This is a genomic window from Paenibacillus solanacearum, assembly GCF_910593845.1.
GTDB classification, from domain to species: Bacteria; Bacillota; Bacilli; order Paenibacillales; family NBRC-103111; genus Paenibacillus_G; species Paenibacillus_G solanacearum.
Genome location: NZ_CAJVAS010000012.1, coordinates 1 through 115343, shown reverse-complemented (window position 1 = coordinate 115343; position 115343 = coordinate 1). Strand labels below are relative to the sequence as shown.

Genomic DNA, 115343 nt, shown 5'->3' with positions numbered 1-115343 from the left:
ACGGCTACGGCGAAAGTGAGCGCCTGCCAGCGATTGCGGGCCAGCGTGCCGATGCACAGCGCGACCGCCAGAAACAGCAGTACGAGCCCCGCGGAGAAGACGATAAACAAACCGAACGTTCCCGGCTCCAGTCCGCTGCCCGCGATCGCGCCGGCCATGCCCGTAACGCCGTACCCGAATGAGATGATCGTCAGCAGCACGGCGCTTAAGCCGACATATTTGCCGGCAATGAACGAGAGCGTGCTGACCGGGTATGTCGACAGCAGCTGCCAGCTTCCTTCCTCCTTCTCCGAGGTGAGCGAGAAGGAGCCGAGCAGCAGCGTCATTAATGGGATGAGGTACAAAATCAGATTCAGCATCGACGAGGTCGTGCTCGAATATCCCGTCGTATAGCTTTGGGTATTCATGACAAGCAAGGACAAGCTGAATACGGTGAACAGCCCCATGAACGAATACGCCCATGGATTGCGAAAGCCGACCCTCAGCTCCCGTAGCGAAATATGCAGTATGTTCATTGTCCATGCGATCCTTGGGCCCCGCCCGTCGCAGGTGCTGCATGGCTGCTCTCGGAATGGGCGTTCATGTCGTGCTTGGCGCCGCCCATATCCATCGCCCCCTTGCTTCGCTCCCATGTATGCTGCTGAAGATCCGCCGCGGTCATCAGCTTGCCTTTGTTCTGCCCGTTAATAAACGTTTGCGCTTCCTGCTTGTCTTTAAACGAATAAATGCCGTAAGCCATCGGCGTCTTGAACGAGGCGTCGAACACGTACGCCGCCGCTTCGTAGGAGATCCATTCCTTCGTGTTGTAATCTCTGACGAATTTCGCGCCGATCTGCTCCGGCCCGTTTTTGGCTACCCATTCGTTCATGCAGCCCAAATCGTCGAATTTGTACGTTTTGCCTTCCTTCGTCGTCAGTTGAACGGCAAAGGCGTCGTCTTTCACCTGCATGTTGCATATCGCGCATTTGTCGGTCGCTTCCTGAATCGGCACCGCCATGTATTTCGTCTTGGCACAGGCCGACAGCAAACCCGCAATCAAGAACAAGAAGCATAGAACCCGCAGTCGTTTGTTCATCTTCGTTTTCCCCCCGTATACGTGATGATCGTGATCGACGCCAGCAGCAGCATGACCGCCGACGCCAGCAGACCGGCCTGCCCCGGACGGTCCTGCACCGGCAATCGCTCTGCTTCCGGCTTCATAAGCGGCGCCGGATCGACGGTCCATTCTTCGATCCCCGCGGTTTGCATGCTCTCCAGAAACTGCATCCCCGGCGATTGGAAAAACAGCTGAAATGCTGGAATGGCCGACGTAAGCTTTTGAAAGAAAGGATTCATCGCGTAAGAAATATCGCTTATGCCGTCGCCGCTTGGATCGATGCCGCGAAAGGCGTCCCAGTAATTTCCCGCAAACCGGTTGCTGCGGCTTTCGTCGGCTTCCGATTCGATCACGTTGTTCCAAAAATAGTTGCCGGTGAACTCGTTTTCATCGGACTCCAGCAGCTGCACCCCGACAAAATTCCGCACGAGGTCGTTGTTCGCAATGCGATTGCGGTGCGACTGCTCGATATAGAAGCCGACCCGGTTGCCTTCCGCCTTGTTGCCCTCGATGCGGGACGTTTGCACGTCGAACAGCAGCAGCCCTTGCGAATTGACGCTCTCGCTTTGCTTCACGAACGTGTTGCCGGTCACTTCCGCATCCTTGACCCCCATAATCATGGCACCGGTGACATTCAAGGACCCTACGTTATCCCGGACGATGGTGCCGTCCGTATACATGCAGTGTATACCGTAACGTGAACCGTCGATCCGGTTGCGCTCCACCCGGTTGCGATGGCTGCTCTCGAGATAAACGCCGTCGTTCATCGTCGAAATCGTATTGTTGTAGATGCGGTTGTCATGCGAGTTGAACAAGTCGATGCCGTTCCGTCTGTCCGCCGGTTCGCCGGAAGCGTCGGGCTCCCGCTGAATGGTAGAGTTGAATATTTCGTTCTGCCCGTTATCCCGCAGCATGATTCCGAACGACCGGGTACGGATGCCGATCGAATCCAGCACCGCCTTGCTGCCTTTTACGAGTAAGGCCGGCGCCTCGGAGGAAAACGGCTGAACGAGCTGCACCTGCTGCAAGCGCACATGATCCGCGTCGATCCGGATAGCCGGCTCAATGCTGTTCGCAGCGATAATCCGAACCGTTCCCTCGGCCCGGACGGTCAACGGCTTGCCGATTGTCACGCCTCCCCGGTACGAGCCGGCCGGCAGCACCAGCGTTCCTCCTTCGGAAGCATTGTCGATCAACTGCTGCAGATGAGGGATCAGGCTCGTTTCTTCGTTGGCGGCGTACAGAACGCGCGGTATGCAGACAAGCGCCAGACAGGCCGCGACGCACAGCAGCGCTTCGCGCCAACGCCAATGCCCCAGGATGGTCATGAGACGATCAGTTCTTTTTTCTTCGTTATATGGAGCTCTCCTTGATACAAGTGAATATAGACCGAATAGGACGCCGGCTTGTCGAACGTTTTCTCCGCATAATACTGCCCGCCGCCCATAGGAAGGGCCTCTTTCATATCAGGAAGAATGCTGTTGTCCGTTCTTCGGATATCCAGCTGAACCTGGGCTCCTTCTTCCTTCTCGAGTCCCGTAATCTTGGCGATGAGCTTCACCTTCGTGCCTGCCGTCACCAGAGCCGGTTCGGAGACCAGCTCCACCTTGATCTTGGCCGGGTCCTGTCCTTTCGCAACGGGCGAACAAGCCGTCGTACCCATCAGCAGCAGGCTGCACAAGAGCGCTGGAATGGCGATCTGTTTCATACGCTTCGTTCCTCCCTTTCCTCATTCACCTCCTATTGTAGCTGCTCGCCTTTTTTTTAATATGACTCGATCGGGCTAATACGGTTAACATTGTGTGAATGGAAAAGGGCGAAATGGTGTCATCAATCGGCGCGGGCGGGCGGGGCACGGCTGTATCGACTTGGGAACGGTGTTTTTTTGCGCCATGGCATGTTCATGTGGTATTAATAGTAATTATTATCATTAATACCTGAAAGGATGGATGAACGTGACAAGCATCCCTGTCTTTATTCTTAGCGGATTTCTGGGCAGCGGCAAAACGACACTGCTGCTTCGGCTTGTGCATGAGGCCGGGAAGCGAGGCTTACAGCCCGCCATATTGATGAACGAGCTGGGCAAGCTGGATATCGACGGCCATATGGTGCAGAGCGAACTGGCCGGTGTGTCCGTCAAGAAGCTGCTGGACGGCTGTATCTGCTGCGATAAAAAAAGCGAGGTCGCTTATGCGGCGGAAACGCTGCTGCGGCAGCGGCCGGATGTGCTGTTTATCGAGCTGACCGGCGTCGCCAATCCCGAGGAGATCGCGGATTGCCTGGCGGAGCCGCAGCTTCTTGGCCGCGTCCGGCTGCAGCACATCGTCACCGTGCTCGATGCAGAGCATGTGCTGGAATACAACAGCCTGTTCTCGGCAGACCGGCAGCTCATTCATACGCTGCGAAGGCAGATCGAGGTGGCGGATTTGCTGCTCCTGAACAAGGTCGATCTGATCCCGCCGACCCGGCTTCGCAAGATCGAAAAGGCGGTACGCAAGCATAACCCGAAAGCGCCGATGCTCACGGCCGTCCATAGCGACATGGACCTGAGCCTCCTGCTTGCCGGCGTGGAGCCCGTGCCGGATAAGCATCCTGCGGGAAGAAACCCGTTCCATGTGTTCAGGCACATGCCTTCTTCGGGGCAAGCTGCGGAGCAGGATGGCGGCGCCGCTGTGCGGCACCGTTCGTTTGCCCGTCTGTCTACCGTTGTGCTCCCTTGCCCGAACCCGGTCAAGCCGGAAACGGTCGAGCGATTTCTTCAAGCGAATGCTTCCCGGCTTCTGCGGGCCAAAGGCTACCTGAACACGGGCGCCGGTCCTTCCGCGTACTTGATGCAATATGCCGGAAAACGGTTCAGCTGGAAGCAGGCTGCTTATGACGGCGAACGGTATATCGTAGCGATTGGCATGGATCTGGATTCGGAGCGGCTCGCCAAAGAATGGCTTCTTGCATCGGCTGACATGTAAGCAGGAGAATACCGGGCGTCGCCTTCAACGGATCCTCCTCCATTTGACAACATCCCAGCGCGTTGACTAATATTAATAGTAACTATTACATATAACTATGAGCCACGGAGCGTAGGAGGCTGCTCGTTTGCGTTCTTTTGCCGTTCAATGGGGAATTCACTGTATATTTATTTCGGCGATCAGCTTCATGATCGTGCTGGTGATGAATCCCGAAGTTTTCGCTGCCGTTCCTGCGTTGAAGGACGAGACGCTTCAGTCGTTCAAGACGATCTTTATCAGCATCATCCTGGAGGCGCTGCCGTTCATTATGCTTGGCGTGCTTATTTCCTCCTTCATGCAAATCTTCCTCTCGGAACAAATGATCCAGCGGTTTACCCCGCGCCATCCGCTTCTCGGCATCTTGTTCGCCTGCCTGCTGGGGTTCCTCTTCCCGGTCTGCGAGTGCGGGCTGATCCCGGTCATTCGGAGGCTGATCGCCAAAGGAATGCCGCTTTATATTGCCGTCGTCTTCATTCTTGCCGGGCCGATTGTCAATCCGATCGTCTACGCTGCCACTTACATGGCTTTCAAGGCCCGGCCGGAAATGCTTTACGCCCGTATGGGGCTCGCCGTTCTCGCTGCGGCCATGGTCGGTCTGTTCGTTTATCGGTTTGTCGCAGCCAATCAGCTTAAGCACAGCGCTTCAACGTTATACGCCGATGCGGCCGGCGAAGCGGCGGGGCATTCCCACGATCGAGGCAGCAAAGTTTCGGCTATGCTGGAGCATGCCGCCGGTGAATTTTTTGAAATGGGCAAATATTTGATCCTCGGCTCCATGGTCACGGCAGGGATACAAGCCCTCATCCCGCGAAGCGATCTCGTCAGCATCGGGCAGGATCCGATCGTCTCCCATCTGTTCATGATGGGCTTCGCTTACGTGCTGTCGCTGTGCTCGACCTCCGATGCCTTTGTCGCCGCTTCGTTTGCGAATACGTTCTCGGCAGGGTCGCTGCTGACGTTTCTCGTCTTCGGACCGATGCTCGATATCAAAAGCTCGCTGATGCTGCTTTCCGTGTTTCGCACCCGCTTTGTTCTGCTGCTGGCACTGCTGATCACCGTTTCGGTCTTGTCCGGATCCTTGTTGATTTCCCGCCTGTATTTCCAGTAGGAAGGAGAACCTGTCATGCCCAACGATCGTTCATGGATACCGCATTACTTGCTGAGAGCGGCAATCATGGCGGCATTTGCCCTGTATATCGGATATTTGGTAAAAACGGAGCAGCTTGTATACTACATCGCTCCGCGCATGGAACCGTATCTCAAATTCGCAGCCGTCGCGCTTTTTGTCGTGGCGGCGCATCAAGCGTATCTGGCGCTGCAAACGTGGTGGGGCCGAGCGTCCGCCTGCGGCTGCGACCCTGTTGCGACCCGCTCTTTGCCGGTGCATGCCATGATTTACGGCTTGTTTCTCGTGCCGCTGGCGCTTGGTTACTTCCTGCCGAATCAGATCATGGGCAGCACCGTCGCGGCCATGAAAGGCATGAATTTGAGCAGCACCGCGGCCTTCAGTTCATCGTCCGGCAATAAGGCGGCGTCCCAGCCGCCGGAACCGGCGGACGCTTCCACCGCTTCCCGATCCCATGAGGAATTGCAGCCGCCGCAGACAAGCTCCCCAGCGGCAGCCGGAAACGGCCTCGGACAAGCGGCAGGCCCATCCGAGGAGGCTGTGGTGGCAGAGCTGTTCCCGGCCGACGCGTTTACGGAGGATTTCGCCAAACTGGGGAAGAAGCTGTACAAGAAGGATCTGATTCAGGTGAAGGAGGAAGGCTTTATGGAGGTGCTGACTTCCGTCGATTTCTTCATTGACCGTTTCGTCGGGAAGAAGATGGAGATCAGCGGCTTCGCCTACCTCGAGGAAGGGATGAAGCCCGGTCAATTTGTCGTCGCCCGGCTAGCGATGCAATGCTGCTCGGCGGATGCTTCTCCCTACGGGGTACTGGTCGAATCGGCGGTGTCGCAAATCCCTGCCAAGGATGCCTGGGTCCAGCTTACCGGAACGATCGGCAAGACCAAGTATAACGGCAACGAGATCATGAAGCTCGACGCCGTCCAAATCCGTACGATTCCGACACCCCGGACACCTTATATTTATCCCGATTACGAATATTTCGACAAGCTCCAGTGAGGGATTTTGCAGTGGAAATTTCGGTGCATTTGGTGGATAATCAAGGCGATGAATATTTCACCCGTCGGAGGAACTCTTGAAAACATTGCTGCAACTAAACACCATCTTCCTCAGCATGATCATGGAAGCGATTCCCTTCGTGCTGATTGGCGTCCTGCTCTCCGGGCTGATACAAATTTATTTGAAAGAACGGTGGATTGTGCGGATCATGCCCCGCAGCCGCATCGTCTCCTCGATGCTCGGATGCGCGCTCGGCATTTTGTTCCCCGCGTGCGAGTGCGGAATCGTCCCGATCACGCGGCGGCTGCTCGGCAAAGGTGTGCCGCTTCATGCCGGGATCGCCTTCATGCTCACTGCGCCGATCATCAATCCGATCGTCTTGTTCTCCACCTATATCGCGTTCGGCAGCAGCTGGACCATGGTGTTCGCGCGGGCCGGATTGGCGCTCGCGGTAGCGCTGGCCGTTTCGGTCACGGTCGGCTATCTCTTCCCGGCGCTGCCCCTTCGCTCTCCTACGGCGGAACCGCAGATTGCCGCTTCATCCGAGCAGATCGCCGGTCCCGCATCTTCGCCGCCGCTGTCGTCCCAGATCATCGGTGTGTGCGAGCATGCGATCGAGGAATTTTTTTCCGTCGGCAAATATTTGATTCTCGGCGCGTTCATCGCCGCATGCATCCAGACGTACGTCCCCACCTCGTCGCTTCTGAGCCTGGGAAGCAGCCCGGTCACCGCTTCGCTGCTGATGATGGGGCTCGGTTTTGTCATGTCGCTGTGCTCTGAGGCGGATGCGTTCATCGCGTCTTCGTTCCGCAGCACGTTCTCGATCGGCTCGCTTTCCTCGTTTCTCGTATTCGGCGCTATGATCGACATCAAAAATACGCTCATGCTGCTTGCCGTTTTCCGAGGCAAATTCGTGCTTGTCCTCATCGCGCTTGTCGCCGCATTTACGCTGCTCGGATCTTTGCTTATAGGGAGGCTGCTCCATTGACGCGCTGTTATATTATGTTCGGCTTCGCCCTGATGCTGCTGCTCATTCATCTGCAGGGCAACCTCAATATGTATATCAATTTGAAGTACTCGTATTTGTCCATCACGGCAATCGTGATTTTGCTGCTGCTCTGCGTTGTCGAGCTGGCGCGCGTCTACCGGCAGGAACAAGCGGCAAACAAACAGGCGTCGCATGATGGAGGGGAAGGGTGCGAACACAAGCATGAGCACGGACATAGACATGGACACTCGGATGAGCATGGACACAAATATGACCACTCGGACGAACATGGACACGAGCATAGACATGTGCATGGACATGTCCACGCTTCAGAGCCGGTCCACCATCACGATCACGGCCATTCCCATGGTCAGGGAAGCAAACTGCAAAGAGCGTTCAGCTTCTTCGTCCTATGCTTCCCGATTATCACCGGCATTCTGCTGCCTGTCGAAACGCTGGACTCCAGCTTCGTCAAAGCCAAAGACTTCTCGTTCCCTCACTTCGATATGCGGGACCCATCCGGCCAGCATCAATTTTTGAAACCGGATACGAGCGTGTTTTACGGACCAAGCGGGTATGACGAGGCAAAAAATAAAGACCTTGCAGCGTTTGCTAGCCGAAAGGAGCTCGTCCTGGGCGACAGCGAGTTTTTGAAAGGCATGGAAGTCATCTATAATTTCCCCGGCGAGTTCATGGACCGGACGGTCGGTTACGACGGCTTCATCTATAAAGGCCAGCAGATCGATGCCAATCACTATTTCGTGTTTCGCTTCGGGTTCATGCACTGCGCTGCCGATTCCGGTGTGTTCGGCATGCTTGTCGAGTTTCCGGGCAATACGCAATTGCATGACGACGATTGGGTGCATATAGAAGGAAAGCTGACGTGGCAATTGTATCAGCCGTTCAAGCAGACGATTCCCGTGCTGAAAGTAAGCGAATGGAAGTCGGTGCGAACCCCCGACAATCCGTACGTTTACCGGACGTTTTGACCACAGCCGGCTATGACCTGCCCTTACGCAGCGGGCGATGTAGGACATTCCTTACATCAGCATATGCGTAACGGCGATCATCGTCAGCAGCCCGATAATAAAAGAAAAGGTGGATGCCCGTTCATTGCCGTCGCCGTGACTTTCCGGTATGAGCTCTTTATAGACGACGAACAGCATGGCGCCCGCCGCAAAGGCAAGCCCGTAAGGAACAACCGCCGAGAACAAGCCTGAAAAGACGTAGCCGATCCAACAAAACACCAGCTCCAGCATGCCCGTCACGAACGCCAACAACAAGGCGAACCATTTGTTCACCCGATGGGTGATGAGAAAGAGCGCGATCAAAAAACCTTCCGGCATGTTCTGCAGTCCGATGCTGAGCGCAACGATGGCGCCTAAGTCATGATCATGGCTTCCGTAGCTGACACCTACGGAGAGACCTTCCGGAAGATTATGAAGCGCCATGGCCGACAAGAACAGGACGGAGCTGGCACCGTGAGCCGTGCTCATGCTCGAGTGTTCCGGGTCTGAATGAGGCACCAACCGCTCCATTATTGTGAGAATGGCAGTGCCTAATAAGATACCGACGGCGAGAACCGCCAGATTGGATAGTTTCAACGCCGAAGGAATAAGTCCGTACGTCGAGGCGGATACCATAATCCCAGCCGTAAACGCGAGCAATATGTCTCTTCCCCGGTGCGTTACGTTTGTGAACAGCATGGCGGGAAGCGCGCCTAACGCCGTACAAAGCGAAGTTGCGATGCTCCCGATCAATATCATATTCATCATATACGTCTCCCCCGCTTGGACAACGTTCTTATCCATCATATGAGGACACGCTCCGTTTCAGACACGGTACCGACAAGCAGTTACTCTCGAATGGCTTGCGCCCGAAAAAATGCAGTTTGGCGAGGTTGGATAGCCATGATTGTTACCCGGGTTGATATATAAATAACTAGGAGGATACCTGCGCATGATCCGCTACCCTTTGTTGCAAAATGGAATGACGATTGGCGTCACCGCGCCTTCATCCGGCGTTAAGGAGCCTTCACACGAACGGATGAAGCAAGCGATCAGTGGCCTGGAGGCGAAAGGCTACTCGGTGGTTTGTGGAGAGACCGTGTGGACGCAGCATAAAGCCAAGTCTGCGCCTGCCGCTCTGCGAGCTGCGGAACTGAACGCGATGCTGCAAAATAAAGACATCGGTCTCATCTTTCCGCCCTGGGGTGGAGAGCTGCTGCTTGAGATTGTAGATCGAATCGATTATGCCGGCATACAGCCCAAGTGGATCCTGGGCTATTCGGATACGAGCGTGCTGCTGCTGGCCGTTACGCTCTCCACTGGAATCGCCACAGCGCACGGTACAGCCTTGATCGACTTAAGAGGAACGTATGCGGATGAGACGACCGCGATGTGGGAGACCGTACTCACGACAAGTGCCAGCGAATCCGTTCAACAGCTGTCGTCCAAGCTGTACCAGAAGGAATGGATTCGCGACCATCCTTCGCCATGCGTCTTTCATCTAACGGAGCCGACTCGATGGAAGACGGTTTCGGGAACCGACGCTCGCCTGCGTGGGCGCTTGCTTGGCGGATGCATCGATGTCATCCGGCATTTGATCGGAACCCGATTCGGCGATGTGCACACATTCCAGCGGCAATTCATTTCTGGCCAGCCGATCCTCTGGTATTTGGAAAATTGCGAATTGAACGTCGCCGATGTGCGCCGTTCGCTGATTCAAATGAAACTGGCCGGCTGGTTTGACCATTGCAGCGGGATCCTGTTCGGCCGAAGCGTTGCGAACCAGCCTGTTGACGGCTACCAAGTGACGGATATGTACCGGGAGCTTGCGGATGAGTGGAGCTTGCCGATCGTGTATGATATCGACTGCGGGCATGTACCTCCGCAGATAACTTTCGTCAATGGCGCTGTGGCGGAGGTCGATGTATCGAACGGCCAAGCCGTCATTGTGCAGTATTTTGAGCCTTAAGCCGCCTCTTGATGTGGTGATATGCTGAAATTTGGTGCGCATGGTTTCCCTTCGGAAGGAGGTGAGACCATGGAGTTGAAAGATGCCATTCCTACAAGAGAAGTAAAAACCCACCCCAAGGTTTACGCGCCGAAGGTGGGTTTTTGTCCTTTTGACTAGAAAGGATAATTCCATTCAAGCCGAGTGTTTACCGCACTCGGTTTTCTTACTATAAAGAACAGCATATCTTCAAGGGGATGAAACCCGAAATAAAAAAATCAAATCTTGAATAAAGACCAGCATTCCCGACGCCGAGCACCTTAAAGAGGAGCATGGAGCCAAACGGCGAATCGGCTCCCGAATGGTCGAGATGCGGTTAGGTGGTGCGGGTGTGTCGCCTGAATCAACTTCCCTGCTAATAAGCTTCTGACGACCAAGGACCCGCCAGGGACCGCAGCGTGAATACGGTGTTAAGCGAAGCTTAATCGGGGTACTCATACTCACAAATAAATCATTAAACATAATTGCAAGGCCAGTAACCCAACGAGCAATTAAATCATCTTTAGGAAGTACATTTCTATATGTTGGATTCATGTTCTTCCCTTCTTCTGATAAGTTTCACCTAACGTTCTTGTCACGAAACCGAGAGCCTTAAGGCGCGTAGCGTCGGATCCGAAAGGACTTAGGCTCACAGGGTTGTGCCTGATACGACTCCTCTAACCAACATATGGAAAATCATAGCATTTCTGGGATTACTGTTTTTTACCTTCTTTGTATTATCGTTAGAGCAATTATGGCTAATCCCCATATTATTAAAATTCCCTTTAATACATTTATGGTCTCTCTTGGAGTATGTACAGAAAGCATTATTACGATAAGAAAAGTTACAAATGCAACTCCCGTTAATGTTCCATAGCTAAATATTCCATAATTCTTATAGCATCTATAAAAATACTTACATACATGCATTGATAAATAAAATACAAATAATCCCGCGAAAAAAACTGTTATTTGTACAGGTGTCCTTTCAGAGATGTTATATATGCTATAGATCTTCCATTTAAATAAAACTGCAAAAGCAATTCCAAATATTATTTCAAATAAATTTTTGAAGTTATTTTCCATCCTAAGCTACTCCTAAATTGAATACATGCATTGTAAAATGTTTGTATAGGATTGTAATAATTTATCTTTAGTCCGATTTCTAAGTAAATTTTTATATCGGGTTTTCATCGCTTTGAAGATATGTTATTCTTTATATAAGAAAACTGAGTGCTGTGAACACTCGGCTATACAATTGGCTTGGATGGGATTTACCCCTTCTAGTCAAAAGACAAAACCCACCTTCGGCGCGTAAACCTTGGGGTGGGTTTTTACTTTCTCTTGTAGTTATTCCCGATGTATGTTAAAAGAGCTATGATAAATGTGGCGAATAGAATCATGATCGTAATGGCATCTTTCAACTCCATGGTCTCACCTCCTTTCGAAGGGAAACCATGCCCACCCAAGATTCAATTGTACTTCTACATCTTACCACATCAAGATACTGTTGGATAGAATGTTTGTTCGTTTTTGTGTGATAGGTTTTTATATGCCTTACCGGAATTTCCTATAACGGATAACCAAATAACTCATAAAGGATGAAATATATGAATAAATTCATAATCCTTATGCTTCTATTACAAAGTCTGGTAATCGGCAACAATCAAGCTCAGCCCCTACCGGAATTGAATCAAGAGCTCGCATTAAAATTACGAGCAGAGGGGCTAAAACGTTTGAGTACATTTATTGAAGGTGGCAGCGCATGCGATCAGGTAGAGAGAGAGACTCCGGCTAAAGAGGGCGGGTATTACTATTTTTGTTCGGATCTAGATACCTATGAGGAGATGTATTCCTATCTTGAAGAAATATTTACTCACGATATAGCCAAGAAGCTCATCGAATCCTCAGTCGTTGTCATTAACGACAGACTGTCATATCAGCGCGTTGGCTGGGGTTCAGTGAATGATTGGTCAAGAGCTGCTGGAATGATCGTGAGCCGGGATGGACAGACAATTACATATAAATTTATAGTGCCGGAATATGGTGATGATAATCCTGCTAACGAGATTCAAGTTGAATACACATATATAACGAACAAGGGCTGGAGAATAAATAGTCCTGCAAGATCACTCAGGTAGTTTGTTTCACATACCAGGATCAGGATCAAGATCAGGCAGACAAACCTGCGAGGCGCAGTAAAAGAATAGGAACACTTGTGCGAGAAAGTAAAAACCCACCCAAAGGTTGAGAGCCGACGGTGGGTTTTATTACCTGTATGACTTAGAAGGGAATAAACCATCCAAGCCAATTGTACTGACCAAGTGTTCGCAGCACTTGGTCTTTCTTTGTTATATGATAACACAGTTAAATTGATGCTTCAATGAAGTTAATTTAAAAACCCCGCATACTCAACCTTAGTGGACGTCCAATGCCGCTGCTTCATCTCCATCCAGTGCGAATACATTTCGTAGTAGACAGAACCATATAATAAATTTTCCGGAAGGGAGTCAACGAACTGGATTTCTGCAATCTCATAATTCGGCAATTCATCAAGTTTGTTCACCTTTGCAAAAAACATCATGCCATAACTACCGTTCATCAAATATACGGCAAACGGAATAAGTTCGAATCGGATGGCTCCCGTTTCTTCATATAGCTCCCTGCTTGCCGCCTGGATCAAATCTTCATTCGGTTCCCTCTTCCCTCCGGGCAATTCCCACAACTGACGCTGTTTATTCCGAATCATAATGATCTGGTCGTTGTATTCCGCAATCATGACAACATATTGAATGAGATCCGAATCAATCTCATGAAGACCGTACCATTCACACTGCATACCGTTCCCCTCTCGTCTCGCCTTTGTCTACATGTTGTTATTCGACGCCCGATTCTCCTACTCCTTGCGGTTCCAGTAGCGGAACGTAGGCTGCAGTCGAAACCAGTGGAACCGGCTCATGCGCTGGCACAGCGACTGACCAGACATTGGAAGCGACACGCCAGCTAACCCTTTTATAGTCAACAAAAACTCAACTATATCGCGCTTATTATTTATTGTACGATAACGTTGTTCCCTGTTTGAACGCTCCCGTAAACGCCAGAACGACGATTGCTGCAAACAAATAATGACAGCGTTTACAAGCATCCTAACATCCAAATGATTCACGTTCAGGGGTCATATACGCCAACCTCGAAGGAGGGGATGCACCCGAAGAAGCGCGGATACGCTCCCGCTTCAATTGTAAGCACATCAGGTGCAAGCACATCAGGTCATAGCTTGGAAGGTACTATTGGAATCGCTCATCGAATGGAGGTTGTATGCTGATGGTCAAAGGAATAAGAACCGTCTTCACCAGCTGCCTGCTGATCGGCTCCGTGCTGACAGGCTGCAGCGGGGGCGGCGAGTCGGTCCAAACGGGCGGAAACGCGCTCAAACCGAAGGAACCGGTCACGTTGACCTTGTTCTTCGCGCAGTCCTCACCTGCCGAAGTATTGGACCAAGCGGTGCTCGATGCCTTGCAAAAGAAATTCCCCCATATTACGCTGAACATTATCGCAAGAGGAAAAGGCAGCGATTACCCCGACCTCATCGCGCAAGGCACATTGCCCGACATTTTATACGAATCCGCGGCTTTTACGACGAGCAGAGTCATGGCGAACGGCTTTGAATACGATATGCAGGAGCTTGTCAAGAAGCATGGCTTCAATCTCGGCTCCATCGAACCGAACGTGTTGGCCCAGACGGTAGCGCAGAACAGCGAGAGCAAGCTGTACGGCCTCCCTTTTACGATGAACAAATACGCTTTGTTCTACAACAAGGACGTCTTCGACCGGTTTGGCGTGCCTTACCCGAGCAACGGCATGACCTGGGATGAAGCGTATGCGTTGTCCGGCAAGCTGACGCGGGTGGACGGCTCCGTGACTTATCTAGGCTTTACGGCGCAGCCGAACAATATTATGCTCAATAATCAGCTGTCGATCAGCCCCCTGCACGCGAAGGAAGACAAAGCGACCATCAACAACGACGGTTATCGATTGCTGTACGATAATTTGAGAAGGTTTTTCGAGCTCCCGAACGCCACGATCGCACCCCTGGGGGATTTCTCCAAAGGAACGATCGCCATGATGGTCAACAGCCATCCGGGGATCATCGGCGCCGCACGCGCGAACCCTTCGCTGAACTGGGACGTCGCAGCCGTGCCGAGCCTCAAGGAGCGTCCGAAGATCGGCTTCAAGCCCGCTACGCTGGCGCTATTCGTAACGCAGACGTCGAAGCATAAGGACGAGGCGTTCGAGGTTGTCTCCTATTTGCTGTCCGAGGAAGTGCAGACCGCGCTGGTTAAAAACGGCGTAGGAACGCCGCTCAAAAGCGACGCGGTGAAAAAAGCATTCGGTCAAAACGTGCCGGAATGGCAGGGCAAAAACGTCGGCGCCTTGTACTTTTATCCCGACGCCCCGCCATCGGAGGCCCGCGCCTCCCACCTGGTGGATGTCGGTGTCGACTTCGGCAATTCTTTTGCTGCAATGGTCAAAGACAAAATCGATTCGAATACCGCCTTGAGAAGCTTCGAGGAACAAATCAATCAAACCATCGAGACGGCCAAAGCGGCGAAGGCGGCAAAATCCAAGTAGCCGAAGGGCACCGAGTGGCCCTGTACGGCAAGCCCAAAAAGCGTTCGGTCACGTGACCGAACGCTTTTTTTGAAGTGGTGCTTGGATGCCGCTTACTTCGCCATACAAGCGTCTTACGGCGTTTCCAGGTTCGACGGATCCGACTGAACCGTGGACATCGTCAGCGTGTAAGACAGCGAGCCGCTCGCCTGCAAGGTCAGCATATGCATGCGGTAGTCGTAAATCCGGTAGCCCTTCGGTTCGAGAAGCGCAGTCGCTCCGTTATCGAAGGCGATGTCCAGCACGGCGTTTCCGCGCACGACCTTCACGGTTCCGTCACTCACCGTCACGCTGTCCTCCGGCCCGATCATTAGCGGCACATATTCCACAAACGCCTCAGCATGGCTCACCTGCACCGAGATGCCGTTCTCGAGGAACGAGACGGTTTTCGACCCCTTATTCCCCAGATTGTACTGCACCCCCACATTCCCCTGAGCGACGTCGCCGTGGCCGATGACCGGCTGTATCGGCTGTCCGTTGATCTGATAGGAAGGCAGCACGTTCCCGTTCTCGTATACCCGCCCGGCCGAAGCATTCCTTGTTCCCCAGGACAGTCTGCGGTTCGATGATGCGGACATCTCTTCCGTCTGGCTGGACAGCATAATCCCACCGGCGGGATGCCACAGCAGCCCGAGCCCGAACGACTGCGCATTCGTCTTGCGCGGCCCCGCGTTGAATGCCGCGTAATAGTCGGGACGCCGCACGTACGTGAACTGAAGACCGCTGCGATCGTCATTGCGCTGGTGGTTGAACCGGTCGCTGGCGAGATACGGCAGTTGGGCGATCGCCGCCGACCGCTCGGCTTCCGTCGGGTAGTAACGGTACAAAATCCGGTTGTATATCCCGTACGGATTGTAGGCATTTCCCCCGTTCTGGGACAGCGCAGGCACGTTCGGCCAAATGCCGTTTTTCACGATGTCGCTTTTCGCCTGCGCAATCTCGGCCGCGACCTCATCCTGCGTCTTGACGAAAGCCCGCGCCAGGGGAAGCTTTTCCGCCAGCGGTATATCCTTGCGCTCGTAATGATCCGATGCCGTGCGCCCAGAAGCGGCCGCATTGGACGTAAAGAACGCGCCGTCCGGCTGCAGCACCAGATTGTAGGAGAGCCAGTCGATGAATTTGCTCTCCTTCGTGATCATCTCCTGCTCCATCGGCGTGTCTTTGAAATAATAGTAGTCCGCCATCATGTTCTGCATATGCACGCCGACATTATACCCCATGTCGAACCCGCTGTTCTCGTAATAAAAGCCTGCAGGACTAATGAAGGCGCCGGACGATTGAGTAAACCGCTCGTGCATCTTGGCTTCGATTGCCGCATCCGGATGATAGGCCAAATAAGCGGCGGTCGCCGACCACATGAGCGTATACTGGTTCGTATACGCGGTGCCGTGCGTCCAGAACGCGCTGTCGTTCAGCACGTGGACAATCGCCTTGCGGCTCGCCTCGATCACTCTGTCGTACAGTTTCTCATCGATGGAGGGAAAGCTCGGGTTGGCGGCTTTGGCTTCCTCCAGCAAGCGGACGGTTTGGCCTAAGAATTGCAGCGCAAACGATGTGCCCGGCAAATTATACGCCCCCCAGGCGTATTCCGAGAACGCGCCCTGCGGGCTCTGCAGCGTAAGCAGATGCTCCAGCACCGCTTCCAGCCGGTATTTCACCTGGGGCATCCCGTAGTACATATTCCACGGCGCCGGATTCGTATAGAAATACGTAAACCACAGGTGATTCTCCTGCACGCGCGCATTGTACGGAAAGTTGTCTGCCGTCGCGCGGTGCACCATAATATCGATAAATCCACGGTAAGGCTCCTCGAGCTGCACGGCATTGGCTACCGTATGGAAATGCTTGTAGTAATACGGAATGCCTCTATGGTCCTTCACCCATACCTCGGGCGAAATATAATCCTCATCGGCAAAATCGTCCGGGCCGATCAAGCTGAAGTCAGGCGCGGGGACAAGCCCGATGTCGCTTGTCGCGAGCATGGCCGGGCCAAGTATCCTCGACCGGTCGTCTCCCGCGCTTGCCACAACGCTGAACGCATAGGTCAGCTGCGGCTTCAGCCCGGTGAACGTATACGTCGTTCCCGTAACGGTAGCCGCCTCCGCGCCGTTCTGGTACACATGGTACACGACGCTCGGGTATGTGCCCGCCTCCGCGATCGCCGGCCATGTAACGGTGATGTGCTGCAGACCGGCCGAAGCGGAAGCAATGGAGGCGCCGGTCGGCCAGTTCAACGCCATCACGACGGCGTTCGCGAAGGTGTCGCGTGCTTGCGCCAACTCCTGATAGGCTGCCTGCAGCGCACTTGCAGCGGAGCCGGGATTGTTCGCGACCGCGCTTGCCTGACCGATCGCCGCAGCAAACGCATCGACCGCCGCCTGCGGGTACTGCCCCGGATTCACCCCGACAACCGCGCCGCCGAGCAGCGCTTGCGCCGAGGTGATCTCCTGCTGCAGCGTCTGCAGGCTGTTGTCCATCGAGAGCAGCGTCGTCTTGCCGATCTGGATCGCCCATGTGCTCGGATGCGCCGACGTATCGCCGAAGACGATCTTGACATACTTCGTGCCGGCGGGCAATGCCGCCGCTTCCCAGCTCACCCGGCCCCACCCGCCTACCAGCGGGTCCGTGCCGACGGTTCGACTCACGCCTGCGAGCGGCGCGTAGACGATGTTGTCGGCGGATGCTTCGAACGACATATCCCCGGCCATGACGCCTGCGGCGTTTCGGTTATACCATGTCTCGACCTGAAATCCGCTCCATACGCGCGTGGCCGGATCGGGGGTCTCATAGATGAGGTAAGCATCCGTTCCGGACGATTTGTAAAACCGGGAAGCATCCCCGCCGTACCGCTCGGGACTGCTCGAGCTGACTGCGACGTTGTTCGTTTTGTAGAACACTTTGGAAAAATCCGCGCTTTCTTCCACGACAGCTACAGGCTCCTCCGCAGCGTTCAGCGCTTCCGTAACGGGAACGCGGACAAGCAGCGTCGCCGCTAACGCAAAGCAGAGCGCAACCAAAGACAACAAAGAAACGGTTCGTTTCACCCTCATCAATATACAAGCCTCCTGTTTTATAAAATGATGCAAAACAAGGCTGCACGTTTCTTGGGTTTCACTGGCGCTGGTTAGTCAGCCAACGACTTCATCTTCATTGTGTAGGTCAAGGTTTCATCCGCACCCAGCGTAAGCATCTGTAATTGGTAACGGTACAGGCCGAATGATTGGGGAACAAGCCTTGCTTCCGCCGCTTCGTCAAACGTGATGCAGAGCATGGCTGTGCCCCGCTGCAGCACGACTTGCCCTTTCCCCACGGCGATCCGGTCCTCGGGGGCGATCATCAGCGGTATGCGTTCCTCGAAGCGCGCCGGGTGCCGAATGTCGACGAAGATGCCGTCCTCCCCGAAGTGGAGCGTCTTGGCCCCGTCCGCTCCCAGAGCGTACTTGATTTCCAGATCGCCCTCGGCCAGATCGCCGAATCCGGCCGCAGGAGACTGCGCCTCCCCACGGACGGCATAAGCCGGAATAACGTCGCCGCTTTCGTACACGCGGGAACCGTCGCCACTTCGCGTTCCCCAGGACAAGCCCCGGCTTGCTTGCAGCGACGGATGCTCCGTCTGGCTGCTCAGCATGATGCCGCCGGCCGGATGCCACAGCAGCCCGAGACCGAACGACTGCGCCTTCGCCCGGTGCGGCCCCGCATTAAATGCCGCATAGTAGTCCGGCCGCCGCACATAAGTAAACTGAAGACCGCTGCGGTCGTCGATCCGCTGGTGGTTGAACCGGTCTCGCGCCCTATACGGCAGCCGGGCCACTGCCTCCGCCCTTTCGGCTTCCGTCGGAGCATAACGGTACATGATCCGGTTGTACAGCCCGTACGGGTTGTACGCATTCCCTCCGGTCAGCGCCAGCTCCGGCACATGGGGCCACATGCCGTCTTTGGCGATGCTGCGCCTAGCCTCCGCAATTTCCGCCGCAACCTCTTCCCGCGTCCTGACGAAAGCCCGGGCTTGCGGAAGCTTCTCGGCCAGCGGAATATCTTTGCGCTCGTAATGGCTTGATGCCGTTCGCCCGGATGCGGCCGCGTTGGACGTGAAGAACGAACCATCCGGCTCCAACACCAAATTGTACGAAAGCCATTCGATAAACCGGCTCTCCTTGGCGATCATCTCCTGTTCCATCGGCGTGTCCTTGAAATAATGGTAATCTGCCATCATATTCTGGATATGGACGCCTACGTTATAGTTCATATCGAACCCATTGTTCTCGTAATAAAACCCGGCCGGGCTGATGAATGCAGCCGAAGCCTGCCTGTATCGTTCTTTCATGCTCGTTTCGATCCCGGCATCCGGGCGGTAGGCCAAGTAGGCGGCGCTCGCCGACCAGATGAGCGTATACTGGTTCGTGTACCCGGTGCCATGCTTCCAGAAGGCGCCGTCCCGGAGCACATGCACAATCCCCTTGCGGCTCGCCTCGATCACGCTGTCATACAGCTTCTCATCGATAAAAGGAAAGCCTGGATCGGCCGCCCGGGCCTCCTCCAGCAATCGGACCGTTTGGCCCAGAAACTGCAGCGTAAACGACGTGCCTGGCAAATTATACTGCTCCCACCCGTATTCGGAGAACGCCCCTTGCGGGCTTTGCAGCGTTAGCAGATGCTCCAGCACCGCCTCCAGACGATGCTTCACTTCCGGCATCCCGTAATACATATTCCATCGCGACCGGTTCGTGTAAAAATACGCAAGCCAGAGATGGTTTTCCTGAACGCGCGCGTTGTACGGTTGATTATGCTCCGGGCTGCGGTGCACGACGATATCGATGAACCCGCGATGCGGCCCCTCCAGCCGCACCTTGTTGGCCACCGTGTGAAAATGCTTGTAGTAATACGGGATGCCCCGGCGGTCATGTACCCAGACCTGCGGCGCAATGTAGTCCTCATCGGCAAAATCCTCCGGCCCCGTCCGCCTGAAATCCGGCGCAGGGACTGGCCCGATGCCGCCGGTCCTCCGGTCTGTCCCCGTACCTCCATTGGCAAGCATAATAATGTTTCCTCCCCATACAAAAAATGTAAGCCTTCTACCTCGATCATAATACGGTCCCAAGACGGTTATCCAGTTGCGTTTTTGTTGTACAATTGGACCCGGTGCCCGGACAAACGGAAAGCGGCCTGTCATGAAGACAAGCCGCTTAGAAGCGCATAGGGTCAATCTATCGTAGTGGTTCATTCCATTGTCGTTCAGATCCATGTTTTCGTTCCGAAACGGTCAGTGCGCGTCTGTCGCCCGCTTCGCTTCGATATACTCCGCATTCAAACGTTCGACCAGATCGACGAGCTCCATCGGCGTGCCGATTGTATAATCCGGGCGCTCGCTCTCATCGTCCGGCGTCTTCGGATACCTCGGCGTCCAGTCGAGGAACACGCTCGTAAAGCCCATTTGGTTGGCGCCCTTAATATCCCGCTTTAAGTTGTTGCCCACCATCACGATCCTCGAACGGTCGCTCTCGTTCAATTCAAGCGCCCCCATCGCCGCCTTGAACATGCGCGGGCTCGGTTTGAACGCCTTGATCGTCTCCGAATAAATCATCGTCTCAAAATAATCGTAAATCCCGTTCTGGACAAACATATTTTTAAAAGACTGCGCCAGCCCGTCGGCCACCAAAGCCAGCGTGTATCCCCGCTCCGCAAGTGTTCTCACCATCGCATCCGCCCCCGGGATGACATCCGCCCGGATGACGACGTCGTGTTCGTCGCGAATTTCCGTGCCTTCGTCAATAATGGTATCGCCGCTGTCCAGAAATACGATGATTTGTTTAGGCTCCATGGTCTTGATCCACCTTTTCGTAAGCGTGAACGCCCTTGAGTTGAAGCTCGCCGGCATAATGGCATGATGCGTAATGACCGGCCGCAAGCTCGCGAACGACCGGCTCCTCCGTCACGCATTTGTCCGTCCGATACGGACACCGCGGATGAAAGTGGCAGCCGCTCGGCGGCTTGGCCGGGTTCGGCACTTCACCCTCCAGTATGATCCGTTCCTTCTTGACGTTCGGATCGGGCATCGGCACGGCGGATAGAAGCGCTTCCGTGTATGGATGCTGCGGGCTTGCAAACAGCGAGTCGGCCGGCGCCAGCTCGACGATGCGCCCCAGATGCATGACAGCGACGCGATCCGAGATGTGCTCCACGACGCTCAGATCATGAGAGATGAAAATATACGTGATTTTGTACTGCTTCTGCAAATCCTTGAGCAGATTGATGATCTGCGCCTGGATGGACACGTCGAGCGCCGACACCGCTTCATCGCACACGATGAGTCTGGGCCGGCTGGCCAGCGCCCGGGCAATCGCGATTCGCTGCCGCTGCCCGCCGGAGAAGGCGTGCGGATACCGCTCCAAGTAGCTCGCATTAAGCCCCGTTTTTTCCGCGATTTCCGTCACTCTTTCCCTGACCTCGGCTTTGCTTAATTTGCGGCTAGCCGTCAGCGGCTCGCTAATAATGTTAAAGACGCTCATCCGGGGACTTAAGGAAGAATACGGATCTTGAAATATCATCTGGATGTCCCGTCTGTACTCATTGTATTCCTTGCCCTTCAGCTTGAGAAAGTCGCGCCGCCCCCCGTTCTCCGGATAATAGATAACCTCGCCCGAGGTAGCGTCGATTCCCCGCACGATACAGCGGCCCAGCGTCGTCTTGCCGCAGCCGGATTCCCCGACGATGCTGAACGTCTCGCCTTCGCGAAGCTCGAAGGAGATATCCGACACGACGCGAACGGGAGCCTGCTTGCGGAAGCCGAACAAGCTTTTTTTGACGTCAAAGTGCTTCGTCAAGCGGTTGACCTGCAGAATCGGCCTTGGCATGCCGCTCCACCTCCTCTCCCTTCTCATCGTAAAGGAAACATCGGACGGTATGGTCGGGAGAGACCCGGGTTACCGGGACGGCCTGCTGATCGCATAGGCCCGGCATCCGCTCCTTGCACCGGTCGTAAAATCCGCACATCGGCGGCATATCGAGCGCTAGCGGCACGGTGCCTTCGATCGATTCCAGCCGTGCGTGCTTGCGTCCGAGCTTCGGCATGGAATGCAGCAAGCCTTTCGTATACGGATGCTTCGGGTTGTTGAATATTTCCTTGACAGTGGACTGCTCGACGATTTTGCCGAGATACATGACCGCCACTTCGTCGCACATTTCGGCGATAATGCCCAGATCGTGCGTGACGAGCAGGATTGCCATGCCGAACTCCTGCTGCAGCTGCTTCATCAATTCAAGCACTTGGGCTTGAATCGTCACGTCGAGCGCCGTCGTCGGTTCGTCGGCGATCAGCAGCTCCGGATTGCAGGACAGCGACATCGCAATCATCGCCCGCTGCCGCATGCCGCCGGAAAACTCATGGGGAAATTGCTCGAACCGCTTCTCCTCGTCGGAGATGCCGACCTTGCGCAGCATATCGAGCGCGATCCGCTTCGCTTCCGCTTTGTTCTTCGTGCGATGCGTTAATATCGCCTCCACAATCTGGTTGCCGATCGAGTACATCGGAGAGAAGGCGGTCATCGGCTCCTGAAAGATCATGGAGATTTTTTTGCCACGTATGGAGCGAATCGGACGCCCTGTCGGGTCCAGTTTCAGCAAATCGACCGGCTGGGCGGAAGACTCCGAAGCGGATTGAAACCGGATGCTTCCCGACGTCTCGCATTCCTTCGGATTGATCGCGATAATCGCCCGGCTGGTCAAGCTCTTCCCGCAGCCCGACTCACCGACAAGGCCGAGCGTCTTTCCCTTCTTGATTTCAAAGTCAACCCCGTCGACTGCGGCCAGCGTGCCCGCATCCATGCGGATTTGTATCTTCAGATCCGACACGGAGAGCAGGGGCGAACCGGCGTTCACGCGATGAGCCGTCATAGGCTTTCCCCTCCCTTTCGTCAAGTTTGCGTTCATTATTTCTTGTACGGGTCGGCCGCATCGCGCAAGCCGTCGCCGACAAAATTATAGGCGAGCACCGTAAGGACGACCGTGACGAGCGGAATGAGCTTCCATGGATATAAGGCGACATTCTCGATTTGCTGGGCTTCCTGCAGCAGGACGCCCCAGCTCGTGGCAGGAGCGCGGATGCCGAGCCCGAGAAAGCTCATCGCTGTCTCGCCGAGGATCATCGACGGGACCGCCAGCGTGGCGGCGACGACCAAATAGCTGATGAAGCCTGGCACCAGATGGACACGGATGATTTTCATATTGCGGACGCCCGAGATTTTGGCCGCCATGACGAAATCTTCATTTTTCAGCGAGATGAATTTGCTGCGGACGACCCGCGCAAGTCCCGTCCAATCGATGAACGCCATAATAATCGTGATGTAAAAATACATTTGCACGACCGGAATGCGTGGCGGGATCGCCGCCGACAGCGCCATCCAGAGCGGAAGCGTCGGGAACGAGCGGATAATTTCGATCAGCCGTTGAATCATGGAATCGATCAATCCGCCGAAGTAGCCAGACACGCCGCCGATGACGATGCCAAGCAGGAAGCTGATCGTCACGCCGACGAGCGGAATGCTAAGAGAGATTTGGCTGCCGAGCACGATACGCGAGAACAAGTCCCGGCCCATGCCGTCCGTGCCGAACAGGAACCATTTGCCGGGCTGATCTACGCCGAACAAATGGAGATTGGTCGGGAACAAGCCCCAGAACTTGTAGCTTTCCCCCTGCACGAACAGCTTCACGGGATACCTGGTTTCCGTGTCGTTCACATACATTTTGCGAAGCGTCACAGGGTCTCTGCCGGATTTGAGTCCATAGACGAACGGCTGCAAATGAAACTTGCCCTCCGCATCGACCCACCGCAACGGCATCGGCGCCGTATTGACGTACTGACTGTCGTAGCTCAGCAGCCCTTGCGGAGCGATAAATTGTCCGAACAGCGCAACTGCATACAGCGCGATCAAAAAAAACAGACTGCATTGGGCCAGCTTATGTTTTTTGAATTTACGGTACATGAGCCGCCATTGGGAGCTGTAATATTCCTCGGTGATCGGCTTCGTCTTCCTCCGGCCGGCGAAGCGGAACGGATGATTCAGTATCGTCTTCATCGCTCACCCACCTTTGTATTCCGTGCGGACCTTCGGATCGAGCCAAGCGAGCAGTATATCCGAGATCAAAGTGCCGAGCACGGTCAAGATCGCCATAAAAAACAGCCACGTTCCGGCCAAATACATATCCTGCGCGAGCAATGCGTTATACATGACGGGCCCCTGCAGCGGCAAATTAAGCACGATGGCGGTAATCGTCGAGCCGGTGAATATATGGGTCAGCGACCAGCCGATCGTGCTAATAATCGGGTTCATGGCGGCGCGCGTCGGATACTTCCAAATAATTTTCATTTCCGATAAGCCTTTGGCGCGGGCCGTTATCACGTTCGGCTTGTTCAGCTCCTCCAGCATTTGCCCCCGCATGACGCGGATCAGCTCGGCCGTGCTGGCCAGCCCGATCACGACGATCGGAATAATCATATGCTTCAGCAGATCGAGCACTTTGGCAAACGACCATGCGCTGTTCGCGTACGCCTCCGAGAACAATCCAAGCAGCGGATCGCCGAAGTACACATAGGAGAGGTACATCAGAATGACCGCGAGTAGAAAGTGCGGCGTCGCCATGCCCAAAAAACCGATCGCCGTAAAAATATAATCGCCGGCCGTATACTGCTTGACGGCGCTGTAAATGCCGACCGGGATCGCCACCAGATACGTAAATGCCATCGTAACAATGGAGACGACCAGCGTCAGCGGCAAAAATTGTCCGATCACCGCCGTCACCGGCTTGTTAAAGTTGTAGGAGTAGCCGAAGTCAAAGTGCAGAACGATATTTTTAGCCCAAAAGAAATATTGTACAAGCCAGTGCTGATCGAGCCCGTATTGCGCCCTCATCTGCTGCATCTCTTGCGTGGTCATGACATCGCCGGCAGTGGCCATCTTGGCGGCATAGCTCGATACGAAATCGCCGGGAGGCAGCTGTATGATGTAGAACACGATGACGGAGATGACAAAAACGACGGGAATCATAAGCAGGCATCTTCGAACAATATATCGCAGCATCCGTTCTCCCTCATTTCTTTAGAAAGAAAGGGGGAAACCGCTTTCCCCCTTACATCGCTTCCTCTCACTTGAAAAAGAATTGCGCCGGGTGGGCGTGCCCGAGATTGCGGAATTCATCGACATCCACCAGCTCCGCCGGCACGTTCCGCATGTTGTTTCGGACCACAGTCAGCGAAGGCGTCGGTCCGGTATAACCGATAACCCATTGATTTTTTTGATGCAGCTTGACGATTTCGTTGCTCCATTTCGTAATTTCTTCCGCATTTTTGGCCGATTTCACTTTATCCCACGCTTCGAGAATTTTGGCGACATCCCCTTCCGGCTTCACGCCTTCCTTGCCGCCGGATTGCGTATACAATCCGTAATGTCCGAGCCACGGCGTCAGCACGCGCAGCGGCACCAGTTCGTCGGGTCGGAAAGCTACGTTGACCAGGTTCACCGTATACGGGAATGCCGGCACCTTGTTGGCATACTTCAAATCCTGCAATGTCCCTTGATCGACGATTTTCAGGTCCGTCTTGAGCCCGACAGCCTCGTAATATTTTTTGATCAGCTCCATGAACGGGGAGTTCGTGGTCGTATCGGTATAGAAGGTGAGCGCCAGGTTCGATCCGTCGGCAAATTGCCTGAAGTTTTGGGCGTCCCGCTTCGTCAGTCCGATCTCATCGAGCAGCTTGTTGGCGCGGGCGACATCGTATTTTGCCCACTGCTGATCCCAGCCCTCCTGATAACCGACCAAGCCTTTGGGCACCGAGGCCTGCTGCGGCTTGCCGAGACCGCTTGTAATGATCTCGGATATTTCAGTGCGGTCGACGGCAACCGAGAGCGCCTCCCGGAAGCGAATATCCTGGAACAGCGTGCGGTATTTCGGATCCTCCGTCGTTTGGTTCAGCTCCACGCCCGTACTCGACCAGGCGGTGTTCGTCCACTGCAATACGCGGTAGTTGCCGCGCTTTTCGTTTTCTTTGAGCACGGTGAAGTCTTTGAACGTAAACTGGTTCAAATCGTAATTGCCGGCCAGGGAATCCAATAGCGATTGATTGCCGTCTTGAATTTTTTTCAAATTGACGCGGTCGATATACGGAAGCTGCTTTCCTTGCTCGTCGACCTTCCAATAGTACGGATTTCGCTCCATCACGAACACGTCGCTGTTCGGATCGTTCTTTGCGTGCCACGCCCGCAAGGTCGGAATTTGCGGATAAATCCAGTAGTAATATCCCGTTTCTACCAGGAACGTCTTGACGTCGCTGAAGCCCCACTGTTTGGCGATGGCGAGCGCCTTCTCTTCGCCTACAAACTCAGGCAGAATCGTCTTCTGGAAATGGGCGGGGGCAAAAAACCACTTGTTGTCGATGGCGACCCGCTCAAGGAACAGCACGCTCGGGTACTTGTGCTTTACCTTGAACGTATAATCGTCGACCTTGGTCACTTCGGCGAGCGCCTTTTCTCCCGTCACCGGATCGACCGAGTAATACGCGTCATATATTTTTTTGCCGAACGTTTCTTTCTTCAGCATGTGCTCCCAGTAGAAGATTACATCGTCGGCTGTGAACGGGACGCCGTCCGACCATTTCATCCCTTTGCGCAGATGAATCGTAAACTCCGTCGAATCGGCATTGACTTCATAGCTTTTGGCTACGTTCGGCTCAACGCCGCTGCCATCCGATTTGAAGCGGAACAACGCTTCCTCCGTCGGCTTGCCGATCGTCCACCGGTCATTCGGCCCTTTCCACGGCATGCGCCATTCGCCGCCGTACTTGCCGATCTCCTCGACGACGCCTTCCACCATGACGTCTTCCTTGGCGGGAATTCGTTTGTCGAGCGAAGGCAGGCTGCCCGATTTGACCGCATCCGCCAGCGCCGGCGGCTCGGATAAAGCGCTTGCAACAAGCACCGGCACTTTCGAAGGCGCCGTCTTGTTCGCCTGCTTCACCGGCTCGCTGCCTTGCGGTTTGGGGGATGAGTCCTGCGCCGTATTGCTGCCCGCATCGCATGCCGCCGCAAACAGCAGGAACGATAACAAAATAAGACCAAATTTGAACCGTTTCACCATGCAACTACCTCCTCAATATGAAAACGTCTGTGAGGCCGATTAAACGTACGTCTTGCATGACTCACGTAAGATGAGCTTGGCGTCGATCACCTTTTGCTGCACAATGCCGATGTTTTTTATTTTTTTCAGCAGAATCTTAGCCGCTTCCGAGCCCAGCAATTCGGCCGACAGCTCGACGGACGTCAGCTTCGGCGACGTTTCTTGTGCCAATATCGGATCGTCGCTCAAGGCGACAATCGATAATTGCTCGGGAATAACGATGCCCAGCTCACGGGTCGCTTGCAACGCACCGAGAGCGACGCGGTCCGTATCCGCGATAACGGCGGTGAATTCATGATTGCCGTACGAATGCTTAAGCGATACGTAGCCGTACTTGGTCGGATTGCCGTGCTGCTTCCTGGAATAATGCAGCACTTTGAGCTGCTCCGTCGACAGCCCGCTGCGCTCGAATGCCTCGTACAAACCGCTCTTCCGGTCGGCCGCTACCGTCATGTCGGAGGACGCGTTCAGAAACAAGACCGACGTATGCCCGTTGTCGATCAAATATTGCCCGACCTGACTGCCGATGCGCACATTGTCGTTGTCGACGTAGCATACCGACGCATCCATCGGATCCGGTCTCCCGATCAGCACGAGCGGCGTCTGCATCAATTTATATCTGTCGATTCTGGGGTCGTTCGTGCGGGGATTGAGCATGATGACGCCGTCTACCGGATCTACGGCAAAGTGGATCGGATCGTCATGCTCGGGCAGCGTATCCAGCAGCACACGGTATCCTCGCTTGGAGCATTCCCGGATGACGCCATTGATCAGCTGGACCTCGAATCCGGACATCGCATGCTCCCGCGATATCGGTATTTTCAGTCCGACGATCATCGTTTTTTTGATCGCCAGGCTGCGCGCAAGCTGATTGGGAAAATAGCTTAACTCCTTGGCAGCCGCCAGCACCCGCTCCGTAACCTCCGTGCTGATCGGCCGCTTTTTGCTGAATACGCTGGAGACGGTGCCTTTCGATACGCCCGCCCTCTTCGCGACATCATTAATCGTAGCCATGCGGCCCTCCTTTCCCGCCGAAGTGTAAACCGGTTTTATTAAACCGGTTTAATGATGAAGGCGGATAAGCATTGCTCAAATCTCCTTCAATCCGCCTCGCCTAGGAAGAATTACAACGCGACAATTGGGCAAATCTGGAATGAAAGCGCTTAACCAGATCGTATCACATCTACCGTTGTCCTTTCAACTAAAATTTTCTAATAATTCTTACAACTCGTTTGTCAAAAGCGACTGTCTTACATGCTCGATTCAACCTGAAAAAGCCCGCCATCATCGGCGGGCCGGAGCTTGTTGAGAAAGTATGCCATTCAAGAAACAGATGGTACGAGGGGGTGGGATATCTGTCCGTCGATGGAAAGTCCGGAAATCTCAATTGCCCTTGTCCATCTCAGCGAATCAATAACTCCATTTTTTGAAACGACTTCTGCAGCGTCTCATGCGATACCTTACAGATGAAAGCTGCCTGTCGGGACTGCCAGTCGAGACTTTTCACCTGATCGGAGAGGATTGCCCCCTCGATCGGTAAATCCTGCGGAATGATAACCTCGAATGGATAACCCTTAATCTTGGCGGTGACCGGACAGAGCAGAGAAAGCCCGACCTTTCCGTTATACGCTGCGGGTGAAATGACCAAAGCAAGGCGTTTCCCAGCTTGCTCATGACCTGATTGTGGGTTGAATTGTAACCACACCAAGTCGCCGCGCTACTGATTTGTCACCATGACTCCCGTCCTCGTGGTTCGCCGGTTGAAATCTCTTTATGGAGATTATCCGGTGTAACGTGGGTAAGGAGCTCATCCAGTATTGCCGACTTCGGTTTTATTACTAGGTGACCATTCCAACGTCGAGACCGACTTCAGAGCCTTATAAACTCATTATTAATGGTAGTCAAATAAACTAGTGCGCGTTGGAAGGATATGACGTAAGAAGTTTCATCGGACACCTTAGAAGCACACCTTGAGGCTCGATTAATCATAGATGGTATAAATTAATGCTTATTCTTCAAATAAATTGATTCTTCTAAGTGCCCAATTCGAATCCAAAACAATTACATTACCGTTGGAGTCAACGGCGAATTGAGAAAATTCGGTTAGCTTGGCTGGTTCTGGCCTCGCGCCCCCTTTTTGTTCTGTATCCATTAAATCCTTTTGGGGGAGCCGATCCCCATACACTTGATCATAAGTTTTTGTAATTGGGTTATAAACGCCTGAATTATAGATAACGATATCCGATAAACCTACATAATTTGTTACCTGTCCATCTACACTTAATTGCAAGATTTTATTATCCGTAGCTAAATAAAAATTTCCATTGAAAGTATTTATAGAAGTAATTCTTTCATTAATATTTACATCAGCAACCTTACTTAATTGTGCAGCAGTTAATTTATATATGGTTTTAAGGTTTTTATCAAAAATAAAAATCTGACCTTCCTTTACAACGGAAGCCATCTCATTGTTCGATCGATCGGTCGTAAAATAAGTTAACCGCTCACTTTCTTTGCCTTCTTGTGCCATATAAATGCTTTCTCGGAACAAGTCGCTGTAATAAAACTCTTTACCGTTGACGGTAGTAAAAAAATTACGTTCCTGATTCATCGTATCAGCTTGTTCTTGATATGTGATCATTTTTAATTCAGGAAATACTTCATACACAACGTATTTGATCTCATTGTCTTTAGAATCCCCGATCAAATAAAGTCGATCGTGGGTTTCATCATAAGTTAATTTGCGAGGCCTGAAGTTATCAATTCGAAATTGCTTGGTGGTATTATTTTTGTTCATATAAGTAAAAGTAAAATTCTCTTCGGATATAGGTATACCTTTTAGACCGGTCTCATGATCATAGCGATAGATTACGAAACCATCATGGAGCGTAGGATCGATTTTTAAAAAATAAACGTTCTTTTTATTATCTGTCACAAGACTCGTCAAGTCTATCTTACCAAACATCCCCCGAATAGTACCTGTTCCGCCGATATCTCTTCCGTCTGTTAAGTTATCCACAGTAATCTTATCCAACTTTTTCGGCTGCGGTTTTTGGGTTGGTTGCTGATTGCTAATATTTGAAATTATTTTAATAGATTGTGTTCTATCGTCGTAAGTAACATGTTGATTAAAATTTTCCGCAATAAACCGAAGAGGAACCAGGACCGTTTGATTTTGCATCATCACCGGCTGATCCAATGACTTTGGCTGGCCCTTGACTATCGCCATCGATTCGTCGACAACAAGTTGGATCGTTGATGATTCATACGTAACAGTAATCGTACGTGTAGTGTTTTCCCAAGCAATTTCAGCTCCGAGGACTTCCCCAATGAACCGTAAAGGTACCATCGTTGTGTCATTGATCAAAATCGGTGCAGCCTGGAGGGGTACGGTTTTTCCGTTTATTTCGGCAAGCGATTGATTTAATTGAAGTGTAATTTCTTTAGTATCCGTTGGCATAGATGGATTTGCCGAATAAACAACTGAAGCAGGGAGTAACAGTAATCCTGAAAGTAACGAAAGAATCATTTTCTTTTTCATATACACACCAACATCCCTTTTGTAATATCCAAATAATAACATGTATGCCCATAAAGGATTTTCTCACGTGTTATTTCTGATAATTCTTTATACATTCCAAACCAATTAATTCTATAAATAAATAAAAGTTCCTTCTCTTTAATGTACTTTCCGCCAATCGGCCGATTTTGTTATAACTATAACTTGCATCCGAATTATTCTCTGATGGTCCAACCTTGCTGAGTCGATTGTGCGAATCATATCCGTAAGCAGTAAGGTTACCAAGCGGAGTCATTGGTGTACGGTTGCTGTCACGATCGCCGCTTCTGCGTGATTTCATTTCCTTCCTTATCGGTTCCGATCGGATCATGCAAGAATAGTCCTTGCATGTTTTCTTATACAAAAAAAGCCCTCCGGCTCCATTGCCGAAAGGCGTTTCCCTTAACCGGATTCAATTGAACCTTCGCATTTCTTTACCGCTTCGCCTTATAAAACTCGTGATACAGCTTCATCAGTGCCCGCTTCTCAATCCGCGATACGTATGAACGGCTGATCCCGAGCTCCTTCGCGATCTCTCGCTGCGTGCCTTTCACAGCCCCTTCTGGACTATCAATTCGTTATTATTTACTATTCTGAGCCTTGTAATTCTTAATATACTCGTCTTCAATTGCCTTGCCGCTCTGATCACGGACCATCCCAGTTCGACTGGAATGCTCCGACTTTTCCATTGGAAAAATCGGCATCGAGCAGCTTTCCATCCTTGTCAGTTGCGAAATTCGGGCTAATCGAGCCTGCATTATACATCTTGTTCACATATTGAACAGCTTTATCGAATCCCGGCATACTCCAGTTTGCCAACCAGATAGGTTGCGGTTTGAAGTGTAGCAAATTGTTCTTCAGTAAGTTTAGATGGTTTAAAGGCTTCTGGTATATCTCCGTTCATTGCTCGCTACGAAGAGTATATCATACACAAACCATAGTCATATTAATTAAGGGTCGATATACTAGGGAGCTATGCCCCTAGCGATGCGGGTTCCTTTTTACATTAATGCTGGCTCATGCATTCGGCAAACGAAGTCAACGTTTCCTTCTCCGCCTCTTGTAAATCGTCCACCCGAAATACACCCTTACTCCGATCCGCCTCAATCAACAACAGCATCCATGCCGAATAGATGGCCGAGTATAAGTAGTACCCCGCCTCTAGCTCCGACTGCGATCCCATCCACCCCAGCTCAGTGCGTCTGGAAGCATAGGTACGCAGCGCTGCACCCCGGCCAGCCTGAGTGGTTCTCCTTCGAATGACCGGGTGCGTCATATCAATAAGGTTATACAAGTCCCAGTAAGGCGAATTTCGGTGAACGTGCTCCCAGTCAAGGACAACCACCCCTTGATTCTGTATGGCGATGTTCCCTCGATGGAAATCCCCTTGAGAAACGACCGTCTCCTGAGAGCTGCCAAATGGCGCATTATTTATTGCCGTATAAAATTTTGTTATCAGCTTGGCGTCCATGCCGGAAGCCTGCAGTATGCATTTTACGTTCTCCCACTTGCCTTGCACGGTTTCCAACGCTTGTTCAAGCTTGGGCTTGTTGCCGGTTAAGTGCTCCGGTACGAGCTGCTGCGAGAGCTGATGCCAGAAAGGAATGACCCCCGCCGCGAGCACAAGATCCTCTTCGCTGAGCTCATGCGACAGTCTGCCGTAATCCTCCATAATCGCCCAATATCGGTCCGGATCGGAATGGTCCGCTTGAGCGAGTATTTTCGGTGTCCGAATCTGCGGCACCAAAGGTATGATCTCGGTATGGGCCCACCGCTCCCTGCCTATCGTTTCTACATTAGTAAGCGGCTTGAATATGTAGCTTTGCGTCCTCTGCTCGGCAGGAATGAAGAACCGTTCGATGACTTTTCCGTTCATGCCCTTGTATATGGCTTCTTTGTTTAAAATAAGGGCATCGTCAAGCTTGCCGCCTGGCAGCACATAACGGGATAGTTCCATAAGTCCCCTCCTACGATACGGTCCCGTGGAAAAAGTCGGACAAATATACCGTGGTGCCATCGACGATCGTCCGTTGAATCCAGGGGTATCCTTCGATGGATTGGACAAGCAGCAGGTCGGCCGCTTTGCCTTGTTCAATAGAACCGAAATGCCTGTCTATCCCCATCGCCTTTGCGGGGTTCAAACTCGCCATGTTCACGGCATCGGAGAGGCTCATACGCTCATCTTCTGCAATCGTAAATACAGCTGCAAGCAAGGATGAAGGCAAATAATCGGAGCATACGATGTTCGCTGTCCCGGCGTGGATGGCGTCGATCGCACGCATATTTTTATCATGCGACCCGCCTCTTACCACATTAGGCGCCCCGACACATACATACAATTGCTTGTCCTTGGCGTAAGCCGCCGTCTCCAAATTCAAAGGGAATTCGCTGACGGTTACCCCAAACTCGAGAGCCTTCATAATGGTTTCTTCGGAGTCATCGTCATGCGAAGCTATTGGAATGCGGTGCTGATGCGCCAATTGACTGAGCGCCCGAATATCTTCCCAATCAATGGCCGCTTGCTTTTGTAACGCATTCTCGGCGATTTTCTTTACTTCTTCCTTATCCACGCCTTGATTCTTCATCACGTAAGCTTCGAAGGACCCCGGCCGTTTGTATTGTCCTTGACCAGGCCCATGATTCATAAAGGACATGTAATCCACGGCACCCGCGCGGATCAGCTCTTCGGCCAGCTGCAGCCCCGCCAAATGAATTAATTCGTATCGCAGATGCACGCGATGCCGAATCATCGAACGCTGGTCGCGGTACCGGCGAATGTGATCGATCAACTGAACGACAAGCTCATCTCCGCGAAGGCTTAACCCTACTCCAAGGGAGATCGATTGATACATGGTGGTGATTCCGTTGCCGGCCAGCTTTTTTTCCAATTCGTACAGCGCCAAATCCATTGGAAACAGCGTATTCGGCCGCGGCTGGACTTCTTTCTCGATAGCGTCGCAATGTATATCGATTAAACCGGGCAGAACGAACGCGCCTCTGGCGTCGATGACCTCGTGCTTGTCTAAGTTGATGAGCGAATGAGGCGCCTTGTCCTCTACAATATTGGCTATGGTGCTTCCATCTATAAATAAACTGCCCTGCATTACCTTGTCGGGCAACACGAGGAGCGCATCGATGATCCATTTCCCCTGTTTCGTCATATGATCCCTCCTACAAACTTGGAATGCAGCCGTTTCCATTAAAAACCATCATACCATATGGAGGATTCGGGTCCAACTGCTATTAGGGGTAATCTCATTGCCTTCCTCTATCGCTTCTAATTGGATCATGCAGGGAAACATCCTTGCGAGTGTTGTTTAAAGAACGAAGATGTAGTACGTTCTCTTTCTCAATACATCGAGCGGCAGATTGCAGCCTGCTTCGCCCAGCGGACGTTTGGTCGACTCCACCTTCTATTAAATGTTTGCCAGACCAGCAATCCCCTCATCCCCAGCTTCCGACGATCACCAGAAGAATTTGGCCTAAGCCGCACCTCCAAACGAGACAGCAGAGTCCTACGCAATCCCTACAATGTCGTCATGTGCCTAATCCCATTACATATCCCCTGGCAACGAAAGCGTCAGCAAGCAGCCCCCGTCTTCCGGCGACGAGAGCTCTAAAGAGCCGCCGAGCGATCTCGCCCGCTCGGTCATAACCCGCAGGCCGATTCCTGGCCCGGCGGCCGGTTCACATCGCTTGCCATCGTTCCACAAGACGAAGCGGATCCAGCCGTCCTGATGATCGAGCTCGAACCGGAAACGGCGGCACTCTCCATGGCGGATGCCGTTGGTCAACCCTTCGCGCAAAGCGTAAAAAATCACTTTTTTATGCAGCGGGCCAAGCGGCGGAAGCTGTTCAATCCGTATCTCTGCCGTTACACCGGCCGCCTGCACGGTTTCCTCCAACAGTTCCCGCAATGCAGGCTCGAGATCGTAGTCCGCGCCGCTTTGCTTCATCATCCGTACCGATTCGCGCACTTCCTCCAGGCCTTTGCGAACCAGATCCTGCGAGAGCTGCAGCTTGGCATACCCCCGCTCGTCGTTTCGCATCAGCAACCGCTTGGCCGCTTCAAGCTGAACGATCGTCGTAGTAAGCGTGTGACCGACGATGTCGTGAATGTCGCCGGCAATCCGGTTGCGCTCTTCGACGACCTGCAGCTCTGCCGTTGCCTGAGCCGTTGCCTGCATCGATTGCTGCAGACGAAGGTGCACGCGCTCCAAATCGGAGGTCCGCTCCTGCACGAGCTGCTCTAGCGAATGGGTCAGCCGCGATAGCTGCAGTTGAACGTTAATACGGGCGAGCAGCTCATTCTTCGCTAAAGGCTTGGTCAAATAGTCGTTCGCGCCGGCGTCGAATCCTTCCAACAGATCGGTCAGCCGATTCCTCGCCGTCAGCATAATGACCGGTAGCTCGCTGGCCGAGAACTGCTTGCGGATCGACCGGCAGATGTCGTACCCGTTTCCGTCGGGAAGCATAACGTCGAGCAGCACCAAGTTTATGCTATGCTGTTCTAACATTTGCAGCGCTTCTCCGGCGGAATAAGCTTTGATCAGAGTATACGGCTGCTGAAACAAATAATTGTCCAGCACCTGATGGTTAATTGACTCATCGTCAACGAGCAGCAAAGTTATGCCCGAACCGTCCGATACTGCTGAAGGAACGGAAGAAGAGTTCGGTTTGGCCTGCAGACGTTCTTCCGCCGACCGAGTCGGATTCGCTGTTCCTGTATCCTGCACCGGCACCGACTCCGCGTTCCCGTGCTCTTCGGACGTCAAGTCAGCCCCGCCCACGAGCGGCATCGTAAACGAGCATTCCGTACCTTTTCCCGGCACAGAACGGATCTGGATCGAACCGCCTTGCAGTTCGACCAGCTTCTTGGTTAACGGCAAGCCAAGTCCTGTTCCCTCCAGCGTCGCGGCAATCTCGCCAACTTGTTCGAATGGCTCGAATACGGCAGCCAGCTTATCGCCGGGAATTCCCACTCCCGAATCCGCGACTGCAATCCGCATCCATTCGCCTTCCAGCACGGCGTTCACGGCAATTTCCCCCGATGGCGTAAATTTCACGGCGTTGCCGATCAGGTTGTACAATATTTGCTGCAATCGGTCGGGATCCGCAGCGATCGGCGGCAGAGCGGCATCGACCTGGTTGACCAGCAGAACGCTTTTACCGACAGTCATCGGACTGAAAGCGGCCAACACAACACCGACTGCATCACGCAGTTGTACGGATTCCGTATGCAGCGGGATATCGCGGTGTTTGATTTTAGCCAAATCCAGAATATCGCTGACAAGCCGTGACAGCCTCTTGCCGCTGGCTGCGATCAGATGCAGGTTATGGCGAGCCGCTTCCGGAAGCGGTCCGGCAAGCCCTTCCAATAGAGACTCGGCCAGACCGATCATCCCATGGAGAGGCGTCCGCAATTCGTGGGACGTATTGGCGAGAAATTCATCCTTCAGCTGATCCATCGATTCAAGCCGGTCGTTTTTATCCCGCAGTTGTTCCGCAAGCTTGCGGGATTGGCGAAAAACATCCTTCAGTCTGGAGACGATCATCATCCCCAAGGAGAGCACGAACAGAAACATGCCCACATAGAACAGATTTGCCTTCCAATAATAGGAGAAATAAGGCATATGCCCTATCGCAAAGGCATTGATCCAGGGAACGTATAGGAAAAGCCATTCCAGACCTTTCGATAGAACGAGCATGACGGTGCCAAAAGCGAGCCAGCGCGTCTCCGCGTCCTTGCGATGACGAAACCAATGCAGCATCGGACGAGCTAAATACAATAGAGCCGCCCCAAGCGCGATCGGGTATACATAATATTCCGTTGCCATGAACCAATACCCGTCATCAAGAGCCAGCACGCTTGAAATGACCGTATACGCGAGCATAAAGCGGGCAACGTTGCGGCAAGCGCGTCTAACTGGACCTTCTTCGGCTAGTTGTTCAAGCAGACCGAATATGGCGAACGCACCAAGCAGCGGACCCAGATTCTGAAAGTAGCCGACAAATAACGGGGGATCAAACAAGCTCACAATACTCGAACGGGCGAAGCAGGTATATGCCACACTGAAGTTCAGCAGTGAAAAGTAGCCGTGCAGCGCCTCCTTGTTGTAAAACAAAAACGTGCAGAACGCGACGAATCCGAGGAATGCATAACAGACGGTCAGCGCGATCGTCAACAAATTCGCCCGAATGATCTGCGTCATGATGCTGCTGGCCTCGAATATGATAAGCCGGCCGAAGTACAGCCCCCCGTCCTTCTGCGGCATCACCTGCAAATAAATCGTTTTCCCCGCATAATCGACAGGAAGCCGATAAAAATCTTTTTCATAATACGGATCGATCCATCGGCTCGGACGGCTCCAGTTAAAATCGGCGATTTGCTTACCATCCAGATAAATTTGGTACTTCTTGGAGTCGCGAATCTGCAGCAATGGATCTCGCTGCGGCTCCGCAGGCTCGGGCAGCGTACGTTTCACCCAGAATACCCCGGCATACCGTTTCGCTTCCGGCGTTGCTGCCAACGCTTCGTACGGCTTCCACGGGATGCCTTCATCGACGATCCGGCCTTCCGCCACCTGCACCTCCCCCATGACCGCTTCCCAGCCGGGCTCGTCTTCCAACGTATAGACGTATTTCCCTTTAAACTCGGAAAAACCGCCATTGACGAAATAAGTGAAGCCGATGATCCCGGACAAAATGACGGCAACGATCACGATATAATCCAAACTTCGATGCCACCGCAGCCCACACGGTCGTTTCATGGATTGCTTTTCCCTCCCAGCAGCTCGCATCTAAAGTTGGACATCCGATCCATATGGATCATCCAATCCTCCCCGCTCATGAGCGATTTGGTTCAAGTGTACCGTCAATGGTATATACTAGCAATGCGCCTAAAGGGCAAACCACGACGATGACTCGTCACGAACGACGAGCTCAGGCTGCTGCCTAGACTGAAACAACATGACATCGTCGGCTTCTGTGCTGGGAATATCGATATGGGCTAAATACAACGTTAGTTTTTGGGTTTTAAATCGAACCCCGCGATTCGTTTGTACTGCAAGTCTTGTCACGTCGGATTCGGGTGGGTCTACGGATTTGTGGGACACAAACAGCAATACAGCAAGCATTTTCGCTCCATTGCCGTCGAGCACGCGCTCGGCTCAACAGCAGCGCATAGTGTCCGCATACTGCAAGCTCCGACAAGCACGGTGCAACGTCTGCACGAGGAGGCCATTTCGCAGATGAGCGAGCACGTTCAAGCCAAAGCTTGGGCAGAAGCCAAAACGATGGGCTGGTGCTTGGCGTGGATGACTTCGCGATCATGAAGGGGCACCTACAATACCGGTATTCATAATCTTCGCGGCGAAACGATGCTCGGATTTGCTGCCGGGCCGTAAGCTGGAGGATTTGCGAGTCTTCGCCGCCAACCATCCAGACTTCCTCTGTTTGTCTTAAAAACGATGCGAAACTGGAAGGTGGAGATCGTTAACTATCATCGGTGCAGATGGACGAACGCCACGGTAGAAGGCAGCCATAATCGCATTAAGGCTTTCCAGCGCCGTCGTTACTTTACGCGCAATCGTCGCAACTACAAGGACGGTATCCTTTTGAAGTGCAATCGGCATCGCTAAGGGATTTAATCGTCAAGCACTGATTTTAAGGTTGAGCCATAATTAGACAAGGACTTATAGTTTTTGAAGTACTGGGGAAGTTGTACGGAAAATGACACAAAGACACTTTGCTATTATTTCCAACTTAATATAAAAATGGAAGTATGGCTGTGGAAAAAAAAGTTATCGATCAGAGCACATGACTGTTTTGGTGCGTACATTACCAGGGAGATCAACGTGCAGCTGGACTCCGGTTATTTTTTTGAATCAACAAACTATTTTGTAAGTACAGGCACTTCTAGGCTGCCGCCCACATAAAATAAAACAAATCTTTCAGCGGATGCCTCCGATTCCCTTATGCTCCGCCGACCCATACAACTGCAACGAAAGTAGCTTTTTTATAACTTTGAGGGGGTGGCCCAGCATGCCCGGATTTTTCTCCGCCATTGCGCTATTCATCAAGGAATTAATGTTACTGGTTTCCTACGTAAAAAACAACGCATTCCCACAACCGCTTGCCGAAGAAGAGGAAGAAAAGCATTTAAGGTTAATGGCCCAAGGAAATCAATACTCCCGGAATATGTTGATAGAACATAATCTTCGACTCGTTGCCCATATCGTCAAAAAATTCGATAACACCGGCGAAGACCTAGAAGATCTGATCTCTATCGGAACCATCGGGTTGATCAAGGCGATCGAGTCTTTTTCTCCGGATAAAGGGACCAAGCTGGCTACCTTTGCCGCACGTTGTATAGAGAACGAGATCCTGATGCATCTTCGTTCTCTAAAAAAAACGCGCAAGGACGTTTCCTTGCATGATCCGATCGGGACCGATAAGGAAGGCAACGAGATCACGCTCATCGATATTCTCGGCACCGAGGCCGACGATGTTGTCGATAAGGTGCAGCTCAAGATCGAAAAGTCAAAAATATACCGCAATCTGGATATATTGGATGAACGGGAGCGGGAAGTTGTCGTCGGTCGTTTCGGACTGGAAGCCGGGGGCGAGGAGCGGACGCAGCGTGAGATTGCAAAGGAACTGGGAATCAGCCGCTCATACGTGTCGCGGATCGAGAAGCGGGCGCTGATGAAGCTGTATCATGAGTTTTATAAGGCGAAGCGGTAACGAAGGTTAAAATGAATACCCGTCAAGCGCAACGCCTTTCGGCTATGGAGCCGGGAGGCGTTTTTACATGGACAAGCAGATCAGAGCTGCATGGACTGATGATCGATAAGATGGTAGTTCAATCCACGCATCCGTGAAGGATGCGACCAATTCATGCGGCTGCAAAGCTCGGGCGGCATGATTTCAATCCACGCATCCGCGAAGGATGCGACAACAGCCAGGCCTTAACAACTTCGGTCATGCTTTTATTTCAATCCACGCATCCGCGAGGGATGCGACAATCGGTGCGGATGGACAAACACAACACAAGATGATTTCAATCCACGCATCCGCGAGGGATGCGACGCTATCCGTCTTGCTCTGTGCAATACAATCGCCGATTTCAATCCACACATCCGCGAAGGATGCGACCAATCCAGTTTCGACACCCTTTCGACGCCGATGGAATTTCAATCCACGCATCCGCGAAGGATGCGACGATAAACTTAACGATCCCTTTCCAATTCTTCACATTTCAATCCACGCATCCGCGAAGGATGCGACTAACCCTGCCCGGGTCCATCTGCATTCTGATCTTATTTCAATCCACGCATCCGTGAAGGATGCGACGTTCGCGGCATGAATCGATTCAGCAGCATATGAAAATTTCAATCCACGCATCCGTGAAGGATGCGACAAGCCGCGCTGCATGCTGGCTAAAGCATGTGTGCATTTCAATCCACGCATCCGTGAAGGATGCGACATGGCGTGATGCTAGCGGGCGCTTGCGTGATGAATTTCAATCCACGCATCCGTGAAGGATGCGACACCGTGATCGCGCCCGGCGCGGAAGCGTTAATACATTTCAATCCACGCATCCGTGAAGGATGCGACACCTCCGCAAAAGCCGTGCTGATTTAGAAGCAGAATTTCAATCCACGCATCCGTGAAGGATGCGACATCATTGGAACAAACTGCCGCAAAGCTTGCAGGAATTTCAATCCACGCATCCGTGAAGGATGCGACGAAGTTACTTTTACGTTGTCCTCTTTGCGGATTTATTTCAATCCACGCATCCGTGAAGGATGCGACAGGCATCATTCTGGCTGCCTGCCCGATTGCCAAATTTCAATCCACGCATCCGTGAAGGATGCGACGAACGCATGTGAACATGCTGGACTACAGCCTGATATTTCAATCCACGCATCCGTGAAGGATGCGACCAGTTTTGAACATCGAAGCACATAAGGGGGTATATTTCAATCCACGCATCCGTGAAGGATGCGACGGAAAAGGATCTCAAGCGCCACAAGCGCGAATTAATTTCAATCCACGCATCCGTGAAGGATGCGACGGCATGTTACGATAACCGAATTTAAAGATATCCGGATATTTCAATCCACGCATCCGTGAAGGATGCGACGCAGTACGCGAGCGAAGGTCTAACTAAACTTATGGATTTCAATCCACGCATCCGTGAAGGATGCGACATTTCCGACGAATCAAAAAAAACTGTACGGGATGATTTCAATCCACGCATCCGTGAAGGATGCGACGATCAGGACGAATAACACGCTATCACCATAATCAAATTTCAATCCACGCATCCGTGAAGGATGCGACTGGCGTGGCTAATCACGTCGGCATGGCTTTGGATATTTCAATCCACGCATCCGTGAAGGATGCGACTGTAATAGTCCAGCACTAGCGAAAGCTGCTGTCGTATTTCAATCCACGCATCCGTGAAGGATGCGACTGGGACAAGTGCATAATGCGAATATTTACATGTCTATTTCAATCCACGCATCCGTGAAGGATGCGACCATACGTGACGATAACGAGCGGAGAGCGTACCTAATTTCAATCCACGCATCCGTGAAGGATGCGACTAAAATGGCTGAGTCATCAGCGTTGCGAACGTTATTTCAATCCACGCATCCGTGAAGGATGCGACATACATGGATAATTATTTTGCAAGCATTTTTAGATTTCAATCCACGCATCCGTGAAGGATGCGACCCTTTAATTGCTCCACAACCGGCGTTGGGTTAAATTTCAATCCACGCATCCGTGAAGGATGCGACGCTCTTTTAAGCCGCCTTGTCCAAGGTTGTAACAATTTCAATCCACGCATCCGTGAAGGATGCGACGAAAATTTCGTTCCGTCCCACCGCCATATATCAATTTCAATCCACGCATCCGTGAAGGATGCGACGATAACTCCATGTTGAAGAAACTGGAACGGCAGTATTTCAATCCACGCATCCGTGAAGGATGCGACGCCTAGCATCCTTGTACGCCGCTAGGATCGTGCCGATTTCAATCCACGCATCCGTGAAGGATGCGACTCTTTGGCCGTGGCAACAGAGCCGCCGACGATTTATTTCAATCCACGCATCCGTGAAGGATGCGACGCCCGGATACATTTACTACCGGCTCATGATGAACATTTCAATCCACGCATCCGTGAAGGATGCGACGGCTTCCTTGCCTTTGTATGCCTTGATCGCGTCAAATTTCAATCCACGCATCCGTGAAGGATGCGACCCACGAAAAGCCCATACTCCTTTGCTACTTCCCCATTTCAATCCACGCATCCGTGAAGGATGCGACGCGAGATTTTATGTGTCATCTTACTCGCCCCTGTTTCATTTCAATCCACGCATCCGTGAAGGATGCGACCTGTTGCTGCGCCCTAATGATTGCTTCGATTTGTTATTTCAATCCACGCATCCGTGAAGGATGCGACCCTAGCATCCTTGTACGCCGCTAGGATCGTGTCGATTTCAATCCACGCATCCGTGAAGGATGCGACTAGCAGAAAAGTGGAGTATCCCCGTTTTCGCAACAATTTCAATCCACGCATCCGTGAAGGATGCGACCTAGCGGGAGTTTATTGGATGGGGTGCGGCCATGATTTCAATCCACGCATCCGTGAAGGATGCGACCCAAGATGTTGGACAAATCGTAGCCGACATAAATATTTCAATCCACGCATCCGTGAAGGATGCGACATGCATATTCGCCAGCAGCGACAAAACTGATAATATTTCAATCCACGCATCCGTGAAGGATGCGACTCTCCCATTTACATTAATTATTTTCATAACAATATTTCAATCCACGCATCCGTGAAGGATGCGACGGTGGTTCCGGTGTTTCGGGTATAGGCGGGACATTTCAATCCACGCATCCGTGAAGGATGCGACGGTGGTTCCGGTGTTTCGGGTATAGGCGGGACATTTCAATCCACGCATCCGTGAAGGATGCGACTGATATATCATGGTGGGAAAAAGCGTTCAACTTTGATTTCAATCCACGCATCCGTGAAGGATGCGACCATGGCCTTTCCTGCGTCTTTAAGTTTGTCAAAGGCATTTCAATCCACGCATCCGTGAAGGATGCGACTTATTACGTCATCCGGCTTTAACGGCGTTTTCGTATTTCAATCCACGCATCCGTGAAGGATGCGACTGGAAGCGGCAGCAAACACGCCTTTCAGGATGCTATTTCAATCCACGCATCCGTGAAGGATGCGACGACAATGGAGATACCCAAGAGCGCAAGACCCCATATTTCAATCCACGCATCCGTGAAGGATGCGACTCGCGGCCCTAACGGGGTCATGTCTTATATATGATTTCAATCCACGCATCCGTGAAGGATGCGACGTTGACTTGCTTGCCGTTTACCGTGACTAATTGTATTTCAATCCACGCATCCGTGAAGGATGCGACATCATGATTTCCTTCGCTCTTGTCTCCCAATATGATTTCAATCCACGCATCCGTGAAGGATGCGACGCGTTTCTAATCTCGCTTACGCCACTCGTTTTATATTTCAATCCACGCATCCGTGAAGGATGCGACGGCTGAGCGGTGCCAAAGGTTGCAGCCGGGATTTATTTCAATCCACGCATCCGTGAAGGATGCGACTGTCGATTTCGTTTGATGATACATTGCCTATCGATTTCAATCCACGCATCCGTGAAGGATGCGACTAAGCATTAGCTGCCATTGCGTCGCGCCGCTAATATTTCAATCCACGCATCCGTGAAGGATGCGACCCGGGGCCGTTACGGACATGCACGGCACAAAGTTATTTCAATCCACGCATCCGTGAAGGATGCGACGTAATACCCCCGCCGATACCGGCACCGAGATAATTATTTCAATCCACGCATCCGTGAAGGATGCGACGAGAAGGGCAGCAAAAAGCGCATGGACAAAGACATTTCAATCCACGCATCCGTGAAGGATGCGACTTCCCGCCGAGAAAAGCGTGTATGCCGTTGTCGATTTCAATCCACGCATCCGTGAAGGATGCGACATGCGGGGCAGGCTTGGATTGTTGCCATTCGCGAATTTCAATCCACGCATCCGTGAAGGATGCGACCCGACCGACCGAGCGAACGCAATAGGCATGATGACATTTCAATCCACGCATCCGTGAAGGATGCGACGGGAACGCGGCGGTCGATCAAATCCTTTATGCGATATTTCAATCCACGCATCCGTGAAGGATGCGACCGAATAATCCGAAGCGTCTTGTTTTGGTAATTTTCATTTCAATCCACGCATCCGTGAAGGATGCGACCATATGACAGTTACTTATTACAAAGTAACAAAATATTTCAATCCACGCATCCGTGAAGGATGCGACAGACCAGCTCATGACCCGTATGCAGGACTTGGTATTTCAATCCACGCATCCGTGAAGGATGCGACCTGATGCACAAAGTCGGCGCCTGGCTGCTAGAAAAATTTCAATCCACGCATCCGTGAAGGATGCGACGAACTGGAGTATTGCGACATGAAACTAAAGAGGGTATTTCAATCCACGCATCCGTGAAGGATGCGACCGGCGAAGCTTTCAGACAACATGATCTTGGAGCAATTTCAATCCACGCATCCGTGAAGGATGCGACCAGCCATTTTCAAACCTCCAATGTGTTAACTTTATATTTCAATCCACGCATCCGTGAAGGATGCGACGAGAAAGAGTTGGAGGACCTCCAAACGGAAAAGATTTCAATCCACGCATCCGTGAAGGATGCGACCCTGTTGCCAATACTTTAGGGATATCCATGGAGATTTCAATCCACGCATCCGTGAAGGATGCGACCCCCGGCTTTGTCCGGTATGGAGTAAACTTCATCATTTCAATCCACGCATCCGTGAAGGATGCGACGCTGCTGCGCCCTGATTATTGCTTCGATTTGTTATTTCAATCCACGCATCCGTGAAGGATGCGACATTAATATACTCGTTGGTGCCGCACCTACAAATATTTCAATCCACGCATCCGTGAAGGATGCGACCATACTACATTTTGGCTAGAAATGCTTTGAAAGAAATTTCAATCCACGCATCCGTGAAGGATGCGACTTTTGTAAAGCTCGGTTGATTTGCACATTGTTCTATTTCAATCCACGCATCCGTGAAGGATGCGACTGCGAAAAGTCAATAAAGATGTTCCCATCGGTCATATTTTTGACCGAAAAAGTCAAAAACACGACCATTCATTCCAACTTTAGCATTTATAAATATCAAAGTCGGAAATTTTGGAATAAAACTGTTAATAATTCGGTGCGAATGTCCCCGGAAAACTATGCGCGCTATACATTCGCACTATAAAATTAACGGTCCTTCTAAATCGATTGATTCTTTCACGCCGATATGTTCAACCTTATTTTTGTAATTGTTTCCCAACTGATAGAATCGGAGGCTGTCCTGATCTTTATCAATAATATCAATCAGCTTGAGCTTTAGAGTGGCAAATTGAGTTGCATCCACATTACATTCGAACACAGAATTCTGAACTCTTTGGCCATAACCTAGGCATGCCTTCGAAACCCTGCGCAATCTTCTTTGTCCGGCACTGCTTGTGGTACTTACATCATAAGTAATCAATACCAGCATTGATGCACCTACTTCCACATAAATGGAGGATACTCATCCAAATCACCACGCAAAAAACGTGCTAACAATATTGCTTGTGCATGAGGTACTAACCCCCAGGAAATATTCTCCCCGAGATACGGATGTGTTATCTTTTCTTGCTTTTTATTTTGCCATGCCGTCAAAAATTTCTTCCTGGCACCATCCGTCATGAGCACTGCGCCATTTTCCTTTTTGAAGAAATCGTCCTTGTTCACCACTTTTTTGTTTATTAACGAGAGGACAAATTTATCCGCATAGACTCCTCGCAGCTCTTCCATTACATCCAATGCCAGGGAGGCCCTGCCCGGACGATCCCTGTGCAAAAAACCTACGTAGGCATCCAGCCCTACAGCTTCCAAAGCAGACGCCGTATCGTTGGCTAATAAAGTATAAGCAAATGACAGCATCGCATTCACATTATCTTGCGGCGGCCGACGTGAGCGGGCATGAAAATAAAAATCGTCCGTTTGCTGCAAAATCATCTGACCGAACACTTTATTGTAGTTTACAGCGGCCTGTCCTTCTAAACCACGTAATCGTTCTAAGTCTTCACATTCCCGTATCTCCGGAATGATGGAAGATAAGTGCTGCGAGATTGCTTTAAAACCCGCCACATCGATCCGAAGCGGATAATCTCTGGTCATTCTTTCGAGCATCCACTTATGATTGTAGACCTTCGCTACAATAAAGTTTCGAGCTATGCGAGCTGATGCCAGCTCATCTTCGGACAAAAGATATTGTTTTTTTCGAAGAACGACGTTTCCTTTGCTTGGCCCAATCACTCTCGCCTGAAAGCGCCCGCTTGGAGTCAAAAAAGCGATGGAAATATTTCGTTCAGCGCAATATCCCATCAACGCCGGACTGGCACCCGTATAACCGAAGGACACGATCGATTCCAGATTATGAAGCGGAAATCTGCCGATCTTTTCCTGATCCTTGATCAGCACAATATTATCGCCGTCGAGCGACAAATAAACGTCCTGCTGCGTTACATATAACGTATTGAGGAGATGCCTCATTCCTTGATCTTCCCTTCAATATAGCTTCGGACAGTCCGTTTGTTCATAAGCTCAGGCAAGCAGATCGATTGAAGGGAACAGCTTTTGCAAAAAGCTCCTGTTTTCACTTTGGGCGTACGTCTCCGGTCGTAATATTCGTGCATTTCCGCAGCCATTCGTCTCACATTCTGTTTCAATCTTGCGGTCAGCGGCACTTCGACCCTGTGTTTGATCTCGTTATAATACATGTAACCCATGTTTACCTCGCACAGCAGCATTTCCTCCAAACACATCGCCTGCGCAGTCAACTGTAAAATATCCGATTCGTCCGTCTTTGGTTTGCCGCGCTTATATTCGACAGGATACACGACATAGTTGCCTTCGGCTCCGTTTATTTCAACGCCGCGGCTGTCTCGAACGAACTCAACTACATCACATATGCCGGCAAGCTTGAGCTCGTTCGACTTGACCGCCATGGCGCGGACAATAAGCTTGTCGCCTCGCTTTTCTCTCGTAAACGGCTTGTCCGCATTTCGATGGAGATACTGCCCTTCGACCGTCCTTACGTTTTCTTCCCACTGTTGCTCGATATGGATAAGAGCCCATTGCCGCTTGCAGAATTGAAAATGTTGAAGGCCAGACAACATAAGGTACTCGTCCTCATCCTTAACGACCATCCAAAACCTCGACGTCCAGTCCTTCCAGTTCGTTCAGCGTAATCGTATAATCATTCATCGATTTCGGTTGTTCCTTATTCGGTTGTATGGATAACGACCGATGTACTTTCGCGGACGAATATTGACCTAGCTTGGAACTATGGTTCCACCAATACACCTTGACTACTTCCATACTTCCCTCCGGTCTGGCGGACGACGAATCGTTTTCAAACAACGTCACGAGCGCTTGTTTCATTTTTTCCGCATCTACTTCAGTGAACCCGGTTTTTTCGGCCAATTGCGTGTTGATGCTGCCGTAAAAAACATATACGCCATAATCGACACGATGCTTCATTCCCATAGTATCCGAGCCTCTTTCTTTCCCCGGTTCGGAGTTGACACTCTTTGTAATTTGCATGCTGGTTATATCGATCGGGCTGACGCTGGTTGCAGTATGAATGGATACCGGTCCCCTTATACCTACGGATACACCCTTATCCCCGGTTCCTTTGAAAGCAAACACCTGGCCAAAGCTTCGAACATCGATCCATTGCTCGCAGGCAGCCTTGGCAAATTCGTCGCTGGAGCTGTTTTTCGATTTCGTTATTTTTTCCAGTGCGACGTTGGCTTCAGCACGTTCTCTCAAGCTTTTGAACTCGTCCACTTTTTTGTCATTCGACTGGACGAAGATGGATTCGCCGGCATCCAGAAGCCGGTTTCTTATTTTCCGTTTGATCGCAACATCCGAAATCTCGCCATGTCCGTCGTAGTTTTGCCGAGGCCTGTTACCGTTTAAAGGGTCGCCATTGGGATTTGCCTTCGTTACGGATAAAATTACAGCAAAGTCAATTTTATGATTCAAGATTGTCATTAGTTCCATCTCCCTAGTCATTGGATTGTTCCGCGGTATCGTCGTTGGTTTGTTTCTTAGGATCGTTTCCTTTTTCCTTCTTCTGGTACAATTCATGCCTTTGACTATAAAAACCAAGCAAATATTTTCCGGTTAACGATTCGTTGCTGAAGTCTTCGTATTGAAATTTCGAAGCAATTTCGTCGATCAGTCTGGATAAATCGGAGCCCTTCGCACCTAATCTCGCTTGATACGGCTGCAAGCTCGCCTGAATCGTTTTCCATGTTCTTTCCGGATATTGGGAGAATGAGTTCATATAGCGAATGGCGTTCGTGGAACGAGGCTCATCTAATGCGCGTCTCTCCAATACATCGGCCACTGCCAGCAATCGTCCAAACAAGTAGCTTCGGTCATTGTTATCCGTATCTAATGCCAACTTATACCCCTCCTGTTTATCGATCAGTTGTCTATTGATTAACGCGCATGCGATACTAAGCGTCTTCTCCCATTCCCACTTGTCCATCGATACAGGGTTTGAGGCTCGGCGAAACGCGCTTCTGACAACATCTATCGGAATCGCCCTGTTGTCGACAATGCATGGGAGCATACGCTCCATCAACCCTTTGATAACTTTTTCATTAGTGTGGGAGCCGTACGCTGCGAAAGCAATATCCTTCGTCGCAGGCGCGCCGAAAAATTGCACATATTCCCCATCGTTGTTTTTACGATAACGGTGCAGCCAAGCGCATGTGGAATGCCACTCGATGAGCCTTTGAAAGTACAGCTCCTTGTCCATATTTCGATAATACAGCACGGCCATCCGCCCTGTTGTGGCGGAATCGAGAATCAACAGATTGACATCTGTTTGATAAGAAGCCAGACTGTTCTTATAGCCGCCAAAAGCCTTTGACATCTCTATTGCAATCTCTTGGGCCGTAAAAGCTGCTTTCTGTTGATCGGGAATCGAGCCCGGAATAATGAAATAGGTGTCTTCCGTAAGATCGACAATGTCCGGCACGTCGTTCGCCCACACCAAAAAGACGCGCTGATCGATCATCTTGCCTTGGCGGTTAATCAGCCATTTCAACGCATTATGCGCTTTCTGCGACACTTCGTAGCTGATGCTGGCAACTTCGTCGCTTTGGGTAAATCGTCCCCTGTACGTAAACCCGCTCGTATCATTCGCAGAAATCAGCTTTGCTTTATCCGCTGCGTTTCTTATTTTGTTGGCGTGCCTGTCGGTGCTTGGAAGCATATTTCCCGTTACATAGCAAAGCTTCGCCTCGCCCTGTGACTGGCTGTAATGACGGATGAAAGAATCATACATCTCCTGGTCCTTCCAAACCTTCGTTAATAGTTCATTCGGCGAATAAACATCAAATCGTATGAATGCGCTTTCTTGATCTCCGCTAAGGACGGTAAAGATTTCCGGTTTCTCGTCGTATATAGACGAATACTGTTTGTCCCATTTGTCAATCAGCTTATTCTCGGCATCGACAGCAAGTATGTTCCGCTTCACCAAATCCTGTATTAATTGTTTTCTTCTCATATAAAGATAAATGCTCTTCACTTTCGGATGGCCATGCGGCGACTTCGCCCAACCTTCCAGCTGTGAGATATAAGCGGCAAACTGCTCTTCATGCTTCTTACCTCCGCCGTATGCGGCAAAGTCACCCGCAACATAGCTTAGTTTATCGTGAAGCGGATACGGCGCAATGACAGAGCCTGCCCGGCTTGCCGACTTTTCCGTACACGGAATTACGGTATTGGCATCGCTCTTATCGATAACCGAAGCGTGATAAAATTCGCCGTCCTCCGTCACCAGCACTTCAATATGCGCAGATTGTGTCGTATGGGAGACGGGCAGCAACATATATTCATGACCGTTAAGCTTCTTCTCGATAACGCCGATCTGGTCTAGGTTGGATTCATAAGTCTCGTATAAATTCAATAGCCAACTCACGGATTCACCCCCTCTCCCAATTGTGTGAACAGCTCTTCAACCGAGTCCACATTATCGCTGCCAAAATGCTTCGGTTCCATATCCGAAACTTTGCGTACAAGCGTACATTCCTCTGGGGGAATAAAACGGATGATACCATTCTTCATGACCGGGTTCCACAGACGGATCTCCATCTGGCTTCTTCCCGTTTCATCCGGATAGTTGATACCGTGAACCATGGTTCCTAGGTAGATGTCGCCGCTACGGTCGTCATAATAGCTTTTCCCTTCACCGAACACGCACGGTTCAACATACCCTTGGCACTCACGGGAGCCAAGGAAAATATCCCTGCGTCCTCCGGCGCGGAGAGAGCGCTTGAGGATGCTATGATGCTTATTTTCGTTCCAATCGTAGGCCAAATCCGGTCTATGGGAGTTGAAAATGAAATGGGCGCGGCATTGGTAGCGCACATCCTTCAAGTAGGTATAATTGGCAAGCGTATTCCCGCCGCCGTATTCCATTGGCCGAATCCCCTTCGATTCCATCCGGATCGGATTCATGACACGAATTTCGTCCACGACAATCATAATCGACGGTTTCCAATAAACGCTTTCAACGATTCCTTTCATCGCCTGATATGTGGGAACCTGATAGGACAACTTTTCTCCTCCCAATTTCGTTAACGGATCAGTAAAGAGGGCGTATTGCCCATACACCTCGAACTCGATGCTATTTCGCATTTACGGTTACCTCCTTTCCACAATTTCCAATAATTTCATTATATTATTCTTCCAAATAATGGTCAACAAAATCTTATTAAATAATATATGAATTATTAAGGTATATTCCAAATGTCATATGACCTTAGTTCGTTCCCATACTCCCTCCAACTATGCTATAATGGGTCGTCGCTTCGATAGCGTGGATTGAAAAATATAGTATTTGATAAGGGAACCTATCTTCGAAACCAAAGATAGGTTTCTCCCTTTACATGATAAGCATTCCCATCGAACTATCGTTTTCGATGTCCAATCCAAATTCCCCACTATAGGCCCGTTCCTTCAGCACCAGCACTTTTCCGTCGAGGCAACGATCAAGCCCGCCGCTGCGATCCAATTCCCGAAGCTCATGATCGTAGAGGCTTATCGTATAATGCTGCGCGCTTCTAAGCAGTCGCGTTAGATCATCGATGGTACCGTCCCCATTCAACTCAGCAATGATGTCTTCCCCTTTGCCATAAGGGACAACGACTGAAGTCGTACGGTCATCGATGACATGAAAATGCTCCGCCGCCGTACGATAGCTGTTCGCAATAAAAAGCGGCAACCTTTGTCCTGTTTTGCTTTTATAAGCCTTATCGTTATATTCTCTGGAAGACGTCAGCAACTCCATCATACTTTTCCTCAAAGGAAGCACCGAATAATTCAGATCCGTTTCAAATTCCGTATAAAACTCTTTAAAATACCGTTCCATTGCCCGCCGTGATAAAATATTACCTCCATGATATTTGGAATCACGCTTCAAGTCTTTAAGTATCTTTCGAGCCATCTCCTTACCTACCTTGATTTCCTTCAAGCGGCTCAAACTCTCTTCCGCATGATCAATGACGTAAACCCTCTGTATTCCCTTCTTCCCATGCCGGTTGCATCGTCCTGCTGCCTGCGCTATTGAGTCCAGTCCAGCTAACGACCGGATTACGCAGTCGAAGCTGATATCCACCCCAGCCTCAATCAATTGTGTACTAATGCAAATGACCTTATTACCAACCGACAGCTGTCCCTTTACTTCTTCCAAAATTTCACTCCTGTGCGCTGCGCACATCGAAGTGCTTAAATGATACACAGGAATACCCGATCCGCGCGTTTTCAATTGACGGTATAGATCTTTTACAACCGCTTTCGTGTTCAGGATGATCAGGACGCTGTTCACTCCATCTTCGCTAACAGCAGTTTCGATAAAATCAACGAGTTTGGCGTTGGTAAACGATTCTTCCGTAGCTTTGTCAATGACTTCAACTCGCTTAAAAGCATCAATCACATCATCGAGACGGCCGATCATCTCTGCGCTCAGATTGATATCCAGCTTATGCTTAACAAAATCCAGAGCAGGCTGTGTCGCAGTGCACAGTACGATGCTGGACTGGCCGTACGCTTTCAAAAAATTGAGCGCCTGATTAAACAAGGAAACGCAAGAAATAGGGACTTTCTGCACTTCATCAAATATAATCACCGACTCGCATAAATTATGAAGTCTCCTACTATTTCTGCTTCCGTAAGCATAGAACACATTTAAGAATTGAACCATCGTCGTAAAAATGATCGGAGCATCCCAGTTATCCTTGGCCAGCTTCGCCTTTTGCTGCGTGTTTGCAAGGCCGTCCTGGTTCTCGTCATCATCTAGCGTATCTTCGATCACGTTTGAATGATGCTCTATTACAACCGCTTCATCCCCGACAATTTTTCGGATCTCTTCTGCGTTTTGCTCGATAATGGTCGTATAAGGAACGACATAAATGATACGCTTTTTCCCATAAACGGATGCATGCTTTAAAGCGTATCTGAAGCTTGCCAACGTTTTACCGCCACCGGTCGGAATCGATAATGTATAAATGCCTGAGGGCTTCACGGCAAACTGTTCACATTGCTCCGACATTTCACTTCTGAGCAGATGAATCGCCGACTTCGTTTCCGGCTGCTCTTTAAAACTTTGAATTTTGTTCATAAGTTTCACGTAGCATGCGTTAAACAGTTCTCTATTATTATGAGCCGGTTCATCGGGCCGGTTTGCTTCAAATATTCTTGTGTTCGTGCGATCTGCATCGATGAGTGCGCTGAACACAAATTTCGTCAAAAACATCAGCTTCGCTTCGCTATTGACCGGCGTAGGCTTCATTAAAAATCGTTCCAGTTCCGCAGCGGCTTTTTCTACGTAATCGTGAAACTCTTCTTCGCTCATTACATTGCCAAAAAAAGCTTGTCTGATCGATTCAAAATCGTCCAATTCCGGGCATTTTTTATCCCGGACCCGCTGCAAATACGCAGACTCCAGGTCAATAGATAGAAAATCGTGCAAATAGGAATGATGTGAAATAATCGCATTCCCTACAACTTCGGCCACAATGCCCTTGCATGGATTGCTACGGCTTATATGAAAAAGCTCGTACAGCAGCCTTCCACCCGCCGTCGAATGATCGACGCTGCCTCTCTTCGGCGGGGCAGAAGGTGTACTTGCAGCAGCCAATATGTAATCTCTAAAATGACGGGTATATTTCCCCAAGTCATGCAGCATTCCGGCCAGCCCGGTCAAATGCTTTACTTCGAGTTTTTCCCCATAGCTTTCCGCTAAAGCCTTTACCCCGAGCAGATGTTCTTCCACCGTTTGGATCTGATTATCACTTTCACGAATATGGGCTATAGATCGCATTTTAACGCCCCTCCATGGATTGGAATCAAAATCTTCTTACTTGTACTTGATATTTTTCTAATTCTATTTTATTCCATCTGATGGACAATAGCTTGTCAGGGAATACTTGTTCGTATATAGCATACGCCACTCCGAATCTAGCCTCAGCCTATCCGTGCCTGTACGGCCAAAAAAACTGCACCGCTGCATCGCACGGTACCTGCCGCTTACATCACCGGAGAAAGTAACGGCACACCCCAGCGCTTCGCAAGGGCGGACCCATAAGCCGCCATGATCCGTCACGACCCGGTCATGCATAAAACTCGTTACCGATCGTATGTCCTCCGTCGCTGTCGAAGCCATAAAGCTGATGATACAATGAGTTTCGAATCAACCACTTTCCCTTGAAAGGAGGTGTATCCCGAGTGAAAATGCTGCGTAAACGTTTAGTTCTTGGCGTGCTCGCTGTCGCACTCGCTGCCGGCGTCAGCCTGTCAGCGGCTCCAAAGGAAGCGAATGCCATGATGCCTGCATGCAGTGATATTATGGATTGCATTCATACGGCGCACTGGTACTATTTCCTGCGCTAGAAGCGGAGAAGGCTGCGTGAAGCATGCCCTCCCCGCAAGTGCAGCTTCGGAAACGAACGTGCCGAAGCTTGCTATACATGTCCGATCCTGCGCGGATCGGGCATTTTTTATCCATACATAACCCGCCTCAAGAATCGGCCGCACAGCCTAATCCTCGATGTTCATGCGCCCATCAAACACCAGCCCATTCCCGTCCTTTCCCCCTCGAGGCAATGTTCACTCTAAAAGAAAAACAATAACCCGCCGCATCTCATTATTGAGCTGCAACGGGTTATTGATGATACGCTGGAGCGGAATTACGCCTTCGCGGCAGCCGCTCTCACTGCGAATGAATGATTAAAAATATACCGGATATTTCCGATCCTGAATCTCGGCGCGTTTTTGCAAATAGCGGAAAAATGCGGTCGCCGCATCCGCTCTCGAAACTTCTTGCTCCGGCTCGAAGCTGCCGTCCACCGGCGACATGATGCCAAGTCCCACGACGATAGCCGCTTCGCCCAGATGCTTCAGCTTCGCCTTGTCGGCGAATTGATCGTTGAACACGGCGTCGTGCTGCGCCAGGCCGCTTAGGCCGAGCGCCTTGACGATGAGGCTGGCCATCTCCTCCCGGTTCATTTTATCCTCCGGCCGGAAATCGGTGCCGGGGGTAAGCAGCCCGCGGTCGACAGCGTTCTCGACGTAGGCGAAATAGGCGGAGCCCGCCTTCACGTCGGCAAAGGAAGCGGTGCGATTGGCATCGTAACGGATGCCGCCGTTGCCGCCGTTCATCGCGATGACAAGCATCTTGATCATTTCGCCGCGTGTGATCGATTGGTCCGGACTCACTTTGCCGTCCTTCACGTCAAGCGCCTGGTAATCGAGCATCAGCTGCAGCTCGCTTTGCGCCCAGTGGCCCTCGATATCGTCGGCCTTCACCCGCTCCAGCGATACCGCTTCGCCGGTGGAGGCATTTTTCCAAGTACCCGATACGGCATCGAGCACGACCGGCTCTCGGAAATATTTCGGCATCAGCTTGTAGACCAGCTTCGCTTCCTTGGACTTGCCGGCTGCGTCCGGGGAAGCGCCGGGCGCGATTTCGCCGGCTGCGATCATCAGCTTGATCTTATCGGGATATACCCGCGCGTCGGACAGATCGGGCTCATAGCCCAGCTCGATATCGTACTGCGCGAGCAGCAGGTCCTTCGCCTTCTCGAGCGAAATGACTTGCGGCTTCTGCGTCGGATACGCGGAGGTGCTTATCGCGTTGGAGAAGCCGATCACGTCGCCGGTCTCTCGGTCGACATTCACGAACACGGCTTCGCCCCCGGCACTCACATCGTCAATGACTCGTTTGAAACGGATATCCCATGTTTTCATTTTTTTCAGCAGCAGCGGCTGGATTTGCTTTTCCGGCGTCGTATCGGGAACGAGCTCGGCGGTATACCCGGGCAGCAGCTTCTTCACCAGCTCAGCCGCTTTGGCTTTCGCTTCGTCCTGCGACACTTTAGCTTCGACGTCTTTTTCCTCGGCCATCGGTACGTACAGCGAATTCAGATTGAAGTTTTTAATTTCGCCGGTTTTGCTGTCAACCGTCGCCCATGCGGTACTGCCGGCGAGTTTGGCGTTATCTTCGTTCTCCACGGCCGGCTTGCTCCAGTTCAAATTCCAGACGGAGGTCGTCTCGCCCGTGTCCGGGTTCGTATATTCGTTGTACGACGCATTTTGCAGCTTGACGCCCGCAGGCAGGGTGAACGTAGAGGTGACTTTCTCCACGGCCTGCTCTTTGGTTAAATTGAGCGATGGGGACGGCTTATCCGCAAGCGGTTTATCCGTCAACGGGCGCTCCTCCCCGCCGGCCTGCGGAAGGCCAGCCTGATCCCAAGGCTCGCCCTTGGCCGCGTCAATCATGAAGGTGCCGATCTGGTACGTCGTGATCGGCTTCCGGTCCCCTTTGGCCTGATACGGAATTTCGTACATAAGCTCGATCTTCGCTTTGTCCCGGAACGCCTGTACGGCCTGCTCCAGGCTGATGGGAGAAGCAACCTTCTCAAAAGCCGCCGTGTCGTCCCATTGGAAGCTGTAGCTGGTCACTTGTCCTTCCCCGTTGACGCTGACGTTCACGCCATTTTGCGTATACGGCACACCGGACACTGTCCGGTCGTAACGGATATGGTACTGATAATTCCCGTCCAGCGGCGTGAGAAATGATTGCTCGTCACGCTCATCGTACCGCAGCTGCTCCCGTTCGCCGGCATTCATCTTGGCGATCCAGTCATCCGCAATTTGTTTCGCCGCCTTGTAGTCCGCTTTGGGCGGGTAGCTTGGCTTACGCTCGGGATCGTTCTCGTTCATATAATAATTGGTGAGCCTGCCGTCCGTCCCGTCGATCGTAATGCTGATATTGCCGTAATAATGATCTTTGACGGTTTTGGAGAAATTCATGCTCCAGTTCGCACCGGCTTGCCCGTAGGGATATCCGCCCGAATTCAAGTTAATCGAATTAAGCACGTATCCTTCGGGGATCGCAATATACTTTTTGGCCAGCTCGATGGCTTGATCCTTCGATATTTTCACTTCCGCCGGATCGGCTTGGCCTTTGTTCGGCATCACCGGAGAGCTCACGGACATGCCGTCCGCTGCAATGACCGATTCGTTAGCCCAAACCTGCGGCGCGCCGGTGAGCAGCAATGCCGACGCAATAGCTACAGTTCCCGCTTGTTTTAACCTCTTCAAACTGAATCCCCCTCACTGTCCTATGCAAAATGTTGCGAATCTACTTCCTATACGTCAAGGGATTGGAAAATGTTGCGCCGGAATAAAAAAAGTATACCTATCTATCTACATGTAATAAATAATGACATAAAATAAATTTCATATTACATTAAAGTAACTTTCGCGTTATAATATCTAACAAAGGATACGGAAGGCGTGATAACCGATGAGCTTGTGTCTACACGAAAACCGAAACCATGTTCCTTTGCCGCAATGGACTGCATTCCGCTTCAAGCATCCCCGCATCCGGTTTCGCGAACGGGGGTTGTAAGACGATGACAGCTCAAGCGATTCAGCATGCCGCCCTCCACTTGTTTGCCCGCAGCGGTTACGAAGGCGCCGACGTCTCGGCGATCGCCGCACGCGCGGGAATCCAGACCGCATCCCTGCACCTTCATTTTCACAGCAAGCGCGAGCTGTTTCTTAGCGCGCTGGAGGAGGTGCTGCGCGAACATATGCAGTCTGTCGCCGAGCTGCTGCAGGAATCGATGCTACGGCGGGAAGCTGCGGATACGGCTCTTCGGGGACTGGTCCGGGCTTACTGCCATAACGAGCGGATGAGCGGGGAACGGGCGTTTTTTCTCAAGCGGGCTTTGCTGCTGCCGCCGCCTTTTTTGGCGAGCGGGCTCAAGGAGCGTCTGCTGCTGATGGAACAGCATCTGGCCGAACCCGTCGGCCGTCTGCTGGAAGGAGCCTACGCCGCAGGACAGCTGCGCAGCTTCGACAAACCGGAGCTTGTCGCATCCTGTCTGTGCCTGATGGACAGCTGCTTCATGCAGTCGTTTCTGCTGCGCTCGCAGCAAATTGACGACTGGCTCGGCAAGGTTTGGCCGCTGTTCTGGGACGGGATCGGCAAGCGGTAAATTGGGCCGAGGTGAAACGAATTGCAGCGTATTAGGATGGCACCTTATAATAAACAATGAGCGCTCCAGCGAACAAGCCGGAAGCGCTCATTGTCATTCTACTGCTTCGATCTACCGTTACTCCAGCTTCTTCAGACTGAAGCGCCACTGCACCTCGCCGAACGTGGAAGGGAATGATCTTTCATGCCCGGCGAGCGTGCCGCTCCAGGATCCATCCGCGGAACGCCGGACCTCCGCTTGTCGCCAGACGGATTCGCCGCGTTCATAAGCGAAGCTTTCTCCATCGTCGTCATACAGCATGCAGCCGCCCTCGGCATCGCCGAAGTGGCACAGGAGGAGCGGCATCTGCTCTCCTTGCCGCGGCGCATGCGGGCGCCAAGGCGTCATCGGGATGACCGCTCCGTCACGCACGAACACAGGGATTCGCTCCAGCCCCGGCGCGACCCGAATAACGCTGCCACCCTCGTACGTGTCACCGCTTTCGAGCCCGTACCAGCGGCCTGGCGGCAAGCAGACGTCCCGTTCCTGCTCGCCGGCGAACAGCGGGGCGACCAGCAGATCGTCGCCGATCATGAACTGGTCGTCCCATTCCTTCTTCTTGTTCCCGCCGTATGCTGCATCAACGGTATCGACCTTCACCGCAGCGCCGCCGGCCAAGGTCCCGCCGCTCTCGCTCGGTCCGCTTCCGGTAACGAGCGGCATTGCGCGGAACGGCGGCGTGCCGTCCTGATGGTACTTGGCGAACGCCGTGTACAGGTAAGGCAGGAGCCGCATGCGCAGCTGAATGTAGTGGCGGACGATATGCTCCACTTCCGGGAAGCTCCACGGCTTCGTCCCGTCGCCCCAGGCGTTCAGCATCGCCATCGGCGAGAAGCAGACCGCCTGCATCCGGCGTACCCAATCTTCGGCGCTCGACGCCTTGCGCACCTCCGGCGTCCACAGCAGGCCGCTGAATGAAGCGTTGCACAGCGCGCGGATGAACTGCTTGTGGTCGTACAAGTCCGAGTACAGCGCGTAAGGCAGCGAGGAAGCGCCTGCGCCGGACGCCCGGATCAAGCCGTACGTCCGTTTGTCTTCTTCGCGGTACAGGTCGGTTGTCATCTTCTGGAACATCAGGCCGTACATCTGCCTCAGCTGCTCGCCGTCATGTCCGGACGGAAACTCGGCGTGGGCGGGGAACATCCACGAGTTGCCGGTCAGCTCGCTGCCGTCACACTCGTCGAGCTTGTAGCCGGAAACCCCGATCGACAGATGCTCGCGGCGATGCTGTTCCTGGTAAGCGGTTCTCGCTTCCTCCAACGAATAATCCGGGGCCAATCCGCCCCATACCGAATACGAGCCGGACAGCGGCAGCAGCTTCTCGAAGAGCTTCGATTCCGGAGACACATACGGATGCTCCCACAAATTAATCTTAAAGCCTTCCCGGTCCATGTCGGCGACAAACTGCTTCGGATTCGGGTACCGGCCTTCATACCATTCGTACGTCACCGGGTAGCTCTTGCTGTGCCAGCCCGGCTCCAGGCCGATCACGTCGCATGGAAATTCGCGCTTGCGGTATTCCAGCGCTTCCTCCATGACCTGCTTGTCCGTAAACAGTGTCGGCACCCGATGCCAGAAGCCGAGCCCCCATCTGGGCGGAAGCGCGCCGCCGCCGCACAGCAGGTTATACCGGCGAACGACGTCGAGCGCGCTGTTTCCCGCGATGACATACACATCGGCGCCTTCTGACGGCAGCACGAATTCCATCCGTTCGGACACAAGCGTCGCCTTCCACTGCGCCCTTTGGTTATTGCGGTCAAAAATTTGCTCCGGCCGCGTCTCCGACAGGCGCATCGTCGAACCGAGATGAACCGTCACGATGCGCGACGTATCGATTAATATACCGTAGCCCCGGTCGGACACGACAAACGGGATCGGCGCGTGGCTCTCGCCCGTGTCCTGCTTCGGGTCGCTGTTCACCCGGAGAAAGCGGGTCCGTCCCCGCTGGTTCAATTTCATAAATTGCAGCCCGAGCCCGTACAGCTTCTCGCTGGCGGTCAGCGGCACGCTCAGCAGCGGGCCGCGCCGCTTGGACTCGGCGGCCACATCGCCGCTTTCGAACGGAAATACGGCTTCGCCCATCTGCTTCAGCGCTTCCGTCTTCGGCCGGCAGCCGATGAAAGCAAGCGGCGACAAATCCGACGGATCGCCGATCGTCGTTTTCCAAATTCCGGGTACATGAGAAGTCCATTGCAGTGAGATGGTCAAAGTACAGCCCTTCCTTCCGTTTTTTATCATCTTACCAGACGGAGGATGAAACTGGCTTTGGCCTATGGTATACTTTTTGCACAATTCTAGGGTGGATTATATAAGAAACCAAGGAGACTGAAAGCTATGCACACGCGGCATATGGCGTTACACGACATTCGCACGCGCATTCTCGGCGCGGATGTGTACCCTTTTCGCCCGAAAGCGAAGATCGGCCCCCGGCTGAACTATGCCTACACGTTCATCTATATCCGGAGCGGCGGCGGCTATCTCCATATCGACGGACAGCCGTATCGGGCGCACACCCGCGACTTGTTCTGCCTCGAGCCGGGAACGCCGCATGCCTTTGCCGCCGATGAGCACGATCCTATGGTGCACGCCTCCGTCTACGCCGATCTGCTGTGGGACAGCAGCCCGAAGCAGAAGGGCGACAAGCGGCTGAACGAATACCGCTTCGCCGCTTATGATCCCGGGCTGAGCGCGGGCCGCATCCGGTTTACGGACGGTTTCGCGCTGCCCGCGCAGACGGCGATCCCCGCAGGCGCGGACTGGATGGAGCCTTTTCTTGCGGTCATCCGCCACTTCGACTCGCAGGAGATCGGCAGCGCGATCCGCCTGCGCGCCTTGTTCGAATCGTTTCTGACCGGACTGGCGCGTTTCCTCGCGCATCCCTACTTGCCGACCGACCCGCGCATCCGCAAAATGATCGACTGGATGAACGGCAACCTGCACGCGTCGTTTCAACTCGCCGACTGGGCGGATACGCTCCGGCTCAGCGAAGCTTACCTGTATGAGCTGTTCCGCAAGGAAACCGGGACCAGTCCCGGGCAATACTTTATGCTGCGCAAGCTGGAACAGGCAAAAACCGAGCTGCGCGAAACGAACCGTTCGGTTACGCTGATCGCGGACAAGCTCGGCTTTGCATCGGTACATTACTTCTCCAGACAGTTTACCGGCCATTTCGGCGAATCGCCGAACCGGTACCGGAAACGAATCCGCGGAGCGTCGGAGCTCCAATGACGCGATCCGAAGCACCGCATCATGGCCCATTCCGAGCGACATACGCTTCGCCGCATCGCCGAGGCGCGAATACGTCGCGGAATCGTATTTGCCCGTCCTCGGGAGCCGGAATTCCAGCAAGTTATTCGAAATCTTCTATTTGTACTCTAAGCCTGTCAAGCTCGTCGGTCATTTCCTTAACTGCATCTGCATACTCGGACTGATGGTACACGTTGTTCATCTCATACGGATCGTTTGCGAGGTCGAACAGCTCCCATTCCGGTACGCGCTCCTCATCGACCGCATTCGTACATCCTAAGCTTTTCCCGTAATAATAAATAAGCTTGTAGCGGTGCGTCCTCACCCCGTAGTGCGCACCCACGCGGTGCGTCTTGCTCAAATGCTCCCAATAGCGGTAGTAGATGGAGTTCTGCCACCCTTCGGGCGTCTCGCCTTCCAGAAGCTTGCGCAGACTGTTTCCCTGCATGTTCGCGGGAATCGGCACGCCGGCGTAGTCCAGGAACGTTTCCGCAAAATCCACATTGAGCGCCATCTGCTTCTGAACCGTACCCGGCTTGACACATTGCGGATACCGGACAAGAAACGGCATACGGAGCGATTCCTCGTACATGAACCGTTTGTCGTACCAGCCATGATCCCCGAGGAAGAAGCCCTGATCGGAAGTGTAGATGATCATGGTGTTGTCTGCGATCCCCTCGTCATCCAAATAATCAAGCACTCTGCCGACGTTATCGTCCACCGAGGCGATGCAGCGCAGGTAGTCCTTGATATACCGCTGATACTTCCAGCTTTTCAACTCGGCCGGGGTCAGCTGCTCCGGCAGCGCTTCCTTCAGATCCAGCTCGCTAAGGTCGCGGTCAATCCGCATCAACGCTTCGGCGGCCGCCTTGCTGCGGTTCGCATAGTCGTCGTGGAAGGTGACCGGCTCAGGGATGTCCACATCCTCGTACAAGGTCGCGTGCTTCTCGTCCGGCTCCCAACGGCGATGCGGCGCTTTGTGATGCAGCATCAGCATGAACGGCTTTTCCTTGTCCCTGCGCTCCAGCCAATCGAGCGAGAAATCCGTAATCAAATCGGTGACATACCCTGTATACTCGGTTACGCCTTCCTCGCCGATAAACTTCGGGTTGTGATAATCCCCTTGTCCCGGAAGCACCTTCCAATAATCGAAACCGGTCGGGTTGTGCTGCTCGCCGCGCCCCAGATGCCATTTGCCGACGATCGCCGTCTGATAACCAGCCGATTGCAGCAGCTTCGCTACATTACTTTGGCGATTGTCCAATTTATCGGCGAGCGTCTTCACACCGTTCTTATGACTGTACATCCCGGTCAATATAACAGCCCGGCTCGGGGTACAAATCGAATTGGTGCAAAAGCAGTTATCAAATCGCATCCCTCCCTCCGCAATCCGGTCGATATGGGGCGTCCGGTTGATTCTGCTTCCATAGCTGCTGATGGCATGAGCCGCGTGATCGTCGCTCATGATGAATAGGATATTGGGCCGCTGGGTCGTTGTCATAAAGCTTCACCTCGCCAAGTTAATATATAGGCAGGAGACGCTGCCGCCGCGCTCTCCGTCAAAAATGCGAACGCGAGCATTGGCACCTGCCAATCACTCACGCTCGCGGTCACTTTGAAAAACGTTATTTTTTTTCCTCTTGCATATATTTATTTGCCATTTCGTCAGCTATTCTCAGCACCGTATTTATATCCGTTTTGTCATAAGCCATGCTTTTCGCAGCATCGGTTAAGAAGGATTGAATTTTCGAATCGTATTTGGTCGTTTTGGGGAGTGCCGCCGGTTTCACTTTGAAAATACCTTGAAGGTTTTTGCCGTCATACAGCTTGGTATCCACTGCAACCTCCTTCTTAAGGCCAGGAGCTTGAAGAACGGTCATTCTCGTCCCTCTGTTCATCGTTTTTTGCGCTTCTTCGCTGACGATCGTTTTGACGACGGCATAAGCGGCCTTCTTATTTTTGCTCGTCGGCGTCACCATAGCCAGATGAAAGTCGACTTGTCTGCCTACGCCAGGCTTTTCTGCGAAGGACGGGAACGAAACCAGATCCCAGGAGAAATTGGCACCCTGTTCCTGAAGCTGCGGCAGACGCGCGGTCGTAGCCGCCAGCCAATAAGGGAACATCGCTATTTTTTGATCCTTTAGAAAATAATCGATTCCGTACGTATATTTTTTCTGAGGGATTACGCTTCCGGGAATCGCATAGTTTTGCTCATAAATCCCAAGGACCTTCTTAAACCCTTCGTTTTGCAAAAGCGATTTCTCCTGCTTAGCGTCCACAAGACTTAGACCGTAAGGACCGGTCAATATACTTGGGGTTTGCAGGTCAATTCCGACATATTGGGCTTCCCCTTGCAGCTTTGTTACTTGGCGCGACAATTTGATGACCTCGTCCCAGGTCATGCCGTCCTTCGGATACGGGACAGCAAATTTATCAAAGATATCTTTATTGTACAGCATCAAGCCATAGTTCATCGAGAACGGAAGACCGAATATTTCCCCTTTATCGCTAAAGCCTTTGATCGTATTGACGGTTTCCGGTTCGAAAATGCCCATATCGATCTTTTCTTGCTTGATAAATTCGTTCAGATCGGAGCCTAATCCGAGCTGCAGCATGTTAATCAATTGAGGGTTGCTTGAAAGGATAATATCGGGAATCTCGCCGGACGTAATTAATTCCTCCAGCTTCCCCGTCACCAGCTGCGTCGTGATGTTGGGATACTTCGCCTGCACAGGCTTCGTGACCAGCGCGTCCAAATCCGACTGATTGAGTACGCCCGCGCTTTGCGAGTAAAATTTGAGCGTGACCGGTTCATTGTTATATGCATCCACACGCGGCGTTTCCTTCACATCGGCTCCTGGCGACGCCGTCTTCCCGCCGGAGCAGCCGGACAGGACGAGCGATCCGATCATGGACATGCCGAGCAAAAGCGTTAGCTTTCTGGTTCCGTTCAACATCGTACATTCCCCCGTTTGTATCATTTTGTACTATTGTCCGACTCCACATTTCCAAGCTGTTACAAGAAAGTATGCGTGTCGGGGATCCATTAAACGGTACGAGCAGCCGGTTTACTTATTTTCCTGAATATACTTCGTTCCTATCTCCTCGGCAGTCCGAAGCACCGTGTTGATGTCCGTTTTGTCGAACGCCATGCTCTTTGCCGCATCGCTGAGGTACGAATAAATCTTGGAATCGTATTTGCTCGTCTTCGGGAGCGGAGCTGGCTTAACCTTGAAGATGCCCTGCAGATTTTTCCCGTCATACAGCTTCGAGTCGGCTGCCACTTCTTTCTTGAGAGCGGGATCCTTCAATACGGTCATCCGGCTGCCCCGGTTCATCGCCTTCTGCGCTTCCTCGCCGACGATCGTCTTGACTACCGCATATGCCGCCTTCTTGTTCTTGCTTGTCGGCGTCACCATCGCCAGATGGAAGTCGATTTCCCGGCCGATGCCCGGCTTCTCCTCGTAGGACGGGAACGACACGACATCCCAGTTGAAGCCTTTGCCCGGCTCCTGGAGCTGGGGCAGCCGCGCATACGTCGCAGCCAGCCAGTAAGGCATCATGGCAACCTTCTGATCCTTCAGAAAATAATCGATGCCGTAGGTGTATCTTTTTTGCGGCTCGACGTTGCCGGGGATGGCAAAGTTTTGCTGGTACAGCCCCAGCACTTTTTTGAACCCATCGGTTTGCAGCGCCGCTTTCTCCTGCTTCTCGTCCACTACGCTCAGCCCGTATGGCCGCAGCAACATGCTCGGGCCCTGGAGATCCAAGCCGACATATTGGGTGCCGCCGTCCAGCTTCGTCACTTTGCGCGCCAGATCGATGACCTGATTCCACGTCATGCCGTCTTTCGGATACGGTGCGGCAAATTTATCGAAAATATCTTTGTTGTACAGCATCATGCCGTAATTCATCCCGAACGGGAGGCCGAAGATTTCCCCCTTATCGCTAAAGCCGTTGATCGTGTTGATGGTCTCCGGCTCGAACAGGTTCATATCAATCTTTTCCTGTTTGATGAAATCCCTCAGGTCGCTGCCCAGCCCCAGTTGAATCATCGCTAGCATATGCACGTTGCTTGACAGCACGATGTCGGGAGTTTCCCCGGCCGTAATTAATGTTTCCAGGTTCCTCCCCGTCAACAGCTGCGTCGTGATGTTGGGATATTTCGCCTGCACAGGCTTCGTGACCAGCGCGTCCAAATCCGACTGATTGAGTACGCCCGCGCTTTGCGAGTAGAACGTGAGCGTGACCGGTTCATTGTTATATGCATCCGCACGCGGCGTTTCCTTCGCATCAGCTCCTGGCGATGCCGTCTTCCCGCCGGAACAGCCGGACAGGACGAGTGTTCCGATCATGGACATGCCGAGCAGCAGCGCAAGCTTCCTAGTTCCGTTCATCGTACATTCCCCCGTTTGTATCATTTGTACTATCATCCAACTTCACATTTCCAACCTGCTAATTGGCGAATGCGACTTTCTTCCACCCTTTGAAAACCCCGTTCGTGTGGATGTTTCCATAATAAACATTCCCGGATTCGCTGTAGTTGCACTGAAGCTGCCGGCGGCCCTGATAGCTTCTCGTGATCGTATATATTTTGATAGCGCTGTCATTTACGGGTGCGTTCGTTGCCGACGTCGTTTCATATACCCCGGGGTTGGCCGTGAACGGATCGAAGCTGCTGCCGGCCTGAACGGCAAACGCCCCGCCAATATTGCTCCAGCCCTTCCAGACGTCGGATGCGTTCGTGTCGTAATAATTGGACCATACGATGCCGCCGTAATCCTGTCCCCGAATTTCCGCCAGTGAAGCCACGCCGGCGCTCGTCACATCCGTAACGATAATCGTCCCCCGGATCGAACGTCCCCCGATCGGCGCATTCATGGCGCTTCCATTGCAAAAGAAAGTATAGATGCCTTTTCTCTTGATCGAAGCGACCGCTTGGTAAAAATCGGCGCCGGTCGAGACGTAAACGGACGGCGTGCCGCTGCTCTGGATCAGTTGCAATGCGGCATGCTCGCGGAGCGGATTGTAGCCCTTGAATATTTGCCGGCTGATCTTGGTGCCGGCTGCCGTATCGCCCAGCTTGATCAGGCACGCCTTGCCCTGCGTCGCGATAAACGCAACCGGATGCGTGACGCCGTTTACCTTCACCCAGGTCATGCCTTCGCTTTCCACCTGAAGATTGGTAGAGCCCGGGTTGCCGCCGACAAGCGAGATGATCTCCTTCGAATCATAGGAAACCATGTGGAGCAAATTTCCATTCATGTCGATCATGCTGATCGTCTGATACTCTGCCCCTTGCCCCAAATAAATCACATCGTCAATCATCGTCAAGCCTTGAATTTTATGGTTGAACATCTGGTCGTGGAGAAACTCGACCGTACCCGCCAGAACCGGCTGGCCGGCGATGACGGAAGCCAGATCGTACAAGTAGACGCCGTCCATGCTCGTATTCGCATCCTTGGCCGGTTCAGCGTTTTTCCCGCACAAGAAATATTTGAGCCGGTTGTCGAAGCCGATTTTATAATTGCCGTTCATATTGAACTGCGTTTCCATCAAACCCGTCTCGAAGTTGAAAATGCCGAATTTGCCGTATTTCTGGACGGGAACGATAAAGCAGAGCTGGCCGGAAGCATTGGAAAAGTAGACGAGTCCTTCCAAATAGACGCCGGTCCCCATCGGCACATCCTTGCTTCGGAGCAGTGCGCCCGTCGCCAGATCGTACTCGTAGATCATCTGATCCTGGTAATTGCCGGTCGTCTGCCTGGCAATGTAATATTTGCCGCTCGCGGTATGGACCGCGGCCGATTGCGGGAAGCGGCTTCCCGCTCCGCCTTTGATCGACGTCACGCTCTGCGCGATCAAGGTTTGATAATCGAAGCCGGAGAAGCAGCCTTCCGGCGGATCGCCGGCCGCCGTCGGCTGCGGCCCGGCCGCCAAACTCCTGTCGTTCAGCGTGTAGCCCAATCCCCCGGACAACAGGGCGGCGCCCGTCAAGCCTGCGGACGTTAGAAATGTTCTTCTATCCATATTGGTTCTCCCTTCCGGATTACGACGATGGATCTGACAAAAGGTCTTTTGCAGGATGGCTATACATTAGCTATTGATTACATAAGGTTGCTGCGCGTCCATTCCGGGACAGCTTGATACTGCTTTGAGACTGCCCGGACCTGGAATGGCGCATGCGCCCGGCGAGTTACCGATTTGCCGTCGCTTCGTTTTTGTGATCCGCCTTGAACTGGATCAGATCGATCGATTCGCCCTGATGATTTCTCGACTTTTCCGCGGCAAACGCCATCATATGGCTCTCGACGGAAGCTTTTGCAGAGGTCAAGCCCTGCTTGCCGTCATAATAGCGAATCTCGTGCAGGAAGTTTTTAATAATGCCCGCGTCCCCGCCGCTGTGGCCCGACTTCGGCTTGTCGTAGCGAACCTCGGTCTTGTCTCTCGTCAGGAAATCGTACACGGTGAATTTGTTCTCCGACATGTACCCGCGGATTTCCCCTTTTGTCCCCATAATCTGCACGCTGCGCGAAGTATCATGGGTGAAGCCGCACATGCTGAAGGTCGCCGTCGCGCCTCCCGCGAATTCCAAATTGACCACCTGATGATCAACCACATTATTGTCGGTCCGGTACACGCATTTGCCATACGGGCCGGTCTGCAGCGCATGCAGTACGCCTTCATGCGAGGTGTCGTTTGTAATTTTCTTCAAGAAGTTCTCGTCTTTGTCCATGTAATATTTCGGCGCGTAGTACGGGCACTGCGAATAGACGGGACAGCCGTCCAGACAAAACTCCGGAGCTCCTTCCGGCGCATGCTCTTTGCGGAAATGCAAAAGCGAGCCGAAGGAGCTGACGCGCGTACATGCCTTACCCATCAGCCATGAGATAATGTCCATGTCATGCGACGATTTGGCAAGAATCATCGGACTGGACACGTCGGAGTTTCTCCAATTGCCGCGAACGAAGCTGTGCGCCATATGAAGATTGCCCACGTTTTCATTCAACTGGATGGAAGCAATCTCCCCGATATCGCCCCGGTCAATGATTTTTTTAATGCCCGACCAGAAAGGCGTATAGCGAAGCACGTGACAGACGGACAGCTGGCGGTTATGCTTCTCAGCGGCCTCCTCCATCCGGATGCACTCTTCCGGGTTCGGCGACATCGGCTTCTCCACCAGCACATGATAGCCCTTCTCCAGCGCGTGGATCGTTGGCTCGTAATGCATCGAATCCTGCGTCGTAACAATCGCGACATCGGCCAATTGCGGCTGGAGCAGCAGCTCCTCCCACGTTTGGTACACTTGCTCCTGCGGGATATTATGTTTTTTCGCAAACGCGCCGCTTCTGACATGATTAGGGTCGGCAATCGCGACAATTTTCAGTTCATGCGGGAATTGCAGGGCGTAAGACGTATAAGCGCCTCCCCGGTTTCCGGTTCCGATCAGCACAGCAGTAATTTGTTTCATGGGACTCCCTCCGTCTAATAGCTGTTATTTGGCAATATTGGATCAAAAAAAACGATGACAATCGTTCCGCAGACCGTGCAGCGAGCTTCACCGCACAGCCGGCCATCTTCTCCCGGAGCATGCTCCAGTTGCGCGGCAGTTCGCCAAACTGGCATTCCTTCGTATGACCCGGCACGATCTTGACGGATCTTCCGGCCTGCTGTCGCGCTGCCGCTTGCATGGCATGTGCCGCAGCATCGCAGGCATCACCCCCTTTGAAAATTGCCGCCGTGACACCGGTGTCATTATTGCGATAAAAAAACGGACTTCTTCGCCAAGCATACCGCTTATCCAGGCTTTGCGACATGGCTTGACCGCTTGTGCCCTCTTGGGACCGCTGAAGCCGCAACAACGGGAAAATTTGAGCGAACGACTTCCCGCATACGGGATCGTATCGAAAGAGCGCATCCGATCCGGTGAGTGAGAAGATTGTGCGCGAAGAGCATTTGACACCGGTGTCATTTCCACGTCCGAAAGACCGCAATAAACGTTCCATTTGCCACCATTAAATCGCATGTGATAAAAAATGTCAACACTTATTTGTAAACGCTATTATGCAACCGTCCTTCGGCAAACGAAAGGAACCCACCTTCAGGCTTGCCGTTCGGTGGGTTCCCCATCCGCCTTCACCGGCTGTCGCTCCCGGCGCCGATCCGCGTTCGTTCAGAAGCAAGCCTTCAGCACATCGGCCAGCTTGAAGGCGAGACTGAGCTTACCTTCCACCTTGAGCGCACCCGACATATACGCCGCGATGGCGTTCAACTGGTTATTCAGCAGCTTGCGGAACGTCTCCTCCGATAGGATGATGCGGCAGTCCGCCTTGTGCGGCGTCCCGTCGAACAATTCCGCCTGCCCGCCGTGAAATTTGACCTGCAAAAATTCGCCGTTGCCCAAATTGAACTGATAAACCGCCTGCAGCGACCGGATGCGCTCCGGTTTGCCGTTAATCTTCTGGACGATTTGCTCGACCTCGTCGCGAATGCCCATGTGCTCACCTCGTTTGTCAAAGTCGGATTCGACTTTCGATCGTTTCATCCCCCCTGTTTCTCCATCACACGGAACGTCCCCGTGCCCAAAGCACACAGCGCCCCTCCCTCGCCAAAAGCTTTGGCCTGCGCCGTCACAAGTTTGCGCGAAGCATGGACGATTTCCGCGGTGACCATCAGTTTCCCGATGGCTGCTGGAGCCACGTAATGCATGTTCAAGTTCGTCGTCACCACGGCATGATCCGGCCTGGAGCGCATGACGGCCAGCCCCATCGCGGAATCGATCAATGTCGCGTATACGCCCCCATGCACGATGCCGATATGGTTCAAATGGCGCGGCTTCACGGTAAGCGATACGGTTACGCGGCCTTCCGTTCCCTCCGTCCATTCGCAGCCGATCCAATCCCAGAACGTGCCGGTCGATTGCGGCGCATTGCCGGCCGGAGCGCGAACCGCTTCGCCCTGTTCGTTCACATCGTCCATCCCTCTCCCTCCTCCCGGTATGCTGTGCTTGAAGCGGCCGCTATGTCGAGGCATCCGGCGCATCCTCCTTGGCCCGCTCCTCCTCTTCCTCCAGCAGCTTTCGCCGAAGTACCTTTCCGACAAGCGACTTGGGAAGGCTGTTGCGAAACTCGTAGATTCGCGGCACTTTATACGCGGCGAGCCGTTCCCGGCACCATGCTCCGAGCACCTCGCTGTCCGCCTCGCTGTCTTTTTTCAGCACGATATAGGCTTTCACCGTCTCGCCCCGGTACGGGTCCTTCACACCCGCCACCACGGCTTCCTCCACGTCGGGATGCTCGAACAGCACCTCCTCCACTTCCCGCGGATAAATGTTGTAGCCCCCCGCGATGATCAGATCTTTGCGCCGGTCCAATATATAAAAGAACCCGTCTTCATCCATCCTTGCCATGTCCCCCGTGTACAGCCAGCCGTCCTTCAGCGTGCGGGCCGTCTCTTCCGGGCGGTTCCAATAGCCGCGCATCACTTGCGGACCGCGAACGATCAGCTCGCCGATCTCCCCGGCAGGGATGTCCTCCCCCGTATCGGGATGCACAATTTTGGCCTCGGTGTCGGGAAACGGGATGCCGATGGAGCCGATTTTCCGCTTCGCCCAAATATTGTTCGCATGCGTCACGGGGGACGCTTCCGTCAAGCCGTAGCCTTCGATGAGCCGCGCGCCCGTCATCGTCTCGAACCGCTCCTGAACATCCAGCGGAAGCGAAGCCGCACCACTGATGCATACCTCGAGCGAGGACAAATCGTACCCGGGCGCCTCCGGATGATGAATCATCGAAATGTACATCGTCGGTGCGCCGGGGAACACCGTCGGGCGCGTACGGCGTATCGTCTCCAGCAGCGGCTGAATTTCAAAGCGCGGCAAGAGCACGAGCGTGCCGGCCAAGTAGACCGCCTGATTGAGCAGCACAGTGAGTCCGAACACGTGGAAAAACGGCAGCGCCGACAAATATACTTCCTTTCCCTGCTCCGAGCGGTAGCTCCAGAGCCGGCTTTGAATCGCGTTCGCCACCAGATTGTAATGCGTGAGCATCACTCCCTTGGCCAGCCCCGTCGTCCCTCCCGTGTACTGAATGAGCGCGAGATCCTGCTCGGCGTCAATGGCCACCGGGCTAGGCGAGGGCGGGAACCGCTTCAGCAGCTTCGCAAACGAGTACACACCCCCGCCGTAATCGACATCCCGCTTCAATCCGTCCTGCTTTGCCTTCAGCGGGTAAAGCCAGTTTTTCGGAAAAGGCAAATAATCTTTGATCGACGTTACGATTACCTGCCGGACACCCGAGGGAGCGATCGCCTTCGTCACCCGTTCATACAGCAGATCGAGCGTAACGATGGCCTTCGCTCCGGCGTCCTTAAGCTGATGCTCCAGCTCCCGCGGTGTGTACATCGGATTCGTCATAACGACGATGCCCCCCGCAAGCAGCGTGCCGAAGTACGCGATCGCCGTCTGCGGGCAATTCGGCAGCATGATCGCGACGCGATCCCCTTTGCGGATGCCCAGATGAGCCATCGCCCGGGCGAACCGGAGCGCCGAATCAAGCAGCGTCCGATACGTCAGCTGTTTTCCCATAAAATCGAGCGCAATCCGGTTCGGGTACGCTGCAGCGGTTTCCGTCAAAAAATGCGGCAAATGATGCTTCGGGTAATCATAGGTCGGCGGCACCTCGTCAGGATAATGCTGAAGCCATGGTTTGTCAGGCATCTCGACCACCCCGATTTCTCATGAAGATTCAGACCTTAAACGACATACTTCCCGGCTTCGACGACCCTGGCGGCGATCGCCCGCTTGAGCTTGATACGGTTCACGGGGGACACGCGTGTCAGCTTCTTCAATATCGCGAGCTGGGTCCGCAGCACGTCGCCTTCCGCCATCGCGCACAGCGCCTCCTTGGCGAGCGCATCGACCTTCCCGAACGTGTCGTGCACGAACGACACGGTCATATCGACGGCGTTCTGCGCCTTCGCCCCGCCGCCGGATGCGGCGAGCAGCTTGCGGGCTCGCAGCAGCGCGCTCTCCATCGCATAGACGGCGATCATCAGGTCGGCCAGACAGGCGAGTATTTCCTGCTCCTGCTCGATCGCCATCTGATACGCCTGCACCGCTTGTGCGCCAAGCATCAGAAATATCTTCTTGGCCATGGCGATCAAGTGCGCCTCCTGCTCCAGCGGCTCCTCGAAGCTCTGCCCCGCCGGCATCAGCTCCATGAGCTCCTCCTGCAGCTCCATCGCCTTCTGCATGAGCGGAAGCTCGCCCTTCAGCGCCCGCTTGAACAGCGTGCCGGGAATGAGCAAGCGGTTGATTTCGTTCGTTCCTTCAAAAATGCGGTTAATCCGCGAATCGCGGTAAATCCGCTCGATCCGGTATTCCTGAATGTAGCCGTACCCGCCGTGGATCTGCACCCCTTCGTCGGCTACGAAATCGAGCGTCTCCGACCCGAACACTTTGTTGATTGAGCATTCGATCGCATATTCGGCGATCGCCTTGGCCGACTGGATGCCGATCTGCGGGCTCGCATGGTCCAAATCCCCCAGACCTTCCTCAAACAAGCCCGCTGTCCGGTACACCATGCTTTCCAGGACGAAGGTGCGTATGTTCATGTCCGCAAGCTTGCCTCCGATCAGCGGAAAGGAGGAGATCAGGCGGCCGAACTGCTTGCGCTCATTGGCGTATTTCGCCGACAGCGCGATCGCGTCCTTGGCGGCGCCCAGACAGCCGGCAGCGAGCTTGTAACGGCCGATGTTGAGGATATTGAAGGCGATCAAGTGTCCTTTCCCCGCTTCCCCGAGCAGCTGCTCGACGGGAACATGCACATTGTCCAAGATAAGCGGCCGGGTGGAGGAGCCCTTGATGCCCATTTTCTTCTCCTCCGGACCGAAGCCGACGCCCTCCATCGTCCGTTCGACGATGAAGGCGCTGAAGCCGGCGCCGTCCACTTTCGCATAGACGATGAACAGATCGGCGAAGCCCGCATTCGTAATGAACTGCTTCGCGCCGTTCAATATATAATGCTTGCCGTCGTCCGACAGCCGCGCCGTCGTCTTGGCCGCAAGCGCATCGGAGCCGGAGGAGGGCTCCGTCAAGCAGTATGCGGCAAGCTTCTCTCCGGTGGCGAGCTCCGGCAAGTACCGCTCCTTCTGCTCCTTCGTGCCGAAATAGACGATCGGCAGCGTGCCGATCCCGACATGCGCGCCGACGGACAGCGCGAAGGAAGATGCCTTCGACAGCTTCTCGCCGATCAGCGTCGAGCTGATTTTATCCAGGCCGAGCCCGCCGTACGCTTCCGGCACATCGGCGCCGAGCAGACCGAGCTCGCCCGCTTTGCGCAGCAGTTCCACGGTCAGCTCGTAATTCAGCTTCTCGATCGCCTCGTCGTGCGGCGCAATTTCGCCTTCGACGAAATCTTCGGTCGTCTGCGCGATCATCCGCTGCTCTTCGGTCAAGTCCTCCGGGGTGAACACGCGCTGATCATCGGGTTCTTCAATAATGAAGCTTCCGCCGGCTATACGCGTCATCGCCATCCTCTCCCTTTTCGCTTCGATTCGGTTGCCGTTTGCTTCCCTGCGCGAGCCGCTACGACGGATACACCTCGAACACCCCGGCCGCTCCCATACCGCCGCCGATGCACATCGACACAACGCCGTACCCGCCGCCCCTGCGCCGCAGCTCGTGGATGAGCGTCGCAGACAGCTTCGCGCCCGTGCAGCCGAGCGGATGCCCGAGCGCAATGGCGCCGCCGTTGACGTTGACGATCGCTTCGTCCAGATCGAGCGCCCGGATCACATGTACGCACTGCGAAGCGAACGCCTCATTGATTTCGAACAGGTCGATATCGCCGAGCGACAGTCCCGCCCGCTGCACCGCCTTCGGGATCGCCTTTACCGGGCCGACGCCCATAATCTCCGGCTCGACGCCGGCGAGCGCAAAGGCGCGAAACGCAGCGAGCGGCCGGAGCCCGAGCGCGTCCGCCTTCTCCCGGCTCATGACGACCGCCGCAGCCGCCCCGTCGCTCATCTGCGACGCGTTGCCGGCCGTAACGGTGCCTCCGAGCTTGAATGCCGCTGGAAGCCGGGCAAGCACTTCCTCCGTCGTCTCCGTACGCACCCCTTCGTCCGTGTCGAAGACGAACTCCCGCTTGCGCAGCTTGCCTCGCTGCTCGTCGAAAGACATGGCCGTGACCGGAACGGGGGCGATCTCCTCCTTGAACCGCCCTTCGCGGATAGCCTCGGCCGCCTTACGGTGCGAACGGACGGCAAAACGGTCTTGATCCGCCCGGCTGACGCCGAAACGCTCCGCCACGAGCTCAGCCGTATGCCCCATGCCCATGTAGATATCGGGCCTGTGCTCCGCCAGATGCGGGTGCGGCGCGGGCTTGAAGCCGGCCATCGGCACATGGCTCATGCTCTCGACGCCGCCGGCGACGATGACGTCGGCATCGCCAAGCCGGATTCGTTCCGCCGCCATCGCGATCGACTGCAAGCCCGACGAGCAAAAGCGGTTGATCGTCAGCGCGGGAACCGTCACCGGGAAACCGGCGTAGAGCGACATGATGCGGGCAAAGTTCAACCCCTGCTCGCCCTCCGGCATCGCGCAGCCGATGATAATATCCTCGACCTCTTCCTTGCGCAGCCCCGGCGCCCGGTCCATCGCCGCCTGAAGCACCGCCTTCCCCAAATCTTCGGCCCGCGTCCCGGCCAAACTGCCTTTCTTCGCCTTGCCGACAGCCGTGCGGGCAACGGAGACGATCACCGCTTCTCTAGGCTTATCGGTCATGCGCTTCACCTCGACTTTCGTATCTCGCGTTTGACTTGATGGATTACGAATCATGATTCATTCACATTCGCGTATCACGCACATTTCACGTCTCGCGTTCGTGTTTCGCCCACGCCCACGGTTCACCATTTTCTCTATCGCTTTGACGGTTGACGTTTGCTGCCATTCTTCTTTTTTTGCAAAACCAGCTGCCTTCCCGGTACGATGCTCTGTTAACCGCACTGCCGACGGCTCTGCTAATTGCGGAGCGCCTTCCCCTTGGTCAGCATGTGCTGCATCCGCTGCTGCGTCTTCGGTTCGCCGCACAGGCTGAGGAACGCCTCGCGCTCCAGATCGAGCATATACTGCTCGCTGACCAGCGTGCCCGCAGGCGCATCGCCTCCCGACAGCACATGCGCGAGCTTGCCGGCGATCTTCAGGTCATGATCGCTAATGTATCCGCCGTGCCGCATCGCATAGGCGCCGGTGAGCAGCACCGCCTTGCCGTCCGCGCCGGTTACGCGGAGCTTGCTCTCCCGCTCCGGCTCGTAGCCCGCCTGCGCCAGACGAAGCACGGCCTGCTTCGCTTCGTGGATCGCGTGATCCGGATTCGTCACGACGCGGTCCCCCGGCCGCATCAGGCCGAGCTTGATCGCGTCGTGCCCGCTCGTCGATACCTTTGCCATGCCGATCGTTTCGAACGCGCGGTTGACGTAAGGCTGCATATCCGTTTCCGGAAGCGGGGCGCTGCGGCTGGCGCGAAGCGCAAGCTCCTTGCAGCCGCCTCCGCCGGGAATCAGCCCGACGCCGACCTCCACGAGCCCGAAATACGTCTCCGCCGAAGCAACGATTTGATCGGCAGGTAGGCACACCTCCACGCCGCCGCCCAATGTCATGCGGTGAGGCGAAGCGACCACCGGCTTCTCGAACCGCTTCAGCCGGTACATCGTGCTCTGGAACAGCCGGATAATGCCGTCGATTTCATCCCACTCGCCGTCCTGCGCTTCCATCAGCAGCAGCATCAGGTTAGCCCCAACGCAAAAGTTTTTCCCCTGATTGGCGATGACCAGACCCTCGAACCCGCGCCGCACCTCGTCCAGACTGTGCCGGATCATTTGCAAAATATCCGCCCCGATCGCGTTGTTCGGGGAGTGGAACTCCAGACACGCCACGCCGTCCCCCAAATCGATCAGGCTGGCTCCGCTGTTGGAGCGTACCACCTTGTTCCGCTCCTTCAGCTCGCGCAGGGAGATCGCCTCGGGCGGCTGCGTCAGCTCGCGGAACAAACCGTGATGCGCGTAAAAACGCCCGCTTTCCCTTTTCTGATAAAACGAACCATTGCCTGACTCGATCCAATCTTTAACCCAGGCGGGAACACGTTCTCCTTCCGCTTCCATGCGTTCCACCGATTTCGCCAAGCCGATCGCATCCCACAGCTCGAACGGCCCGAGATCCCAGTTGAACCCCCACTTCATCGCCTCGTCGATATCGTGAATCGAATCGGCGATTTCGCCCGTTTTCTCGGCAGCGTACAGCAGCACCTTCTTGAGAATGTTCCACGCCAGCAGCGAATACCGGTCCCCCGCCTCGATCAGCGCTTTGCAGCGCGCCCCCGCTCCTTTTGCGCGCTTCGCCGCGTCAAGCGATACGGAAGCCACCTTTCGCTGCGCTTCGTACTGCATCGTCTTCAGGTTGAGCGATAAAATTTCGCTGCGGCCATCCGCTCCTTTTTGCTTCAGGTAAAAGCCGCGCCCCGTCTTTTCCCCAAGCCAGCCGCGCTCCACCATCGCCTTCAGCACTTCTGGGACGTCAAACACCGCTTGTTCTTCCGGATCCGATACATGAGCATGCACGTTATTCGCTACATGCACGAATGTATCCAGGCCGACGAGATCGAGCGTGCGGAACGTCGCGCTCTTGGGCCGCCCCATCGCGGGGCCGGTCACGGCGTCTATCTCTTCGACGGCGAAGCCTTCGTCCGTCATTTCCTGCAGCGTGACGAGCAGACCGTACGTGCCGATCCGGTTGGCGACGAAGTTTGGCGTATCCTTGGCCATGACCACCGTCTTGCCGAGCTGCTTCTCGCAGAGCGATTTCATCCGTTCCACGATCGCCGGATCAGTATCCGAACCGGGTATGAGCTCCAGCAGCTTCATATAGCGGGCCGGGTTAAAAAAATGCGTTCCGAGAAAATGTGCGCGAAACGCCTCGCCCGTATGCCTGCTCATCTCGTTCACCGAGATGCCCGACGTATTCGTGCTGACGACCGTCCCCGGCTTCCAGCAGCGCTCGACCTGGGCCAGCAGCTCCTGCTTGGCTTGCAGCTGCTCCACGATAACCTCAATGACCCAATCGACCTCGGCGATGCGTGCCAAATGATCCTCAATATTCCCCGGCGTAATTCTCGCCGCGAAATCATCGTCATACAGCGGAGCCGGCTTCAGCTTCGGCAGCCGGGCAATCGCGCCGGCGGCAAGCCGGTTTCTCACCGCCGGATGCTCCAGCGTGAGCCCTTTGGCCGCTTCATCCGCCGTCAACTGCGTCGGCGCCAGATCGAGCAGCAGACAGTCGATCCCGCAGTTGGCCAGGTGGGCGGCAATACCCGAGCCCATGACCCCCGAGCCGATCACCGCCGCCTTGCGGATCGGTCTATTCATTGCAGATCCCTCCTAAGAGTTTTCGTGAGAAAACTGACTTCGTAAGCATTTGCTTTGCGTTTTCGTAAGAAAACGGGCTTCGTAAGCAAATTTCGTTTCTTATAACGAACATTTAGCGGAAGCCTGCTCTGCCCCTTCGGATTCGCAGAAAACGGCTTAGCAAGCAATGCATGGCATGACTCTCTTCGTATATCCCCTAATACGTGGAATCGCTCACGGCTTCACAAGATGTTTGCCGCCGAACGCGCCGATATGACGCTGCAAGTCAGAACATCGGCCTCGCTCGCTCCGCTTACGTTTTGCCGAATACGGACTGCTCCAGCAGCTCCGCAATATCTCGCGCCTTGACCCGGTCGTCCGCCTCTTTCAGCTTCGTCCCGTCCTCCATCATCGTCAAACAGTACGGACAAGCGCTCGAGATCACCGTCGGCGCCGTTTGCAGCGCCTGCTCGGTACGCGCGACGTTCACCCGCTTCCCTCCCGTCTCCTCCATCCACATCATGCCGCCTCCGGCACCGCAGCACATCGCATTGTCCCGCGACCGCTCCATCTCCAGCAGCCGGACGCCGGGGATCGCCTTCAATATATTCCTCGGCTGCTCGTAAACGCCGTTATACCGCCCCAAGTAGCAGGAGTCATGGTATACGACCCGCTCCCGCACAATATGGCTGGGCTTCAGCTTCCCTTCTTCCAACAGCCGGGCAAGCAGCTCCGTATGATGCTGCACCTCTACGTGCTTCATCCCGAAATCCGGATATTCATTTTTCAAAATGTTGTACGTATGCGGACAAGCGGTCACGATGCGGCGCACCTTGTATTTGCGGAACAGCTCGATATTGTCCTGGCACAGCTGCTGGAATAACAGCTCGTTGCCCATGCGGCGCGGGGTGTCTCCCGAATTTTTCTCCTCGTTGCCGAGAATGGCGAAGCTCACGCCCGCCTCGTGCAGCAGCCGCACGAAGGCCCTCGATACTTTCCGGCTCCGCAGGTCGTAAGAGCCCATCGAGCCGACAAAAAACAGGATCTCAAAGCCCGGATTCTCCTTGACGGTCGGCACCGGCACGCCCTCGATCTCGCCGGTCCATCGGGCCCTGTCGCTTCGGCTCAGTCCCCACGGATTGCCCTGACGCTCGATATTTTGCATGGCGCGCTGGCCCTCCGCCGGCATGCTGCCCTGCATCAGCACCAAATGCCTGCGTAAGTCGATGATTTTGTCCACGTGCCCGTTGCCGACCGGGCATTGATCCTCGCAGTTGCGGCACGTTGTGCACGACCAAATTTCACTTTCGCTCATGACATCGCCAATCAGCTCAAGCTCTGTGGGACTTTTATCGGAATCAGCCTGCCACGACGATTGCTGCCATCCGATCGTCGGCCCAATGTCCGTCAACATTCGCGACTTGCGGTTCCACTCCGGCTGCTCCTCCATCGCATTCATGTGATGAGCCGTCTGCTCCGGCGAAAAAGCAAAGGCCGGCACCCAAGGCGATTTGGACGTCACCGCAGCCCCCTTCTCGGTCAAATGATCCCTCAGCTTCGTAATCAAATGCATAGGCGACAACGTCTTCCCGGTATTGGAGGCAGGGCATACATTCGTGCAGCGCCCGCATTCGACGCATGCGTAAAAATCAATCATCTGCATCCGTGTGAAATCTTCGATCCGGCCCGCGCCGAACGTCTCCGTATCCTCCTGCTCCAGGTCGAGCTTTTGCAGCCGTGTGGACGATTTACCGCGTTTCAGCCACAGATTGACCGGAGCGGTAATGATGTGAAAATGCTTCGATTGCGGCACGTAAACGAGGAATGACAGAAGGATGAGCAAGTGCAGCCACCAGCTTGCATAAAATAGCACTTGCGCTGCCGTCCCGGATAATCCTATTACGGCAAAGCCTGCCGACAGCAATGAAGACACAGGAGCAAGCATCGACGGCTCCGCGCCGTGCCACACCCGCTCGAACGCCAGCGACAGCACGACCGATAGCATGAGTCCTCCGATAAAAAACAATACGGCGCTTGGCTTCCAGCCCCGCTTAAGGCGTGGCAGCCGTTCGACATAGCGCCGGAATCCGGCGTAAACGACGGCGGCCAGCACGGCCAGCACCGTAATTTCCTGAAACAAACCGAAGGCGGCATAACCGGGTACCGGGATCATGATCCCCCCGGATAGTCCTTTCCAGATCAAATCAAGCGCCCCTAGTTGCAGCACAATGAATCCGTAAAAAAGAATGAGATGCATGACGCCGCTCTTCCAGTCTTTAAGCAGCTTCTTGTGTCCGAACACTTGGCGGGCGAATTCCGACGACGAAGGCTTCGGCGATGCGGCGTTCCGCGCCTCTTCCTCATCCTGCTGACCGAGCCGAACGTACAGCGCGCGCCGGGCAACCGCCTGCACAAACCAATAGATGCCGCTGCCGGTGACGACGACAAACAAAAGGAAATTGATCCATTGCCACATCTGCGCTCCCATCCTTTCGCTCCTGATGACAAGCCGGAGTTCGACAAGTTTGTCCGAAAACGCTTACATTACCTGTGTAATTCTTATCTTATGTGCGCTTTTTGCGTGACATGATTGTTTTTCGCGGCAGCGCCGCATTTTTGTCGAATCGAATGGCATTTTTCAACCGAAGGCCACAATACACTGTAATGAGGCATGCATCGCTGCATCGGGCGCGCGGTCGTATTTCAAGCTCATGCCCCGGAGATGTGTGGAAGGCGGGATTTCCCTGTCCTGTAGGGTTAACGAGCCTTATGCAGTGCCGAACGCAGACCCGGGATTGGTGCTCGTTGTAAAGCCTCCGTCCAGCTTCGATCACAAGGTCACCGCTCGAACTTGCCTATCTTCTTTCTAGAAACAATACGACTGTCGGGGAGCTTCCCTTTTACGCCAAACGGCCGAACGGATTTGAATTCGTTAAAAAACCGTCTGCCTTTTATCCAAAACGAGCCTAACCGAGCCGATGCCTGCCCCTATAACCGGAAAGGAGCCATGAGCAAATGAACATATATGTACTGCTGAAACAAACTTTCGATACGGAGGAAAAGGTGGTCCTTGCCGATGGCGCCGTGTCGGAGGAAGGCGCGAAATTTATCATAAACCCTTACGACGAGTATGCGGTGGAAGAAGCGATCCGGCAAAAAGAGCAGCACGGCGGCAGCGTGACCGTCATCAGCGTCGGTCCGGAGCGATGCGCCGAAGCGCTTCGGACCGCCCTTGCGATGGGCGCCGACGAAGCGGTGCTGATCAGCGACGAAGAGGTCGGAGCCGACGGCTTCGGCTGCTCCGCCGTGCTCGCGGCTTATTTGAAGCGGCAGCCTTCGGTCGACTTGATTGTGGGCGGCTTGTTCTCGGTCGACCAGGGAGCGGGGCAGACGGCGATCCGCGTCGCCGGACTGCTCGATCTGCCGCACGTCTCGTCGATTACAAGGCTGGATATCGATCCCGCTGCCGGCACGGCTGCCGCCATACGCGATGCCGAAGGCGATTCGGAGACGGTTGAAGTGAAGCTGCCGGCCGTATTCACGGCACAGCAAGGATTGAACGAGCCGAGATACCCGTCGCTGCCCGGCATCATGAAAGCGAAGAAAAAGCCGTTTCACCGCTTGACGCTTGCCGATCTTGATCTGACCGCGGCCGAAGCTTCCGCCAAAACAGCGCGCGTCGCCCTGTCGCTGCCTCCCGCAAGACAAGCGGGACAGCGGCTGCAAGGAGAGCCGCAGGCGCAAGCGGCGGAACTGGTTCGGCTGCTGCGTACGCAGGGTGTCGTCTGAGGCTAGAAACTGCATGCAAAAGGAGGAATGAAACCCATGAGCCGAACGATCGTCGTTATTGCGGAACAACGCGGAGGACAGCTGCGGCAGGTCACGCTGGAGGCGCTGCGGGCAGCGCACCTGCTCCGCCGAGAAGGCGATGCCGTCAGCTTCGTCGCGTTCGGAAGCAACCTGTCCGAGCTCGGCAGCACGCTGGCTTTATACGAATGCGATCGGATTTACCTGATCGATCATGCGGAGCTGGAGCAGTACAATCCGGAAGCCTGCTGCCATGCGCTGACGCCGCTGCTCCGCGAGCTATCGCCATGCGCCGTCGTGCTCGGCCATACCGCGATCGGCCGCGATCTGGCGCCGATGATCGCCGCACGTCTGCAAGCCGGGCAAATATCCGACGTCATCGCCATCGACCGCGCAGATGCCGCCGCACCTCCCCGCTTCATCCGGCCGATTTACGCCGGCAAAGCGTTCGAAACGGTCGAGGCCGCCTCCGACGGCCCGCTCGTCGTCACGCTGCGCCCGAACAACGTGCCGCCGGCCATGCCTCGGGGTACTCAGGCAGCTGGCGGTGCGGGGATGGCTGGCGGGGTTCCAAGGGCAGGCGAGGACAATGCACCGGCTGCTGGCGGGGACGACGCGCCACAAGCAGACAGCACGGATGTATTGACGGCTGGTGGGCACGACGCAACAGCGGCCGTCGGGGATGCCGCTCCGTCAGCAGACAGACCCACAGTCTTGATTCCTGACGGCGACGATGCTCCACAAGCAGCCAGCTCGGATGCATCGACGACTGGCGAACACGACGCAGCGCTGACTAACGGAGGCGTTGCGCCGCCACAGATCGTATCGGTCCCTTATCCCCCGCCGTCATCGCTGCGCACCGTGGTCAAGGACGTGGTGCGCAAAACTTCCGGGAAGGTGGACCTGACGGAGGCGAAGATCGTCGTCTCCGGCGGGCGCGGCGTCAAAAGCGCCGAAGGCTTTCGTCCGCTTGAGGAGCTCGCTGACATCCTCGGCGCTGCCGTAGGCGCTTCCCGCGGGGCTTGCGACGCCGGCTACTGCGACTATGCGCTGCAGATCGGCCAGACCGGCAAGGTCGTAACGCCGGAGCTGTACATCGCCTGCGGCATCAGCGGCGCAATCCAGCATCTGGCCGGCATGAGCCAGTCGCGCATCATTATCGCGATCAACAAAGACCCTGACGCGCCGATCTTTCAAGTCGCCGATTACGGCATTGTCGGCGATCTGTTCGAGATCGTCCCGCTGCTGACGGCCGAGTTCAGAAAGGCGCTTGCCGATGGAGCGTAAGCCTGATCATCATATGGATTTAATTTTTGAATGATGTTCGGAGAAGCTCGGGAGGTTAGGGGAGATGTTTTGGGGAAAGTTGAAGGTTGAAGTTCGGAGCTGAAGGTTTTTCCCTTCCACTCCTCAAAATTAGTTGGTTTGATCCTACTACTTATGTGCCTCTTATGCTTATTCCCGACAAGCCGGCGACTCGTACATTTGGTCAGGGCAACTATGTATTGCCCTAGACGGACTATTTTCTGCCATCATTCATCGATTTTACCCTCGAATTGCCCAAAACCTACTATTCAGAGCCCTTCCCCTCTGAGTAGTAGGTTTTGACGAACTATTTGACGTTTTTCCCTTCCACGCCTCAAAATTAGTTGGTTTGATCCTACTACTTATGGGATTCTGCCTCTTATGCTTATTCCCGGCAAACCGGCGACTGTACATTCGATCAGGGCAACTATGTATTGCCTTAAACGGACTATTTTCGACCATCATTCCAACGAGGCTGGAAACTTACCTTTATGCAGGCCTCAGTTGCTAGGATCCTCATCATCCCGTTGTTCCGACGAAATATGTTTACCGATCCCGTATGCGCCTGCAACGGCACAGCAGCCTCCCAGCGTCATAAACATAAGAAATACAGCCCAATTGAGCGACTCGTTCGGCCCGTTTCCGATGGGCCCGACTTTGGGTAAACTAGCATTCCAATAAAAAATGATCGCGCCGATCATCGTTATACAGCCGATAACCGTCAACAAAATAAATCGTTTCATGCCATACCTGATCGGATCGGCTATTAAGCGATATAACGAAACGACCGATACCAAAAAAGAAAAGATGATCGCAATCCAGTTGATCGTCATCCGCGATTCCTCCGTCCTTTTATTTTCAATGCATACCGTTACGAGGCTCTCCTGTTAACTGTCTATTTTCCTATTATACCTAAGCGAGTCGGCAGTCTCTAGCATATTGTATGTTAATTGAGATGAAAGGAGGTGCTCTTCTTATGCCACACACTGTATCGACAGGCGTTCTGACGAGAGAGCCGGGAACGATATCCGCTGTTGTCAATCTGGTCAACGTGGACAAGCGCCATGCCAATTCCGTTACGGTAGAAATACTAGACTGGTCCAACTACTCGAATCCGATCTCTCTTCCGGTACTCATCGGCGAGAACGATCCAGTCCTCTTCCCTTATTCGCTTGCACCGCAAAATTTGGCGGTCATGTACGCTGACCTGGATGAAGTCGTCAGTCTCTACGAGATTCGGATCACGTATTCAAAAGAAAAAAACATTATCATCAACACCTTTGGCCGAAGCGTTCCCCCGTATACGAGCCAGGAAGGCAACACCGTCTATCACAATCTGTTGGTTAAAGTAAATCCGTAACTATCCGCATCATTGCAGCAGCCATGGATTTCCTGACGTTCGTAGAGTTCAACCGCCCGCCGCGCAGGGCCGCAACGCGGGCCCGGAACTCACGGGCGTATGGAAATCACCGCCTCCTCCAGCGTACCACGGCAAGCGCGCTCGCCCGACACGGCGAACGCGCTTGTTCGTTTGCTACACGAAATACGCAAGCGTACGGCCAGGCATAGTCATCCCCCCACACAAACCGTTAAGACTACCCCGACTCATTTACGACGTACAAGTACACAACCGGCGTCTTCGCACCGCCCGCACTTACAGCTCCCGGCTCAGGAGTATGCGCTGCATGAAGCTCTCCCGGTGATCACAGCCAACTCGGTACGGTAAACCGGACTTTCGTCACGATTTTAGCCGGAGTTTAACCGATCACCGTGCAGCGACACAACACACACCCGGGATTTGCACGCCAGCACTTCACGCATTGCTGCACTTTTTCAGAATATGTCAGCCGCGTACATATGGGCCGATGATCACAAACTTCCAAATGAGATATCCTGAAATTTTTATCGATTTATGAGACTTTTTGTTCAGAATTGCCACCATTTGCCACAATCTTCACACTATCTTCACACAGGATAAAATAAAATAGAGACGGTGATGTAAACACTTACAACCCATTTTTCACTAGCATGATACAACACCGGCGACGGCAATCCGGTACATCGGACCTACCGGTGGCGGCTGCCGATCAATAAATCCATCACATACAACCAGGGGGTTTTATCGTGTATCCAGATGTTAAGAATCGGATCACCCAGGGCTTTAGCCGCATGCGTTCCGTCGGTTTTAAGCTGTTTATCCTGTTTCTTATCAGCATTGTCGCAGGATGCGCCGTTTCGGGGTGGACCGTGTATCGCATCTCAACAACCGCTCTGCAGGAAAAAGTAGGCAACAATGCCCAGCAGGTCACGCGGGACGCGGCCAAAAACATCGACCTGTGGTACAGGCAGATGGAAGGCTTTTTCAACAGCATCGCCTTATTCGCGACCAGCAACCAAGTGTTGACGCAGCAGCGAAGCAAGCTCGTTCCTCTGGTCGATACGGATCTGGCCGAATACGAGAAGCTGCAAGGGCGAATCTCCACGGCGAACACGCAGATTCAGAAAATGGCCGAAGCGCTGAAGCCCGGGGAAACCAAATCGAAAGAGCAGTATATGCTCGAGGTGGAACGCGATAATCTGGTCAAAAACGCCGCAACGCTGAACAAGCCGAAGTCCGATGCGGACAAAGCGTTTTTGAACTATATGCAAAACACAACGCTAACCAACAACGCGATGATTTTCTCCGTTTCCATGATTCGCTACAACGGGGAAGACCAGCAGTTCATCCCGCAATCCTCCAAGTCGAAGCCGCAGCTGTACTCGCTGCCTTGGGTGGATCAGGTCATTAAGGCCAAAGGCAAAAACGTGTATTTGCCGCCGCAGGCCGGCTCGTTCACGTTCGACAACAATGCCCGGGTGTTCGGTATTGCGAAAGCTTTCTGGAGCTCGGAAGACGCCGTCTGGGCCGACGTGCTTATCGTGGAGTACAAGCTTTCGTATTTCGAGGATATTTTGAAAGCCATCACGTTCGGCGACATCGGGGATGTCCATTTGATCGGCAGCGACAACGTCACCTATTTCTCGAACCGGGAAGGCATCCAGCTTGGACAGCCCGCAGCCGTTCAAGCGGACCCGGAAAGCGACGGAGCGTTAAGCCGGTATGTTGACGCGAGCAAGCAAGCGTACCTTACCGTGAGCAAAAAGCTAGAGAACCAGCCGTGGATCTTAGTTGGAGCCATTCCGGAGTCCCGCCTGCTCGAGGACGCAAGCAAAATCAAAAACAGCTTCTACTGGCTGATCTCCGGCTCCATTCTGCTGTCGCTCGCACTGGGCTGGCTCGTATACTACAGCATCGGCCGACCGCTGCTGATCGCACAGCGCAAGATGCAGCAGGCCGAGCAAGGCGACCTTGGCGTAAGGCTGGGCTTCAAGCGGACGGACGAGATCGGCTCCGTCAGCACCAGCTTCGACCGGATGATGGAAAGCATCAGCCATATCGTCAGCAATACCGGCGGATCGGCCAAGCAGTTGCTCCAATCGAGCAACCGAATCCAGGAGCTCGTCGTATTGAACGAGTCTGCTTCCAAAGAAATTGCCGTTGCGATGGACGAAGTCGCGAAGGGCGCAATGAACCTCGCCTCCGATGCGGAGAAGAGCAACGAGCTGACCGGTCAGCTCCATCACTGCCTGGACGACGTCATGGACAAAAATACCAAGATGCAGCAGGTAACCGAGCAAATGAAGACGGCGAGCCAGGAAGGCTTGACAACGATGGAAGAGCTGTCCGAGCAGAGCCGAATGGTCGAATCGATCGTCAAAGATTTGAATCAGAACATGCGTCAGCTGCAGGACAGCACCAATTCCATATCCGTCGTGCTCGATTTGCTGCAGGACATTTCCAAGAAGATCAACATTTTGTCGCTTAACGCGGCCATCGTCGCTGCTTCTTCCGGCGAAGCCGGCAAATCGTTCATGGTCGTTGCTCAGGAAATCCGTAATTTGGCGACGCAATCCCAGCAGTCGATCAGCTCCGCCGGCGATGTGATCGATCGGATTCAATCGGACATGCAGCAGACGAACCATCTGGTCAGGCAGTCTATGCCGATCTTCTCGCGCCAGTTGGCGGCTTCTGACGCATCGCAAAGCATCTTCAACTCCGTCTCCACGTCGATGCAGGAGTTCTCGGAACGGTTCGCCGAAGTGTGGGAATCGCTGCGCATCTCGCTTGAAGCCGGTAAAGAACTGAATGAGGTGCTGATGCAGGTCAGCGCCGTCTCGGAGGAATTTACGGCTTCTACGGAAAATGTAGCTAACCTTGTCGTCAAACAAAACGAATCCAGCACAGAGCTGGTCGAAACAGGCAAAGAGCTCGAGCAGCTCTCCCACGGCTTGCGCGATTCGCTTGGCATATTCAAACAATAAACAGAGGTTGGCCGGGTCCCGAATACGTTCGGTATCCGGCTTTTTCTTATTTTCAATGCATATAAGCAGCCTGCCGCATCGGCCAAAAATACCAACTGCGCTTTCGGCACATTTGATATAATGAGATTCATATTTTCCTAAATTTGGGGTTTGGCTCAAAAGGAGGCGACGGCTGTGGCTTTTATTGAAGTCCGTCATTTGCGAAAAGAATTTGTAACCCCTGTGCGGCGTTCCGGGCGGTTCGGGACGCTGCTCAGTCTCGTGCGTCCGGATAAACGGACGATGGTGGCCGTGGAGGATATCAGCTTTGCCATTGAACAAGGCGAAAGCGTCGCTTATCTGGGACCGAACGGCGCGGGAAAATCGACGACGATCAAAATGCTCACCGGCGTTCTCGAACCGACAAGCGGCAGCATCACCGTGGCCGGCGATATTCCGCACAAGAACAGGAAGCGCAGCAGTTACCGGATCGGCGTCGTATTTGGCCAGCGCAGCCAGCTGCTGTTCGATTTGCCGGTAAGGGATTCCTTCGAGCTGCTGCGCTACATGTACAGCATTCCGCGGGAGGTGTACCGCCGCAACCTCGAGGAGTTCACCGAGGTGCTCGAGGTTGCGCACCTGCTCGAACGCCCTGTGCGCACGCTGTCGCTGGGGCAGCGCATGCGCTGCGAAATACTCGCATCGCTGCTGCACGACCCGGATGTGCTGTTTCTCGACGAGCCGACCATCGGACTCGACGTCGTCGCGAAGGAGCGCATTCGCGCTTTTATTGAAAAAATGAACCGGGACAAAGGCGTCACCCTGCTGCTGACGACGCATGATATGCAGGATATCGAGCGGCTGTGCCCGCGAACGATGATCATCGACAAAGGCAAGCTGATTTATGACGGCAGCCTGCAATACATTCGCGACCACTTTGCAACGGAGAGGCATATTCGTGCCACGTACGATCATCCGCTGCTGGCGGAATCGGCCGCTGCCCTGTTCGCCGTATACGAAGGGGTTCGCGCCACCGTCGAAGAACAAGTGCTCCGCCTTACATACGACCAGCGCCGGACGGATACCGCCGCGTTGCTCAAGCTGCTGCTTGATGCGTCTCCCCCGAGAGATCTGACCATGCAGGACGAGAACATTGACGCTCTTATCAGCCGCATTTACCGGGAAGGCTTGACGGTGAATCCCTCCGCGCAGCGGCTGTCACTGGAAGGGGCGGGCTGATCATGCAGACGGTAAGCCGACTGTTCGGTTTGTCGCGGATTGCCGTCCGCCAGCGGATGCAATTCCGGTTCGATTTTGTCATGACGCTGATCGCCACACTCATGTTCAGCTTGATGTACTTCATGCTGTGGAAAGCAATCTACGCGCACTCCAGCGCCCAGACAATGCCATGGGAGCAGCTGATCACGTATGTCATGGTCGGCCAAGCCATCAATTTTGCCCGCTGGTCCCCGGCGGAGCGAGCGCCGACGTATGCGATCGCCGAGCGTGTCCGCAGCGGAGATATTGCGCTTGACCTGATTCGCCCGGTCGATTTCCAGCTGCAGCGATTTATTGAAGCGTTCGGCTTTTTCGCCGTCGAGATGCTGTGGGTCAATATTCCGGCGCTGCTGCTGCTCGTCTATGTACTCGGGATTTCGCCCCCGGCCGGTTGGGCGGCCGCATTCGGCTTTGCCGCAAGCTTGTTCATCGGCTTTTTGGTCGCGTTCAGCCTCAATTCGATCATTATGATGATTTCTTTCGTGACGACCAACACGTTCGGCGTACAGCTGGCCAAACGGGCGATCGTCGATATTTTTGCAGGGACGCTGATTCCGTTCGATTACTTCCCTTCCGCGCTGCGGACCATACTGGAATATTTGCCGTTCCAGGCGATGGCATATATTCCGCTGTCGATCTACACGGGACAGTTGTCGGGCGCACAGATCATTGCCGCTTTATCCGAACAGCTTGCGTGGGCGATCGTCATGATCGCCGTCAGCCGATTGCTTTGGACGCAAGCAGCCAAACGGTTGTCCATTAACGGGGGGTGATCCGATGATTCCGCCGAAGCGAAATGCGCTGCAGCAAACGGCCTTTTTGACGGGAATGTACGCGCAATTTTTAAAAGTATACTTCAAAACGCTCGTCGAATACCGTGCCGATACGTTCATTGCTCTCATCGCCGGTATACTCGCACAAGGAAGCACACTCGTATTTTTGACCGTCATTTTCCAGCGCATTCCGGCACTCGCCGATTGGAATTTTTACGAGCTTGTGTTCATATTCGGGCTTGCGGCGACAGCGAGGGCATTGAATCAAACTTTTTTTAACGCGCCGTTCTCGCTCACCGGTTATATACGCCGCGGTCGTCTGGACGTCATGCTGGTGCGCCCTGTCGGCGTGCTCTTCCAGGCGATCGGCTACTCTCAAGATTTGAACGGGGTAGGCCAGCTGGCGACCGGTATGGTCATTATGACGTACGCGGCTTCTCAGCTGCATCTGGCCTGGACGCCGGGAAGCGTCCTTTATGCCCTGATCGCCCTAGTATGCAGCGCAGTCATCCAGTTTGCCGTGCTGCTCGTCATCAGCGTACTGACGTTCTGGGTGCATGAAGTGCGCTCGCTCATCTATCCGATCAACTGGCTGTTCGATTTCACCCGCTACCCGATGGACATATTCCACCCGGCGCTGCGCGGGCTGTTAACTTACGTGATTCCTTACGCTATCGGCAGCTTCTATCCCGCCGCTTACTTGCTAAGACCCGACCTGTACGGCTGGGCGCTATGGGGCGTTCCGGCGACGGCGGTCGGGGTCATGCTGCTGGCTTACGCCGTCTGGACCTACGGCCTGAGAACCTATTCCAGCGTCGCGGGGTAGTCTCCTACCCTCAGCACCCGCATGACGGCCTGCCGTTTCCTGTCCGGAGTCTCCATTCGTCCGGAAGAGTAGGGACATTGGTACAGTCCGCGAATCCCCCTGATGCATATGCTGTAGAATGACGTTTGTCACGAGCGAAGCTGAACACTTGGGGTGATGAAGAATGGCAATGGGAATATTGGATGTATGGGTAAGCTCCGATGTGGATGCGTCCAGCATGGTACTGGTGACGGACTGCATGAACGGGTATCCTCATGAACTTTACGGCCTTCAAGACGGCATGACGGTCACCTTGAGCAAGGGAAGTGAGGAGAAAGAAGTTCGGATCGTTCGCGAAAGCTCGAACGAATGCTCCTTTCATTATATGGAGCTGCATCCGCAAACCGCCAAACAACTGGGCCTTGCGAACGGCTCGCGCTGCCGCGTGACGTTGGACGATAAGATGGAAATGAAAATCGCGCCCGTTTCGGTCAGCCGTTACCATGCGAACGTTCAGATCGAACGGCATCCGAGCCGTCAGCAGAGGATCGTCATGGGCTATTCGCTGCTCAGCATGCTCGGCATCCGGCATCCGGCAAAATCTGCGATTACGGTCAAACGAAACGCCTCGCCCGTCAAGCTTCGACTGCATGTGCCGGAAAACGAGCTTGACGAATCCTGCATCCTTCCGGTGCAAGCGGCAGTCAAGCTCGGCATCACGCAAAACGGCACCTACTTACTCGAATACAACCACGCTACCCGCGTGCTCGGCTTGCCGGAAGGCGTGACGCAAGCCGAGCCGTTCGCGGTCGAGCAATCGAGCGTATCGGTCCGTCGACCCAAGCAGCCGCAGCCGCGGAAAAGCAATCCCCCCGCTCCGGCGCTACTAGCGAAGCCCTTGCCGCCGGCACGGCCAACAAAAAAAAGCGCGCCTCGCCATGCCGCGTCGGGACGTGCGCTGGCAGCCTTGTCTGCAGCCCCGGCCAGACCTAGCCGCAACGCCGTCGCGCCGTGGCTTCATTCGTCGGTCGTACCGAGAAAACGGGCGCGCTAAGGAAGCCCGCAGCATGACAAAACAAGCACCTCGGTCGCCTGCTCCCTTGAGCCGACGGCGATGAGGTGCTTGTTTCATTACGATAAGTCCGCTGCCCAGCTCCGATCTCCACAGCCAAAGCTGACGGAGCCCCTTCTTGCGCGTGCTGTACTGTACTGCTCGGCAAGGGCAGCACACGGAGTAAGGGATGCTCTGCCGGCTCGGGAGGAACGTCAGCGCTTGCCGGTTCCATTAGGCGGCAGCCTCGCTTAAGTTCGCGCGAAGCTTGGCCTTTCGCGTCTCTCTCAGCGTCAGCAAGCCGACGAGCAGCGATAAGATGCCGATCATCGCCACGAACACGCCCATTTCCTGAACGTAGTACGTCAGGCGTCCTCCCCGGTAGCCCATACCGCGAATGAACTTGAACAGCCAAGTGAGCGGCATCATATGGCTGATCGCCTGGATCGGAGCCGGGAATATGATCGGCGCCACCTGTACGCCGGACAGCATAAAGGATGGATACACGATCGCGTATGTGCGCAGCGCCACCTTCGACGGGTCAGCCGCCGTCCAGCCGACGACCATGCCCATGAGGCTGACGGTCAGCGTGTAGAGCAGCAGCGGAACGATGAACGCGAGCGCCGATCCGACGAACCGAAGTCCGCCAAGCTGCTTGAGCAGGCCGAAGGCGAGCAGCAAGCTGATGCAGGAGACGACGGCGTAAGGTACAACCCGCGACCATAGCGCGATCGGTGCGCGAAGCGCTTCACCAAGCGTTCCTTCCACGCGCAGCCGGGGAACGATCGAAGCGGCTGCGATCGCCGTAATGCCGAGCGCCACGACGTTCACGAAGCCGATAACCATAAACCCGATGAAGTCGGACGTCGGATTGAACAGCAGCCGCTGCTGGAGCGAAAATGGCGCCGCCATGCCCATTGCCGCCTCGTCGCCCAAACCCATGACTTTCAGCTTGCCGACCGATAGCGACGTGTTCTCGATCGTGATCAGCTCCTGCATGCCCGTACGAATGTTGCCGACCGCCGACGGCATCGAATTATCAATCAACAGACCGACATTGATGGACTTGCCCTGCAAGCGCAGCTCCTCCATGCCCCGCGGAAGGTAGATGACCGCCATATACTTCTCATTGGCCATCAGCGTTTCCGGCGCGACCGCTTCGTTGAATACGCCAGTAACGTCCATGTACTGCGTCGCATTTACTTTGTCGATGAAGCTGCGGCTGTACGAGCTGTTATCTTCGTCGACGACGGCAATCGGCGCCTCGTTGATCTGGCTGTTCCGGAACATATAGCCGAACAAGGCGGCCACAAGCAGCGGAGCGATCAGAATCGCGGGAATGAATTTGCCGGACAGCGCGACCCGCCACTCGTCAAGATGGGATTTCATCAACCTGCACCTCCGCAGTCATCCCCGGCAGCAGCTTGTCGGTCCGCTCGACATAGATGCGAATCTGGAACGTATTCAAATCGGCCGTACCTTTCTCCCGGCTCATGCGCAATGCGGCGAATTGCGGCGCAGCCGTGACGAACCGTACTTTGCCTTCTACCTGATCCGGCAGCGCAGCGAATCGCGTCGGCACCGCCGAATCCGGCTGGAACTTGCCGACCTGCCGCTCATCCACATACAGGTCGAAGTACAGCTTGCCGGTTTCGAGCAGCACTACCGGCGTTCCCGAACCGACATTTTCCCCGAGCTTCGGCACGACCTTCACGACCTTCCCGTCCGCCGGCGCCCGCAGCGTCATCCGCTCCTTCTGCACGTTCAGCGACTCCAGCACAATGCGCTGCTGCTCCAACTGCTTGTGCAGCGCGTCAATGCCGATGCGCTGGTTGTTGATGTCCCCTTCCGCCAGCTGCTGCTGCTCGAGCACCGCCTGCGCCTTGTCTGTCTGGAGCGTGGCCTGCTGCCGCTCCTTGTCCGTCGCGCCGTTCAGCATTTTATTCAGCGCCGCTTGCTGCTGGTTTCTGGCGTTCTCCAGCGTCGCAACCTGGCTGCGCGCATTCTCGACCGCATCGCGGTAGTCTTTGTACGAATACGCGTTGCCCTCGTATGTATCTTGAATATTGCGCAGTTGGTTATACATCTTCATCGCGTGCGAGTACGACTCCTCAGCCGCCTCCACCGCCAGCTTCTGCCGCTCGATATCCTCCGCGCGCGCCCCTTCAGCCACCTGAGCCTGCTGCGTTCGCGCCTGCGACAGCCCGAGCTGCGCCTGCTTCACCGCGTTGCCCAGCTTGCTCTCCGCCACCGCGATGCCGTCCTCCGCCTGCCCGATCTTGAGCGTCGTCAGCTCCACATCGGCCTGCGCCTTCTTCAACTGCAGATCGACGTCCGTCGGGTCGAGCGCCATCAACACGTCGCCTTTCTTGACGGCCTGCTCCTCCATCGCCGTCAGCGTGACGATCTTGCCGCCGACCCCTTGGAACGACACATTCACCTGCTCCGCTGTTAATATGCTCGCTTTACGCGCGCTTGCAAGCGTTACGGCGTCTTTGCCGTCCGCGGCCAGCATCCAGCCGCCCCCGCTCAGCGCCAAAGCCAATACGACGATCGCTACCACCTGTTTCTTCATCCCGATGTTCCCCTCTCCGTCTTTCCCGCTGAAACCGTTACGGTGTATTGCATTTTAAACCGTTCAAAATATAACTGATCGTATACCGGATAACGTCCTCCTGTTCCTCCTTGACCGGGAGGTCCTCCTTCGACTGCAGCACCGGATCCAAGAACGGGCTGTTGCGGGTAAAAATGAGCGTGCCTACGACAAAATGAACCGTATGCCGCAGCGACTCATATTCGAACCGTCCTTGCCGTTTGCCGGCTTCAAGAATCGCGCGCAGCTGGAGCCACAAAGCGTAGACGATGTGCTGCACCTTTTCCAGACGCGGGCTCTGCATCATCACTTCTTGCTGCAGCAAATTGATCAGCTCCGGCTCCGCAAGCCGGAATCGCGCAAACTCGCGGATCAGCGACTGAAGATCGGCTACCGGATCCGCAAGATCGTACGCCTTCTGCAAAAAGCTCGGCGCATATGTCTCGAACAGCGCGTAGAACACATTCTCCTTGCCGCCGAAATGATACGATACGAGCGCCAGCGCAACGCCGGCTTCATCGCATATTTGCCGGACCGTCGTTCCTTCGTACCCTTTTTGGGCGAACAGCGTTTTGGCTGCGTTTAAAATTTTCAGTTTTACGTCTTTCCCCTGTATATCGTTTTTCATAAGTCCCTCCTTTTGGTAGCACTAGGCCCGATGCTCGAGCTTGCTGCGTTTCCTTTGTTTATTCCGTAGTAGGTGGTGACCGCCTCAGCTGTCTAAATCGCCTGAACTGAAGTCACTAGATAAACCATAATATCCCATATTATTTCAATAAGACTTGCTTATGCTTCTTCACCGCGCACAAGGCATTTACACACAATTACAGTTGTGGCTGCAGCACCGGATCGCCGGAAACGTTGCGGTTGCGGTTTACGCGTACAATCGGCTTAGTCATTTCCTCGGTTTATCGTCGCTTTCTCGCTTGTGTGCACTTGATTGAACGATTGTTTTGAACGATTGTTTTGAACATTTGTTCAACTTCCTCTGGATATTATTTTACTACCGGTTAATTAACCTTGTCAAGTGAATGGAGGGTTGCCGTTTGAAATCAACTTACCGAAAAGGAAAGTCAGCAGAGAAGAACATTCGACGCGGCGCACAAATGTCCGGAAACGACAAAAGCAGCCGCTGCGGCTGCTTTTGAATATTTTAACGTTGTTGCGGCGATCCGTTCCACTTCGATGACAGCCCGACCTTCGGCGCTCCGCACTATAGCTCTGCGCCCTTGGACGATGCTGCATCAATGTCTATCGAGTGACATGACAGTTACGGTACAGACCGCAGCCATTCCTCGACGCGCCGCAATTCGGATTCCTTCATATGTCTTACATGCATTTCTTCGGGAAACTGACACTGGCGCACCTCTTCGGCATAAGCGTGAAACGCCTGAAGCGCCTGCTCGTTAAAATTGAAATAAGGTTTGACATGACGCAGTTTTTGAGGGTTCATGCCCAGCATGTCATGGACGATTAGCACTTGCCCATCCGTGTGCCGGCCCGCAGCAATCCCGATCGTAGGAATGGACAGCCGTTTCGTAACGATGTCCGCAAGCTCCTCGGGAATCAGTTCCAAGACCAGCATGCAGGCGCCCGCTTGCTGCAGCTCCAATGCCCCCTCCACCAAGACGGCCGCATCTTCGAAAGTTTTGCCTTGAGCGGCCACATTCTCATGGAATTGCGGATTGTAGCCAAGATGCGCCCATACTTCGATGCCGTGCTCATGCAGCAGCTCGATGACCGGAGCTTGCATCCCTTCAAGCTTAACCCCATCGGCTCCTTGGGCCAGCAATTTGTTCGCCGTCATTAGTGCCATCTCGGGCTCTTCGTAAGTCCGATACGGCATATCGGCGAGCAGGTACGCATCGTGGACTCCGCGTTTGACCATTTTCAAATGATACAATATTTCATCCAGCGTGACTTCCGTTTCCCTGCCGTAGCCTAATACGTTGGTGCCGACACTGTCACCGACGAAGATGACGTCCACGCCCGCCTGTTCTTGCAGCACGGCCGTCCGATAATCGTAACAAGTGAGCATGACGATTTTTTGCCCGTTGTTCTTCTTCTCGTGCAGATGTGCCATCGTTTTTTTCATAAAGCGCCTCCCAAGTCCCTGTCCGTTTCGGATCAGAGCTTTTTTTGTAGTGCATACTGCTTTGGATCACTTCAGGTAAGGCTCCAATCGGATGCCTTCCTAATGGAAATTATACCGGTAATTTACATCGGATGCTATCGTAAAAATGAATCGCTCTCCACCATTTCAGTCGATCGGCAGCACGTCCGAACTGCCAACTACGTCTCCACAAAACAAAAAGCCAGCCACTCTTGATAGGCTCCTCCTCCCCATTTGTAGACAAGTGACATCATAAAACCTGTCTATGAAGCGAAGCGTATCATCTTGGGCTGACTTTATCATACGAAAGCGCCGCGTTACAGCGCTCGTCTATGTCTTCTTGAAAGATACAAAGCTGGCAGCCTCAAACTACTGGCTTTCTCACACGCAGCATCATGTACTTGCCTTCGAAACTGACGAGCTTCCCGTCCTCGGTCTGCAATCCAAGCGCTCGCCGAACGGCAGCCGGCTGCTCCAGCATCATGCGCTCCAGCGCCGCTCTCGGTTCGCCGTCAAATTTCATTCGGTGGCACCAGGATTCGAATTGGAACGTTTTCTGGAATTGAAGCAGCTGTTCTGTTTCCAGTCCGGCCGTCTCCACCTTTCGCAGCCACTCCGATTTTTTCCAAGCTCGGGCATGACTCGGATCGCGCCGCTTCTCGATTTCGTTGTAAAGCTCATCCAGCGCGTCTGCTTCGGCCGCGACATTATCGAGCAGCAGCAGACAGCCGCCGGGCTTGATGACCCGAACCGCTTCGCTCACAAAGGCGTCCACGTCCGGGAAATGATGCGCCGCAATACGGCATACGGCAAGTTCGAACGTATTCGCGGCAAACGGCAGCGCTTCCGCATCCCCTTGGACGAACGCGACATTCGAATGCCCGTTTCGTGCAATGTACGTCTCCGCCGCATGTAATACCTCGGGCGTCAAGTCCAGCGCCGTCAATTGCCCTACCCATGGGGCCACCGTGTTCGCTGCATGTCCTCCACCGGTTGCGATGTCGAGCGCCGCGGCAGGCTGCTCGGCTTTCACCCATGCCTCCAGAATCTCCAGATCGTCACGCGAGGAGTGGATCGGACTGTCCACGTATTCCTGCGCGTTTTTACCGAATTGCTCGAGAACCTTTTTCTTGATATCCATGTACCGCACCGCCTTTATCCTGTTTTTTTTGAAGCAATATGCTGTGCTGCAAATAGAGCATCATGTGCTCGGGGATCGACCTGTTGTCTCATTGAGCTGATGGATTGTATAACTGAAACCTATTCATGAATTAGTTTCATTAAATGAAACTAAATTTCATTTGATAATACAAATTCATCATATTCCAATCATTGCTTTTTGTAAAGTACGCATCGCGTATGTTTCCCGGTGCGTCTTAAATTCGCAGTATGGCGTTATCTCACGGGTAACTGACGCTGCATATTCATTGCGCGGCACCGCCTCTCTCCGCATAACGGAACTCTTCTTCGTCCCGCGCCGCTTGTCGTTTTGATCCAGCAAGCGCCAGTAAGGACAAAGGCTCCTCGTTAGGCACTTCGGACTCAACTGAGGCTCTTGTCTCGATTCGGGACATCGAGTTGGCGACACCTCGAACCAGTGGTAAGATATGAATGGAACATGTCGAGAAAAGGTGTTGAACGTCTTGGAAATTACAATTTTGCTAGTCGAAGATGACCCGGTCTGGAGAACCATGTTAACGAGGTTTCTCAATAACGAGCCTGACTTGCAGGTACTTCAATCCGTCGAAACCAAAGAGGATGCCCTCGCCTTTTGCTCAAACAACAAGGTTGACATTGTCCTCATGGACATCAATCTAACGGACAATAACCTAGATGGCATACAGGCCACACTCGAGTTAAGTTTGAAGAGGAGTTCTGCCAAAGTTATTGCTTTAACTTCGTTAGACAATGAGAAAGTCATCATCGATACCTACACAGCGGGAGCAATTCAGTACGTTAGTAAAAGCGACTTCAGGAAAATTCCCGATGTAATCAGAGGCGTTCTACATTCGACCTCACCGCAAGAGATCCTTGTGAAGGAATTTTTACGCCTTAAAGAAGCTGAGCAATACAGTAAATTGACAGCGGCTGAGAAGGAAATCGTTGTTCTAAGTGAAGAAGGAATCGGACGTTCACAACTCATAGATAAACTAGGCAAGTCAGAAGGTACACTCAAAAACCAAATAACCAGTATCCTCCGTAAATTCAAGGCCAGCTCAATGAAGGAAGTCATCCGAACGATTAAGAGCAGAGGATTAAGTGACAAGGAGCTTGACCGATGATTACAACGTTAATCATCGCATTTGTATTGGCAACCATAATCATAGGGGTCAATCCTCGGAATTCCTCATTAAGGTGGCTCAGCGCTGCTCTATATACGGGAAGCTTTATGATATTGGTTTTTCTCCTCGATCTAAAGTAATCCCGATGCATCCAATTTACTGATGAATACGATGTTCTTCTTGGCAGATGTGACTTTGGCATATACGTTCGGGATGTTTGGTGTTGTATACTCAGAGCTTCTCAGCAGAAAGAACCGACAGAAGCTCATGTCGGCCGGACTGCTTCTAATCTTTATCGTTTGGTTGTTAACCCCTCTTACTCCAACCCGACGTATAAATTATGAAGGGTATAATGAGTTGCCCGTGGTGTGGCTTGTGATCATATTCATGACCTTGGGTGTTGTTCTACTCGTACTTGCGTATTTCAAGGAAAAGCATCCTTTTAGAAAAATTGAAAGATTATTAACGAATCTTTTGATCGTCCCCACCATGCTTTGTATTGCGGGAAGCTACATATTTTATATCTACGAAATCGATTTATTCCAGTATAATTACATTTTTGCGATTGGATTCTTGGTTGTCTTTCTGATGATTGGGGTAAAGCAAGGAGTTCTTGGCGTTAAAATAAAAATTGAAATGTTGAAAGCTGATACTTCATTACACTTATTGAAAGGTGGATCAAGTTTACTTAACCATACGATCAAGAATGAAATCGGAAAGATAGATATACTGCTGCATCAGATACAGCATACCCTTCAAAATAAAGTTGATATGCACAAATCTTCCAATGTTGAACTGGAAGTCGAAGAGATGCTCACCATGGCAGCCGACTCCGTACATCATATCCAAACCATGATGACGAAGATCAACGAGCGGGTTCAGGCCATAGCAGTAAACCTAACAATGGGCAATGTTATGCTTATTACGGAGCAGTGTTTGGAGAAGCTGGAAAGAACAACAGGCGGCGATATCATCATAGTTAGAAATTTCAAATCAGTTCCCGACGTATACCTGGATCCCGTACACATGAAGGAAGTCATCTATAATGTTCTGATAAATGCAGTAGAGTCTATGGAAAATCGAGGGCTCATCACGGTCAGCTTGTCGGAGACCTCCAAGGAAGTTGTTCTTCAAATCGAAGATTCGGGTCAGGGGATTTCCAAGGAAACGCTTCGCACGATCTTTGATCCGTTTTTTTCTACCAAGAAGATGAAGAATCACTATGGCCTTGGCTTATTTTACTGTAAAAATGTCATGAAGAAGCATAACGGCTTCATCCACGTAGAAAGTGCCTTAGGCAAAGGAACAAGCTTTTATATTCATCTTAATAAATAAATAGACGAGAGTGAGTCGTTCCCTTTGGAGAACGGCTTTTTTACATGAAGTCCTATATTAAATAGGACTTACGAACCATATATCTCCTGTGTTATATTAAATCCACTTCGAAACATGAGGAATTATGTCGAAATCCAACCAAAAAAGGAATGAGATCCGTGAATTTAGTAGCAAAAGCGTTTAAGAAAGCAGCTGTAGCAGCCGTATTATCAACTTGTCTGATCAGTTCGTTAGCGACACCGACATCTGCAGCAGTTACCGAGTCCAGTGTAACTTCCAACAATTTGATCGGGAACAACCTGCAATTGCAATTTAATGTGACTTCGAATGTTTTGAACGAAAATATGATTACTCTTTCATGGGATGCCGCGGCTTCCCAAAAGGCGAAGAAAGACGTTAATGCGAAGAAGGACGTGGGACAAGACGTCACTTATTACGTGAACCCGGGCACTGAGATTACAGGAGGCAATGTTGCAGCGCAAACCGTCGGAGTCCTGCTGGAGGTTCCTGCCGCTAGCGCATCGGCAGTGAGCAGCTTAACCGTCGGCGGCGTGCCTGCGCGATCTTTCACAGTAACGGGAAGCACCTATTATGTATTACAAGAAGGACTTACGATAGGATCCGCTACCCTAGCGACCTCGGGCACATTTAATGTCACCTTCAATACAACGGCCGGAGCGCCCTTTTCCGCCAAATTGATCGCGGTAAAGGATAACGCAGCGCCCAGCTCGGTTCCATCCGATATTTCTTTATCGGTGTTTCATCCTTATTGGGTAACTGCTGGTAAAACACCCATACCTATGGGGATTGGGGCCAAATTACAGTACAGCTCTACGGACGATGTTGCGAATGGAGTGCTTACGATCGATTTGAGTAAGGGGATAAACAATCTTATTTTAGTCGGTAATGAGTATGGTACTTATTCGTATGGCTCCGGGACTGCACCCATCACAGCACAACATTATAACCCTGTAACAAAAGTCCTGACCTTGCCGATTTCATCTGTGAATTCAAGCGGAATTCATGATATTATTCTGTACAATCTTACTTACTCCGGAGCTCAACAATTCGATGTGACTGTTAAGATGGATTCGGATGGAGAAGGAACACAATTTTCGGAAACTGAGAAGACAATGACCTATTCCAGAGCTTTAAGCTAAAATGAATACGCTGATGAACAAACTCACTCAAAGGCTAGCAGTAGTACTGCTATTTCTCATTTTTCTCGGCATACCGGAGTTTGGCTTGGCTGCGGTTGAAGAACAGACTGTCGCTCCCGAATCTATTGTCTCCAATCAACTAGAAATGTCATTTATCGTATCAGAACCAGTACAGGACAACGATACCTCTCCTGATGTAACCGAAGAGATTTCTGTTATTGTGGATACGGGCAATGGTTCGGTGGTATCCTCCGCTGCGATCAAACGCACAATGAATACCGATGGAACCAAAAGAGATGAAGTCACATTCAACGCAGATCAAGCCAAGGAAACGGTTGAGAATGCCAAAGCATCCGGACAAAAGACTGTACGTATCGTGATACCAGATCCGAACGACGAAGTATCACAGCTTGATATTACGATCCCTCGGGAATCAGCTGCTGAGTTAGCAAGCAGCGGATTAAACCTCGAGATCTATACGGATAATGCCAAAATCGTCATTCCTAACGACTCACTGCAAGGATTAACGGATAATCTGTACTTCCGAGTAGTTCCGATCAAGGATGAAACACAGCGCACCGAGGTCGAGGAACGGGCCAGAGTTGAACAGATGGTGAAAGAAGTCGCTGGCGATAACCGTATTCAAGTTGTTGCCCGTCCAATGACCATCGAAACGAATCTTTCCAGTCGAGCGGTTGATATCGTACTGCCCTTACGGAATGTTACGCTGCCTACAGACGAACAAGAGCGTGAAGCCTTCTTAGCTGACCTCGTTATTTTCATCGAGCATAGCGATGGCGACCGTCAGTTGGTAAAGCCTGAAGTGGTCGACTATTCGGGCGGTCAGCTGGGGTTGAAATTCGGAGTTAATAAATTCAGCACCTTTACCATTCTGAACATGGAGGGATGGGGAGAGTACCTTAAGACAAAGGAAGCGTCGAAGCATCATGATGCTTATATGGAAGGATACCCTGATCAAACGTTCAAGCCTGATAGAGGGGTCAGCCGAGCGGAAATGGCGATGATTCTGTATCGTATTGAGGCTGGAGCAACACGCGAAGATGGCCATGACCTCATGTTCTCGGATGTATCTGCAAATCATTGGGCACAGCCGGCGATCCGCTATGTAAGCTCCAAAGGTCTTATGGTTGGTTACCCTGACGAAACATTCAACCCGGAACAGTCCATCACAAGAGCGGAGATGGCCACAATCGTAAGGCACTGGCTGGAATTGCAAGAAGATGCGAATGCGACCTTTAATGACACCTTAGGTCATTGGGCAGAGAAGGACATCTCCAATGTCCAACAAGCAGGTATAATCGAAGGCTTGCCTGACGGTTCTTTCCAGCCTGATAAACCGCTGACTCGCGCCGAAGCTGTCACAATGATGAACAAGATCCTAAAACGCGGTTCACAAGATTGGACAATCTCCACGTGGCGTGATGTACCGTCAACCCATTGGGCATTAAAAAATATTGAGGAAGCGTCACATCCGCATCAATTCACTAAGAACATAGATGATTCCGAGTCGATAGTAAAATAAAGTGTTCAGCTCTCGTCCAAGTTGGGGTATTCTCAACTTGGACTTTGCTTTGTAACGCGACAACCCCACAAACACAACAAAAGCCCGCGGATGAGCCGTGCGGGCAGACTCCGAAATGGAGTCCCGGCTCATCTATGCGGGCTTTGCAACAACCATTTGTTTTACTTGCCTAATACATGGATCGGATGGCCCAGTGCGCCTTCGGCCGCGTCCATCGTAATTTCCCCAAGCGTCGGATGCGCATGAATCGTGAGCGCGATATCTTCCAAGGTCGCGCCCATCTCGATGCCGAGCGTCAGCTCCGCGATCAGATTCGACGCTTCCGCCCCGACGACTTGCGCGCCGATCAGCAGGCCGCTGTCTTTGTCGGCGACAAGCTTCACGAAGCCGTCCGTCGCGTTCATCGACTGCGCGCGTCCGTTCGCGCCGTAAGGGAACTTGCCAATGACAACGTTAATGCCTTTCGCCTTCGCTTCCGTTTCGCTCAAGCCGACGCCGGCAATTTCCGGATCGGAGAAGACAACGGCCGGGATGACCTTGTAATCCACGACGCTAGGCAGCCCTGCGATCGATTCGGCGGCTACCTTCGCCTCGTACGAAGCTTTGTGAGCGAGCGCCGGACCTGGCACGATATCGCCGATCGCATAAATATGCGGCACGCTCGTCTGGCCCTTCTCGTTCACCTTGATCAGACCGCGTTCGCCGACTTCCACACCGGCGAGCTCGAGGGAAAGATCGCCGTCCGTATTCGGGCGGCGTCCAACCGTGACAAGCACGTAGTCGGCCGTTACTTTCTTCTCTTCGCCTTTGACCGTGTAAGTCACCGTCACGTCGTTATCCGTCTGCTCGCAGCCTTGTGCCAGCGCTTCGGTGACGATCTCGACGTCGGACTTCTTCAAGTTGCGCGCTACGAGCTGGGACAGCTCCTTCTCGAAGCCCGGAAGGATCGAATCGGAGCCTTCGAGTACGGTGACCTTCGTCCCGAACTTCGCGAACGTTTGGCCCAGCTCGATGCCGATGTAGCCGCCGCCGATAACGACCATGCTCTTCGGAAGCTCGGACAAGCTGAGCGCTTCCGTCGAAGACAGGATGCGTTTGCCGAACGGGAACGCCTTGAGCTCGATCGGCCGGGAGCCGGTCGCGATGATGCAGTGGTTGAAACGGTAGCGAGCCGTTTCGTTATCGTTGAACACGCGGGCTTCATGATCGTTGATGAACAGCGCCTCGCCGTTAAACACTTGAATTTTGTTGCCTTTAAGCAGCATACCGACGCCGCCGGTTTGCTTTTTGACGATGCCGCTTTTCCACTCCTGCACTTTAGCGAAATCGACTTTTACGTTGTCGGCTACGATGCCGATCGATTCGCCATGCTTGGCCACCTCATATTGATGCGCCGCGGAGATCAAAGCTTTCGAAGGAATGCACCCGCGGTTCAAGCAGACGCCGCCGAGCTCGGCTTTGTCTACGATCAGTACGCTTTTGCCGAGCTGGGCGGCACGAATGGCCGCCACATACCCGCCGGGACCTGCGCCGATGACGAGAACGTCAATTTCAACCGATGCGTCTCCAACTACCATAGCAGGTTACACCTCCATGACAAGCAGTTCCGGATCGGCCAGCAACTGCTTGATATAGTTCAAAAAGTTTTGCGCTGTCGCGCCGTCGATAATCCGATGGTCGTAGCTCAAGGAGAGCGCCATGACCGGAGCGATGACGATCTCGCCGTTTTTCACCACCGGCTTCTCCGTAATACGTCCGGTGCCGAGGATCGCCACTTCCGGGTAATTGATGACCGGCGTGAAGAACATGCCGCCTGCCGAGCCGATGTTAGTGATCGTCAGCGTGGAACCCCTCAGCTCGCTCGGACCGAGCTTGCCGTCGCGTCCGCGGGTAGCCAAATCTTTGATCGCTTCGGCGATCGTCCAAATACTTTTGCGGTCCGCATCCTGGATGACCGGAACGATGAGACCTTGCTCCGTGTCCGTTGCGATTCCGATGTTGTAGTACTTCTTGTACACGATCTCTTGCTTCTCTTCGTCGATCATCGCATTCATCGCCGGGTATTGGCGCGCTGCCGCAACCAGTGCCTTCACGATGAACGGAAGGTAAGTCAGCTTGACGCCTTTCTTCTCGGCGACCGGCTTGGCCTTCTCGCGAAGCTTAACGAGCAGCGACACGTCGACCTCGTCCATATGCGTCACATGCGGCGCCGTATAGACGCTCTTGACCATCGCGTTCGCGATCGCCTTGCGGATGCCCTTCAGCGGCACGCGCTCTTCGACGCGCTCGCCGCCCACAGCCGCAGCCGCGGTGCTTGCAGCCGCTGCTGGTTTTGCTTCGGCTGCCGGTGCAGCAGCCTCAGCCGCTGCAGGCGCCGCTTGGCCGCCGCCTGCGGCAAAGCCAAGAACATCTTCGCGTGTCACGCGGCCGTTCCGGCCGGTGGCAGACACGTCAGCGATGTTCACGCCCTTCTCCCGCGCGAGCTTGCGCACGCTCGGCGTCGCGAGCACAACCCGGCCGCTTGGCGCGGCGGGAGCTGCTGCCGGCGCAGATGCTGGAGCCGCCGGTGCAGATGCAGCCGGTGCGGCAGGCGCTGCCGGAGCCGGAGCCGCCGGCGCTGCAGCGGCTTCATGTCCGTGGCCGCCCGCTTGCTGCGGCACTGCGCCTTCCACTTCCATAATCGCGATGACGTCGCCGATCGTGCAGACGGTGCCTTCGCTCACTTTCAGCTCAACGATTTTACCGGCAACCGGGGAAGGTACTTCCACGGTCGACTTGTCGTTTTGCACGTCCATCAAAATCGTTTCATCGTTCACGTTATCGCCCGGCTTCACATGCCATTTGACGATCTCGCCTTCATGAATGCCTTCGCCCAATTCCGGGAATCGATATTCGAATGTAGCCATTGCTTCTCACCCTCCTTCGCTTCTTTATATTAAAAGTCCAGTACTTTATTTAATCCCGCGACGATGCGGGCCGGATTCGGAAGCCATTGATCCTCAACCTGCGCAAAAGGATACACCGTATCCGGAGGCGTAACGCGGAGCACCGGCGCTTCGAGGTGAAGGATCGCCTTCTCGTTGATTTGCGCGATCACTTCCGCCGCGATGCCGGCCGTTTTTTGCGCTTCCTGCACGACGATCGCGCGGTTTGTTTTTTTGATCGACTCGACGATCGTGTCGATATCGAGCGGTATCAGCGTGCGCAGGTCGATAACTTCGACTTTGGCGCCGCGGGTTTTCTCGATTTCTTCCGCTGCCTTCAGCGAGGTGTGCACCATCGCGCCGTACGTAATGATCGTGGCGTCAGAGCCTTCGCGCACGACGTTTGCTTTGCCGATCGGCACCGTGTATTCGCCTTCCGGCACTTCCGCGCGGAACGAGCGGTACAAGTTCAGATGCTCCATGAAGAAGACCGGATCGTTGTCGCGGATCGCGGAGATCAACAGTCCCTTCGCATCGTACGGATTGGAAGGTACGACAACCTTAATCCCCGGCGTTTGCACCATCAGCCCTTCAAGCGAATCGGTATGCAGCTCGGCTGCCTTTACCCCGCCGCCGAACGGCGTGCGGATCGTAATCGGCGCGTTGTAGCGGCCGCCGGAACGGTAACGCAGACGCGCAGCCTGAACGGCGATCTGGTCGAACGCCTCGAAGATAAAACCGATGAACTGAATTTCCATAATCGGACGGAAGCCTTGCGTCGCCATCCCGACAGCCATCCCGCCAATAGCGGATTCGGCCAGCGGCGTATCGAATACGCGATCCTCGCCGAACTCGCCTTGCAGCCCTTCCGTCGCGCGGAACACCCCGCCCACTTTACCGACGTCTTCACCGAATATTACCACGTTAGGATCGCGCTGAAGCTCTACACGCATCGCGTCCTTGATCGCTTGTATCATAGTCATTTGTGCCATGGCTGATTGTCCCTCTCCTTTTCCTCTACGCTAAGTAGTCCGCTTTTTGCTCTTCCAGATGCGGCGGCGTCGTTTCGAACATGCTGTCGATCAAGCCCGGAACCGTCATTTTTTCCGTTTCTTCCGCTTTCTTGATCTGCTCGGCAACCGTGTTCTTCGCGTCTTCTGCGACAGCCGCTTCTTCCGCTTCCGACCAGAGGCCTTTCTTCGTGAGGAACTCGCGGAAACGATGCAGCGGGTCTTTTTGCTCCCATTCAGCCGTTTCTTCTTTGGTGCGGTATTTGGACGGGTCGTCGCCGGACATCGAGTGCGGCAGGAACCGGTACGTAATCGCTTCGATCAGCGTAGCGCCTTCTCCGTTGCGGCCGCGCTCGGCAGCGTCCTGAACCGCTTTGACGATCGCCAGCACATCCATGCCGTCAACCTGCACGCCTTTGATCCCTGCGGCAACCGCTTTATGCGCAACGGATTCTGCAGCCGTTTGCTTGGAGAACGGCGTCGTAATCGCATAGCCGTTGTTTTGCACGACGAAAATCGCAGGCAGCTTGAACGCGCCGGCAAAGTTCAGGCCTTCGTAGAAATCGCCCTCGGAGGAGCCGCCGTCGCCCGTATACGTAATCGCTACGCGCTTCTCGCCCTTTTTCTTGAATGCCATGGCAACGCCCATTGCATGCAAAATTTGCGCGCCGATAATGATCTGCGGCATAAGAACGTGCACATCGGCAGGAATTTGTCCGCCATGCTGATGGCCGCGGGAATATAGGAACGCCTGGTACATCGGCAGACCGTGCCACACGATTTGCGGCATGTCGCGATACCCCGGGCAAATAAAATCGTCTTTATTGAGCGCAAATTCGCTTCCCACCATCGTTGCTTCCTGTCCGGAAACCGGTGCGTAGAAGCCGAGACGGCCTTGACGGGTCAAGTTGACCGCGCGCTGGTCCCATGTACGGGTGAACACCATGCGTCTCATGATTTCTTTCATCTGCTCATCGGTGAGCTTCGGCATTTCATCGGGATTCACTACAGTACCATCGGTCGCCAGTACGGACAAAGGCTTCACCGCTTGAACAAACACTTCATGCGGCTTGCTCGCTTCTTGTACCGCCACTTCATACGGCTTGCTCATTTCAATATTCACCTCAACGATAGATTTGGATTGGAATGTCGAAAAATCAGACTTTCTGTTATAGTAGTATTATAAACCTGTTTTTGTTCCAAGCACAAGAACTTACTTGAAAAATATGATTTTGTCCCATGAATAGAACTATAACAGTTTTGTAAATTATATAGTACAGTTTAAGAAAAACGACAAAACTATTATAATACAATACCTGCAAACCGGACGTTTCGCGCATCGTTCTCATACGCTGAATCCGTCCGAAAAAGCCCGGCGCATCAACCTTGGCCACAGCGGCTTGCCGTTTTGTCCGCCGCAGATCCTTGGAGAGGAAGCAGACGTTCCTCGAACCGCGCCTTCCATTATTTTCAACAACTGCGGCTGCGCTTTGATCTGTTGCGGGCTTCCGTTTGCACGGAACCATAGCTGCCGCGGCAAGCAAATATGCTGCGCGTCCGAAGCCAGCGTACCTTACAAGGAGGAATTCCATTGGATGACCAGCATTATTATAAAAGAACGATTGTCAAAGAGGCCGTACCTTCCGCCGTGCTCGGCAGCTCCCGATCGGTTCGGGTCTGCTTGCCGCCAGGGTATAACGAGCTTTTGTCGTACCCTGTCGTTTATTGCCAGGACGGCGAAGACTTTTTCAATTTCGGGCGCATCGCCACGACGATGAACCGTCTTATTTTCGACGAAGGCGCAGAGCCGGCCATCATCGTCGGGGTCGATGTCGACAAAACGATCCGCACCTCCGAATATGCGCCGGAAGGCGAGCGGTTCGCCGCGTACTGCCGTTTTTTCGCCGAGGAGCTCGTTCCTTATATTGAGGGCAGGTATCCGGTGCGCCCTGCCGCCGCAGAACGGATTGTGGCGGGAGACTCGCTGGGGGCGACGGTTTCCCTGCACCTCGCCTTAGATTATCGTGACCTTTTTTGCAACGTTATATCCTTATCCGGCGCATTTTTACAATCGACGCGGGACCGCATCGAACAGGAAACGGACTTGTCCTGGTTAACGGTCGTTCAACTGATTGGCACGGACGAAACGGAAGTGAACACGGAACGGGGCACATTCGATTTTCTTGCGGAAAACCGTGCGACAAGACTGGCGCTGGCCGCCAAAGGCTGCTGTCCCGAATATACGGAGAAGCCAGGCAAACATATTTGGGGCTTCTGGCAAAAGGAGCTGCCCTGGATGCTCCAGCGTTTTTTGGGATGAACGGGCGGAATGCGATTCGTCCGGGCAGCGGCAAGGAACCCGTTTGTTTCCTTGGCAGGCGGCGGAAAAGCGCAAGCGGTGTTGCCAAGGCATCTGCCATAGAGCAGCGAAAGGGCGTCGTCATAACGACAAAGCGCAAAAAACGCTTCGACACCGCATTAGGGCGGGATCCGAAGCGTCTCTTCAATGTAATAAGGCCAGCCGGATGCGTAATCGGTTCGGCCTCTTTTTTATGAATCCACGGCTCTGGAATGGCGGGTAGTGCAGCGCGTGCCCGCCGATCTGACGGCGATAGTCTCGCAGACCGGCACACTGGCAGGCTGGTAGACTAATCGTCCAGTCTGGCATAGGCTCGCATTCAGCTGGTTCAGCTTAAGACGGTCTGCCGATGGCGCGGCGTCCGCAGCGGAACAGAGCTCAATATGACCGCGGCCAGACTGCCCAGCGTCAGGTTGCACACCATATTCGCCATCGAAGCCAGTCCGGCGAGCGGGCCGAACGCATCATTGGCGAGGACGGTGGATAAAGCCGTATTGCAAATGCCCACTTCGAACAGCATCGACCTGCATTCCGCATCGCCGCAGCCGATCCATACCGCGTAAGCATACCCCGCAGCCATCTGCAGCACAATTTGCAAGCTCACCGCCGCGAACAGTTTCGGCAGGACGGAGGCATGCTGCAGCAGCGAACCGCTGCCCCCGGCGGCCACGCCGATGACGACCACGTACAGTGATAGGGCCGACAGGATCGAAGCGTACGGCTTCATCGCCAGCCCCGCTCGCGGAACGAAGCGTTGCAGCACCATGCCGGTCATAAGCGGCAGGAACACGATCTTCATCATCTTCCATAGAAACGACCAAAAATCGAAATGAACGGCGGAGCCGATCAGCCATTTGGCTAACAGCGGCGTCAGCAGCGGGCCGACCAGCGTATCGAAAGCCGACATCGTAATGCTTAGGGCCAAATCGCCTCGCCCGATCAGCGCATTCAGATTCGCCGACGTTCCGCTCGGAACGATGCCCGCCATCACGATGCCGTAATAAAATTCGGAAAAACCGAAGAACAGCAAGCCGACCGCTACGGAAACCGCCGCCCCGATCAGCCATTTGCCTAGCGAACCGAGCAGCGGGATTTTGGGATGCTTGAGCAGTCCGCCGAGGCGGCTTCGGTCCATCGTCAATCCCATCAGAAACAACACCAGTCCTAACGCGGGACCGGTGGCGCTCCCCCAACGGACGAAACGTTCGGAAAAAAATACGCCTGCCGCCGCAAAGACAATAATCCATGCCGGCATCAGACGGGCAATAACGATAGTGGCAATTCTCATGGTGTATGACCCCAATCGGCAGCCGCGGGATAACCGCCTCACGGCTGTAGTTTTGTTTTGGTTCCGCGAAACATAGTACCTAGTATAATGCTGCATTTTTTATGTGTAAAATGAATAAAACGAATATATAATATAGCTATTATCTATATATAAAAAGAGGCGAAATCGGTTGGATATCCGGCATTTGCAATATTTTGTAGAAGTGGCCAAGCATCGAAGTTTCTCCAAAGCGGCCGAGAAGCTGTTCGTTTCGCAGCCGACGATAAGCAAAATGGTCAAAAACCTGGAGGAAGAGGTTGGAACAGACCTGCTGCTGCGATCGACGAAACGAAAATTGGAGCTGACGGACGCGGGACAAGTCGTCTTCCGGCAAGGCCAGGCGATCCTTCAATCGCTCCAGAGCATCGCCAACGAGCTGGACGCGATAAAAAACAGGAAGACAGGGACGATCCGGCTCGGCATTCCGCCGATGACAGGGGCGCGGTTTTTCTCCAAAGTCATCTCCGGCTTTCACCAAAAATACCCCGGCATTCATATTAAAATTATCGAAGACGGGTCGAAAAGTCTGGAGAAGGAGCTGCAGCAAGGCGAATTGGATCTGGCCGTTCTGGCCCTTCCCGTTAGTCTGGACGCGTTCGACTGCATTGCCATCGTCAATGACGACCTGCAGCTTCTCGTCCATCCCTCGCATCCGTTTTCCGCGCATGAGACGGTAACCCTCTCCGATCTTCGCTGCGAATCCTTCATCTTGTTCCGGGAAGGATTTCATCTGCACGAGGTGATTCCGGCGGAATGCCGGAAGGCAGGGTTTGAACCGACGGTCATTTGCGAAAGCTCCCAGTGGGACTTCATCAGCGAAATGGTCGCGGAAAACTTCGGCATCGCGCTGCTGCCCGGCACCATATGCCGGCTGCTCGATCAGGACAGAGTCAGGGCCATCCCCTTAATCGAGCCGTCGATTCCATGGCATTTGGCGATCAGCTGGCAGAAGGATCAGTACTTGTCTTACGCTTCGCAAGAATTCATCGCGTACACCTGCGAAAGCTTGCAAGTCCCCCGGCAGCCGCGCAGCGCAAAAAGAGCAGGAGCCGCGGTCGATTGACCGCCCGGCTTCCTGCTCGCCATTTACTGTTTGATCCCGTACCGCGTTCGCAGCGTATCGATCATGTCTACCACCTGCTGCCGGCCCGGCAGCCACAGCCGCTCGGCTGCGGACTGCAAGCCTTCCTGCGTCTGACGCTGCCGAACGACCCGCTTCACCGCTTCGGCGAACTGTACAGGCGCCTGCGCGCCGTCCAGCCCGGCCACCTGCTCCAGGCTGGCCATGCTGCCGGCCGATACTTGCGGGAAGCTCGCAGCGGATGAGGCTGTTACGGGCATGACAGCGTCCCCCGCGGCTCTTTCATAAAAGCCGCGCGCCAGCTCCGCCCTTGCCTCGCCGGAGCCGGATGCGACGATGAATGCCTGCACGACATAAGCATGCGCCTGACGGCGCTGGGCAATGCCGCAAAACTTGCGCCCGCGGATGGACAAGTCGTAATCTCCGGGACAGTACGCCCCCTGAATTTCTCCCTTATCCACGCCTGCACCCGTTTCCCGCAGCGCCTCCCGGATGAGCTCGTACATCCGTTCGAAATCTTGATGAAAGTCGATGTCGCCCTGACGCACCTTCGGCAAGACGAGCGATACGTTGACCACGCCGAGATCGAGCGGAACCGCCGCGCCGCCGGAATTGCGCACCGCCACCGTATAGCCCTGCGCTTCCAGCCATGAAGCCGCTTCGGCCGCTCCCGGCAGACGGCTGTCCCGCAGGCCCATCACGAACGCACGGGGGTGTCTCCATAGATGAAGCAGCGGGGCACCGCCCTCGCCGACATGCCGGCATAGCAGTTCCTCCAGCGCAAACGGGTACAGTACATCCGTCTCCCCGAAATCTCCGCTTCGGTCCAAAATGAGCATGCGGCTCAATTGTTGATCCCATGGCTGCTGTTCACTCATGATCCTCTGACGCCTTCCTTCCGTTTCCGTCCTGCAAGTTATTCACATTTTAGTAAGCGCGGCGCGAAATAGCAAGCTTTTCATGCTACTATATAGTTAATTCGACGCCTCCCGGTAACTCGTTCGATCGCCCGTGCGATGCGCTGCAACCTGCACTTGGGACCCACACACTGGCAAGTTTCCCCTTAGTTAAGAAGCGGGGTCACAAAATAGGAAGCTGCTCCGTCTTATGTACATTAACGTGCAAAGGGTGGAACGAACATGAGCGCAAACGCGAATTGGAGTGCCGATTGGGAACAGACGCATTGGGATGCCGTCATTATCGGAGGCGGGTTAGCCGGTCTTACGGCCGCTGTCCTGCTTGGCAGCCAGAAAAAACGGGTGATCGTCCTTGAAAAAGCAACCCGGCTCGGCGGCCGGGCGCAGACGACGGAGCGGGACGGCGGCCTGCTGAATCTCGGCCCTCATGCCCTTTATCAGAATGCGGAAGCAAGCCGCATCTGGAACGCGCTCGGCATCGAGCCCCAGGGCAAGCCGCTTGCCCTGCAAAACGCCCAGCTGATCGAGCAAGGCCAATTAACCGAGCTGCCGGGAAGCCCTTGGAAGCTGTTCACGACTTCCCTGCTTGGCTTCAAGGAAAAGACGGAGTTCGCCGCCTTCTTCGCCGGGCTTGGCCGCATGGATACGGCTGCGTGGGACCGGACCTCGCTTGCCGATTTCCTTCATGCCCGTATCCGCAGCGTGAAGGTACGCGAGCTGCTGACCATGCTGGCCCGCTTGTCTACCTATAGCGCGGATCCGGCCAAGATCAGCGCCGGTACGGCGCTTCGCCGCATGAGCCGCGGCGGCGTGCTCTATCTCGACGGCGGCTGGCAGTCCGCCGTCCGGCAGTTGCGCGAGCGCGCCGAGCAGCTCGGCGTTGTCATCGCCGCCGGCGCGCAAGCGCTCGCCGTCGACGGGGCGCTGCCGCAGCTGCGCGTGGCGCTGGCCGGGGGCCGCGCGCTCCGCGCAAGCAGCGTGCTGGCCGCCGCTGGCCCGCGAGAGACGGCTGCGCTGCTCGGCGACGGCGCTTCCGCCCCGCTGCAAGCCGCCGCCGCCGAGCGGCCGGTGCAGGCGGCTTGCCTCGATCTCGTGCTGGCCTCGCTGCCGCAGCCCAGCCGCGGCTTCGCGCTCGGACTCGATCGGCCGCTGTACTTCTCCAACCATTCGCAGGCCGCGGCGCTGACGGATCAGCCGGGCCATGCGGTGGTACATGCCGCCAAATATTTGAGCGTCGACGAAGACGCCGACGCGGACCGGGATCTGGCCGAGCTGGAGCACATGCTCGACCTGCTGCAGCCCGGCTGGCGTGATCGCGTCGTCACGCGGCGCTACTTGCCACATGTGACGGTCATGCACGCGCTGCCTACCGCCGATGCGGGCGGGGAACGCGGCCGGCTCGCCTGCGACGGCACCGGCGTTCCCGGCTTTTACGCGGCGGGCGACTGGGTCGGCGGCGAAGCGCTGCTCGTCGATGCATCCTGCGCCAGCGCCAAGACGGCCGCGGATCTCATCCTCGCGCAGCTTCGCGATGTGCCTGATGGCCGCGAGCAAGACGCGGGGTTGGCCCACCGCAGGCGGTAGCGGCCCTCGCCCTTCGCGTACAGCGCAGTTTTAAGCCGTTAGGGGAGCTTCTTGGCCGTGAGATGTCTTTGCCCGCTTCTCAGCCAACTTCTCAGGTGCGCTTCAATCACTATGGCTGCAAGAGAGCCGTCTAGCACCGTACTTTTTCGGCGCTAGACGGCCAGTCTACTCCGCAGGTCCCGTGTTTCTTCGGCGGCAAGTAATCGGTCAACTCCTCGGTTCCCGCGTTTCTTCGGCGGCAAGCAACCGGTCCGTTTCTCGAATCCCGCGTTTCTTCGGGGCAGGCAACCGGTCCGCTTCTCGGGCTCTACTTTCCGCGCTGAAGCTAGTAGTCAGAAAGAGGGTCGCAAGCGCGACGCGGCCATGACGTTTATCGCAATTCGAAATCAAGAAAGGAGCGGCTCCCGCATGTCACAGCCACCCGTAGAACAATGGTATCGAGACTATAAGCCGCTGCTGTTTTCTATCGCCTATCGGATGCTCGGCACGGTGTCGGAAGCAGAGGATATCGTACATGATTTGTTCCTTATGGTTCCAAAGCTGGACACGGATGCGATTTACAACACAAAAGCTTATTTGTGCAAAGCAGTCACCCGGCGCTGCATTGATTACCTGGAGTCGGCTCGTGTGCGAAGGGAGCAGTACGTCGGTCCTTGGCTGCCCGAACCGCTGCTTTATGACACCGCCTCGCCGAGCGACGACCCTTCGTGGCTGGCGGAGCGCAACGACGATATTTCGTTTGCGCTCCTGCTGCTGCTCGAACGGCTGAACCCTACGGAACGAGCGATCTTCGTCTTGCGGCAGGCGTTCGATTACGACTACAAGGACATCGCCGACATGCTCAGCCGCAGCGAGGCCGCCTGCCGCAAGACGTTCAGCCGTCTCAAGGAGAAGCTGGAAACGGAGCGGCCACTCGCACCGCCGAATGAGCTCCGGACGACGGCGCCGCTCGTCCGCGGATTTCTTCAAGCGGTCGATACCGGCGACGTGGAGCAGTTCCTTCACCTCCTAACCGAGGACGCGGTCCTGCTGTCCGACGGCGGCGGCAAAGTACGCGCCGCGATGCGCCCGATCCTTGGCGCCGACCGCGTAGCCGCCTTCCTGCTCGGCGTCAACTCGAAGCGCCCCGACCATATGACCCCTAGGCCGGCTGTTATTAACGGCTCTCCCGGCGTTGTCATGATGTACAACGGCCAGCCCTACAGCGTCATGCTGTTCGAACTGCTCGGCCCTCGGGTACATCGCATTTATTTGGTCCGAAACCCGGATAAAATGCAACATGTGCGGGGATGAGCACATGGATATTGGCGGGATGATCATTCAACCCCGATGGTCACATTTTAGCGGATGATGCATTCAGCCTTCTGCGCACTGAATTGAACACCACGCGCAAACATCGAAAGGGGCGCTTCGCCTCACTCCTGGGTGCGATATGATCGGCAACTGCCGCACTCTGGATTGAGGCCGCTCCTTCTTTGCAAGCAGCGCTGAGTTACTCGCTTCTATCCTTGTGTCTACCTGTGCCTATGGGCTGCATGCCTTCACTCCCTACGTAAACTCTGGCACTGAGCACACGCCCCCACCTCCTCGTACATATCCAATGTCTCCGAGCACAACGCCCTCCCTCCCTGCACATACTCATGTCTTCGAGCACACGCCCTCTCTCCCTGCACATACTTCATGTCTCTGAGCACACGCCCTCTCTCCCTGCACATACTCATGTCTCTGAGCACGCCCTCTCCTTGCACAGATCTTTGTCTCTAGGTTACATACCTCCACTCCTCACCCATACATAGTACTGATCGCTTCACCCTCTCGATACATACGTCTCTTAGCAAAATATCTCCCTTCATTTCGCCCACTACGTCTACACGCTTCTAATAGGGGATAACCCATAATTTGTTTGGAAAACCGAACGTTTTTACCCTGTTTTCAGACGTTTATCCAACGGAGTAGTGAAATCGAACAATTCAAAGGGGAAGGCCTCTGAATAGTACGGTTTCCCAATTATTTTCTCATATTGAGCGTTTTTAGTAGAAATTAGTTTGATTTGTGCAATTAATAATCGAGTTCCACGAACTGCGTGGGAGTCAACAAGTTCGAACGAGTTTTATGGGATTCTGGAGTTCCGGGGTTCCGGGGTTCCGGGGTTCCGGGGTTGACCAGTTCAACCAGTTCACCCAATTCGACTCAATCGATGGGTTCGACCGACCATCGTCGCACAGTACCGCCAGGCGCACCTGATTCGCGCACACCGGGGATTCACTGTACCACTGCAAGCCTGCAAACAAATGACCGATTCCCTTCCTGCACCTATGTCCCTTCAAATGCACCATGACCAACCATTTATCAGAAACACGTTATGTTCACCGCTTGCTGCAAAGTGGTCAACAGGCCTTCGGCACGAAGAAGACGAAGGGCCAAACGAACCCGCTTCGAAAAATAAAAAAAGAGGAGGCGCTCAGCCAATGTCATTAAGTTAAACTCAGAGACAAGATCGTGAATAGCAAATGAATCTGAAACGGCATGGGGAAAATATCCTGTGCCGTTTGTTTTTTGTGGGCAAGTAAGAAAAAAATGTACAGCAAACAAGCGGATGGACGATCCGCTAAAAAAAATGTTCAGATGAACCGAATTATGCTACTCTGTAAACGAAGCTAACGGCTGATTTATAACGGATTTTACGCGTATTCTTCTGTCCCGGTCGAATGGGTCGAATCGGTAAAATGTTTTTACGAATCAGCGCTT

Annotated in this window: 84 protein-coding genes, 2 pseudogenes and 1 CRISPR repeat array (1 of these 87 running past the window's edge); of the genes and pseudogenes, 29 read left to right on the top strand and 57 right to left on the bottom strand. The window is 53.7% G+C overall.

Annotated features, from left to right (window positions below):
- The 4 genes in view from KXG62_RS15375 to KXG62_RS15360 are tightly spaced (each overlapping or abutting the next) and all read right to left on the bottom strand, a layout consistent with a single transcriptional unit that may run on beyond the window.
- Nucleotides 1-515 carry the 5' portion of an ABC transporter permease gene (locus KXG62_RS15375; RefSeq protein ID WP_218092870.1) on the bottom strand. The gene continues 304 nt to the left of window position 1, outside the view, so 515 of the gene's 819 nt are visible here — the first part of the coding sequence; its start codon is at nucleotides 513-515; its stop codon lies off the left edge, out of view.
- Nucleotides 512-1075: a nitrous oxide reductase accessory protein NosL gene (locus KXG62_RS15370; protein WP_218092869.1), complete on the bottom strand. Its 564-nt coding sequence runs from the start codon at nucleotides 1073-1075 to the stop codon at nucleotides 512-514. The genes KXG62_RS15375 and KXG62_RS15370 overlap by 4 nt, the downstream gene beginning before the upstream one ends.
- The gene (locus KXG62_RS15365; protein WP_218092868.1) at nucleotides 1072-2424 is read right to left on the bottom strand and encodes a right-handed parallel beta-helix repeat-containing protein; all 1353 of its coding nucleotides are present in this window, start codon (nucleotides 2422-2424) and stop codon (nucleotides 1072-1074) included. Before KXG62_RS15365 ends, KXG62_RS15370 begins: the two co-directional genes overlap by 4 nt.
- Nucleotides 2421-2804: a hypothetical protein gene (locus KXG62_RS15360; protein ID WP_218092867.1), complete on the bottom strand. Its 384-nt coding sequence runs from the start codon at nucleotides 2802-2804 to the stop codon at nucleotides 2421-2423. Before KXG62_RS15360 ends, KXG62_RS15365 begins: the two co-directional genes overlap by 4 nt.
- A gap of 247 nt (nucleotides 2805-3051) precedes the next feature.
- Here KXG62_RS15360 and KXG62_RS15355 point away from each other — a divergent pair, with 247 nt between their 5' ends.
- The 5 genes from KXG62_RS15355 (at nucleotide 3052) to KXG62_RS15335 (ending at nucleotide 8203) form a co-directional block, all read left to right on the top strand.
- On the top strand, nucleotides 3052-4062 hold the full coding sequence (locus KXG62_RS15355; RefSeq protein WP_246627467.1) for a CobW family GTP-binding protein: 1011 nt from the start codon (nucleotides 3052-3054) through the stop codon (nucleotides 4060-4062).
- A gap of 127 nt (nucleotides 4063-4189) precedes the next feature.
- Nucleotides 4190-5209 carry a permease gene (locus KXG62_RS15350; protein ID WP_246627466.1) on the top strand — a complete coding sequence of 340 codons (1020 nt, stop codon included), beginning with the start codon at nucleotides 4190-4192 and terminating at the stop codon, nucleotides 5207-5209.
- Nucleotides 5210-5224: 15 nt separating this feature from the next.
- Nucleotides 5225-6226 (top strand): TIGR03943 family putative permease subunit, encoded by a 1002-nt coding sequence (locus KXG62_RS15345; protein ID WP_218092864.1) that lies wholly within the window; start codon nucleotides 5225-5227, stop codon nucleotides 6224-6226.
- A 115-nt stretch (nucleotides 6227-6341) separates the two neighbouring features.
- The gene (locus tag KXG62_RS15340; RefSeq protein WP_218092937.1) at nucleotides 6342-7214 is read left to right on the top strand and encodes a permease; all 873 of its coding nucleotides are present in this window, start codon (nucleotides 6342-6344) and stop codon (nucleotides 7212-7214) included.
- The gene (locus KXG62_RS15335; RefSeq protein ID WP_218092863.1) at nucleotides 7211-8203 is read left to right on the top strand and encodes a TIGR03943 family putative permease subunit; all 993 of its coding nucleotides are present in this window, start codon (nucleotides 7211-7213) and stop codon (nucleotides 8201-8203) included. The genes KXG62_RS15340 and KXG62_RS15335 overlap by 4 nt, the downstream gene beginning before the upstream one ends.
- A 51-nt stretch (nucleotides 8204-8254) precedes the next feature.
- Here the strand turns inward: KXG62_RS15335 and KXG62_RS15330 are convergent, their stop codons facing one another.
- Complete coding sequence (locus KXG62_RS15330) at nucleotides 8255-8986, bottom strand: ZIP family metal transporter (protein WP_218092936.1); 732 nt, start codon at nucleotides 8984-8986, stop codon at nucleotides 8255-8257.
- Between the two features lie 187 nt (nucleotides 8987-9173).
- On the opposite strand from KXG62_RS15330, the gene KXG62_RS15325 reads away from it, so the two are divergent.
- Nucleotides 9174-10190: a S66 family peptidase gene (locus KXG62_RS15325; protein ID WP_218092862.1), complete on the top strand. Its 1017-nt coding sequence runs from the start codon at nucleotides 9174-9176 to the stop codon at nucleotides 10188-10190.
- Between the two features lie 228 nt (nucleotides 10191-10418).
- Here the strand turns inward: KXG62_RS15325 and KXG62_RS15320 are convergent, their stop codons facing one another.
- From KXG62_RS15320 to KXG62_RS34095, 3 genes are all read right to left on the bottom strand, one after another.
- Nucleotides 10419-10763, bottom strand: coding sequence for a hypothetical protein (locus tag KXG62_RS15320; protein WP_218092861.1), 345 nt, complete (start codon nucleotides 10761-10763; stop codon nucleotides 10419-10421).
- Between the two features lie 168 nt (nucleotides 10764-10931).
- Nucleotides 10932-11294: a hypothetical protein gene (locus KXG62_RS15315; RefSeq protein ID WP_218092860.1), complete on the bottom strand. Its 363-nt coding sequence runs from the start codon at nucleotides 11292-11294 to the stop codon at nucleotides 10932-10934.
- Nucleotides 11295-11542: 248 nt separating this feature from the next.
- Complete coding sequence (locus tag KXG62_RS34095) at nucleotides 11543-11638, bottom strand: putative holin-like toxin (protein WP_329958204.1); 96 nt, start codon at nucleotides 11636-11638, stop codon at nucleotides 11543-11545.
- A 180-nt stretch (nucleotides 11639-11818) separates the two neighbouring features.
- Between KXG62_RS34095 and KXG62_RS15310 the strand changes: the two genes are divergently transcribed.
- Nucleotides 11819-12349, top strand: coding sequence for an IseA DL-endopeptidase inhibitor family protein (locus KXG62_RS15310; RefSeq protein WP_218092859.1), 531 nt, complete (start codon nucleotides 11819-11821; stop codon nucleotides 12347-12349).
- A 248-nt stretch (nucleotides 12350-12597) separates the two neighbouring features.
- Here the strand turns inward: KXG62_RS15310 and KXG62_RS15305 are convergent, their stop codons facing one another.
- Nucleotides 12598-13047, bottom strand: coding sequence for an NUDIX hydrolase (locus KXG62_RS15305; protein ID WP_218092858.1), 450 nt, complete (start codon nucleotides 13045-13047; stop codon nucleotides 12598-12600).
- Between the two features lie 485 nt (nucleotides 13048-13532).
- On the opposite strand from KXG62_RS15305, the gene KXG62_RS15300 reads away from it, so the two are divergent.
- Nucleotides 13533-14840, top strand: a complete 1308-nt coding sequence (locus tag KXG62_RS15300; protein WP_218092857.1) for an ABC transporter substrate-binding protein — start codon at nucleotides 13533-13535, stop codon at nucleotides 14838-14840.
- A gap of 113 nt (nucleotides 14841-14953) precedes the next feature.
- On the opposite strand, the gene KXG62_RS15295 is transcribed toward KXG62_RS15300, so the two are convergent.
- The 15 genes and pseudogenes from KXG62_RS15295 to KXG62_RS15225 form a co-directional block, all read right to left on the bottom strand.
- Complete coding sequence (locus KXG62_RS15295) at nucleotides 14954-17929, bottom strand: hypothetical protein (RefSeq protein WP_218092856.1); 2976 nt, start codon at nucleotides 17927-17929, stop codon at nucleotides 14954-14956.
- Between the two features lie 74 nt (nucleotides 17930-18003).
- Nucleotides 18004-19914 (bottom strand): hypothetical protein, encoded by a 1911-nt coding sequence (locus KXG62_RS15290; RefSeq protein WP_218092855.1) that lies wholly within the window; start codon nucleotides 19912-19914, stop codon nucleotides 18004-18006.
- A 225-nt stretch (nucleotides 19915-20139) separates the two neighbouring features.
- Nucleotides 20140-20697, bottom strand: coding sequence for an HAD family hydrolase (locus tag KXG62_RS15285; protein WP_218092854.1), 558 nt, complete (start codon nucleotides 20695-20697; stop codon nucleotides 20140-20142).
- Entirely contained in the window at nucleotides 20687-21730 is a 1044-nt protein-coding gene (locus tag KXG62_RS15280) for an ABC transporter ATP-binding protein (protein WP_218092853.1), read from the bottom strand. Before KXG62_RS15280 ends, KXG62_RS15285 begins: the two co-directional genes overlap by 11 nt.
- Nucleotides 21684-22769 (bottom strand): ABC transporter ATP-binding protein, encoded by a 1086-nt coding sequence (locus KXG62_RS15275; protein ID WP_281426821.1) that lies wholly within the window; start codon nucleotides 22767-22769, stop codon nucleotides 21684-21686. Before KXG62_RS15275 ends, KXG62_RS15280 begins: the two co-directional genes overlap by 47 nt.
- Nucleotides 22770-22804: 35 nt before the next feature.
- Nucleotides 22805-23950: an ABC transporter permease gene (locus KXG62_RS15270; RefSeq protein ID WP_218092852.1), complete on the bottom strand. Its 1146-nt coding sequence runs from the start codon at nucleotides 23948-23950 to the stop codon at nucleotides 22805-22807.
- A gap of 3 nt (nucleotides 23951-23953) precedes the next feature.
- The gene (locus KXG62_RS15265; RefSeq protein WP_218092851.1) at nucleotides 23954-24952 is read right to left on the bottom strand and encodes an ABC transporter permease; all 999 of its coding nucleotides are present in this window, start codon (nucleotides 24950-24952) and stop codon (nucleotides 23954-23956) included.
- A 64-nt stretch (nucleotides 24953-25016) separates the two neighbouring features.
- Nucleotides 25017-27005: an ABC transporter substrate-binding protein gene (locus KXG62_RS15260; protein ID WP_218092850.1), complete on the bottom strand. Its 1989-nt coding sequence runs from the start codon at nucleotides 27003-27005 to the stop codon at nucleotides 25017-25019.
- 39 nt (nucleotides 27006-27044) lie between these two features.
- A complete protein-coding gene (locus KXG62_RS15255) occupies nucleotides 27045-28058 on the bottom strand; it encodes a LacI family DNA-binding transcriptional regulator (protein WP_218092849.1) in 1014 nt (337 codons plus the stop codon).
- 388 nt (nucleotides 28059-28446) lie between these two features.
- Nucleotides 28447-28752 (bottom strand): type II toxin-antitoxin system PemK/MazF family toxin, encoded by a 306-nt coding sequence (locus KXG62_RS15250; RefSeq protein WP_218092848.1) that lies wholly within the window; start codon nucleotides 28750-28752, stop codon nucleotides 28447-28449.
- A gap of 300 nt (nucleotides 28753-29052) precedes the next feature.
- On the bottom strand, nucleotides 29053-30585 hold the full coding sequence (locus KXG62_RS15245; RefSeq protein ID WP_218092847.1) for a copper amine oxidase N-terminal domain-containing protein: 1533 nt from the start codon (nucleotides 30583-30585) through the stop codon (nucleotides 29053-29055).
- Between the two features lie 452 nt (nucleotides 30586-31037).
- Nucleotides 31038-31163: pseudogene (locus KXG62_RS15240) on the bottom strand (sigma factor-like helix-turn-helix DNA-binding protein); the annotation flags it as partial.
- Nucleotides 31164-31609: 446 nt separating this feature from the next.
- Nucleotides 31610-32560 (bottom strand): phosphotransferase, encoded by a 951-nt coding sequence (locus KXG62_RS15235; RefSeq protein ID WP_218092846.1) that lies wholly within the window; start codon nucleotides 32558-32560, stop codon nucleotides 31610-31612.
- Between the two features lie 10 nt (nucleotides 32561-32570).
- The gene (locus KXG62_RS15230; RefSeq protein ID WP_218092845.1) at nucleotides 32571-33764 is read right to left on the bottom strand and encodes an alpha-D-ribose 1-methylphosphonate 5-triphosphate diphosphatase; all 1194 of its coding nucleotides are present in this window, start codon (nucleotides 33762-33764) and stop codon (nucleotides 32571-32573) included.
- Nucleotides 33765-34157: 393 nt separating this feature from the next.
- The gene (locus KXG62_RS15225) at nucleotides 34158-37373 is read right to left on the bottom strand and encodes an ATP-binding protein (RefSeq protein ID WP_218092844.1); all 3216 of its coding nucleotides are present in this window, start codon (nucleotides 37371-37373) and stop codon (nucleotides 34158-34160) included.
- Between the two features lie 276 nt (nucleotides 37374-37649).
- Between KXG62_RS15225 and KXG62_RS34645 the strand changes: the two are divergent.
- A pseudogene (locus KXG62_RS34645) lies at nucleotides 37650-38243 on the top strand (transposase); the annotation flags it as partial.
- A 403-nt stretch (nucleotides 38244-38646) separates the two neighbouring features.
- Complete coding sequence (gene sigK, locus KXG62_RS15215) at nucleotides 38647-39348, top strand: RNA polymerase sporulation sigma factor SigK (RefSeq protein ID WP_218092843.1); 702 nt, start codon at nucleotides 38647-38649, stop codon at nucleotides 39346-39348.
- 115 nt (nucleotides 39349-39463) lie between these two features.
- Nucleotides 39464-44780: a CRISPR direct-repeat array (repeat unit 32 nt; unit sequence ATTTCAATCCACGCATCCGTGAAGGATGCGAC).
- Between the two features lie 177 nt (nucleotides 44781-44957).
- On the opposite strand, the gene cas2 is transcribed toward sigK, so the two are convergent.
- The 7 genes from cas2 to cas3 all read right to left on the bottom strand — a co-directional run bounded on the left by cas2 (nucleotide 44958) and on the right by cas3 (nucleotide 53138).
- Nucleotides 44958-45248 (bottom strand): CRISPR-associated endonuclease Cas2, encoded by a 291-nt coding sequence (gene cas2, locus KXG62_RS15210; protein WP_218092842.1) that lies wholly within the window; start codon nucleotides 45246-45248, stop codon nucleotides 44958-44960.
- Nucleotides 45249-45256: 8 nt separating this feature from the next.
- The gene (gene cas1c / locus KXG62_RS15205; protein WP_218092841.1) at nucleotides 45257-46288 is read right to left on the bottom strand and encodes a type I-C CRISPR-associated endonuclease Cas1c; all 1032 of its coding nucleotides are present in this window, start codon (nucleotides 46286-46288) and stop codon (nucleotides 45257-45259) included.
- Complete coding sequence (gene cas4, locus KXG62_RS15200; protein WP_218092840.1) at nucleotides 46285-46944, bottom strand: CRISPR-associated protein Cas4; 660 nt, start codon at nucleotides 46942-46944, stop codon at nucleotides 46285-46287. The genes cas1c and cas4 overlap by 4 nt, the downstream gene beginning before the upstream one ends.
- The gene (gene cas7c, locus KXG62_RS15195; RefSeq protein WP_218092839.1) at nucleotides 46934-47794 is read right to left on the bottom strand and encodes a type I-C CRISPR-associated protein Cas7/Csd2; all 861 of its coding nucleotides are present in this window, start codon (nucleotides 47792-47794) and stop codon (nucleotides 46934-46936) included. Before cas7c ends, cas4 begins: the two co-directional genes overlap by 11 nt.
- 13 nt (nucleotides 47795-47807) lie before the next feature.
- A complete protein-coding gene (gene cas8c, locus KXG62_RS15190; protein WP_218092838.1) occupies nucleotides 47808-49736 on the bottom strand; it encodes a type I-C CRISPR-associated protein Cas8c/Csd1 in 1929 nt (642 codons plus the stop codon).
- Nucleotides 49733-50455, bottom strand: coding sequence for a type I-C CRISPR-associated protein Cas5c (cas5c, locus tag KXG62_RS15185; protein ID WP_218092837.1), 723 nt, complete (start codon nucleotides 50453-50455; stop codon nucleotides 49733-49735). Before cas5c ends, cas8c begins: the two co-directional genes overlap by 4 nt.
- Before the next feature lie 247 nt (nucleotides 50456-50702).
- Complete coding sequence (cas3, locus tag KXG62_RS15180; RefSeq protein ID WP_218092836.1) at nucleotides 50703-53138, bottom strand: CRISPR-associated helicase Cas3'; 2436 nt, start codon at nucleotides 53136-53138, stop codon at nucleotides 50703-50705.
- A gap of 404 nt (nucleotides 53139-53542) precedes the next feature.
- Between cas3 and KXG62_RS15175 the strand changes: the two genes are divergently transcribed.
- The gene (locus KXG62_RS15175; protein WP_218092835.1) at nucleotides 53543-53707 is read left to right on the top strand and encodes a hypothetical protein; all 165 of its coding nucleotides are present in this window, start codon (nucleotides 53543-53545) and stop codon (nucleotides 53705-53707) included.
- Between the two features lie 336 nt (nucleotides 53708-54043).
- On the opposite strand, the gene KXG62_RS15170 is transcribed toward KXG62_RS15175, so the two are convergent.
- Complete coding sequence (locus KXG62_RS15170; protein ID WP_218092834.1) at nucleotides 54044-56419, bottom strand: YcdB/YcdC domain-containing protein; 2376 nt, start codon at nucleotides 56417-56419, stop codon at nucleotides 54044-54046.
- A 314-nt stretch (nucleotides 56420-56733) separates the two neighbouring features.
- On the opposite strand from KXG62_RS15170, the gene KXG62_RS15165 reads away from it, so the two are divergent.
- Nucleotides 56734-57321, top strand: a complete 588-nt coding sequence (locus tag KXG62_RS15165) for a TetR/AcrR family transcriptional regulator (RefSeq protein ID WP_218092833.1) — start codon at nucleotides 56734-56736, stop codon at nucleotides 57319-57321.
- A 117-nt stretch (nucleotides 57322-57438) separates the two neighbouring features.
- Here the strand turns inward: KXG62_RS15165 and KXG62_RS15160 are convergent, their stop codons facing one another.
- Nucleotides 57439-59568, bottom strand: coding sequence for a glycoside hydrolase family 31 protein (locus KXG62_RS15160; protein WP_246627462.1), 2130 nt, complete (start codon nucleotides 59566-59568; stop codon nucleotides 57439-57441).
- Nucleotides 59569-59694: 126 nt separating this feature from the next.
- On the opposite strand from KXG62_RS15160, the gene KXG62_RS15155 reads away from it, so the two are divergent.
- Nucleotides 59695-60588, top strand: a complete 894-nt coding sequence (locus KXG62_RS15155) for an AraC family transcriptional regulator (protein ID WP_218092831.1) — start codon at nucleotides 59695-59697, stop codon at nucleotides 60586-60588.
- Nucleotides 60589-60709: 121 nt separating this feature from the next.
- On the opposite strand, the gene KXG62_RS15150 is transcribed toward KXG62_RS15155, so the two are convergent.
- The 12 genes from KXG62_RS15150 to KXG62_RS15095 form a co-directional block, all read right to left on the bottom strand.
- Nucleotides 60710-62107 carry a sulfatase family protein gene (locus tag KXG62_RS15150; protein ID WP_218092830.1) on the bottom strand — a complete coding sequence of 466 codons (1398 nt, stop codon included), beginning with the start codon at nucleotides 62105-62107 and terminating at the stop codon, nucleotides 60710-60712.
- 124 nt (nucleotides 62108-62231) lie between these two features.
- Nucleotides 62232-63563: an ABC transporter substrate-binding protein gene (locus tag KXG62_RS15145; protein ID WP_218092829.1), complete on the bottom strand. Its 1332-nt coding sequence runs from the start codon at nucleotides 63561-63563 to the stop codon at nucleotides 62232-62234.
- Between the two features lie 111 nt (nucleotides 63564-63674).
- Complete coding sequence (locus tag KXG62_RS15140) at nucleotides 63675-65003, bottom strand: ABC transporter substrate-binding protein (protein WP_218092828.1); 1329 nt, start codon at nucleotides 65001-65003, stop codon at nucleotides 63675-63677.
- A 58-nt stretch (nucleotides 65004-65061) separates the two neighbouring features.
- Nucleotides 65062-66636 carry a hypothetical protein gene (locus KXG62_RS15135; RefSeq protein ID WP_218092827.1) on the bottom strand — a complete coding sequence of 525 codons (1575 nt, stop codon included), beginning with the start codon at nucleotides 66634-66636 and terminating at the stop codon, nucleotides 65062-65064.
- A 166-nt stretch (nucleotides 66637-66802) separates the two neighbouring features.
- Nucleotides 66803-68077 carry a Gfo/Idh/MocA family protein gene (locus tag KXG62_RS15130; protein ID WP_218092826.1) on the bottom strand — a complete coding sequence of 425 codons (1275 nt, stop codon included), beginning with the start codon at nucleotides 68075-68077 and terminating at the stop codon, nucleotides 66803-66805.
- Between the two features lie 702 nt (nucleotides 68078-68779).
- A complete protein-coding gene (locus KXG62_RS15125) occupies nucleotides 68780-69151 on the bottom strand; it encodes an SCP2 sterol-binding domain-containing protein (RefSeq protein ID WP_246627461.1) in 372 nt (123 codons plus the stop codon).
- Entirely contained in the window at nucleotides 69148-69639 is a 492-nt protein-coding gene (locus tag KXG62_RS15120; RefSeq protein WP_246627460.1) for a PaaI family thioesterase, read from the bottom strand. The genes KXG62_RS15125 and KXG62_RS15120 overlap by 4 nt, the downstream gene beginning before the upstream one ends.
- On the bottom strand, nucleotides 69626-71323 hold the full coding sequence (locus tag KXG62_RS15115; protein ID WP_218092825.1) for a long-chain-fatty-acid--CoA ligase: 1698 nt from the start codon (nucleotides 71321-71323) through the stop codon (nucleotides 69626-69628). Before KXG62_RS15115 ends, KXG62_RS15120 begins: the two co-directional genes overlap by 14 nt.
- A 35-nt stretch (nucleotides 71324-71358) precedes the next feature.
- Complete coding sequence (locus KXG62_RS15110; protein ID WP_218092824.1) at nucleotides 71359-73140, bottom strand: acyl-CoA dehydrogenase family protein; 1782 nt, start codon at nucleotides 73138-73140, stop codon at nucleotides 71359-71361.
- Nucleotides 73141-73192: 52 nt separating this feature from the next.
- The gene (locus tag KXG62_RS15105; protein WP_218092932.1) at nucleotides 73193-74392 is read right to left on the bottom strand and encodes an acetyl-CoA C-acyltransferase; all 1200 of its coding nucleotides are present in this window, start codon (nucleotides 74390-74392) and stop codon (nucleotides 73193-73195) included.
- 236 nt (nucleotides 74393-74628) lie between these two features.
- Complete coding sequence (locus KXG62_RS15100; RefSeq protein ID WP_218092823.1) at nucleotides 74629-77028, bottom strand: 3-hydroxyacyl-CoA dehydrogenase/enoyl-CoA hydratase family protein; 2400 nt, start codon at nucleotides 77026-77028, stop codon at nucleotides 74629-74631.
- A gap of 292 nt (nucleotides 77029-77320) precedes the next feature.
- A complete protein-coding gene (locus KXG62_RS15095) occupies nucleotides 77321-79483 on the bottom strand; it encodes a (Fe-S)-binding protein (RefSeq protein WP_218092822.1) in 2163 nt (720 codons plus the stop codon).
- A 539-nt stretch (nucleotides 79484-80022) separates the two neighbouring features.
- Here KXG62_RS15095 and KXG62_RS15090 point away from each other — a divergent pair.
- Both KXG62_RS15090 and KXG62_RS34380 read left to right on the top strand, forming a co-directional pair.
- Nucleotides 80023-80796: an electron transfer flavoprotein subunit beta/FixA family protein gene (locus tag KXG62_RS15090; protein ID WP_218092821.1), complete on the top strand. Its 774-nt coding sequence runs from the start codon at nucleotides 80023-80025 to the stop codon at nucleotides 80794-80796.
- 36 nt (nucleotides 80797-80832) lie between these two features.
- Complete coding sequence (locus tag KXG62_RS34380) at nucleotides 80833-82101, top strand: electron transfer flavoprotein subunit alpha/FixB family protein (protein WP_218092820.1); 1269 nt, start codon at nucleotides 80833-80835, stop codon at nucleotides 82099-82101.
- A 518-nt stretch (nucleotides 82102-82619) separates the two neighbouring features.
- Here the strand turns inward: KXG62_RS34380 and KXG62_RS15080 are convergent.
- Nucleotides 82620-82952 carry a hypothetical protein gene (locus tag KXG62_RS15080; RefSeq protein ID WP_218092819.1) on the bottom strand — a complete coding sequence of 111 codons (333 nt, stop codon included), beginning with the start codon at nucleotides 82950-82952 and terminating at the stop codon, nucleotides 82620-82622.
- A gap of 143 nt (nucleotides 82953-83095) precedes the next feature.
- On the opposite strand from KXG62_RS15080, the gene KXG62_RS15075 reads away from it, so the two are divergent.
- From KXG62_RS15075 to KXG62_RS15050, 6 genes are all read left to right on the top strand, one after another.
- On the top strand, nucleotides 83096-83479 hold the full coding sequence (locus tag KXG62_RS15075; protein ID WP_246627459.1) for a hypothetical protein: 384 nt from the start codon (nucleotides 83096-83098) through the stop codon (nucleotides 83477-83479).
- Between the two features lie 764 nt (nucleotides 83480-84243).
- Nucleotides 84244-86481 (top strand): methyl-accepting chemotaxis protein, encoded by a 2238-nt coding sequence (locus tag KXG62_RS15070; protein ID WP_218092817.1) that lies wholly within the window; start codon nucleotides 84244-84246, stop codon nucleotides 86479-86481.
- Between the two features lie 174 nt (nucleotides 86482-86655).
- Nucleotides 86656-87699 carry an ABC transporter ATP-binding protein gene (locus KXG62_RS15065; RefSeq protein ID WP_218092816.1) on the top strand — a complete coding sequence of 348 codons (1044 nt, stop codon included), beginning with the start codon at nucleotides 86656-86658 and terminating at the stop codon, nucleotides 87697-87699.
- Between the two features lie 2 nt (nucleotides 87700-87701).
- Complete coding sequence (locus KXG62_RS15060) at nucleotides 87702-88511, top strand: ABC transporter permease (RefSeq protein ID WP_218092815.1); 810 nt, start codon at nucleotides 87702-87704, stop codon at nucleotides 88509-88511.
- A 4-nt stretch (nucleotides 88512-88515) separates the two neighbouring features.
- The gene (locus KXG62_RS15055) at nucleotides 88516-89337 is read left to right on the top strand and encodes an ABC transporter permease (protein ID WP_218092814.1); all 822 of its coding nucleotides are present in this window, start codon (nucleotides 88516-88518) and stop codon (nucleotides 89335-89337) included.
- Nucleotides 89338-89500: 163 nt separating this feature from the next.
- Complete coding sequence (locus KXG62_RS15050) at nucleotides 89501-90370, top strand: hypothetical protein (protein ID WP_218092813.1); 870 nt, start codon at nucleotides 89501-89503, stop codon at nucleotides 90368-90370.
- 231 nt (nucleotides 90371-90601) lie between these two features.
- Here KXG62_RS15050 and KXG62_RS15045 read toward each other — a convergent pair whose 3' ends face one another.
- From KXG62_RS15045 to KXG62_RS15025, 5 genes are all read right to left on the bottom strand, one after another.
- A complete protein-coding gene (locus tag KXG62_RS15045) occupies nucleotides 90602-91756 on the bottom strand; it encodes an ABC transporter permease (RefSeq protein WP_218092812.1) in 1155 nt (384 codons plus the stop codon).
- Entirely contained in the window at nucleotides 91740-92942 is a 1203-nt protein-coding gene (locus KXG62_RS15040) for an HlyD family secretion protein (RefSeq protein WP_218092811.1), read from the bottom strand. The genes KXG62_RS15045 and KXG62_RS15040 overlap by 17 nt, the downstream gene beginning before the upstream one ends.
- A 37-nt stretch (nucleotides 92943-92979) precedes the next feature.
- Complete coding sequence (locus tag KXG62_RS15035) at nucleotides 92980-93588, bottom strand: TetR/AcrR family transcriptional regulator (protein WP_218092810.1); 609 nt, start codon at nucleotides 93586-93588, stop codon at nucleotides 92980-92982.
- 642 nt (nucleotides 93589-94230) lie between these two features.
- On the bottom strand, nucleotides 94231-95055 hold the full coding sequence (gene panB, locus KXG62_RS15030) for a 3-methyl-2-oxobutanoate hydroxymethyltransferase (RefSeq protein WP_218092809.1): 825 nt from the start codon (nucleotides 95053-95055) through the stop codon (nucleotides 94231-94233).
- A gap of 382 nt (nucleotides 95056-95437) precedes the next feature.
- Nucleotides 95438-96214: a class I SAM-dependent methyltransferase gene (locus tag KXG62_RS15025; protein WP_218092808.1), complete on the bottom strand. Its 777-nt coding sequence runs from the start codon at nucleotides 96212-96214 to the stop codon at nucleotides 95438-95440.
- A 502-nt stretch (nucleotides 96215-96716) separates the two neighbouring features.
- Between KXG62_RS15025 and KXG62_RS15020 the strand changes: the two genes are divergently transcribed.
- The 4 genes from KXG62_RS15020 (at nucleotide 96717) to KXG62_RS15005 (ending at nucleotide 101393) form a co-directional block, all read left to right on the top strand.
- On the top strand, nucleotides 96717-97355 hold the full coding sequence (locus KXG62_RS15020; protein ID WP_218092807.1) for a response regulator transcription factor: 639 nt from the start codon (nucleotides 96717-96719) through the stop codon (nucleotides 97353-97355).
- 189 nt (nucleotides 97356-97544) lie between these two features.
- Nucleotides 97545-98690, top strand: a complete 1146-nt coding sequence (locus tag KXG62_RS15015; RefSeq protein WP_246627473.1) for an ATP-binding protein — start codon at nucleotides 97545-97547, stop codon at nucleotides 98688-98690.
- 158 nt (nucleotides 98691-98848) lie between these two features.
- A complete protein-coding gene (locus tag KXG62_RS15010) occupies nucleotides 98849-99850 on the top strand; it encodes a hypothetical protein (protein WP_218092805.1) in 1002 nt (333 codons plus the stop codon).
- Nucleotide 99851: 1 nt separating this feature from the next.
- The gene (locus tag KXG62_RS15005) at nucleotides 99852-101393 is read left to right on the top strand and encodes an S-layer homology domain-containing protein (RefSeq protein WP_218092804.1); all 1542 of its coding nucleotides are present in this window, start codon (nucleotides 99852-99854) and stop codon (nucleotides 101391-101393) included.
- Between the two features lie 161 nt (nucleotides 101394-101554).
- On the opposite strand, the gene lpdA is transcribed toward KXG62_RS15005, so the two are convergent.
- Genes lpdA through pdhA form a run of 4 tightly spaced genes read right to left on the bottom strand, consistent with a single transcriptional unit; the run spans nucleotide 101555 to nucleotide 106438 of the window.
- The gene (gene lpdA, locus KXG62_RS15000; protein ID WP_218092803.1) at nucleotides 101555-102970 is read right to left on the bottom strand and encodes a dihydrolipoyl dehydrogenase; all 1416 of its coding nucleotides are present in this window, start codon (nucleotides 102968-102970) and stop codon (nucleotides 101555-101557) included.
- A 6-nt stretch (nucleotides 102971-102976) separates the two neighbouring features.
- Nucleotides 102977-104299, bottom strand: a complete 1323-nt coding sequence (locus tag KXG62_RS14995; protein WP_218092802.1) for a dihydrolipoamide acetyltransferase family protein — start codon at nucleotides 104297-104299, stop codon at nucleotides 102977-102979.
- Nucleotides 104300-104328: 29 nt separating this feature from the next.
- Nucleotides 104329-105309 carry an alpha-ketoacid dehydrogenase subunit beta gene (locus KXG62_RS14990; RefSeq protein WP_218092801.1) on the bottom strand — a complete coding sequence of 327 codons (981 nt, stop codon included), beginning with the start codon at nucleotides 105307-105309 and terminating at the stop codon, nucleotides 104329-104331.
- Between the two features lie 25 nt (nucleotides 105310-105334).
- Nucleotides 105335-106438: a pyruvate dehydrogenase (acetyl-transferring) E1 component subunit alpha gene (gene pdhA, locus KXG62_RS14985; RefSeq protein ID WP_218092800.1), complete on the bottom strand. Its 1104-nt coding sequence runs from the start codon at nucleotides 106436-106438 to the stop codon at nucleotides 105335-105337.
- A 480-nt stretch (nucleotides 106439-106918) separates the two neighbouring features.
- On the opposite strand from pdhA, the gene KXG62_RS14980 reads away from it, so the two are divergent.
- A complete protein-coding gene (locus KXG62_RS14980) occupies nucleotides 106919-107647 on the top strand; it encodes an alpha/beta hydrolase (protein WP_218092799.1) in 729 nt (242 codons plus the stop codon).
- A gap of 367 nt (nucleotides 107648-108014) precedes the next feature.
- Here the strand turns inward: KXG62_RS14980 and KXG62_RS14975 are convergent, their stop codons facing one another.
- Nucleotides 108015-108974, bottom strand: a complete 960-nt coding sequence (locus KXG62_RS14975) for a bile acid:sodium symporter family protein (protein ID WP_218092798.1) — start codon at nucleotides 108972-108974, stop codon at nucleotides 108015-108017.
- Between the two features lie 169 nt (nucleotides 108975-109143).
- Here KXG62_RS14975 and KXG62_RS14970 point away from each other — a divergent pair, with 169 nt between their 5' ends.
- Nucleotides 109144-110076: a LysR substrate-binding domain-containing protein gene (locus KXG62_RS14970; protein ID WP_218092797.1), complete on the top strand. Its 933-nt coding sequence runs from the start codon at nucleotides 109144-109146 to the stop codon at nucleotides 110074-110076.
- 23 nt (nucleotides 110077-110099) lie between these two features.
- On the opposite strand, the gene KXG62_RS14965 is transcribed toward KXG62_RS14970, so the two are convergent.
- On the bottom strand, nucleotides 110100-110972 hold the full coding sequence (locus KXG62_RS14965) for a lipoate--protein ligase family protein (RefSeq protein ID WP_218092796.1): 873 nt from the start codon (nucleotides 110970-110972) through the stop codon (nucleotides 110100-110102).
- A gap of 261 nt (nucleotides 110973-111233) precedes the next feature.
- Between KXG62_RS14965 and KXG62_RS14960 the strand changes: the two genes are divergently transcribed.
- Together KXG62_RS14960 and KXG62_RS14955 are read left to right on the top strand one after the other, a co-directional pair.
- A complete protein-coding gene (locus tag KXG62_RS14960; RefSeq protein ID WP_218092795.1) occupies nucleotides 111234-112595 on the top strand; it encodes a phytoene desaturase family protein in 1362 nt (453 codons plus the stop codon).
- Nucleotides 112596-113003: 408 nt separating this feature from the next.
- Nucleotides 113004-113888: an RNA polymerase sigma-70 factor gene (locus KXG62_RS14955; protein ID WP_218092794.1), complete on the top strand. Its 885-nt coding sequence runs from the start codon at nucleotides 113004-113006 to the stop codon at nucleotides 113886-113888.
- Nucleotides 113889-115343 lie beyond the last annotated feature (1455 nt).

What these genes read in the sequence shown, in the direction of transcription:
- KXG62_RS15370 (WP_218092869.1), bottom strand. Translation starts at nt 1,075, where the DNA reads ATGAACAAACGACTGCGGGTTCTATGCTTCTTGTTCTTGATTGCGGGT.
- KXG62_RS15365 (WP_218092868.1), bottom strand. Translation starts at nt 2,424, where the DNA reads ATGACCATCCTGGGGCATTGGCGTTGGCGCGAAGCGCTGCTGTGCGTC.
- KXG62_RS15360 (WP_218092867.1), bottom strand. Translation starts at nt 2,804, where the DNA reads ATGAAACAGATCGCCATTCCAGCGCTCTTGTGCAGCCTGCTGCTGATG.
- KXG62_RS15345 (WP_218092864.1), top strand. Translation starts at nt 5,225, where the DNA reads ATGCCCAACGATCGTTCATGGATACCGCATTACTTGCTGAGAGCGGCA.
- KXG62_RS15340 (WP_218092937.1), top strand. Translation starts at nt 6,342, where the DNA reads ATGATCATGGAAGCGATTCCCTTCGTGCTGATTGGCGTCCTGCTCTCC.
- KXG62_RS15330 (WP_218092936.1), bottom strand. Translation starts at nt 8,986, where the DNA reads ATGAATATGATATTGATCGGGAGCATCGCAACTTCGCTTTGTACGGCG.
- KXG62_RS15325 (WP_218092862.1), top strand. Translation starts at nt 9,174, where the DNA reads ATGATCCGCTACCCTTTGTTGCAAAATGGAATGACGATTGGCGTCACC.
- KXG62_RS15320 (WP_218092861.1), bottom strand. Translation starts at nt 10,763, where the DNA reads ATGAATCCAACATATAGAAATGTACTTCCTAAAGATGATTTAATTGCT.
- KXG62_RS15315 (WP_218092860.1), bottom strand. Translation starts at nt 11,294, where the DNA reads ATGGAAAATAACTTCAAAAATTTATTTGAAATAATATTTGGAATTGCT.
- KXG62_RS34095 (WP_329958204.1), bottom strand. Translation starts at nt 11,638, where the DNA reads ATGGAGTTGAAAGATGCCATTACGATCATGATTCTATTCGCCACATTT.
- KXG62_RS15310 (WP_218092859.1), top strand. Translation starts at nt 11,819, where the DNA reads ATGAATAAATTCATAATCCTTATGCTTCTATTACAAAGTCTGGTAATC.
- KXG62_RS15305 (WP_218092858.1), bottom strand. Translation starts at nt 13,047, where the DNA reads ATGCAGTGTGAATGGTACGGTCTTCATGAGATTGATTCGGATCTCATT.
- KXG62_RS15300 (WP_218092857.1), top strand. Translation starts at nt 13,533, where the DNA reads ATGGTCAAAGGAATAAGAACCGTCTTCACCAGCTGCCTGCTGATCGGC.
- KXG62_RS15295 (WP_218092856.1), bottom strand. Translation starts at nt 17,929, where the DNA reads ATGAGGGTGAAACGAACCGTTTCTTTGTTGTCTTTGGTTGCGCTCTGC.
- KXG62_RS15290 (WP_218092855.1), bottom strand. Translation starts at nt 19,914, where the DNA reads ATGCTTGCCAATGGAGGTACGGGGACAGACCGGAGGACCGGCGGCATC.
- KXG62_RS15285 (WP_218092854.1), bottom strand. Translation starts at nt 20,697, where the DNA reads ATGGAGCCTAAACAAATCATCGTATTTCTGGACAGCGGCGATACCATT.
- KXG62_RS15280 (WP_218092853.1), bottom strand. Translation starts at nt 21,730, where the DNA reads ATGCCAAGGCCGATTCTGCAGGTCAACCGCTTGACGAAGCACTTTGAC.
- KXG62_RS15275 (WP_281426821.1), bottom strand. Translation starts at nt 22,769, where the DNA reads ATGACGGCTCATCGCGTGAACGCCGGTTCGCCCCTGCTCTCCGTGTCG.
- KXG62_RS15270 (WP_218092852.1), bottom strand. Translation starts at nt 23,950, where the DNA reads ATGAAGACGATACTGAATCATCCGTTCCGCTTCGCCGGCCGGAGGAAG.
- KXG62_RS15265 (WP_218092851.1), bottom strand. Translation starts at nt 24,952, where the DNA reads ATGCTGCGATATATTGTTCGAAGATGCCTGCTTATGATTCCCGTCGTT.
- KXG62_RS15260 (WP_218092850.1), bottom strand. Translation starts at nt 27,005, where the DNA reads ATGGTGAAACGGTTCAAATTTGGTCTTATTTTGTTATCGTTCCTGCTG.
- KXG62_RS15255 (WP_218092849.1), bottom strand. Translation starts at nt 28,058, where the DNA reads ATGGCTACGATTAATGATGTCGCGAAGAGGGCGGGCGTATCGAAAGGC.
- KXG62_RS15245 (WP_218092847.1), bottom strand. Translation starts at nt 30,585, where the DNA reads ATGAAAAAGAAAATGATTCTTTCGTTACTTTCAGGATTACTGTTACTC.
- KXG62_RS15235 (WP_218092846.1), bottom strand. Translation starts at nt 32,560, where the DNA reads ATGGAACTATCCCGTTATGTGCTGCCAGGCGGCAAGCTTGACGATGCC.
- KXG62_RS15230 (WP_218092845.1), bottom strand. Translation starts at nt 33,764, where the DNA reads ATGACGAAACAGGGGAAATGGATCATCGATGCGCTCCTCGTGTTGCCC.
- KXG62_RS15225 (WP_218092844.1), bottom strand. Translation starts at nt 37,373, where the DNA reads ATGAAACGACCGTGTGGGCTGCGGTGGCATCGAAGTTTGGATTATATC.
- sigK (WP_218092843.1), top strand. Translation starts at nt 38,647, where the DNA reads ATGCCCGGATTTTTCTCCGCCATTGCGCTATTCATCAAGGAATTAATG.
- cas2 (WP_218092842.1), bottom strand. Translation starts at nt 45,248, where the DNA reads ATGCTGGTATTGATTACTTATGATGTAAGTACCACAAGCAGTGCCGGA.
- cas1c (WP_218092841.1), bottom strand. Translation starts at nt 46,288, where the DNA reads ATGAGGCATCTCCTCAATACGTTATATGTAACGCAGCAGGACGTTTAT.
- cas4 (WP_218092840.1), bottom strand. Translation starts at nt 46,944, where the DNA reads ATGGTCGTTAAGGATGAGGACGAGTACCTTATGTTGTCTGGCCTTCAA.
- cas7c (WP_218092839.1), bottom strand. Translation starts at nt 47,794, where the DNA reads ATGACAATCTTGAATCATAAAATTGACTTTGCTGTAATTTTATCCGTA.
- cas5c (WP_218092837.1), bottom strand. Translation starts at nt 50,455, where the DNA reads ATGCGAAATAGCATCGAGTTCGAGGTGTATGGGCAATACGCCCTCTTT.
- cas3 (WP_218092836.1), bottom strand. Translation starts at nt 53,138, where the DNA reads ATGCGATCTATAGCCCATATTCGTGAAAGTGATAATCAGATCCAAACG.
- KXG62_RS15165 (WP_218092833.1), top strand. Translation starts at nt 56,734, where the DNA reads ATGACAGCTCAAGCGATTCAGCATGCCGCCCTCCACTTGTTTGCCCGC.
- KXG62_RS15155 (WP_218092831.1), top strand. Translation starts at nt 59,695, where the DNA reads ATGCACACGCGGCATATGGCGTTACACGACATTCGCACGCGCATTCTC.
- KXG62_RS15150 (WP_218092830.1), bottom strand. Translation starts at nt 62,107, where the DNA reads ATGACAACGACCCAGCGGCCCAATATCCTATTCATCATGAGCGACGAT.
- KXG62_RS15145 (WP_218092829.1), bottom strand. Translation starts at nt 63,563, where the DNA reads ATGTTGAACGGAACCAGAAAGCTAACGCTTTTGCTCGGCATGTCCATG.
- KXG62_RS15140 (WP_218092828.1), bottom strand. Translation starts at nt 65,003, where the DNA reads ATGAACGGAACTAGGAAGCTTGCGCTGCTGCTCGGCATGTCCATGATC.
- KXG62_RS15135 (WP_218092827.1), bottom strand. Translation starts at nt 66,636, where the DNA reads ATGGATAGAAGAACATTTCTAACGTCCGCAGGCTTGACGGGCGCCGCC.
- KXG62_RS15130 (WP_218092826.1), bottom strand. Translation starts at nt 68,077, where the DNA reads ATGAAACAAATTACTGCTGTGCTGATCGGAACCGGAAACCGGGGAGGC.
- KXG62_RS15125 (WP_246627461.1), bottom strand. Translation starts at nt 69,151, where the DNA reads ATGAAACGATCGAAAGTCGAATCCGACTTTGACAAACGAGGTGAGCAC.
- KXG62_RS15120 (WP_246627460.1), bottom strand. Translation starts at nt 69,639, where the DNA reads ATGCCTCGACATAGCGGCCGCTTCAAGCACAGCATACCGGGAGGAGGG.
- KXG62_RS15115 (WP_218092825.1), bottom strand. Translation starts at nt 71,323, where the DNA reads ATGCCTGACAAACCATGGCTTCAGCATTATCCTGACGAGGTGCCGCCG.
- KXG62_RS15110 (WP_218092824.1), bottom strand. Translation starts at nt 73,140, where the DNA reads ATGGCGATGACGCGTATAGCCGGCGGAAGCTTCATTATTGAAGAACCC.
- KXG62_RS15105 (WP_218092932.1), bottom strand. Translation starts at nt 74,392, where the DNA reads ATGACCGATAAGCCTAGAGAAGCGGTGATCGTCTCCGTTGCCCGCACG.
- KXG62_RS15100 (WP_218092823.1), bottom strand. Translation starts at nt 77,028, where the DNA reads ATGAATAGACCGATCCGCAAGGCGGCGGTGATCGGCTCGGGGGTCATG.
- KXG62_RS15095 (WP_218092822.1), bottom strand. Translation starts at nt 79,483, where the DNA reads ATGTGGCAATGGATCAATTTCCTTTTGTTTGTCGTCGTCACCGGCAGC.
- KXG62_RS15090 (WP_218092821.1), top strand. Translation starts at nt 80,023, where the DNA reads ATGAACATATATGTACTGCTGAAACAAACTTTCGATACGGAGGAAAAG.
- KXG62_RS34380 (WP_218092820.1), top strand. Translation starts at nt 80,833, where the DNA reads ATGAGCCGAACGATCGTCGTTATTGCGGAACAACGCGGAGGACAGCTG.
- KXG62_RS15080 (WP_218092819.1), bottom strand. Translation starts at nt 82,952, where the DNA reads ATGACGATCAACTGGATTGCGATCATCTTTTCTTTTTTGGTATCGGTC.
- KXG62_RS15075 (WP_246627459.1), top strand. Translation starts at nt 83,096, where the DNA reads ATGCCACACACTGTATCGACAGGCGTTCTGACGAGAGAGCCGGGAACG.
- KXG62_RS15060 (WP_218092815.1), top strand. Translation starts at nt 87,702, where the DNA reads ATGCAGACGGTAAGCCGACTGTTCGGTTTGTCGCGGATTGCCGTCCGC.
- KXG62_RS15055 (WP_218092814.1), top strand. Translation starts at nt 88,516, where the DNA reads ATGATTCCGCCGAAGCGAAATGCGCTGCAGCAAACGGCCTTTTTGACG.
- KXG62_RS15050 (WP_218092813.1), top strand. Translation starts at nt 89,501, where the DNA reads ATGGCAATGGGAATATTGGATGTATGGGTAAGCTCCGATGTGGATGCG.
- KXG62_RS15045 (WP_218092812.1), bottom strand. Translation starts at nt 91,756, where the DNA reads ATGAAATCCCATCTTGACGAGTGGCGGGTCGCGCTGTCCGGCAAATTC.
- KXG62_RS15040 (WP_218092811.1), bottom strand. Translation starts at nt 92,942, where the DNA reads ATGAAGAAACAGGTGGTAGCGATCGTCGTATTGGCTTTGGCGCTGAGC.
- KXG62_RS15035 (WP_218092810.1), bottom strand. Translation starts at nt 93,588, where the DNA reads ATGAAAAACGATATACAGGGGAAAGACGTAAAACTGAAAATTTTAAAC.
- panB (WP_218092809.1), bottom strand. Translation starts at nt 95,055, where the DNA reads ATGAAAAAAACGATGGCACATCTGCACGAGAAGAAGAACAACGGGCAA.
- KXG62_RS15025 (WP_218092808.1), bottom strand. Translation starts at nt 96,214, where the DNA reads ATGGATATCAAGAAAAAGGTTCTCGAGCAATTCGGTAAAAACGCGCAG.
- KXG62_RS15005 (WP_218092804.1), top strand. Translation starts at nt 99,852, where the DNA reads ATGAATACGCTGATGAACAAACTCACTCAAAGGCTAGCAGTAGTACTG.
- lpdA (WP_218092803.1), bottom strand. Translation starts at nt 102,970, where the DNA reads ATGGTAGTTGGAGACGCATCGGTTGAAATTGACGTTCTCGTCATCGGC.
- KXG62_RS14995 (WP_218092802.1), bottom strand. Translation starts at nt 104,299, where the DNA reads ATGGCTACATTCGAATATCGATTCCCGGAATTGGGCGAAGGCATTCAT.
- KXG62_RS14990 (WP_218092801.1), bottom strand. Translation starts at nt 105,309, where the DNA reads ATGGCACAAATGACTATGATACAAGCGATCAAGGACGCGATGCGTGTA.
- pdhA (WP_218092800.1), bottom strand. Translation starts at nt 106,438, where the DNA reads ATGAGCAAGCCGTATGAAGTGGCGGTACAAGAAGCGAGCAAGCCGCAT.
- KXG62_RS14975 (WP_218092798.1), bottom strand. Translation starts at nt 108,974, where the DNA reads ATGAGAATTGCCACTATCGTTATTGCCCGTCTGATGCCGGCATGGATT.
- KXG62_RS14965 (WP_218092796.1), bottom strand. Translation starts at nt 110,972, where the DNA reads ATGAGTGAACAGCAGCCATGGGATCAACAATTGAGCCGCATGCTCATT.
- KXG62_RS14960 (WP_218092795.1), top strand. Translation starts at nt 111,234, where the DNA reads ATGAGCGCAAACGCGAATTGGAGTGCCGATTGGGAACAGACGCATTGG.
- KXG62_RS14955 (WP_218092794.1), top strand. Translation starts at nt 113,004, where the DNA reads ATGTCACAGCCACCCGTAGAACAATGGTATCGAGACTATAAGCCGCTG.